Consider the following 115,343-nt stretch of genomic DNA (forward strand, 5'->3'; position numbering starts at 1 on the left):
CACTGCCCGCGACAACGCTCTGATGGTCTCCGTGCCCGGGGTCTCCAAGGTCACCGCGCTCTCGCTCCTGGCGCTCCTGCCCGAGCTCGGCCAGCGCTCACCCAAGTCGATCGCCGCACTCGTCGGCCTTGCCCCGTTCGACAACAAGAGCGGCAAGCTCAGGCGCAGGAGCCAAATCCAGGGTGGCCGATCGCGTGTGCGCCGCGCCCTCTACATGGCAGCTCTCGGCGCCATTCGAGCCTGTGACCGGTTCAAAGCGTTCTACAGCACCATCGCTGCACGATCCGGCTCCAAGAAACTCGCCATCATCGCCGTCGCCAGGAAGCTTCTCGTCGTCCTCAACGCTATCATCCGAGATCAAAAAGCTTTCGCTTGAACACAGTTGCCATTCCGTGACTTTGCAGCGCTGCTACGGTGCGGAATTCTGCTCGCTGCATTCGTTGGCTAACGTCGCGGCATGGATTCGAGCGTCAAGCCCGGGGATGGCGACCTCGAGGAACGCGTCCACCAACCTCCCCTCCTGGCCAGTCCCCTCACAAATCGCTTCAAACCGGCCGCCCACTTCGCTACGCTCCACTCATGTCTCAATCCGCCACAGCAATCTTCGGCGCTCGTCGCGACCAAGCCTTTCCCACGCTGGGCGAGGCGGACATCGAGCGCATGCGCCGGTTCGGCGAAGCCAGCGCCTACGGGGCCGGCGAGCACATCATCAAGGCCGGCGATGTCGCGCCCGGCCTGATCGTCGTCCTGTCAGGCAAGGTCGATATTACCCAAGACGGGCTCGGCCGGCGCGAGACGATCGTCAGCCATGGCCCCGGCAGCTTCGTCGGCGAGCTGGCGCAGCTTTCGGCACGGCCCTCGCTGGTCAATGCCGAGGCCGCCGAGCCGGTCGAGGCCTTCGTCATCCCCTCGCGGCGGGTGCGCGACCTGATGGTGCAGGAGGCCAATCTCGGCGAACGCATCATGCGGGCGCTGATCCTGCGCCGTGTCGGGCTGCTCGAAAGCGCCACCAGCGGGCCGATCGTCATCGGGCCATCCGGCAATGCCGACGTGCTGCGGCTGCAAGGCTTCCTGGCCCGCAGCGGCCAGCCGCACCGCGTGCTCGATTCCGGCAGCGACCCCTGCGCCAAAACCCTGGTCGAGCGTTTCGATGTCGACCCGCACCATCTGCCGGTCGTACTGTGCCCGAACGGCAGGCTGCTGCTCAATCCCGGCGAGAAGGACCTCGCCCGCTGCATCGGCCTGCTCAGGCCGATCGATGCCGATACGCTGTATGACGTCGCCATTGTCGGCGCCGGCCCGGCGGGGCTCGCGGCGGCGGTCTATGCGGCGTCCGAAGGGCTGTCGACCATCGTGCTCGATTGCCGGGCCTTCGGCGGCCAGGCCGGCGCCTCCTCGCGCATCGAGAACTATCTCGGTTTCCCCACCGGCATCACCGGCATGGCGCTGATGGCGCGCGCCTACAACCAGGCGCAGAAATTCGGCGTCGAAATGGTGATCCCGGACGAGGCGAAGCTTTTGAGCGCGGCGACCGACAATTCAGGCGCGCGCTATCTGCTCGATGTCGGCGATGGCGAGACGGTGCGCACGCGCAGCGTGGTGATCGCCAGCGGCGCGCGCTACCGACGCCTCGACGTCGCCAACCTGTCGCGGTTCGAGGGAACCTCGGTGCATTATTGGGCCTCGCCCATCGAAGGGCGGCTTTGCGCCGGGCAGGAGGTGGCGCTGGTCGGTGCCGGCAATTCGGCGGGGCAGGCGGCGGTCTATCTCGCCAGCCAGGCGCGCAAGGTTGCGCTGCTGGCGCGGGGCGGCAGCCTCGATGCCTCGATGTCACGCTATCTGGTCGAACGCATCAAGGCGCAGCCGAACATCGAGGTGCTGACCGAGACCGAAATCGAGGCGCTGGACGGCGAAGAGGGCAATCTCGCCACTGTCCGCTGGCGCAACCGCGTCAGCGGTGAACAAACGACGCGGCCGATCCGCCATCTCTTCCTGTTCATCGGCGCCGATCCGAACACCGACTGGCTGGCGCACTGCAACGTGGCGCTGGATGCCAAGGGGTTCGTCCGCACCGGATCGGAGCTGGGCCCGGACCGCGGTTTCATGGAGACCAGCCGCAGCGGCGTGTTCGCCATCGGCGACGTGCGTTGCGGCTCGGTCAAACGCGTCGCGGCGGCGGTCGGCGAGGGCGCCCAGGTGGTCGCGGCCTTGCATGCTTATCTGGCGCAAGACGGCGGCCAGACCGCCGCGCTTCAACAGAGAGATAGTTTCAGGAGAGTGTGATGGCGGACGAATGCGAGCATGCGGCTGGGATCAAGGACGTCACGCCGAGCGCGCTCGGCTGCGAGGAGTGTCTGAAGAGCGGCTCGTGGTGGGTGCATCTGCGGCTCTGCCGCACCTGCGGCCATGTCGGCTGCTGCGACGACTCGCCCAACCGCCACGCCACCAAGCACTTTCATGCCACCAGCCATCCCGTCATCGAGGGCTATGACCCGCCGGAAGGCTGGGGCTGGTGTTATGTCGACGAGGTCTTTCTCGACCTCGGCGACCGCACGACACCGCAGAACGGTCCGATCCCAAGGTTTGTTTGAGACGACGCGAACTCCAGTCGGAAACACGCTTCGTCATCCTCTAGGGTGGAGCAGTCGCGAAGCGACGTCGCGGAGACCCTGGGATCCATGCCGTGACCTGACGGCCCTACTCCAACGGTTGAGAATGACCACTGCTCGCGAGAGCGCATCGATCAGCGTAACATATTGATGTGCGGCACGTTTTGACCGGCGTCACGGAATGGATCCCAGGGTCTCCGCGACGTCGCTTCGCGACTGCTCCGCCCTAGGATGACGAAGTTGGGTAGCTTCGGTCAATCGCGAACCGCATCCTCAATCAGTCCCGCTTTGGCGTGGGCGCGGGGGTCGGATTATCCACGCTGTTCTCGTTCACCTGGAAGGCCTTTCCCTCAACCTTCTTTTTCCTGAGGTTGTCACCGGTCTCAGGCCGCGGCGGGCGCTTGGGGTCTTCTTCGGTGTTCTCGTTGATGTCGAAAGCTCTGGTCATCATCTCCTCCGGGAGGCTGTCCTGGAACACAATCTCCGACGGTGCGTGGGGTTCCGCCGGCAAGGCGGGACGATCATTGCAGTTGTGACGGCGTCCGGGAAAGCGGGGGGCAAGGCCGGCAACTCAACCATCGCCGGCCATCATGCCGGCCATCATGCCGGCTTGTGCTGTCGCACGATCCTCCATTCATGCCAGATCAACACCATGACGATCGCATCGAAGACGGTCAGGACCAGCAGGCCGAATGATTGGGTGTAAGAGTAACGATAGACTTGATAGATCATGAACAAGCCCAAAGCCGCGAGCGAGGCAGGGTAAGACCAGAGCTTGCCTCTCAAAAGCCCAACCACCAAGGCAAGCTTTATCAAGCCGTGGCTAAGCAGGTAGAAGGCATAGAACTCCTTGCTGGCGATCGAAAAATGGCTTGCCATCTGCGACAGATGGCCAGCTATGAAATCGTTTGGATCTTCTATCAATTCGTCCGCGGTGAGGGCATTGACCCAGGAGGCAATGGTATCGGTGGTGACGACATAGAGCAGAATCCCGCCGATGCATTCGATCAGGGCATGCGCGCCCTTCAGCCATAGGCTGACTTCGAAGATCTGGTGGATGCGGCGTTCATCGACAAACTTCAAGAATCCACCTCACAACCAACAACGGAATCCGATGCCAATGGATGTAGCTTTAACACACTGGATAAATGGCGCGGCCGGTATCAGCGCCTTTCTCGATAAGACGATGATAGGAGTCTCACAAATCGGCGTTCCTCTCATGGTTCTGGCCGTGGCCCTGCAATGGTGGGCGAAGGTTGACCGCTACCACGTTCGCCACGCGGTCGTGTCGGCCGGTCTGGCGTTCTTGCTCGGTCTGGCGGTCAACCAGTTCATTCTTCTATTCGTGCATCGGATACGCCCCTACGATGCCGGCGTGACGCACCTGTTGATTGCGCCGAGTGCCGACTGGTCGTTTCCATCCGATCACGCGACAGCGAGCATTGCGATTGTTGCGGCTTTTGCGATGCAAGGCCTCCCGCGCCGGACGATTGCGCTCTTCATCATGGCATTCCTGATCTGCGGGTCGAGAATCTTCATCGGTACGCACTACCTGACCGACGTTGTCGGCGGGGCCATCACCGGCATCCTGGGTGCTATCGTGGTGCGACTGGCTTACCGCGAGAACTCCCGTCTGGACAAGCTGGTGACCAAGATCCTTTAGCCAGGCGCTGATCACCGCCGCGCTGCGGCTCACGGGCTTGTCAACGGCAGGGAGGCGGCCTTCCTTTGTTCGGCCATAGCCTCGGGCGGTATCATCTTGACCACGGCTAGAATTCCCAGGGGAATCAGGATCGCGTCATCGAGGTGACCAAGGGGATGAAATCGGGAAATCAGGTCGATTCAAGATAAGGCGTAGCCCGCGACACACACGGCAAGCGCCTTGGCGTACTATGGCGTTCGGGGATCGCCCGCCACGGTAGAGCGCATGCACGTCGCGCTTGATCGCTCGCTCAGTGTTGTAGTCATTGGATGATTGTAACGCCAAGGGATGGCGCCCAAATAGCGCACACCGGCAGGCGTTCGCGGCTGTTGTGCCGTCTATCGCACCGACCCGGTTACGGTGCGGTCGACATCGGGAACGGATTTGCGTCCGTTGCCGGCAAGAGCGGCGATGATCAGCAGGCTGGCCACCACCGGAACGAACAGGACGGCGACGCGGGCCTGTACATGAAGAATGGCGCGCCATTCGTTGCGCTTGTCAGGTCTGTCGCTCATCACACTCACTTTGCCATGGAGCCCCCCGCGAGGTCACATAGAGGTGAACCGTTAAGCAACTCCTTCCGACTTCGTTAACGGGTAGAGTTCAGGCGCGAAATCAGCTGAGCCCTATCCGCCTTGAGCCTTGCCGGAACAGCGCCTCGGCATCGGGCTCGAAGCGGAAGGTGCCGATGAAATCGTCGGCGCGGTAATCAGGCAATGTCTTGCGGATGGCGGCGGCGAAGCCGCGCGCCTCGTCGAGCCGGCCGGCCAGCGCCAGGCAGTGCGCGGCGATCGCCAGGATGATGGTATGGGCATTGGGCCGCGCCGCCGCCTTCAGCGCCCAGTTGGCCGCCTCCTCGAACTGGCCAAGCCGCACATGCGACATGGCGCGCGACCCCAGCATGCCGAACAGCAGCGGGTCGAAGGGGCTCAAATGACGCGAATGGTCCGACGAGTCTATCGCCGCGCGCGGGTCGCCCGACTGCGAGTGGACGAAGGACAGCGCGTAGTGGCCGAGCGCGAAATTCGGGCTGAGATCGACCGCTCGTTCCAATTCGCGGAGCGATCCGTCCTGCTCGCCGCGTAGCCACAGCGCCCGGCCCATCGCCCAGTGCGCGGCCGGATTGTGGTCGTCGACCAGCAGGCTGTGGCCGGCGCTCTCATAGGCCAGCGCGCTTTCGCGGTCGCGGTCGCCCCAGCGCTGGAAGGCATTCTGCCAGTGGGTGAAGGACAGGCCGGCATAGGCGCGGGCAAAGGTCGGGTCGAGCTGCAAGGCCTTGTCGAAAAAATGCCGCGCCTGCTCGTTCTCGGCCCGGGTGAAGCGATACATGTGCCAGAGACCGCGATGGTAGGCCTCCCAGGCATTGAGCGAGTTGGGTGCCTTCAGCATGGCGCGGTTGCGCTCGACCGTTTCGATCTCCGCCGATATCGATGAGACGATACTGTCGCCGATATCGTCGAGCACGGCAAACAGGTCGTCGGGCCTGCGCTCGAAGGTCTCGGCCCAGACGATCCTGGCCGTGCGCACCTCGATGAGCTCGACGCTGACGATCAGACGGCCGGTCTGGTTGCGCACCGTGCCCGTGGCGACATAGTCGACGCCAAGTTTTCTGCCGGCTTCCTCCGGCGCTGTGGTCGTTTCCGCCAGCGCGAACACCGATCCGCGCGCGATGACGAAGAAGTCCCGAAGCTTGGCGAGACGGGTGATGATGTCGTGGGTGAAGCCGTCGGCAAGTCCGCCGCGCCCGCCACTTTCCTCGACGAACGGCATTACCGCCAGCGAGGCCTGGCTTGGCTCGATCGCGCCGGCATCATCCGGCGTGGCGACCAGCTGCGGTCGTGTGGACAGGCTGGCCGGCTGCGCCTTGAGCGGGCTGCCCGACTGTCGGTCGCGGATTGCCTGCCAGGCGACGCGCAGCGGGGCGAAATCCAGCTCTTCCGACTGAAACAGGCGGGCCGCGGAGGCCAGATGCGCCTCTGCCGCGCCGATGGCGCCGCGCTCCGCCAGATTGGACAGCAACGCCAGATGCGCGCGGGTGTCGAAGGGCGCCAGCTCGACCCATTTGTCGAGATGGCCGGACATTTCGGGCGAGCCCGCCGGATGGTTTGCGGCAAGCCGTTCCAGCACGGCGGCGTGGCAAGCGTGAAAACGCCGGCGCTGGGCGACCAGCCAGCTGTCGAAGAGCGGGCTGCGCTCCAGCTCCAGTCCGTCGAGCAGATCGCCGGCGAACAGGTTTGCCAGCGCCTGCAACCGCGCAGTGTCGAGCGTGCCGATCCCGAGGCCGGCGGCGTGGGCGATCTCCAGCGCATCGACAAGGCAGCCGTCGAGATCGAGCGCGACCGCATCGCCTTGTGTGATGACCCGGCGCCGATCCGGCGTGTCGAGCGCGCCGCGCAGCTTGCTCAGGCACCAGCGCAACTCGCCGCGGGGATCGTTGGGCACATCCCACAGCAGTTCGCACAGGCGACCGCGGCCCACGGCATGCGGCGCCAGCGCCAGATAAGCGAACAGCGCGCGCAGCTTGCGCGACGCCGGCAGCGCAACGGGCACGCCGTCACGCGCGATTTCCAGCGGTCCGAGCAGGCGCACGGACAGGCTGGGGATGCCGCCGTCCTGCCTTGCTTGTGCGGATTCCACGTCCGTTTCCACGCCTGCTCCCACGCTGGCCTGTCGGCCCTTGCTGTATCACCAAACACGAAATGGCGCATCCGGCCGCGAATTTCGCGCCGGGCATCGCCATTGCCGCATCGTCGGCATGTCAGTCCTAGCGCGGCAAGGTCTCGAAACCTCGCCGCCCGATCCGCCGGTTTGTAACCGGCCCTGTGAAGTGAAGACGAACACGATCAAGGAGATCAACGATGTTGAACAAACAAAAAATCCGGACCACGAACGGGCGCGGCCGCCTGTTCGACAGCATTCTGGACACGGTCGGCGATACGCCGGTGATCCGCATCAACAATCTCGGGCCGGCCCATGCGACGATCTATGTCAAGGCCGAGTTCTTCAACCCCGCCGCCTCGGTGAAGGACCGGCTGGCGCTCAACATCATCGAGGAAGGCGAGCGCAGCGGTGCGCTGAAGCCCGGCCAGACAGTGATCGAGGCGACCAGCGGCAACACCGGCATCGGCTTGGCCATGGTCTGCGCGCAAAAAGGCTATCCGCTGGTCGTCACCATGGCCGACAGTTTTTCGGTCGAGCGCCGCAAGCTGATGCGCATGCTGGGCGCCAGGGTGGTGCTGACGCCGCGCGCCGAAAAAGGCTTTGGCATGTACAAGAAGGCGGTTGAGTTGGCCGAAGCCAATGGCTGGTTCCTCGCCCGCCAGTTCGAGACGTCAGCCAACGCCGCCATCCACGAGGCGACGACGGCACGTGAGATCGTCAATGATTTCAGGGGGGCGCGGCTCGATTGCTTCGTCACCGGCTATGGCACCGGCGGCACCGTCGTGGGCGTGGCGCGCGTGCTGCGCCGCGAACGGCCGGACACCCGCATAGTGCTGTGCGAACCGGCCAATGCGCAACTGGTCGGCAGCGGCAAGGCGCAGCAGCGCGGTGCCCATGGCGCCCCTGCCGCCAGCCACCCGGCCTTCGAGCCGCACCCGGTCCAGGGCTGGACACCGGACTTCATCCCCAACGTGCTGCAGGAGGCGATCGACGCCAGCCTCTATGACGAGGTGATGCCGATCGCCGGACCCGAAGGCATCAAATGGGCCAAGGCCTTGGCGCAGAAGGAAGGCATCTTCACCGGCATTTCCGGCGGAGCCACCTTCGCCGTGGCGCGCCAGGTGGCGGAGAAGTCGGCGGCCGGATCGGTGATCCTGTGCATGCTGCCCGACACCGGCGAGCGCTACATGTCGACGCCGCTGTTCGACGGCATCGAGGCCGAGATGGATGCCGACGAGATGGCGCTGTCGCGCTCGACGCCCGGCTGCCAGTTCCCGACGGCTTGACGGGAGACCGGTGATGGACATCGCGCAGGAAACCCTTGGGCTTTTGGCCGAGGAGACGCTCGACCCCGCGGACTGGGCCACGGTCCAAGCCCTGTCGCACCAGGTCATCGACGATGCCGTCGATTACCTCAGCGACGTCAGGGACCGTCCGGTGTGGCGGGAGATGCCGGCGGATGTGCGGGAAGCCTTCGCCGCACCCCTGCCGCGATCGCCGGCGCCGCTGGCCGATGTCTACAGCGAGGTCTCGCGCACGGTGATGTCCTATCCGATGGGCAACATCCATCCGCGCTTCTGGGCCTGGTATATGGGGTCGAGCAACTTCACCGGCGCGCTCGGCGACTTCCTCGCGGCAATCCAGGGCTCCAATCTCGGCGGCGGCAACCACGCCGCCGGGCTGATGGACAACCAGGTGGTGAACTGGTGCAAGGAGATGTTGGGCTTTCCTGCCTCCGCCTCCGGCACGCTGGTCAGCGGCGGCTCGATGGCCAACATCATCGGCCTGACCGTGGCGCGCAACACCAAGGCCGGCATCGACGTGCGTGAGCACGGCGTTGCCGCGATCGACAAGCCGCTGCGCTTCTATGGCTCGGACCAGCTCCATTCCTGCCACCGCAAGGCGATGGAGGCGCTCGGCCTCGGCAACCGGGCGCTGCGCCGCATCCCGACCGATGCCGGCCTGCGCATCGACATAACGGCCTTGCGCGCCGCGATAGCCGAGGATCGGGCGGCGGGTTGCAAGCCGGCCTGCGTCATCGGCAATGCCGGCACGGTCAACACCGGCGCGATCGACGATCTCAAGGCGCTTGCCAAGCTCGCGCATGAGGAAGGCCTGTGGTTCCATGTCGATGGCTGCATCGGCGCCCTGATCGCGATTGCACCCGACAATGCGCATCGCGTCGCCGGCATAGAATCGGCGGATTCGGTCGCGCTCGATCCGCACAAATGGCTGCACGCGCCGTTCGAGGTCGGTTGTGCCCTGGTCAGGGATGCCGTAGCGCATCGCCGCACCTTCGCCGTGACGCCCGAATATCTGGAATCGACGTCGCGCGGCCTTGCCTCCGGCGACTGGCTGCACGATTACGGCCTGCAGACCTCGCGCGGCTTTCGCGCGCTCAAGGTCTGGATGGCGCTGAAGGAACATGGCGTCGACAAATTCGGCCGCCTGATCGACCAGAATATCGCGCAGGCCGCCTATCTCGCCGGGCTGGTCGAAGCCGAGCCATCGCTCGAGTTGGCGACGCCGCCGACCATCAACATCGTCTGCTTCCGCTACCAGCCGGGGCTTGCCGGCGAGGCGCTGAAGGCACTCAACACCGAAATCATGCTGCGGCTGCAGGAACGCGGCATTGCCGTCCTCTCCGACACCACCGTGCATAGCCAACACTGGCTGCGCGTGGCGATCGCCAACCATCGCACAAGGCGCGAGGATCTCGATCTTCTGGTCGCCGAGACGCTGCGGCTGGGGCGGGAGATCGCTGGCGCCGCGTCTTCCTAGTTCCCGGCAGGCATGCGATTCTGCCGGGATGATTCGGGAGGGTCCGGCGGTGACGTTGTTTCGCATGGTTGCGCTGGCAGCATTGGTCTTCGCCACCTCGGCCGAGGCCGCCGACATGGCCCTGTTCGTCAAGAACATGCGCAGGGAAGGCGTCGCGGTAGAGCTGTTCAGCCGTGACCGCGAAACGGTCTGGCCGGGCAACGACAAGGTATTCCTGATCGATCCGAACTCGCAGAAATCGGTGCCGATCTCGTGCAATCAGGGCGAACGTATCTGCTACGGCGCCTGGGTCAACGGCAATGACCAGATTTCCGCCGGCGTCGGGCCTGACAACGACCAGCCTTGCGACACCTGCTGCTTCATCTGCGTGGAGCACTCGACCGAGACAATCGACCTGGTGCCGTGATCGGCCGGCGTGTCGCGAGAGCAATTCCAGGAGAACCGTTTCACACTTTTCCTGGAATTTGCTTAGGGCAGACCGGCCTTGCGGAAGCCATCGACGAAATGCTCCATCATCGCGGTGTCGCGGAAAGGCTCCGTCCAGACCCAGTGGCGGGTCGTGAAATGCGGGTTGCCGACGAGGAACAATTCGACCTCGGCGCGCGCCTCGTCGAGCCTGCCAAGTTGCGCCAGGCTTGCCGCCAGGAAACGGCGTGAGCTCGTCCGGTAGGTCTCGTCGCGGCGCAGCGTCTCGACGGCGGCCTCGTAGTCGCGCGCCGCATATTGCGCCTGGCCGAGTGTCAGATAGTACCAGCTTGCCGGAAACGGGTTGAGCCGAAACGCCTTGCGGATCTGCTCGAGGGCCTCTTCGACGCGCCCGGCCAAGGTCGTGATGTCGGACAATGTCGCCCAGGCGTCGGCCTCGTTCGGGTCGAGCTCGAACGCCCTGGCGAATTCGGCATCCGCCTCTTCGAAGTCTCGTTCATAGGCGAGTAGGTTGCCGAGCACCCAACGGCAGCCGGCGTCGTTGGCATCGATCGCCACGGCCCTGCGCGCCAGCTCCAGGGCGATGCGGCGGTTCGGTTCGACCGGCTCGCCCCAATGCACCCATCCCATCCAGTGGTTCATGGCAAGCCAGCGATAGGCCTCGGCGTAGTCCGGATCGAGAGCGACAGCGCGCGTCAGCATCAGATGCGCTTCCCGTGCGGACTGCGGCGAGTCGTCGATCAGCTTGCGCGCCCGTACGCACAGATCGTAGGCCTCGAGATTTGTCGGCCGATTGCGCGGCGTTGGCGCCCGCAGCCGGCCGAGCAGCGCCTCCACGATCTTGGCAGTCACCTCGTCCTGAACGGCGAAGATATCGTCAAGGCCGCGATCGAAGCGCTCCGCCCACAGATGTTCGCCGCTCACCGCGTCGACCAGCTGCGCATTGATCCGCACCCGCCCGGCGGCGCGTCTGGCGCTGCCTTCCAGGAGGTAGCGTACGCCCAACTCCTCGGCGATCTCGCGCACGTCCATCGCCTTGCCCTTGTAGGCAAATGTCGAGTTGCGGGCGATGACGAACAGGCCCGGTGCCCTGGACAGGTCGGTGATCAGGTCTTCGGTCAGGCCGTCGGCGAACGCCTCCTGTTCGGGGTCGTTGGCGAGATTGACGAAAGGCAGCACCGCGATCGACGGCTTGTCGGGCAGCGGCAAATGTCTGCGCTTGGCGTGGTCGAGCTGCGCGATCGCGCCGGTGAAGCGATAGCCGACGCGAGGGACCGTCGATATCCATTCGCCGCCATTGGCGGGTGGACCAAGCAGCTTGCGCAACTGCGCGATCTGCACGGTGAGATTGCCTTCCTCCACCGCCGTGCCCGGCCACGCCGCTTCCATCAACTCCGCCTTGTCAAGGATTTCTCCGGGCCGTCCGACGAGCGCCGCAAGCAGCTTCAGCCCGCGGTAGCCGACGGCAACGGGATCGTCGTTCCGGAGCAGCGTTCCCGCACCCGGATCAAGCACGAACGGACCAAAGGCAAAGCGCGATCCCTGCATAGGGCGCATCTATAGATCAATTCGAGGAAAAGTGTGAGGCGGTCACGTCAGCGGAAGCGCCTGGATTTTTCCACGGGGAATTGCGCCAAAACAAGGAGTTAGAGCCTGTTTGGAACTTTTGAGAACTATTTGGCAGGGCTTAATTACGCCGCTGTCCGTATCCGGCAGAATTCAACCTCAATCAGGTCGAGGCCCCTCGAATCGTGGGGGCTTCGGAACACCATGGAGGTTGCCATGACCAACATTTTTGCATCAGCCCCGCATCAGGCGGTGCGGCGGGGAGTGCCAGTCGGGCAGGTGCCCAACAGGCGCTATAGCCTTGCCAGCCTGCGAAACACCATCGCCGCCTGGCGCCAGCGGACCCGCTTTCGCTGGGACCTAAAGCGAATCTCGGAGGTCAATCCGCATCTGATCGACGATATCGGCCTGACCAGAACGCAGGTCGATGAAGAGATCGCCAAACTGCCCTTCTGGCAGCGATAGGCGAGACGCGGCAATGATTATGTCAGGGATTGCCGACATCATCCCTTTAGCCCCGGCCCGCCGCATGGCATGATCACTCCATCGGCCGTGGGGGCCGATTCTTCATCGGGGGTTCCATGTCTTTCATATCAGCGCGCCGCCTTGCCGCGGCGGTTTCGCTTGCCGTCCTGTTCGCATCCGCCGCCCATGCCGGCGACGTCACCTTCGCCATCAAGAACGGCCATCCCAACGCCATGCGCGTTGAGCTCTACAGCCAGGACCGCGACTATGTCTGGCCAGGCGACGGCAAGGACTTCTACCTCGACGATGGCGAGACCAAGTCGTTGCCGATCTCCTGCAACGAAGGCGAATCGATCTGCTACGGCGCCTGGGTCGATGGCGACGAGGGCACCTATTGGGGCGTCGGCCCCGGCAACAAGGAAAAATGCGAGGATTGCTGCTACACCTGCAGCGGCGGCGAGACCGAGGAGATCAATCTCGTCCCCTGACCGGTTTGCCAGCTTGACGGTTTTGCAACTGACGCCATAGCCTGTGCACCTACCCAGAGCGCGCCGCGTCGATTGACGCGGCGCGCTTCAGGCAAAAGGAGTACCGCGATGGCCGGCATGGTCGAAAGCGACAAGATCGACGTCGGGTTTTCCGGCAAACGCTGCATCCATTCGCGCAACTGCGTGCTCGGCAATCCGCACGTCTTCGTGCCCAATGCGCCTGGACAGTGGATCCATCCCGAAGCGGCCACGACAGAGCAAGTGGTGGCGCTGGCGGAAAACTGCCCGTCGGGCGCCATCACCTATGTCAGGAAGGATGGCGGGCCGCAGGAACAGCCGCCGGTGGTCAACACCGTTCGCCTGCGCGAAAACGGCCCGCTCGCCGTGCACGCCGAGATCGTGCTTGGCGACGAGAGGTTCTTCCGCGCCACGCTCTGCCGCTGCGGCGCCTCCCAGAACAAACCCTTCTGCGACAACAGCCATATCAAGGCTGGCTTCACAGCCACCGGCGAACCGACGCTGAAGGACACGCCGGCGCTCGAAGCACGCAATGGCCCGCTGAAAGTGACGCCGACCACCAACGGCCCGCTCAAGCTCGAAGGCAATGTCGAGATCGTCACCGGCACCGGCCACACGGTGGACCGTACCACCAAGACCTTCCTCTGCCGCTGTGGCCACTCGGCCAACAAGCCGTTCTGCGATGGGACGCATAAAAAAGTCGGCTTCGTGGCATGAAAGGCGGTTCGCCAGCGTTAGTTTAGGATGACGTCTCGCGCTCAGGGAGGAAGTCCATCATGCGCACCATGCTCGTTCTTGCTCTGCTTGCCTTTGCCATGCCCGCCTACGCCGCCAATCATGCGGTCCAGATCAAGGGCATGAAATTCAATCCGTCGAAGATCTCGGTCGCCGTCGGCGATACCATCACCTTCACCAATGCCGACCCGATGACGCACACCGCCACCGCGCTTGACGGCTCCTTCGACACCGGCCATCTCGCCACGGGCAAGAGCGCCAAGGTCAAGATATCCGCGGCCGGCGCGCACCCGTTCCATTGTGCGATCCACAGCTCGATGAAGGGCACCGTCACGGCGAAATAGCCACATCTCGCCGAACTTTCTTTCGCCATGGCGAGAAGACTTTCCTGCGTCGGCAGGAGAGATGGTCACCGGCGTTGCGGCCATAGCTGCGATCTCCGCCAATTTGGGGCAGATCGAGTCCCCATCACGGTCATCGCGTGTTGGCCCAGCGCTCGCTGCTTTATCGGCCGGCCGCTATGGGTTAAGGGCGGCAAAGCAATTCCCCACTTGCCCGGACCGCCAAATGACCACCAAGACCAAGCCAAAGCCACTTTTCCTCGGGATCGATACCGGCGGCACCTATACCGATGCCGTGCTGTGGTCCGAGACGGAAGGCCCACAACAGGGGCCGAACAAGGGCAAGGTTCTGGCCAAGGCCAAGGCGCTGACCACGCGCCATGATCTCGCCGTCGGCATTTCCGGCGCTGTCGATGCGGTGCTGCAAAAATCCGGCACCAACCCTGGCGCGATCAAGCTCGTTTCGATGTCGACGACGCTTGCCACCAATGCGCTCGTTGAAGGCCAGGGCGGCCGCGTGGCGCTCGTCATGATCGGCTTTTCCGAAGCCGACCTCGCCCGCGATGGGCTGAAGACGGCGCTCGGCACCGATTCGGTGGTGTTTTGCCCAGGCGGCCATGACGTCCACGGCAATGCCGCCAGGCTCGATCTGTCGGGGTTGGAGGCGATGCTGCCGGAACTCGGCGCCTCGGTGTCCGGCTTTGCCGTCTGCGCCTATTTCGCCACCCGAAACCCGGCGCATGAAGTCGCCGCCCGCGAACTGATCCGCGACAAGACCGGCCTGCCGGTCACCGCGAGCCACGAGCTGTCGGCCAAGCTCGGCGGCCCGCGCCGGGCGCTGACCACGCTGCTCAACGCCAGGCTGATCTCGATGATCGACCGGCTGGTGGCGGCGACCGAAGGATTTTTGGAAGCCCGCGACATCGCCGCCCCCTTGATGGTGGTGCGCGGCGACGGCGCGCTGGTTTCGGCGGCCTTCGCCCGCCAGCGGCCGATCGAGACGATCCTCTCCGGCCCGGCCGCCAGCCTGGTCGGCGCCCGCCACATGACCGGGCTCGACAATGCCGTGGTGTCCGACATTGGCGGCACCACGACCGACGTCGCCGTGCTCGACCAGGGCCGTCCGCGGCTTGATCCGGAAGGCGCCACCGTCGGTGGCTTCCGCACAATGGCCGAAGCCGTCGCCATGCGCACCTTCGGCCTCGGCGGCGATTCCGAGGTGACGCTGGAGGATGGTGCGCTCAACCCGAAAATCCTGCTCGGGCCGCGCCGCCTTGTGCCGCTGGCGCTGGCCGGCATGGCGCATGGCGATGCCGTCAAATCGGAACTCGAACGCCAGTTGCGCGCGCCCAACCCCGGCCGCATGGACGGCCGTTTCGCGGTGCGCACCGGCGTGCCCGACAGGCTTGCAGCGGGCCTCACGGCTCCGGAAGCGCGCCTTTACGAGGCGATCGGCGCCACCCCGCTGGCCCTGGACAGGCTGCTGACCTCGAATGCCCAGAACGCCACGTTGAACCGGCTGGTCGCGCGCGGCCTGGTGCATATCTCAGGCTTCACCCCGTCGGACGCGGCCCATGTGGTTGGCAAGCAGGCCAACTGGGATGCCGCCACCGCCCGCCTCGGCGCCGAATTGTTCTCCCGCAAACGCGATGGCCGCGGCCAACCTATCGCCGCCTCACCGGAGCTGCTCTCGGAGCGCGTGCTGGTGACGCTGACGCGCTGGTCGGCGGAATACATCCTCGAAACCGCCTTCGCCGAGGACGGTCTCGATGGCGCCGCGACCGTGGCGCACGCATTGGTGCAGCGCGCTGTCGACGCCCATCCCGGCATCGCCCGCCTCAGCGTCGCGCTCGACCGCCCTGTCATCGGCCTCGGCGCCTCGGCGCCGCTGCATTATGCCGGCCTGGCGCCGCTGGTCGGCAATGAGTGCGTGGTGCCTGAAGACACCGATGTCGCCAACGCTCTCGGCGCCGTTGTCGGCCAGGTGCGAGTTTCCGCCGAGGCGCGTGTCAGCCAGCCCAAGGAAGGGCTGTTCCGCCTCGCCTCGGGAGAGACGGTTCGCGATTTCCTCGACGAGGCGACGGCGATCGCCGCCGCCGAGGCCGACGTGCGGGCGATTGTCGCCGAGCGCGCCCGGGACGCCGGCACCGACAGCGCCGAGATCGACGTCGCGACCGAGTTCAAGGTTTCCACGGTGGAGGCCCAGCGCATGTTCATCGAGGCGCATGTCGTGGCGGTGGCCTCGGGCAGGCCGAGGATCGCTGTCTAGGCATCTTCCTTCGCCCCGTTCACGGGGAGAAGGTGGCCGAAGGGCGGATGAGGGGCAGCGCGGGCGGGCGCGATTTAGCCGTGCCGCCATTTCACGCAACTCAGCACCGCCCCTCATCGGGCTGCCGCCATCTTCTCCCGTAGAACGGGGAGAAGGACGCTGTTGCCGCCGACTTCGCCAGTTCGTCAAAATGCCCGCCTTCAACCTAAGCTGAATTGACCCTGCAACCCCGACATGCCAAACGCCCCGCAAAGCCTTTCATCTGGAGTAGCCTGATGACCGATCGCGTCGAAATCGCCGGACTGCGGATTGCCCGCGAGCTTCACGACTTTGTCGCCGCCGAAGCGCTGCCCGGCACCGGCATCGATGCGGACAAATTCTGGAACGGGTTTTCGGCCATCGTCCACGACCTCGCCCCGAAGAACCGGGCGCTGCTCGCCAAACGCGACGCCATGCAGGAGAAGCTCGACGGCTGGTATCGCGACAATGGCGCACCGATCGACATGGAGGCTTACAAGGGTTTCCTCAAAGAGATCGGCTACATCGTCCCCGAGGGGCCGGCCTTTTCGGTGTCGACGGACGATGTCGACCCCGAGATCGCCATCGTTGCCGGCCCGCAGCTGGTCGTGCCGGTGATGAACGCGCGCTATGCGCTCAACGCCGCCAATGCGCGCTGGGGCTCGCTCTACGACGCGCTCTATGGCACCGATGCCATCCCCGAAACGGGCGGTGCGGAAAAAGGCAAGGGCTTCAACCCGGCGCGCGGTGCCAAGGTCATCGCCTGGGCCAAGGATTTTCTCGACCAGTCGGTGCCGCTCACTTCGGGCAAATGGGCGGGGGTGAACGGGCTGTCGGTGGCGCATGGCGCCCTGAAGCTCGGCGCCGGCGCCGGCGGCACCACGCTTGCCAACCCCAGGCAATTCGTCGGCTATCGCGGCGATGCGGCCAACCCTGATGCCGTGCTGCTGGAAAAAAATGGACTGCATGTCGAGATCGTCATCGATCGAAACAACCAGATCGGGCGCACCGATCCGGCCGGCATTGCCGACGTCATCCTGGAATCGGCGCTGACCACTATCCAGGACTGCGAGGATTCGGTCGCGGCGGTGGATGCGCAGGACAAGGTCGTCGTCTACCGCAACTGGCTCGGCCTGATGAAGGGCGACCTGACGGAAGAGATCAGCAAGGGTGGAAAGAGCTTCGTGCGCAAGCTCAATCCCGACCGCGCCTACACCGCGCCCGCCGGCGGCACGCTGACAGTGCCCGGCCGCTCGCTGATGCTGGTCAGGAATGTCGGCCACCTGATGACCAATCCGGCGATCCTGGACCGCGACGGCAACGAAGTGCCGGAAGGCATCATGGATGCGGCGCTGACGGCGCTGATCGCGCTGCACGATGTCGGACCGAAAGGCCGCCGCGCCAATTCCCGTGCCGGCTCGATGTATGTGGTGAAACCCAAGATGCACGGCCCGGAGGAAGTCGCCTTCGCCGTCGAGATCTTCGACCGCGTCGAGGCACTGCTCGGCATGGCCAGGAACACCATCAAGATGGGCATCATGGACGAGGAGCGGCGCACCACCGTCAACCTCAAGGAAGCGATCCGCGCCGCGAAAGAGCGGGTGGTGTTCATCAACACCGGCTTCCTCGATCGCACCGGTGACGAGATTCACACCTCGATGGAAGCCGGCCCGATGATCCGCAAGGGCGACATGAAGCAGGCCGCCTGGATTTCCGCCTACGAGGCGTGGAATGTCGACACCGGCTTGGAATGCGGGCTCGCCGGCCACGCCCAGATCGGCAAGGGCATGTGGGCGATGCCGGACCTGATGGCGGCGATGCTGGAACAGAAGATCGCCCACCCCAAGGCCGGCGCCAACACCGCCTGGGTTCCGTCGCCGACAGCGGCGACGCTGCATGCCACGCACTATCACAAGGTCGATGTCCACGCCGTGCAGGCGGCGCTGAAAAGCCGGCCGAAGGCGAAGCTCGACGACATCTTGTCGGTGCCGGTGGCCGTGCGGCCGAACTGGACGCCCGACGAGATCCAGCGCGAGCTCGACAACAATGCGCAAGGCATCCTGGGCTATGTCGTGCGCTGGATCGACCAGGGCGTCGGCTGCTCGAAAGTGCCCGACATCAACGATGTCGGCCTGATGGAGGACCGCGCCACGCTGCGCATCTCCTCGCAGCACATCGCCAACTGGCTGCGCCACAAAGTGTGTTCGCAAATCCAGGTGCGGGATTCCCTGCAGCGCATGGCGGCCATCGTCGACCGCCAGAATGTCGGTGATCCGCTCTACCGGCCGATGGCGCCGGATTTCGAAAAATCGATCGCCTTCCAAGCCGCCTGCGACCTGGTGTTCAAGGGAACCAGCCAGCCGAACGGCTACACCGAACCGGTGCTGCACGCGCGGCGACTGGAGCTGAAGGCGAAAGCAACGGCCTGATCCGAAGGTCCGGAAGTACCGCGGAGATGCCATGGGCCAACGTCGCTGATTATTTATTCAACAAAGTGACTGTTTTGACACAGGCTTTTCTAACCGTTAGGATATATTAGTTTCGACGCAATAGCGGTTCGGATCGAGGGGGCAAATATGCGTCTTGTTTCAGGGATATTTTTGGCTACGGCCATGAGCGTGACCGGCGCCTATGCCGCAGACATGGTTGAGCCAGTGGCCGCCATGGATCTTCCCTATTCCTGGACAGGTTTTTATGTCGGCGCAAGCGCTGGCGGCGCATTCGGCAAGATCGACGGTGACTTTATCGGTATTCCCGGATCTGCTGACATCGGGAATTTCACCGGCGGCGCTTTGGTTGGTGCCAACTATCAATACGGTCAGTGGGTTCTTGGTGTTGAAGGCGATATCAATTATCTAGGCTTCAAGAAAGAATTCTCGCCTGGCGTCGGCGGCGGCGGCCTCGGTGCCGAAGCGAGGTTGGATGCTTTCGGAACCATCCGTGGCCGTGTGGGCTACGCTTTTGATCGTTGGCTTCCATATGTCACAGCCGGCGTTGCAATGGGTGACGTAAAGATTGATGAGCATGTCTTCAGCGCTGCCACGAGCAAGTTCCAGACAGGATATGCGGTCGGCGGCGGCATTGAGTATGCCTTCAATAGCAATTGGACCGCACGCGCTGAATATCTCTACGTTGACCTTGGAAAGAAAGATTTTGGGTTTGCGCCGGGCACGCCTTATGACGTGAAGACGAACTTCAGCGTCGTTCGCGCGGCCGTTGCCTATAAGTTCTGACCCTCCGCAAAGCTACGCCAGCCCCTTGATATCGGCGAGGCCAGGCAGCCCCAGGCAGGCGGCGCGCCGAGGCATGCAGTGAAACGCCATCAAGCCGCCTGCGCCGCACGCTCCGAACTCATGCGATAGGAAATCGCTTCGGCCAGATGGATGCGGCCGACGGTCTCGCTGGCGTCGAGATCGGCGAGCGTTCTCGCCACCTTCAGCACGCGGTGATAGGCGCGCGCCGAAAAGGCGAGTTTTTCGCTGGCGTCCTTGAGCAGCGACAGGCCGGCGGCGTCGGGCATGGCGATCTCTTCGATCACCGCCGGCGCGCAATGCGCGTTGGTGGTGGCGCGGGCGCCGAGCCGCTCGAAACGCTCGCGCTGGAGGGTGCGGGCGCGGCCGACGCGCAGCGCTACTGCCGCACTCTTCTCCGCCCGGTCGGGCCGAATCAGGTCGCTGGCCGAGACGGCGGGCACTTCGATCCTCAGATCGATGCGGTCGAGCAGCGGGCCGGAAATGCGCGCCTGATAGTCGGTGCGGCAGCGGTCGCCGCGCAGGCAGCGATAGCCCGGCTCGCCGGCCATGCCACAGCGGCACGGATTCATGGCCGCGACCAGCTGGATGCGGGCCGGATACGTCACGCGATGGTTGGCGCGCGCGATCATGCAGTCGCCGGTCTCCAGCGGCTGGCGCAGCGCGTCGAGCGTCTGCGGCGTGAATTCGGGGAACTCGTCCAGGAACAGCACGCCGTGATGGGCGAGCGACACTTCGCCCGGCCGCGCGCGTATGCCACCGCCGACCATTGCCGCCATCGAGGCCGAATGGTGCGGGGCGCGGAACGGCCGCCGGTCGGTCAGCTTGCCCTCGCCGAGCTCGCCCGCCACCGAGGCGATCATCGAGACTTCCAGCAATTCCTTTGGCGCCAGCGGCGGCAGGATCGATGGCAGCCGCTGCGCCAGCATCGATTTTCCCGAACCGGGCGGGCCGACCATCAAGAGATTGTGGCCGCCGGCCGCCGCCACTTCCAGCGCCCGCTTGGCGGTCTCCTGGCCCTTGATGTCGGCAAGGTCGGGCAGGTCGCGCGCCGCGGCGTGGATGCCGGCTTCCGGCCGCGACAGCACCTGCGTGCCACGGAAATGGTTGGCGATGGCGATCAGGCTGCGCGGCGCCAGAATGTCGAACTCCCGCCCTGCCCAGGCCGCTTCCGGGCCACAGGCGAACGGGCAGATCAGCCCTTTGCCCTCGGCATTGGCGCCGATCGCCGCCGGCAAGGCGCCGGCGACGGCGGCGATCGTGCCGTCGAGCGACAACTCGCCGAGCACGACATAGCCGGCCAGCATGTCGCCAGGAATGGCGCCAAGCGCCGCCATCAGGCCCAGCGCGATCGGCAGATCGTAATGGCTGCCTTCCTTCGGCAGGTCGGCCGGCGCCAGATTGACCGTCACCTTCTTCGACGGCATCGACAGGCCGGACGCATGCAACGCCGCCTGCACCCGCTCGCGGCTCTCGGCCACCGCCTTGTCGGGCAGTCCGACGATCTGGATCGTGAGGCGGATTAATTTCAGAGTCGCTCGGGAAAGCAATCGAGTGGTTGGAATATCAAGAACCGAGCTTCGAACCGCCAGGCCAAATCGAGGGCGCGGAATTAAGGTCTGCCGAGCGTAGCGATGTTTGTTGGCCAAAAAGCGATGACCGATCGTTCAACGACTATTTGCCAAGGCACTATTTCGTCCGCGAATAGGTCTACAAGTGCGCGCTTGTCGTACAAGCGCAGACTGCCACCCGAGAACGGATCGAGGGCTGCCATAAGCGCCTCACGTCCTGGGTTCTGAGAAAAACCTAATAGGTCTCGGCCGGCTTCTGTTAGCGTTTCCCAGAGCGTCTGCGAGGCGACATAGGCACGAGTTGACCCTCCTCCGGCTATCGCCATCTCTACCTCGACAGCGTCGTTGATCAACGCTTCAGCTAATTCGTCTAGGCCGAAGCCTTTCCCTAGGTCGAACTTCTGAAATGCCGGATATAGGCACGCGAGATTGGAAACCGCTCGGGTAATTTGATCGCTGTTGTAGGGGTGAGGGCGCATTCCGCTCCAGAGGTGATTGATTGCGGCCTGGAAGGACTCGCTGTCGGGCCGTGTAAGATCGGGCTCAACTGTCACTAAGTCCGCGCTAGAACGCCGCATGCTAACGACTTCCTGGAGTACCTTGCCTCCAGTTCTGAGCTCGCGTGGTGATAAGATAGGAGGAGTGCTATCAACGTCCATGAGGGGCCATCGCTCATCCGGGGCCCGCGAGAAGACTTCAGGTAGTTGTGACACCACAAGATCCTTCGGAGTTAGGTCTGGAGCATCCTGGATATCGACATAAATTGCTCCGTGCCTGACGCCGTAGTCTACGACGTCTCTGAAATTTTTCTGCCGCTTAGCAAGCAGGCGATACTGGTCGATCATTTGTTCCAAGTGGCTCTGACGATCGGGATAGATCTTTCGCCTCTCAATGGAAGCAATGGCGCTGGTTTGATCGAATACGATCCGGTCAAATGGCCAAATCCCATCGACATCCGTTTGAGTGTGAAGGAATAGGCCGTGCTGCGCTTGCAACCGCCACAGGTTCGCAATGTCGGGTTGAACGAAACGCATCACGGTTCCACTCTTAGTCATTGCTTTAAAAACGTCGAACACGTCGTCCGGATTGACCATAAAAATTGCGCCAAACTCACCTATTACCGCCTGGTCAGTAGCGAACCATGCTGCGACGGTAGGTTCCGTGCTAAAATCAATGAAAATGGTAGCCGCAATTTCATGGTGTTGCGCTGTGGCAACAATACTATCATCATCATTTAGGTAGGGGAGTAACTCTGGCGAGCTGCGTACCCAACTGTAAAAGTCGTCGATTTTCTTGATTTCTTCCCCTTTTTCTTCCTCCGTTCGGCGAGAGAAAGTCGATTGCATACGCCACTCAGCATTACGTTGACCTCGGAAATAGAGATATCGACCTGCGGCCCTGAACCGTTCGGCTAGGGTGATCGCCTCAGCTACGTTGGCAACTTCAAACTGAAAAAAATTTCCCGGCATTTCTTTCCCGGCCGGTAGCTCAATGTAATTGCCATCGCCCTCGACGTCGTCCCGCCATTCTCCTCCGATCACCTTATCCCTCCCATCTGTCCATCATTAGGTCTTAGTAACGATACAATCCCCTCCACGACAGGCACAATGTCCGTGACGTGCTGCTTTCCAAGCGAGCTACGCCATCCAGGACACTCCCGATATACAGCCAAACACTATGGGAAGCCGTATACCTGGCGGGTAACCATTGCTGACGTTGTGCTGCATTAATTCACGCATTTCGGACGTAGATTCTACAGTCCACTGAACTGCCCCACGAGGATCGAGGCCGGATGAATGAGCCGAGATCCGGCGGAACGACAAATATCCTAGTGTTTTACGCGTCCGCTAGGCGCCGACCGTCCATCCTTGAGGCTGGACGTGAACGACAACACCTTGTTGCTAGACGGGTGGATATTTCATGAAGTGCTTGCGGAACGAGGTCACGAGACCGTCGTTCCCGGTGTCTTTGCAGAGCTGGTGTATTTGCTTTCCGAGGCGCAGTTCGATCGTGTAACGCGACGCTTTGATCGTCTTCTTGGCAGTATCGAACATCGCGGACGCGTCATCTGACAGCGACGCAGTGGACCAGAACTCAAATTGGACCTTGAGGTTCTTCCACTCGGGGTGCGCCTTTACGGCAGCGTAGATGACTGGGACATTATGTTGGACCCAGTGCGTGAATTCCTTGTCCGGCACGTTTGCGTAGGGATTGTAGCCCTTGCACTCGATGAATGTGACTGACTTATCATCCACGAGGGCAACCACGTCGGCTTCTGCTTTTTTCCCTTCTGGCGATTTGAAGATCCGGTTCATTTTGACCTGGTGCGAGATCGTCTTCCTGGCGATTTCAGCAGCTAGATATTCGAACAGGGTTCCCCGGAGCTGGACGGACGCGCCTTCTATTTTGCCCAGCCTTTTGAAAAGCAGGTCGAGACCCTCAGGGTCCAGGGCCGTGAACGCCGCCTTGGTCAACACCGAGGAAAGTTGGGCAAGCCCTTCGGCAATCTCATCCCCAAACAGATTTCCGGGCGTGGCGGGAACGATGCCGTTCTGCTTGAGCAGAGCAAACGCCTCTTCGGAGTATTTGCCTGCAACGAATATCTGCATGCACGGCCCGACGTTCCGAAGGCGCCGAAGCGTCAGGCATTTGTTGATGAACGGGCGAATGCCCTGAACGTCAACCTCCCCGCCGAGATAGACGTCGCAGGCTATAAATCCGGGCTTCATGTTCCCATCCTTGCCCGGTTTCATCATGAAGCTCAGATAAGACGGCGCAGTGAGGTCCCATGCGAATGTGCCAACAGTTGGCGCACTGTCCGGCCCGCGTATGGCAACCTTGTCGTAGCTGACGAAGCCTAGTTTCCGCACCCAATCGCGAACAGCGTATAGCAGAAACTCTTCGGTTATCAGGCGGGCGCGCATTTCAGCGGCCATAAAGTCGAAATGGTGTTCTGACTGTACCAGGGATATGCAGGCCCCGAGGCCGGGAACATCCCGCCGTTCCAATAGTCCTGCCTGAATGAGGCGTTGGAGCACCGTTTCCGGCGACAGGTGCTTCGCCTGCCTAAGCGGCGACCCACTGGCAATTGGAAACTGGTACTCGGGAATGACGCCGCCCCTAAGCCTGATCGCCGCAATGGCGTAGCCATAGGCCGAATTCGTGTCCTGCAGCGCATCGACCAGATTGCTCCAGTATTCAGGCGAGCCGAATTGCTTCTCTAGGTAAACGTATCGCGCTTTGCGGGGAAAGGTGATGTAGGCCAGCCGCTTCACTTCGCCAGAAGCGCGAGAGACACGTTTGCGGGCCGCCGCCGGGGTCAGGCCGAGGTTCTGCACCAGATGGTCGGAGACGGCACTGGTGAGACAGGGACCCTGATATCTCATGAAGTCTTCGACCGGATCGACCACGACGTTTCTCCTTGTCACACAGCGCTATTAATAACTTAAGTACATGGGCCCGTCGTCCTTTTTTTGAATACGAACTTATCCAATTGATTCCGTGGAATAAATTCAAACTTCTTTATCGACGTTCGGAGGCGCGTGTCACAGTGGAGTGTCGCATAGGCGGGATTTCCGGACGAATTCCGTCGTTTGAACACCTATCTCAATGCTGCGTTGGCTGTGAGATGGGCTAGTCCGTGGCATGGAAAAATCGGGATCTTCATCGAATGATGACATCGGTGACGAAGTCGGCGCGGGAACGCTGTGAGGGAGCGGGAGCGTCCGCTAGTTCAGGTAATAGCATGTTTGGCGGATCCTTTAGGCTGGCACTGTGCTGCATTAATTCGCACTCCCGAAGTCCTTTATCCCCAAGCTTTGCTGGCTACTGACAGAAGGCGTGTTTTAGGACTCGGTGAACAACCGCGAATCTTTTATGTTCGCTTCAAGACTCACATGAGTCGCAACCTGCCAGGGAGGAGACGATGGCAACAACAGGGACGAGAACCCCACCATGGAAGCAACCGCTCGCAATGTAATAAAGTCCACGTTTCCTGAACAGTACACGGGCTACGCAACGTATCGCGAAGCTCCTTATCATCTGCGGGACCAGTTCATAGAACATGTCAAGCAGACCTATCAGCCCGAAACCTTTCCCGGACTCTACTGGGGCCGCCTGAACAAGAATGAGCCGTTCGAAATCATCCACATGTTCGCCGTGGATCGAAAGAAACGGCCCGAGGGCGACTACATTCCCTGTCCGATGTGCCAGCGGCGGGAGAAATTCCTCGAAGGCTCCTTCGTTTTCATCTTCAGCCGTCAGTGCATCGCGGTGATCGGCCACGACTGCGCCTCGGCAGAAGTCAAGCATGCCGCGTTCTCGAAAAAGAAGCAGGACGACGAGCGGAGGCAGCAAGAAGATTTCCTGATGGCCCGGCTGATGCACGTTCCAAGCATGCTGCGGGAACTAGAGGCCCTGAAACCGATCGCGACCGAGATCGAGAGCGTTTTCCACGACTTCCGGAGGCAGGCGCCGACGATCCAGAGGGTGCTGCGGCAGGTCAGGAAGACCGGGGGCGAATACATTCTCACGGAGATGATCGACAACGAGGCAGCTCGATACGATGACCGACTGCCGAAGAAGGTCGCGCGGGACAGCCACTTCGGCAGCCTGCGCGGCGATGCCCTCGTGCGGACAAGCTGCAAGTTCCTCGTCGAGCTTCGGAAGTATGAACAATGGCTATTGTCCTTCGCAGGCTGCGAGGACGAAACGGCGGCGATGGACATGACCATCGGGCTGCTGGAGCGCAAGGAAGCCGCTAAGGCCGTCCAGTACATCGGTACGGCCGGAAGGAAGCTCGGGTGGCTCCGGTACGAAATGTCGGCAGCATGCTTCTTCTTCGCCGAGGGGCACGTCGAGGACCTGCGCGAGTGGAGCCGGGATCGGCTCCAGCCGAATCCTTTCGAAGTCGACAGGCAGGTCCGGAACGACGGCACTGCCGTCATTCTGTCGAGGCGATTGACGAAAGACCAGGAACGCGAATATGCGCGGCTGTTCCTGAGTACCGGACTTGCTGAATGGGCGGAGGCGAACAGATGCATGCCGGACCTGGGGACCCTGTAGTTGGCACCGGGTGGTCGTATCGTCAGGAGAGGTTTGGATCCTTCATGTTGAAGCGAGTGCGACGGCTGGATGGGGTGTTAGTCGCACTATTTATCGTGAGCGCCATGTTTATGTTGCTCGGACACGAGGACCCTTTTGCCCGTGATGCGTTGTGCGGACTGACTGGCTTCTGCCCCCCTTCTAACCATGCCGCTTTCTGGAACAAGCTCGCCTATGACATAGGGACTGGCTCCCTGGTCAGCCTTGTCTTCTACGGCCTACTGATCCGAATGCCAGAGGGGCAGAAACGGCGCGGAATAAAACGAAGCCTGGAACTGCACTACCGGATGTTCAAGAAGGACTCCATCGCGATATTCCTTGGCGCTGCCGACGGATCCTACAGTCCCGATCAGGTCGACAAGCTGCTCGATCAGGCCGTTTTCCGAGACTATTTCAAAAGAGATCCGCTGACACGGCTGAGCAAGTGGGACGATGTGCTGAACAACATGACAGCGGACAACCTGCGGGAACTGCTGACCGCGATGGAAGTCTTTCGTGACGAGATTTCCTTTGTCCTCAGTAACACCGACATCCGGAGCGATGACGCGTTTGCCTTTTTCAAGAGGCTGTCCAGCGCGATCTATTTCGCGAAGGACGCGCACTTGGGATATGACTCCATCAAATCGCTTGCCGGATTTTACTGGGCGATATTTACGGGATGGGATTGGGCGACCGGATATCCAAAGAAGGATATCGTAAAGGAGATGGTTCAGGCCATCTGACGGTCGCTCCTAAACGGTGTAGTGAGGAGGCGCAGCGCGATGCCTGCCCGTTTTACAGTCTAGTCCGTCGCCGTGGCCTATCCGGAGAGCCAAATCAGCCAGTTTTCGGACGAACTAGCCAAATGGTTGGATCGGGAGGACAACCTCGCGACCGCCCTCCTTATCCGCGAATGCAGAAAGCCCGAAACGTCCGAACTCGTGCGCCATGGCCTTATGCGCCGACTCGCTACCCTCAAGCATGCGATCCAGCGCACTTTCGAGATTCTGCCCCCGCAGGAGACGGAACCCACACGCGACATGCTCATGGACGCGACGAGCCATTTGCAGACCTTCGTCATCAACGTCTTCGGCGCCATCGATAACCTGGCTCGTATCTGGTGCATGGAGGCAGACGTCCGGAAGCCGAACGGCACCCCTCTGAAGTCGATGGCTATAGGCCTCACGCCCGGCCACGTCCCCGTCCGCGCGTCGCTGTCGCAGCCTTTCCAAGACTATCTGGCGAGTGCCGACCCATGGTTCGCCTATCTCGAAGACTATAGGCATGCTCTTGCGCACCGTATTCCGCTCTATATACCGCCGCGTCAGCTCAACGACGAGGAGAGCGCTGAATTCGAGCGCCTGGAGCAGGAGATCGCGCAGGCGATACGCGACGATGAGCGCTACGTCGTGCTTCGGGGCCGTCAACAACGCCTCGGCATCTTCAATCCGCTGATGATGCACTCCTACAGCGAACAGGCTCGCCCTGTTTACCTGCATCCGCAGATGATCTGCGATCTGGCCACTGTAGTCGAGATCGGCGAGCACATGCTGCGCGAGGTCGAAGCGCTGCCGTCCCAGGTGAGCGTCGGTTCTACTGTCGAATGACAGCTTCTACTGGTGAAGCCACCTAACAATCACTAACGTCTGGTTTTTTGGGCTGATAGTGTGGCCAATTAAACGGCGCGCGACGGCGGTTCTGTTGATCAGGCTTTGGCAATCCAGATTAAGAGCTTTCAACGGCCCGCCTTCGGTCGGGCGATCAATTGGATCTCCTGACCGTAAGGTGACAGGAGGGTCTCAATACCACCAGTTGCCACGATGCCGTCTTTGCTGCCATCAGGGTGCGGCAGTTGCTCGATTTCGCAAGGGAGGACATTGTGGATACCTATATGGCCGAGGCCGACAGCGCCGAGTTTCCAGCACACACGTGGGACAAAATCGGGTTCTACGTTTATCGGCTGGTCGATCCGCGCGACGGAGCGACCTTCTACGTGGGGAAAGGATACGGAAACCGCGTTTTCCAGCACGCCAGGGGCGTTTCCCTGGATGACGACAACCTGTCCGAAGCAAGCCAGAAACTTGAGCGGATACACGCGATAATGACCGACGGTCAGAAGGTCCGTTACGTCGTGCATCGGCATGGCCTTGCCGAAGGCGAGGCGTTCCATGTCGAGGCGGCACTGATTGACGCGTATGAGGGGCTGACCAACCTTCAGCTCGGCCACGGCACCGACGAGCACGGCCCGATGTCAGTGGCTGAGATCGTCCGATTGCATGGGTTGCCGGACTTTCCTAATCCGCCACAGCACAGACTGGTCCTGATAAAGATCCCGAAACTGCCCCGTGGAAACCGATACGACGATATTTTCCGGCTGGTTCGCTACTGTTGGCGCATCAGCAAGGCCCGCGCCGAAGCTGCAGACTACGTGATTGCGGTTCATCTGGGGCGGACTGTCGGTGCGTTCATTGCCGAACAGTGGCTGCCGGCGACGGCGGAAAACTTCAAAGAAGACATCGAGGGCACCGACAACAAGGGTATACCCTATGCTGATGGTTCCGAAGCCTATCGACTTGGCTTTCATGGTCGGAGGGCGCCTGCTGAGATTTGGGACCTGTATGTCGGCGCTCATGGCAAGCGGATCGGCTATGAAAAGTTCCTGAAGGCGCAAAATGCGATCGGCTATGTCTCCCCCGAGATAAACTGGTAGGGCACCGTTAGGCCTGGCGAGCCGAAGCGGCCTCAGCCCTGTCTTTCCGAAAATCACCAGCCGGCGGCCATCAAGTCGCCGGTTCCGACGCAAGCGGTACATTTAGGGTCGCAGCCCAGCTTTCTCCCGATATCGGTGAGCTTCTCCAGGAACCTTAGGTGCCGTTGTCCCAAGCCGCATTTAGGGAGGAGACCTTAAAACATAAACCAGCGTTTATGTTTTACGAGAGCCGTGGACTCACAGCGATCGACTCGCTGCCGAGTGAAGCTCGTGGGCCGGTGTTTGGAAGACTACATCGGGCGTAGGCGCCCGGACGGATAGCCGTTTGCATCACGTCTGCCGGCAACTGCAACCGCTGGGTTTGCCATGCGTTTGCTGCCAAAGGAGCGAGGGCCTTGGGTCGCTGTAGCCGATTAGTAACAGTGGTTAACTGGGCTTTCTGTCGTGAGAGTTTGCCTGGCCGCATCAGCAAGTATGGAGTACGCCCGTCGCGACCTTGCTATTTATTGCAGACCTCCTGCTGCAGAATTTACACTATCGCCGTGTATTGGCGTGGCAGGTAGAACTCGAACAACATATCCCACCAGGTTTATACCATCCGGGTAAGCGAACGACGCCAACGGATGCTGTGATGCAGCGGCTGTGACCCCGCTGGGCTTGATATCGCGAACAATGATGAGCTCCTCGATAAACGCAGGTATTCTCCCCGAGGGAAAGCTCACATCGGAAGGTCCCTTACCGTCACTGATTTGCTGAACGTTCGCCGTTCGAGCTTTTAAATCGCCCGAAATCAAATCGTCGATATCAAGCCAGGGCCTGGCGATCTTTATTCGAGCAAGCTGATAGTGATACACTTGACCACCATCGCTTTGGCTGGTTGCACGGATCCACGACGACACGGTCGACCATGCGGCCGGAGGGGGAAATAGATAGGTCTCTGGCGAAAGGGTGTGACCGTCAATAGGCACCAAATGACTATTATAGTCCTCGTTTGCGGACATCCATCTTTGCCACTCGGGACCTGTTGATGATGCCTCGAACGTCCAAGTGGCCGATTCCACCTCAGCCTTAAAGCCTGACTTCGCCCAATCCTTAAGCAGCGTTTCGCGAGCCTGGTCGAAAGTTCGATACTTCTTCAATCGCGGGTCAAGCTTCCACAACTCACTGGCCTTGCCCAGCACCAAGGTTTTGTATTGCGATTGGAATTCCTTGTATCGTGCAAGGTATTTCGATGGCTCCCTCGTGTAGCCAACAATTTTTCCGCGCTTGTAGATTGGCTTGAACAACCATTTCATGGTTGCGGAACTAAGTACACGATCTCGTGGTAGGGGATTGTGAGGGCGGGTTTCTTCGAGCACATCCTTCCAGATCGCGCTGAGAGGCCGCTGCCCCAATTCGGCGAACCCTTCAATGACGGATACTGGGCGATCGAATATGGCGGAATTAGCTAAATACTGCTGCAACGACCCGGGCAGACCATTATAGGCCTCCGTGAGCGGGGCGATTGAACTGCCCGGAGAAGCAAGAACGACACCACGCCAGCCCACTCCGTCTCCCAGGTCGACAAAAGTCGATTGGCTGTTTAGGAGGACAGCTGATAGCTCCTTATTGAATGAACGTCTTAAAGTATCGGCATCTGCCCTCGCAGTTGGAACGCCATTGGCGCAACATGCTGCGGCAAGAAGCGCGACTGTAACAAGTTTGGAGAGCTTCATGGCTTGCCCTCTATCCAAGCATCTTTTGTCCACTGATCGGTTGAGCTTGGTACGGGAGCGGTTGGCACGACGGCGGATATATACCCGATAACCGCAATCGATGGATCTTCGACCTTGAAAGTGACGTCGTCCCCTGACTGGCTGATCTCAGTTGTGGACCACTTCCTCGATCCTCCTCCCCCAAAAATTCCAAAAAGCGAGCCGCCGCCGCCATTCGATCCCCCGGTGGTGACCTCGGTATAATCTGATTTGGATACAGTCGCGACCAGTGACCTCTTACGAGCAATGATTAGTTCGAGTGGAAGCAGCGGGCACGCAATTCCAGAATGGTCATATGTTGACACCTGTGGTTCTTTTGGTGCCCCGGCAGCGTCAGTTCCAACTGAGACATAAGGAAACTCCGTCGTTCCAGCCTTCTTTCGCCACGTCCACCCGCTTGGCTCGAAGAACACGTCCGTGTCTAGCCATGGCCGTCTTATCTCTACACGCTTTAGGTCGAAAGAGTATTGGAATGTCTTGACCCTATCTACCTTTGTGACATTGCCGTTTCCCCCACCGCCTGTTGCAATCAAATTGACAAATCCGAGGCTAATACCGCCGAACCCTTGATTACTACGGGACGCTTCCTTGTAGTAATGGCTAAATTCCTTATCTGAATAGCTCACCGACAGCCACGCCGTTTCCGTCTTCCATTCTGAGACTGGCGGGCTAAACTCTGTAAGGGGTGATTTCTGCGCCCCGCCGCCTAAGAAATCCCCTTGCTTTAGCCCTTTTATTTTGTACCAGCTTAGATCGTCGAGTCTTAACGCTGTTTTGGTTGGGCCATACTTCGTTTCGTCTCTAATAAGGGCATTTTGGGCAGAGTCAACCTCCGTGCGAAAGCCTGTTATGCTCCAATCTTTCTGTATATCTAAGGCATCACCTAATAGCAACGAGCGCTTATTCTCGTCCGTTTCTGTCATGTAGGCGGCCAATTTCTGGCGATAAGCGTTTTTGAATTTTTTATACACAGTGTATGGTGGGGAATCGTCCCCGCTCGGCGAAGTCAGGAATTTCCGCGCTTCTTTTGCCTCGTCTGATTCAGGCCGATACGGGCCAATCATGCCCTTCACGATGCCCGTATAGATATTGTCCAAGTGCCGTAGTGCAACGAAGTCGGCGTCGCCTGGTAGCACCTTTGGACAAAAGTTGGCTAAGTCATTGACTGCTGCTGGGTCGTCCTCCTCTGCGGCCGCGCCCACTAAACTCAGAGATAGCCATTTGTCCGATGGCATACTCGTAGGATACAACGTCGTACTCATGGCCTCGTAGAGGGCTGAGAAAACCTGCCGCGGCGTGAACTCGTCTTGGGCGTTAGCCAGAGAACATCCCGCGAAAGTCCAACCGCCAAGCGCTACCACCACTACCGCCTTACGCATCTCTTTCCTCACTTTGTTAGCCAGGTTCGATTGGGGTTTGGGTTTGGGATCTTCGCTAGGTCACTGGCCAATATGGCAATAGCTATCGGAGTCGACGCCGCAATCGTTCGCAACTGATAGCTCGGCCCCCCGCATCCCTGACACTTAATAGGAATTTGGTCGATCGTTACGTCTTGGGATTTACCGATGGCGGAGAGTACATCCGGATCGGCATCATCTTTAAACGAAACGACGATGTTGCGCACAATCACTAGTGCGACCGGTACTCGGGGCAAAATCTCGAGAGCATCATCTACTGCCGAATTGCCATCGGATAGAACTCGCCCAGACTTCGTTCGCCACGTCCTGTCTAAGAGAAACGAGTCGTCTAGACGCGGATCATGAACATCTACCAAGGCGAAATCGAATGATAGCCGGGCAAGTGGCGGCAGGGGGTAGTGCTTCCCCGCAACAAGCGATGGAGTGAAGCCTTGCTGATCAGAGGTGCTTACTTTAAGCCAATTGCCGGCGGCCAACGACGAGAGTATTCTCGACTCAACGGTATCATCCTCTTTCGTGAGCGTTTCAGTCCAGGATATGTAGTCCTTCTCAGCGCTGCCTTCTTTAAGGCGGGATATGGTCTCAAGCGCTTGGTCGATCTCACCTCGTCGGCCGAGCAACGACCAATCAGAATTTATCTGCTGAAGATCAGTTTGAAGCGATACCTTGGCCGCTTCATTCGTTTCAGTAGCCAGGGATGCTACAACGTTGTCATATTGCTCCTTATAGCGAAGATATCGCTTGTAATCAGGCGAGGGCGTCTTGCCGTCGCCAGCGAATAGCAAGTTTTGTGCGCTCGCGAGTTCTGAATTTTGTTCGTCGTTAAGCTTCAGCGTGCTGAATTCTACGTCTCCAACCAGTAGCGAAAGCCCTTGTCTGACGCTATCAACCGCTGGAGCGCGTCCGGCCTCCGGAATGGGGATCCGATCTGCCAGTACTCGGACCGCTTTAGAGAGCGCCCCTTTTCTCGTCAAATTCAGGATGGGAACGCCAGTTGCAAGTAATACAAATCCGTTCGATTGTGCGTATTGCGGGTTCAGTGCAGACAAGTTCCCTGTCGAGTCCCGGATTATAGACAGCATTCGTGCGCTCAGCGAGTTGGCGGGATCAACTTCATCAGCCTGAACGATATTTATCGACGCCAATATTAGCGCCGTAGCGCATGCGAATAAAGGAAAGAAATGAGGTACGATAGGACGGGACAAGTTTATATTCATGACAAGGGCCCCCATTGTCACTGTAAACAATCCGCGAAGAGTTGGATCATACAAATATTTTTTATTTAGCGCAAGTGAATATGAGTCTGACTGAAATACTCGGACGCCAACTCGAAGCAGAGCATCGGCGGGCGGCTTGAGGCCCGGGTGATGCCACACGGTGCCGCTTTTGGGTGGACGCGACCCCGGCTGACATACCGCGTCTTGGCCGGATGCGACGGAGTGCCCCGTCGGCGACTCCAACCTTTTACGGGAGATGTCGGATCTCATACATCAGGGCCGTTGATCGAAACGTACGTATGGGAGACCCCCTCGCCCATGAAGTACGTCGGCTACTACCGCGTTTCGACCAAAAAACAGGCGCGTTCCGGGCTGGGATTAGAGGCTCAGCAACAGATGGTCCGGCAATTTGCACAGGCCAACGGGTCGCTGGTCGCAGAATTCGTTGAGGTGGAATCAGGCAGGAACGATCAACGATCGGAACTGGCAAAAGCGATGAACGGCGCGAAGAAGGCGGGAGCTTCGCTTCTAATCGCCCGGCTGGATCGCTTCTCGCGCCGTGTCAGCTTCATTGCGAGCATGATGGAGAAGGGCGTTCAGCTTGTAGTCGTGGAAATGCCTCACGCCACCGATTTTCAGCTGCATATCTTCGCCGCGTTGGCACAGGAGGAGCGGCGGCTGATTTCCGAGAGAACCAAGGCAGCGTTGGCCCAAGCCAAGCGTAGAGGAACCGAGCTCGGAAAGAATGGCAGCGTCTTAGCCGCCACAAACAAAGCCAGGGCGGTGAATTTTGCCGGCAAAGTTCGCGAATCGCTACCCAAACGCTGGGAAACGATGTCCTATTCTGAGCTTGCGCGTAGTCTCAACGAGGCTGGCCTGGTCACCGGTAATGGCAATCGCTTTTATCCACAGACAGCCAAGAACTTGGTTACCGTGCTCTCCCAAACTCGTGACGATCCGGCCTGAACGTTCTGAAGGGTATCCACCGAAGTCTAGATCACAAGTTCGAACCTTGTCGGTGTGCCTCGCTGTATGAAATTCTGGCACCGTTGGTCCTGCAACCCTCAAATGCCGATTCTGACGTTGAAGTTGCCCTCCTGCGGCGATAGTCGAGGAGCACGGCTGGGATAAATTGGGGCGGAAATGTTTGAGTTGTTTCTTTTGGTCATGGCGATTGCGATTGGGCATTCAGTCTTGACCAATTTGGGACTGATCAAGGACAGCGCTAAAACCCCTCCTGCGACCAACGAGCCGACAGTTCCCCAGCGTCTCAGCAGGGACGACTATCATCAGCGCATTCGCGACTGGCGTGCAAAATGGGAGCCGCTCATCGATCGCACGAAGTGGATACCATCAGGAACGGCCGAGGCAATTATTGAGAAATTTCCAGCCCCGGTGAAATCAACCTTTTCGCTGGACAGATTGTCGAACGGAGATCCGGCACTCGAGGAGTTGAAATCGGATTTCAATAAGCACAACGACGTGTTTCGGGCCATGCAGAAGAAACTGCTGAAACGCCTATTCGATTCCGTTGAAAATAATCCGCTGACCGAAGAGCAGATCAACGCTTGCATCTGCATGGACCGCAACGTGGAGATCGTGGCGGCTGCCGGGTCAGGGAAGACATCGACAATGGTCGCAAAAGCGGGCTACGCCCTGCATCAGAAAATGGTCAAGGGAAATCAGATACTCCTTCTCGCGTTCAATAGAGATGCAGCGCAAGAACTGCGAGATAGGGTCAAAGCCCGCCTCACTGACTTCGACGGCGCCGACCAAATCAAAGTAGAGACCTTCAGCGCCTTTGGCCTGCATGTGATCGCAACAGCGAGCGGTGAGAAGCCCTCGCTGGCTCCCTGGCTCGAACAGTCGGGTCAAGATGTCGAGATGATGGGCGCGATCATCAAAGACTTGTCCGACCGAGACCCAAAGTTTCAAATGGACTGGAACATTTTCCGTCTCGTTTATGGTCGAGATATCGGTCAGCGGGGTGCCCCATCGGAGCCTGACGCCTATGAGAATGGGCGGCGCGGCCACCGAACCGCCAATGGCGACGTCGTAAAAAGCAAGGAAGAGCGGCTGATAGCCGATTGGCTATTTTACCACCATGTCCCCTACGAGTACGAACGCGTTTACGAGCACAAAACGGCAACCGAGACGCACCGACAATATCAACCGGACTTCTATTACCCCGACATCCAACTTTACCACGAGCATTTCGCTCTCGGGGCGGACGGGAGAGCTCCGGATCACTTCGACGGCGATTATGTCGAAGGCGCGAAATGGAAGCGGTCAATGCATGCGGAAATGGACACCGCGCTCTTCGAGACCACCTCGCACGAGATTTCGACGGGAGCTGCGCTATCAAATCTGGAAGCCGAGCTACGGAAGCGGGAACAAACAATTCGCTTCGATCCGGACCGCGAAGCGGTGGGTCTCCAGCCGATCAGCAACAAGGAGCTGGCAAATACGGTTCGGATTTTTCAGCAGCACGTGAAGAGCAACGGTCTTACGCCGTCACAAATGAAAGAGGCGGTCACCAGTCAGTTAAAGGACGGCCATGCTGCGCGCATCCTGCTGTTCATAAAGCTGTACTATCAGATATCGGCAGAGTGGGAGCGGAGGCTGACGGAGGGGGACTGGATCGATTTCGAGGATATGCTCATTCAGGCCGGGCAGTATATTGAGTCTGGAGCATATCAGAGCCCCTTCACAATGGTTCTCGCTGACGAGTTCCAGGATTCTTCCCGCGCCCGAATCCGTCTTTTGAAGGCATTGTCCGCCGAAAAGGATGGCCAGGTTCACCTCTGCGTCGTTGGCGATGACTGGCAGGGCATCAACAGGTTCGCTGGTGCGGACATTTCTGTGATGACCGAATTCGAGAAAATCTTCCCCTATGCATCACAGCTGACATTAGGAACGACATTTCGATGTCCACAATCGCTCTGCGACATCTCCAGCCAGTTTATCCAGGCGAACCCTATCCAGATCAGAAAGACAGTCAAAACCACGAGCACCTATTCGAATGCGTCCGTCCTGGCATTCGGGTTCAAAGACATGACCAGGGCTCAGGGGCATTTGAGGGAACAGTTCGATCTCATGCGCCGCTACATCGAGGACGAGAGGCTCAAGCCCAGCAGCGGGAATCGTATCACAATCCTGCTTCTTGGACGCTATCGAAGCGACGTCCCGAGCCAGCTGAAGTCGTGGCAACGCAGGTTCGGCGATGTGCTCGATATTTCATTCAAGACGATCCATTCATCTAAGGGATTGGAGGCTGACTACGTGATGCTGCTGAACGTGGTCGAAGGCTTCCGCGGCTTTCCAAGCCAGATTGAAGACGACCCGATACTGCAGATTCCGATGCCTGCGCCGGACCCGTATCCCATGGCTGAAGAACGACGTCTATTCTATGTGGGATTGACCCGCGCAAAACGACAGGTTCGAATTTATACGAGTTTGGCCACCCCGTCGCGTTTCGTCACCGAACTCGTCACGAAGAGTCGCTTGAAGATCGAAGCCGTCGACGGCGAGTTGCAGGAGCCGTGTCCGAAATGCGGGATCGGGATCCTCAAACTTCGCACCGGAAAGTATGGCGAATTCGAGAGCTGCAGCACTTGGCCACGTTGCGACTTCAAACGGAATGTCGCCAATACTGACAAGGCCACTTCAGCACGTCACTGAAAACCGATCGATTTTGTAGGTCTCAGCGGGTCGGTTTCCCGATCCGATGTCAAACGCTCGGACGCAGATATCGTCATCGCCAAAGCTGGTGTCCACCCGCAAGGAGCGTCTGGCTTACAGCGCCGGCTGAAGAAATGCCCGGGTAGCCAAGGGACCCGTAGCATGCTTGCCGCCATACCCCCTGCCGTTGCACCGGCACCGCGCTCCCGAGCCGCAGGCTATGTCATCTGGGTTTGCGGGGAAACAAACGCGCGTACCTCTCGCAGCCACCAATATTCCCGTCGTACTTAGTGTGCTCGATAAGGCCCGATTGGCCTACGATCACGTCGATCCTGCAGTGATAATCATAGGTCTCGGTCGCGGTGCCTTGAGACTGGACATAAATAGGCTGTCCGTTCACGTAGGCCGTACTCGAATTGAATGTTGGCACAGTATAAGAACCGGTATTTCGGCTGCCCCAGGTGAACACGCGCTTATTGTCGATCGTGTTCTCGGCATCAGGGAAGCCAAGAACGTCGAACGCGGCTTGATAAGGTCGTCCGCGCAGTGAGCTAAGGCCTGCGTCGATATTCTCGAACGTCTGGCACCCGGCCGCAATTGTTACCGCGACCAACGCACAAATACTCCGAAATTTCATTTAGCACCCCTGATTTGCCCACCGCCGCAGCTCGCCAATGCGCTGTTGCGGGCCTACCTGTCATATGAATAGCTGTGGCAGCCTGAGCCGAAGTTACCACGGTCAACGCCGCATGAAGAATCATGCCGGTCCATTCTAGGCATAATGGACCGGCAACCTGCAATCGTTCGGAGGCCCCAATTCTATTTTTTACGTCTCTGTTTTTGTGCCTTCAGACAATTCAACTGTACCATATCCCGGAAATCGGCCACCGCACGCTGGCGCTGTATCTCTGTTTCATAGCGGGGTTCCTCCCAAGCCATCATGACCTGCGTCTCTCGCAATTCGACCATCTTCTGACGTTGGTGGACGAACCTCATCATTTCGCCGAGTGACATGCCTCGCTGTCGAGCTGTCATGATAGAGCCGGCAATAATGGCTTCGTCTTCACAAAACTTATACATTCTGTCGTCCGCCCATGCCGGCGCGGATATAACTAATGCCGCCAAAATGAAAATCGCGGAGAGTGCCTTCATTTCGCTCCACGCTTAGCCGGAATTTTCTTTGTCGGCCTCAAAGTCTTCCGGCCGAGCCCACTGGATTTTGCCAGCGCCGACCGTTGAGCCGCGTAGTTCGGCGCCACCATAGGGTAATCGCGCGCCAGACCCCACTTCTCACGGTACGCTTCCGGCGTGAGGTTGTAGTGAGTCATCAGATGCCGCTTCAACGATTTGAACTGCTTCCCGTCCTCCAGGCAGATGATGTAGTCAGGGAAAACCGACTTCTTCGGATTAACCGCAGGCGTGAGAACAGGCTTTTCGGGCTCTGCGGGTTGTCCGACCTTCGATAAAGACAGGTTTACGCTGTGGATCAGGTCCGGCAGTGACGCAACCGGCACAGGATTATTGCTAACGTAGGCGGAAACGATATCTGCGGTTAATTCGATCAGGTTGATGGTCTCGTCGGCCAAGGGCTTTCTCCTTTAATTAATTTAGCCTTCCTAGCTTTTGGCGACAGTCTAATCAACGATCGAACTTTACCTCGCACAAATCCACTCCAACATTCCCGCGCCTCGTTTTCCGACGAACACGTTGGGAATCCTGTTCAGCGCTTCACCAATCTGGTCCATTGTGGCTTCCGGGACGCGGCAATTTGCTGGACCAGAACGCTCAGCCAAAACCCACCCCATTGGACCACACCTACAAAATGCGAGGAGCGTCGGATGATTGCCATCCCATCGATAGAAGTATCTCTGACCTGATTGGATTGATGCGATAGCGTACGCGAGTTCTTCTCCGCCCCTCAGGCAGTTGTCAAATTCGTTCCCTGCTTTTCGAAGCTGTTCGGCTGTCGTGATCGGGACGAGATCACCAACTTGGTCAAACGGCGGGTTAGGGAACGGCATGAGGCCGAATAGGTTTGCCAGAATTGCCGCCTGCTGATGCCCCTGAGCTATGGCTCGAAATAGGTGCTGATCATCGTGCATCGGTGCCAACCGTGCAATCACCCACAGCAGTTCAACCAGCGCCGGGGCGGGTATCTTGCACTTCAGCAGTGCGCGGCAAACTCGGTTCGACACTGGCATCATTGAGGCTGAGGCCAGTGAGACGATGTCGTCGTCGCGGAGTTCCGTCGCCTGATAGATGTGATTTGCCAACTGTCCAGCGGCCGCGAGCGCTCGATGAAGTGCCACATAAACGTGTGTCGGCCTGGCATATGGTCCCAATTTGCCGAGTGCTGAGATCATGCCGGCAGGGCAGGAGTCGAACGCATCAGTGAGAATCTGACGGGACTTAGCGAAGGCCAAAAACCGGTACGTTTCGGCTGCATCGCGGATAGCCGTACCGCGCTTAGCAAGCCATGCATGCCAGATGTGCCGCCGGCTATCCGATGCGAGCAGGTACTCGCAGATGCGATCATTCGGCCATATCGACAGGACTTGAGCGCTGTCTTGCCGCGCAAGCACGGCAATAATTGACTTCTCCGACCCATTTCGGCCGAGCGGCGGGCTATTTCGATTGTGATGCATGGTGGCTATCTCCTGATAGCCCGCCTTCCTCTCGACAGCTCACATAGGCAACCGTTCTGGCGATTGGGGAGATACTTCTTTGAAACAGACCTCATCCGCTTCCAATTTGAAAAGGTGGTGAAAAAGTCTGGAGATCGGCTGTCTACGGCTACCATAACGCGTAAATCTAGAGCGATTCGTATGAGGTACAAAGAAATGCCCGCCGTTTCACCTGTAGAATGGGACATCGTGGAAGCACGCGTCCAAACGGCAACCGTCAAATACGGTTTGGAGAAACCATCCCTTGGCTTTTTGTACGTTGCGCTAGAGCAGCATTTTCCTGACCGGGCAATCGACTATCCCGAGATGATCGTCGATGGTGGAAATGACCTCGGCGTGGACGCCATCGAAATCCTAGAGCGCGAAGACAGAGCTGAAGTCCTTATTTTTCAGTCGAAACATCGAACGTCTCTGAAATCGACCGATCGAACGATAAATGACGGCGAAGTTCTGAAAATTGGGTCGTTTCTGCACGCGCTCTTCGAAAAGGAAGCGCGCCTCCTAACAACCGGCAACCTTCAGCTCACCGAGGCTGTAGGACGCATTTGGGAGCTTCACAAGCGCGGTGTGATTTGCCGCTATCGCGTCATCTTCTGCAGCAATGGAAAAGGCCTTTCGAGGTCGGCTCAACAGATTTTGGACAGCACGCTGCAGCCTCTGGGTAACGTCGACTACGAGGTCTATGGACCGTCGGAAATTATGCGCGACATTGGTTCTGCTGAACGAGAACGGGAGATCGGAAATCTTCAGGTCGTAGGCAAGGAAGCATTCGAAAGAAGTGATGGGGACATACGTGGCGTTATCGCCTCAGTAGATGCCCGCTCGTTCGTAGAACTTATCCAAACGGCAGACGGAAAATCTATTAAGCGGCACCTCTTCGACGAGAATCTCCGAATCTTCTTGGGCGCAAATGGCGGATACAACAGCAATATCATCCAAACTGCGGTTTCGGAAGACAGCCACCTATTTTGGTACCTCAACAATGGTATCACGATAACCTGCAAGGACTACGCTTATAACAAAGGCCATTCCAATCCGATTATCAGGATCGACGACTTTCAAATTGTCAACGGAGCCCAAACATCGCACTCGCTGTTAGAAGCATACCGTCGCTCGCCGGAGGCGTTCGACAACGTGGTACTGATGGTCAGGATTTACGCCACTAGTCGAAACGACATTGCCGAAAAGGTGGCCGTAGCGACCAATAGCCAGGCTCGCATCCAAGCGCGAGATTTACGTGCAAATCATCCTGTTATGAAAAAACTCGAAATCGCCTTTCAGGATCAGGGTTATTTCTTCGAGCGAAAGAGGAATATGCACGCGGATCGCGAACCCCGCAAAAGGATCGACGCATTGAAGCTGGGTCAAATCCTGCTTTCATATCAAATGGGGGAACCAGATCGCGCGAAGGCTGACTCGGACACGATCTTCGGGGATCGCTTCCATTTGATCTTCCATGAGCATTATAGCGTTGATGAGCTGTGCCGGCTTGTGGAGCTATATAGATTGATCGAAGAGATGCGCGACAACCACGTTGCTCAGCAGCGGGACGCGATAGAGCCGACAGGCGAGCGGCAGTATCTCGTTTATGGCCATTGGTTCGTGCTCTATGCCGCCCGATTGATCGTCTCAAGCAAGGGCAAACAGATACCCCACGGCAACGACGCCAGCACTCTAGTCTTGGAGGCCTTAGCCCTGGTCGCGAGGGCGTGTGCAAGGGTGAAGAGCACCGCGCAGTATCAGCTTTTCCGAAGTTCCAAGACGAAAGATCGCATTATCGCCGAACTCGAAGGAAGGCAGATGAGCCTTTTTGACCTGTAGCCAGGGACGCCCTTGGAGATACGATCGTTGGCATCCTTGCGCGAGTTCATTTTCAGCTGGCAGCCGTCCGATGGCCGGTGCAACAAACACCGTTGTCGATAGTCGCTTGCTTGAGGATAGCGCCATCCATTAACAGATGGAGAACGGCGATGGACGCTCGCATCATCAAGGCGCTGGCCTGCGAAAGCAGGCTCAAGATTCTGGACTTTCTCAACTGGCCAGAGCTGTATTTCCCCGAGATTCCTGATGCGCGACAGACCGGTCTGACCAACAAGCTGATCTGTGGCAGGCTCGCCATCACACAAGAGTCGGTCAGCCTCCATATGCGTTGGCTGACGGAGGCCAGGTTGGTGACAGGGACGAAGATTGGCACGCGGGTCTTCTATAAGCGAGATGAGCCGGGGATTGAAGAGGCGATCACCAGCCTGTGCGAGCTTCTGCAAAAGCCAGCATCGGCAGATAATGGCTAGTCATGCTCGTCACGGCTATTGGCAGCACACCTTGCGAACGTAAGTGTTGCCGAAGGTGGAATAGGCGTCGTCGGGGATCGCTCCTTTCGCCTTCATCTCACTGACCAAACTCTTGGCCATCTGCTCATCGAACGTGTTCTCCAAGGTGATCGCGTACCAGCCATTCGTGGCAAGATAGGCAGAAAGCGGGATGGATGACGAGCGGACATAGGACTCAGCCTCGGCATAGTTGTCGAAGCTCTTGACCTGGACGTGACGCCGACCAAATGGGCCACTGTCGTACTGGTCAACGTAGACCCAGGTGTCATGCATGTAGCCAACCTTGCCTCCTACCTGCACCCGATACCAGCGGCCTGTATTCCCAAGGATCGCGACTGCTACTCCGTTTCTTAGCACGGCAACGTTGGTTGACTTTCCCTCGGGTAGTGCCTTGAGGGGCGCAGAACCTTTGGGATGCACGACACGGCCCGAATGGGCATCTGGAATAGATATCGATGGACCCGCAGATGGTGCAGGTTGCGCAGTGACTGGCGGCGGAGTCGGCTGGGGTGGCGGCGTGTACGATGGCTCTTGATTTGCCATGGCCGTCTGACCACCGTCAGGTGTGAACGTCACGACCTTGTATTTTGTCATCTCGCTCATTGAGAGATAGCGAATGTCGTTGCTGTCATACTGCAGCGAAAGCTGAAGCAGGGCGGGGTCCACACCCATTTCGATCATGTAGGTGATAACATCAGCGGTGATCTGCTGGACGGCGGAAACCGCATCTTGGGTGCTTAGTGGAATGTCGCCCTGGAACGATGATCTGTGAACGCCGATGGAACCTGGCTCGGCATAGCGCAGAACGCCACCGAGGAAGGTAAGGGAGCAAGCCGAAGCACACTCGGCCGCCCTGAACTGCGCCGTGTTGATGCCCAGTCTCCGGATCAGCCGACCCAGCTCCATCGCCTTCTGGATGTTGCCGCCAGGAGACCGAAACGTGACGGCAGTCGCTGTACTGGATCGCACCAGATTCTCGAAGCCCGACAGATCGTCTTGGTAAGCGAAATCACCTGAGACCACTACATAGTGCAGTCCGCCGTCGGTTTGTCCGGCCTCGAATTGCAGACCAGCGTGAGCCGCTGGTGTGCCCACCAAAGCCCAACCGACAAACAACAGGACACAGATGGAAAAAACGCGAAACATGGCCCCAGAACAACCCCGACCGCAAGTTTAGTGGCAGTCAGGCAAGGCTGTCGACTCATTGTTTCGAATTTGGTGAACTTCAGGCTGAAGTACGGCGCCGTCGGAAGCTGGACGTCAGCAGTGTTGTCCGCTGTCGGACCTCTCTACACAGCGGCCTGTCCGAGTGCCGGAACTCGATCGCAACTCTAGAAGTGGATCGAGCCCTTACCGCAGCGGTGCCACTTGTACTGGTAACCGGATTGGCCGTCCTTGCCATAGCACCATTTGGCGGCTTCAAGCTGTCGGGCCAGCACGTCTCTCGCTCCGCAGGCCTTTTCAGTCTGCGGATCATCTCCTGAACCGCCACGACAATTTTCGTTGGCCACCTGCCACTGACGAATCAGCTTTGTCGGCGGTGCTGCCTTCGTTGCCTCGACCTTCGAACCATCAGCGGGGGCGCGAGTGGTAAAGCGCGGAAGAGGAACTTCGAGCGAGGTTGCCTTGTCGGTTGGAGCTTGCGCGTCGCAGGAAGTCAGCTCTTCACCGTCAATTCGTATCGTCTGCGGGCCTTCGACATCCAAAATGAACGTCCGCTGGAAAGGGTTGCCCGTCTCCAGGCAATCGGCGTCGACCACATAGCGATTAGCCCGCAGCTGTCGCACAGCAGCCACCACACATCCGACTTCGGGAACATCGTAAGCATGTCCATCCTTCGAGACCGAAAACTCGATGGAACCCAGCTGGCCTTTGCTAAACTGTTCGCAGTACTCGGCCGATCTCATATAGGCACCGTCAGCAACGGGGAGTGCATCCGTCGCGTTGGCTGTGGGGGTGCCCACGACCAATAACAGGAACGGAAGCACGGTCTTGAATGAAGACCGTGTTAGGAAAACACCGGAGAGAGCCCCCACCGCCGCCCCTTTTCTAGTAGTAGTAGCGCTTGTTCCGGAACCAATACATCAGCAGGTAGACCGGAAGCCAGAGTCCCCCGCTGACAATCGTCAGAAGGATATGAAACCAGTGCGGAAACCGCTTCACTGGGCCCCCAACACCGGTCGCAACTGCGGCAGCCGCAGCACCGCCGCCGGCATTCATAAACACCTGAGGGCTGTTCCGCTGGCTTTTCAGCAGCTCGATCTCCCTCATTTGAGGATCGAGGATTTCCCCACAATGTTTGCATTTCTTGGACTTCGGATTGATCGGCTCCGCGCAATACGGGCAGTCGATCGTAGCGGCCGGCGATGCAATCTCGTCCATTATTCCCCCAAACAGGTCTGATACCCCCGAGAGGACAAGCCTCTCAGCATTAAATCATGGTCTTATATTACGTGGTTTCGGGCAAGGGCAACTGATTGCTTCCTGAAAATGGGAGTGCAATCACTGGTCGCTTGGAATCTTCGACGCTTGAGGGTCGAACGAGGCATCTCACAGGATGACTTGGCCCTCATGGCGGGCGTTGAGCGTGCCTACGTGGGATACTTGGAGCGAGCAGCCCGCAATCCGACGATTGTCACGCTCGAAAAACTTGCCGATGCATTGGGGGTTCAGATGGCCCAGTTGTTTCGCGAGCCCGAACAAGGGGAATCCGCTCCAAAAACGCTGCGTGCGGGCCGTAAAAAGGGCGGCTGAGCTGCAACCGAGGTTTGCCCACCCCGCCGAAACGGGGTGAGCTATTCGAGGAAGGTTATTCGCCCTTCTTGAAACGTGCCCTGACTTGGCCCGAAATCATCGTCAATTGCGCATCGAACGTGCCGTCGACGGCAATTGCCTTCGCCTTCTTCAGCGCTTCGACCAGGTCATCCATGTCGTTGCATGCGATCGCATGCTTGCCCTTGGCCAGTTCCAGCGGGACCTTGCCGTACTTGATCGACAGCATCAGCTTGCCTTCAGCGTCAGTCGTCCACCAACGGCCACGGAACTTCCGCTGCCTGTTTTCGGGCTCCGCCATATAGAGCTGGTGGTCGATCTGCATCAGCAGCCTCTGCCTGCGCTTTGATGCAGGGTCCGATGCCTCGCGCTTCGGAGCTGCAACCAGTTTGAATCCTTCGAATGCCATTGCGATCTCCCTTGTTTGTCAGCACGACGAAGGGCCTCACTGAACTTCGAATTGAGGTCAACGGCTGCGGCGGGCGCCTCTCCGACAACTTGCTTCGTGATCGGAAAGGCGTCCCATCTACAGGCCTAGGCGGCTCGACGGTTCTCAGTCAATTCATCCTCGCCAGTGATGTTTTCTGCATCAGTATGCGCGGCTTCAGGATCGACGGGACACCAGCCGTAGTCAGCCAAGTCCATGTCCAGAACGTGGCTCTTTCCATACAACGTCAACAACTCAGACGGCTTCGACACATCCCCGAACAGTTCGGCGACCTCGGTAAAGTCGATTGCAAAATTGTGGCTTGGATAGCCCGTGACCAGGCGATGAACCGTTTCCTCGGAAGCGTTGCCGGAAGCACGGACCAGCCGGTTGCCGTATTCAATCGCAGTCTCGATTGCGAGGTGTCGGTTGCCAAAGATGGTCGGGTCGAGCTTTGCCACCAAAGGCGACAGCAAGCTTGCAGCGAGATCAGCGCCAACCTGGCTTCCAAGCTTAAAACTAACGGTCCCCTCGCTCTCCACGGCAAGGTTGCACACGGTCTTTTCGATAACATTGAACGCGGCTTCACCGAGTGCACGCACAGCCGCTTGAGGTGCCAAAGCGGACTCGTTGATACAGACCTCGTCGTGCTTACGAAATTGAGGGTCGATTGGACCCATCACGGCGTTGGAATCGATGATCAGGTTGTGTGCTCCGAGCGCCACGAAGGTTCCCGCACTCCAGCAATGGTGGGGGATGTAAACAGTCAGCTCCCCATAATGGCGATGGAAATGCCGAGCGATCCGATATGCGGTCGCCCCATCACCGCCTTCAGTGCTCAAAACAAGAATGGCACGGGAATGGGTGGGCGACGCAGAAGCCACCTCCAACTGGCGAAGGCAATCTCCGATGATCGGGCCACGCAAACTATAGATATCCGCCTCTTCTTCCTCGCTGAGCCGACGAGCGAGGTTGGAGAGGATGCTGTTATTCAGTTCTTCCATACGTACCTCCATAATATCGACAGATGCCGATCATCTGCACACACTGGAGATAGGATCAATATTCGAATGTTCAAGCAGGGTAGAGGTCTTTTTACGCCAGTAGTTTTGACCTATTTGTCCGTCTTTGTTGCAACCACGACACAGTTTAGCCAGAAACTGTAAATCAGTCAATTACCGAAAGAACAATACCATCTAACTTTTACGGAAAAAGTCGAAGCATACATGGAATGTACACCTCGCGAAACACGTAAAAGATGGATATGGGTGTGGGAGGAGGAACAACTACGGAAAAGGTTGGTCCACTCGAAGGGATGTAATTATCAATATTGTCGGAACATCCATGATTCAACGGGATGTGTTAGATTTATCAAAACCTTTCCCTTTTTCGGAAAAAGAACGTCGACCCTATGAGGAAAACCATAAGACGTGTTGCAAATCAGGACGGTCCTGCAAGGAAGAAAAAACCGTAAGAGATGTATATGGGCGTGGGAAAAGGGACAATTACGGGCGGTAATTGCATCTCGAAGGGATGTCCGTGTTATTATGTTTATGCATTTAAAGAGAATCCAATTCCGTTATATTGCACCTTTTTAAGATCATTTTTCTAAACCCCTTTTCACATCGCCAGGTGAAGGCCGAGCTAAATTTAGAAGGCCTTCCGCTGAGGTTGTAAGGTTTGATGAGACGATGATGGCCAAGAAATTTAGTTCGGGCTTCGCCTGGCCAGGAACATATCAACGTCCAATTCATAAAAATATTTTTCCTTCAAGGTGATCAGCGCCGTGATCGACCTTTCGGTCTGGATCCAGGTGTGTGGCTCGAAAGTATTGCGTTTGGCATTGTCCAGATCTGACACCTGACAGGGAATTCCCACGTCATTCAGAATGTCACAGAACTCATCGTGCTTGATCTTCCCCATACGCTTAAGCACAAGGTCGAACCCGGCCTGATAGTGCTTGAACGCGCGCGTCAGATCCCGTTTGGCGCGCTTAAGGTCACCGTCGGTTTTGCCGGCATATCGCATGACCGATTCACTGGTCTTGCGTTTGGTCTCTAGATAGTGCTGGAAAGCTCTCAAGTCCGTTCCGGACTTGAGAGTCCTGAAAGGATTGGTCGCCCATTTGCTCCAAGCTTCGCGGACCCGCTGAAATTCGTCGAAGTCCTCGAGCGGCTCCGAAGAAAACGACAAATGGGTGTAGGTTTGGCCGTGGAATTCGACCGTCCTGTCTTGGAGGTCGATCGGCCGTCGTTTCCAGTCAAACTCCATCGACACCCGTTTGGTTACCGTTCTCATCACGAAATCAGCGCCAAATCGGATCATGTCCTTAAGGCCGACGCCTGAATCATATGTCAGCTGCTGGCCAGCCGTTCGATTGAAAAAAAGTTCGACAATCTGCGCGTTTTCTTCATCCGGTTTAAGGTCTCGCTGGTCCAGCTTGATACCGCCTTTCTGAAGGACGATGTTTTTATCGACCTTGTCAGCCAGTCCCAGCTGCAACGTTGCTGATCCCCTTGTCCTCCAGCCGAGAGGCTGGCGAATCGTGTGCTTGACCTCTATGGGCGGGTCATTGCTACCCAGTTGAAGCTTAGCCTGCCTAAATGAATCGAAAATTGGTCCTGCCGTGGCGAGGACCAGGTCCGAGTCAATGGCGTTGGAAAGGAACCCGTCTGTAGTCACGCTAAAAACTTGGGCGGTATCCGGAAATTTGTTGAGCACTTCACCCAACACCGCCCGCGTGTATGACGTGATAAACGCCGCAAAAAACGGTTGCGTCAGCTCACTTTCCGGCAATTCGACCATGTCATCGGCGCGAAGATCGTAAACTCGCTTCTTCCGAAGCCCCTGTGCCGTCTTACCGTAGGTGCTGTTGCCGACCTCCTTCCAGAAAAGGTTGCCGAACGTGCCCTTGTCGAACTCATTCCTGCGGGTAATGCAATCGTTGATGAAATCGGAGAAAATCCTGACGCCCTGTTCGACCGGCGCCCGGACCGACCGCCTCAATTTTAGCTCTGCTCCGAGCTGCCTTGCCAGCACCAGTTCGGGAGCTGCGCAACACGCCCGTCCTTTTCGAGGGAAGATGATCCCGTTTGCCGTTCGAACCGGTAGCGTTGGAAAACGAACGGACCGTGGAAATTCGAAATCGACCGATGCGAAAGCGAGGTCGAGCAACTCGATTTCATCGATTGCAACGTCACGCTCAATCCGCTCCCAGTCCGGTTTGCACAGCAGCGTCATGGCCGTTGGGTAGGCGGAACTCAGGTCATGATCTCGCCAAATACCCTCGTCGCAGATTCCGTACAGAAACTGCTCATTGCGACCGCCGTGATACGCTTCCGACACAAAGTCCAACTCGTAGTGGACAAGATCCTGATGTGGATGAATGGTCTTGGATACGGGCCGCCCCAGCCGTTTGTTGAATTGCTGCACCTTCTTCTCTTCGCGGCCCAACACGTCGTCCGGCTTCCATCCGCTCTGTTCCCATTGTGCGATTGCCAATTTTGAACCGAAGGACGTCAGCGTAAGTGGCATGGCGAACTTGCCGAATAGCTCGTCATACTGGCGGATCAGCTGCTCGGCATATTGCGTGCAGATTTCGGCATCGCGGATCGCGTATTCACGAAATTTCGGCCAGTTTTCCGACCGAAACTGCTTCATATGCCCCTTGATTTCCCTCTCTTCGGCAAGAGTGTCTGCCAGTTCGATCTTGTTGAACCCGAGCATTTTGCCGACATCAGCAAGCTGTTTTGCATTCGCGGGAGCAAGAAGGATCGTGTCCCTCAACCTGATGCTGAACTCGGCAACCTCTTGGCCTCGTCCGTCCACAATCCGCATCGGGATAGCGCGGTCGATCGAGACGAACGTGCTTCGCACGTTGCTCATCGTAGCCTTTGCTTCGTCGGCAAACTCGTCGAACATCGGCAGGTCGGCGCGGGTGAAGTGCCCGACCAGGTAGATATCCGTCGGCACCTTCCGAGCGGGATGATCACTGATGAACTTGCCGATCGCGATCGCGATGAAATCACGCAGGAGCAATCGGCGCTGGTCCTTAGGGACGATGATCCCGCTCGACTGAACCGGCGTTTCGTTGCGGTGACCCTGGGAGATCAGCCTAGTACAGAACTGGTATGAGAGGATTTCGTTCTCTGCACCCTGTGCCTCGGCCTTGGTTGGACCGATGGCATCACGTGACTGATATTCCGTGTCGAACCCGATAATCAGGTGCGCGGTCGTAAGCGCCTTCTTCTGACCACCTTTGCGCTTGGGGGGAAATTCGATGTTTTCCGGTCGAATAACGACCGTAGTCGGCGCGAGGCTGTGATCAGTCGTGTCAAAATACGACTGACCGTTTGCCGTCGCCGACCTGAACTTCTGCTGATTGCTTGCGGAACGCTGTGACCGCCCGTGGGCGTCAGGCGAGAAGTCGTGCTCGACCTCGCCCGGCGCGACCGAGATCAGATTGTCCATGATGTCTCCAATTCGATCGACATAAGGAGCCGCTGAATAGACAGCGCCTTATGATTTCGATCGAATTGCGAGTCATGAAACGGTGCGGCTTGGGGCCGCGTTGGCTAAGGGAAAGGTTTCGCCTGGCGTGGCTGCTTTCAAGCTTCTCTGCCTGAACTTGGAGTTCCAGCTGATTTCCTTGTCTGCATGCTGCCATGTGCCAATATCCCCACCGCTGAAACGTCGCCAGAATTTCCGTCGCTGTGTCGTTCAGGTGGGAATCCTGAGTTCGCGTTGCAAGTCCTTGTTGTGCGAAAATCAACAATCGCAAAGCGACAGCCATTGGTATGGGCTTAGGAGAAGCTTGGTAACTCCAGTCTCCTCGGTCCGGTCCGGTCCGAATGGACAACCTCCTGAAGGCTCACAGGTAGAGGAGCAGCCCCGACGGTGATGATGACGATGACGATTGACCACTGCACAGGTTCAGGCGGCTCGTATGTGTGCTGATTGTTCGTCGGGAAGGACCACCAAGCCACACACGCTGGGTTTGCGGGCATCTCCAGAAAGCCAGGAAATCCAGCCAGGGTGGCGGCGAGGCCATTCGAATGTACGATGTTGCCCGAACACCCAACTCCTAAATGCGTTTTCAGGTCAGAAACACCCAGGCAACCCTGCCTAAATCCCGTTTCAATTCAGCGTTTTCTTGACCTGAAATGGCAGCACCCTGAAATCGTCAGCGACCTTCAGCTCGTGATTATTGTGCACCATGAATTTGGCCATGTACGATGATGCACGGCTGTCACCCGTCGAATTTCGATGGTCATGATCGAGCTGCTGGACATCTAATTCTCGAATCGAAAACCGTGCTTTGATGGATATGAGCCGTTCTTTGTCGGCTAATAAATTTTGAAATCCATCTCTAGTTTGTTCGGCGAAAATCCAAATCGAATGTATATGAGGGTTTTCCAGTGCTCCCATCCATCTCCAATATCTCGATCCGTTCATGTCCAGACAACCGATCGCAAGAGGTTTCAGAGCATGGAATGACGGTCGATGGTAGTTCCGTCCGATCAATTGCCGGCATAGGTAGTTATATATGCCGGTGAACCTATCCATCTCCGTTTTGGCACCTGGGCCGTCGATCAGGTCGGAACTTTCTAGCCGCTGTTTGCGACTGCTGTGATCGAATGAGATCGTGATGAAGAACCCATTCCGTTTCTTGAATGTTGAGACGGAATCGAACCTGCCTTTGTGCTCATTGATGAACTGATCGATCCTGCCGTCAAACCACGATGCGTATTGGGATGTGATTGACGTCGGAGAGGTATTTGAGACGGTCTGGAACATGTGGTTGGCTTCTTTCAAAGGGATATAGACCCATCGAAAATCGATGGGAGAAATGGTTTTGGGTGGTTGAAATCGTGCGAGGATCGCCGTCGGCACGGCTCAAAAACCGATGTCGGGTGAAAAAATGAAAAACTGTGAAAAGCGGTTCTGGAGGTTCTGTGAAGAAAACGGTCTAGCTATTTATGGCGATGGGATCGCGGCGATTGTCAGCTTGGGTGGAAAATGTTCGACTACTGAGCCGAGGCGGGCTCGTCGAAAACGTCGTCCAACCCGTCAGACCAACCAATTGGCATCCCGCGATCGCTGCCGGAGATTGCGCCGTCTTTGCCGACAAGAACCTCTGCGATGAAGTCGGTTGGATCGTCTGATTTAACGACAACATGGCGTGAAATTCCATCGGCAAGCACAACCGAAAATGTGCGCTGAAACCGCTGGGCATGTTCGTTAGACCATTGAATTTGATCTAGCAGGCGCCGCCGCTCCTCTGGATCGACGCCAGTAGACGAAAGAAAATGCTCAATCCGCTTCGCCTTAGGCTGACTGCCATCCGAAGCGACCCTCAGAGAGCGGATCATCGATCGCAGGCGATTAGCCACTACTGCGCGACGGTCGAAAATGTCCGACGCTGTCATGTCCTGGATCGCGTCGATCAGCGATTTCAGTTCGAGAGCTGTGATCGACGGCATCGGTTGACTGGCAAGAAGTTGCCCTTGGAGCTGTTCAATCTGTTGCTGCTCTTTCGAGATTTCACTCTCGCATTCCTCAAGCTTGCCTTTGATGAACGTGGTCGAGGAGCCTGGATCGTCCAACATTTCGAAAATTCGCTCACGCTTCACTTGAAGCTGGTGAACCTTCTCTTCTAGCGCTGCCATTCTCTGCTGGAGCATCGCTTGGCCGGAGTCTTGCGCGGCTGCCTGCAAGATGGCGGTAAGGTCGACTTCCTTCACGAAATACAGGAACGAGGTTTCGAAATCCGAGTACTTCCAGCTGACGCTCTCGCACCCCAGATTTCGCACCGCATTCGTGCACTTGAGCGCCTGCGTGCCCTTCGGCGGACGGCCCTTGTGAACGAACCTCATTGGTGCCCCGCAGTAGTCGCATTTCGCGATCTTAGAAAACAGATTGCGGTATTCCGGCCCTTTGCGACCAGCGCCCTCGACCAACCTTCGCCGGCGAGCAGCTTGAACGCGTAGAAACTGGTCCTCGTCGACGATTCGAGGGAAGTAACTTCTGATCGGATCGCCGGATGCGATTCTTTCCCCAAGCTCATCGTATCTGTGAGGCTGAAATTCACCGAGAACGGCACGGTTATTGAGAATTTTGGTCACATAGGATTCGTGCCAACCGTCCGATTTCGTGAACGTCGGTACGTCAGATTGATTAAGCCTGCGTGTGATCACGAACGACCCATGGCCGGCATCCGCAAAGTCGAAAATTTGTTGCACGACATCAGCGCGTTCCTTGATGATATCGAACACAGAGCGATCTTCTCGCAGGGTGAGCCATGCTGGCGCGACCTTCGTTAGCTTCTTCTCGCTAGCTTTGTTCCGCTTGTTTCTCCAAGCCTCTCCTACCCGCATGCTCTTAGTTTTTGATTCCTCGTAGGCTCGACCGAGGATCATCACAGAGTACATGATATCGGCGAAATTCGTTTCCCCAGCCCGATAGAGGTGCGCATCGGCGAGGGTCACGACGTTGATCCCGCTCTTGATTATATCGAAAAAAACCGGAATCGAGTCGAGAACCTGCTGACGGCTGATCCTGTCCAGTGACTCCACAAGCAGGTATGAACCGCGAGCGATCTCACCACCCTTCACGAGGGCGAGGAATTTTCCCAAGGCGCCGGATGAAACGTTGGCTCCCTTGAACGCCGAAACTCCGATATCCTCAAGCTTGAAGTCTTCGACGAGCTCGAGACCGTTTTGGTCGGCGTAGGCTTTTGACGACTGTTGCTGTCTCCGAAGACTGTCGCCCTTAAGCTGAATGTCGGTCGACATTCGAATGTACGAATAGGCGAGTGGGTTGGGTGCAGAGTTCATCCCGCCCAATGTAGGCGGTCCCAAGATCCGGCTCAACGCCTTTGGAACGAGGCGTACGACATAAAATTAATCCGCTTCAGCATCTGAATGCCGACCTTGCCGGGCGCGATCATCACCTGCACGTCGACCGGCACGGCCTCGATGCCCTGGAAAGCCACCGTGCGAACCCGCGCCACCATTTTGCCGCCCCCGATCTGGGGCTCGCCCCAGTCCTTTGCAATCAGGCCGCGAAGGGCCTGTCTCGGAGACAACCATAATTCCCCGAGCAAATCAAGAACATTACAGGAACATGTGGCCGGCTAAGTTGCAGCGCGGTTGCGTTGCAGGCCAGCTTGATCAAAGCAGGAACGTCACGGGAACACGCGCAGCCGGGGATCGCGATCAGGTTGTACGCGGTTGAAAAAGCGGAACATGGTTAATACGAAATGAAAACGGGCTCCCGCTTGCTCTCAAGCGCGTTGAGAGGGCGACCAGTTCCTCCGGCAATCTGAGGCTGTTGCCGTCTAGCTGGTGACGAAGGCATCGACCGCACCGGAAAGGGATCGATCGATTGCGATCTGCGGTGGAAGCCACTCCATGACAGGGTATCGGAAAGGCCAAGGCATGGCGATCCGGTGCAAGGAGCCGCTTTCCAGAAAAATCTCATTTACAAGGTCTATGAACCGCTCGCGGTCTCGTTCAACTCGTTTCAAAGTTTGCGAACGAATATACGCCCGGGGAATTCGCCGCTCTTTCAGCGCCAAGACAGCCTCCGCGACGGATCGAGGATCGGGTGGAACTGTAAGCGAATACTCGTCATCCAGATAAAGGTCTCGGCCGCCAAGGTTCGGCGTGGTGACCACAGGAAGCCCCGCGAGAAGATATTCCGTGCTGGCGAACATTGGTCCCTCCACTTCAGAGAGACAAATTCCCACGGCTGCACGATTTAGATGTGTGTTCACGTGAACTGATGACAATCGGACAGGCTTGCCGGTGCCGTCAAACTCGTTGATAAAGACGTGATGCGGCGCGAGTTCCCTGTGCCGATCTATTCGTGCTCTCTCCGACTCCTTCGTAGAGGACTCGTTTGAATCTCGATAGAATACAAATGCACAACGCGGTATGCCAAGAGACAAGTCATGGCGCTTCCACGGAGCCAGTTGCGCATTGTAGATTGCATCAAATTCTACAGGGACATCATCGAGAGGCCTGAATATGTATTCGGAGGTTGTTGAAGTCTTGTTGTGCTGGACGGCGGCCTCGCCGGACTGATTCAACAGACCAGCCTCGGCTTGTGTATTGGAGAGGAATATTAGCGAGTGACGGGGATTCCTAAGCCTATGCAGAACGGCATAGGTCCGGATGGCTTTGACGCTAGAACTGTTTTCGATGGACCAGGTCGGCGAGATGAGAAACCAGGCGCGGTGGCTGCGTGGAAGAAGAGGCATATGACTTGCTAATCCGAGGGGCGTACCGGACATTCCGGAATAGGATATGAACGGATCGTCCGACAGCAAACTTGCCTGAAGAGCAGGTTGCGATTTCGCAGGAAGGTGCCCTTTTCTGAGGTTGCGGCCATGACGCAGCATGGCTCTGACAATCTCGGATCTGGTAGGAGGGCGATACCCGTGCTTTAGAGTCAACATGCGGCAATTGCGATCATAAATACGGAAGAAAACTCGCTGCGGCAGAGAGAAATTTGGCAAAGAAAGCATCGCCATCTGATCGACTGAATATCTCAGTGATCAAATTTGGTGTGCGAAGGAGCGCCTCGTGCAAGAAAGCATCCTCCCAAGCGGGGCTGGTTCTCACATCGCACTACCAACCGTATCCGTTTGCGTAGGCTGTTTCAATCAAGAGGCATTCATCGACACTGCGATCCGATCCGTAGCGGCGCAGACGTACACTGCGTTCGAGTGCGTGGTGGTCGATGATCTTTCGACCGACGGTTCCCGCCGAAGGATTGAAGAGTGTCTGTCCCGGCTTGGCGACAGTCGTTTCCGCTTTCTGCCCCGACTGCAAAATGGCGGGCAGTTGGCAACAATAATGACCGGGCTTGACGCGACAGCCGGACCTCTGATCTCCTTTCTTGACGGTGACGATGCGTGGCATCCTGACTTCATAGAATGCCATGCGAGAGCGCATCTCAGTCACACCCGTATCGCGGCGATGTCGACCTCCGATGAGGTGTTGATAGATGCTGCCGGCAACCTGCTTGCTGGCGGTCATCCCGTATTCCGCCTGAATGACCCGCGATCAATACCGAAAATGAACGGCTACCTGCATGTCGATACGGAAGCCGACCCAACATTATTATTTATCGATCGGGGTACTGTGGGTTGGTTTTGGTCAACCACATCGGGGATGATGTTTCGTCGAGCTCCGCTTGAAATCATGCGTCCATCTGATCCGGACCAAATAAGGATATGTGCCGATGATTATATGGCTCGTGCCGCCCATATGATCGGGGGAACCGTGAGGATTGAGCGGGCTCTTGGCAGTTATCGGCTTCACGGCGGCAATGGCTGGGCGGACGGACGCGTCCTGGGTGCCGGAATTGGCCTAGGCAGGATGTCGCCTGATACCGAAATGGCGATACGGCGGGCACTGGCCAATCGTTGGTGCGAGGTGGCGCCGGGACTGGAGCATTTGATTTCCCGCCACTCAATGCGCAGGACCTTGGTCGACCTGATCGGACAGTCTGCGGCTTTTGCATTGCTGGAAAAGAACTCCGATGCGGGTTTTCTGCTGAAAGACTGGGCAACACCACAGCGAAAATTGCAGACCAAACTTATCGGTCTCCTTCCTCCGAAGCTGAGGCCGCGGCGCTTCCGGGACAGAGTCTGATGTGATGAGCCGCTTGCTCAGCGGTCTTATTCGATAAAAACATCATTCGATGCTTCCCTGGACCCCAAAGTCCTGCGTAACAACGCACATTACGCGGCCGACTTCCGCCGCTTTTCCTCCACGCAATCCCAGAAGAGGCTGGCGATGTCGGCGCCGCCGAAGCGCTGAACCTCGCGCACGCCGGTCGGCGAGGTCACGTTGATCTCGGTCATGTAGTCGCCGATGACGTCGATGCCGACAAGGATGAAGCCGCGTTCCCTGAGCGACGGCCCGATGCGGGCGCAGATTTCGCGCTCGCGTTTCGTCAGCTCGGTCTTCTCGGCGCGGCCGCCGACATGCATGTTGGAGCGGGAATCGTGTTCGGCCGGCACCCGGTTGATGGCGCCGACCGGCTCGCCGTCGATCAGGATGATGCGCTTGTCGCCCTTGCGGACATCCTTCAGGTAACGCTGCACGATATAGGGTTCGCGCGAAAGCTGCCCGAACATTTCGAGCAGCGAGGCGAGATTGCGGTCGTCTTCCCTGAGGTGGAAAATGCCGGCGCCGCCATTGCCGTAGAGCGGCTTGATGATGATGTCGCCGAAATCCTTGCGGAAGGCGGCAACTTCCAGTGGATCCTTGGTGATCAGCGTGTCCGGCATCAGGTCGGCGAATTCGGTGACGAAGATCTTTTCCGGGCTGTTGCGCACCCAGGCGGGGTCGTTGACCACCAATGTCTTCGGGTGGATGCGCTCGAGGATGTGCGTCGTGGTGATGTAATTCATGTCGAAGGGCGGATCCTGGCGCAGCAGGACGACATCCATTTCGGAGAGGTCGGTGCGCACCTTATCGCCCAGCGAATAGTGGTTGCCCTTCTCGTCGCGTACCTGCATTTCCTCGACGCGGGCAAACACCTTGCCGTCGCGCAGCGACAGGCGGTCGGGCGTGTAGTGGAACAATTGATGGCCGCGCCGCTGTGCTTCCAGCGACAGCGCGAACGAGGTGTCGCCGGCGATCGACACGGTGGAGATGTGGTCCATCTGGACGGCGATTTTCAGCTTCATGGCAGGTCCCCAGCGCGATTGGAGCGACGTGCGTCCCCTTGGATGCACAAAGGACGCTCCAACACTTTAAGTCGAAAAGCGATATAAGGGTCGCGGTGCCTTCTGCCAATCGGGCCACGCCGTTAACGGTCGAAGACCAGTCGCGAATAACCGAGAAAGGACAGCGCCATTGCCGCCAGCGAGGCGATTGCGAGGGCGGCGAGCGGCGGTGCCGCCGGCAGCGCCAGTAGAGTGACGCAATAGACGAGATAGTTGACGATGCTGGTGGCAATGCCGACGCCGCCATAGCGGGCGCTTTCCTGTACGACGCCGCGACGCGACGGCGAGAATGTCAAATGCCGGTTGAGCTGCCAGGTGACGCAGAGCGCGAAGCCGATCGACAGCACGCGGGCGCTGAAAGGCCCGAGCGGCGTGATGGCGAGCAGCAGCCAGAGTGCGGCCGCATCAGTGACGAAGCCGATGCCTCCGGCAAAGGCGAACCGGACGAGGCGTTGCATCGTTCAGGCCGCGCGCGGGGTCTTGTCCGGCTGCGGCTTTTGCACCACCGCGCCGGCGCGCCGCTCGACGCGCCCGGAAGGCATGGAAAGGTAGAAAATACGCTTCTGTTCGGCCCGCCCGCGCGAGACGGAATCGAGGATAAGCCCGGTCACCATCGCCAGCATGGACAACAGCAGCAGGCCGACCGACAGCACCCAGGTCGGCATACGCGGCACGAGACCGGTTTCGGCGAACTCGACCAGCACCGGCGCCATCAGCAACAGGCTCGAGGCGAGGAAGAACAGTGAAAAGGCGCCGAAGAAGCGCAGCGGTTGCGTCTCCTTCATCAGCATGGCGAACATCCAGAGAATTTTCGCGCCGTCGCGGAACGTCGACAGCTTCGACGACGAGCCCTCTGGCCGCCTGCCGTAGTCGAGCGCGATTTCGCTGACCGGCAATTTGAGCTGCGAGGCGTGCACCGACATTTCCGTCTCGATCTCAAAGCCGCCGGAGACGGCCGGAAAGCTCTTGACGAAGCGCCTGGTGAAGACGCGGTAGCCGGAGAAGATGTCGGTGAAATCGCTGCCGAACAGCCACTTGTAGAGGCTGTTGAAAATCTGGTTGCCGAAAGCGTGGCCGGTCCGGCCGGCGTCGTCGGTAACGCCGCGCCTGGTGCCCACCACCATGTCGGAGCGCTCGGTCAAAAGCGTGTTGATCAGCTGCGGCGCGTCCTCGGGCGCGTAGGTGCCGTCGCCATCGGCCATCAGATAGATGTCGGCGTCGATGTCGGCGAACATGCGGCGCACCACATTGCCCTTGCCCTGCCGCGGCTCGCGAATGACGATGGCGCCGGCCGCGCGGGCACGCAGCGCCGTCAGGTCCTTCGAATTGTTGTCGTAGACATAGACGGTGGCGGCCGGCAGCGTCTCGCGGAACCGCAGAACCACCTCGGCGATGGTCAGCTCTTCATTGTAGCAAGGCAGGAGCACGGCGATGGCAGGTTCGTGGTCTTGCGGCATTTTTCGTCTCCGAATGCCTTGTCGACCCCTAGGGTCGCGCGCCGGAAACCGGCCTTGTCCAGGCGGTTTTACTATTTATTGAAGCCGTTAAGGCTAGGTTTAAGACCGACTTCATGAGTGCCGATTGCCTGGAAGGGCCCGGCATTCCCGCCAAGGGCGTTCGCGGATGAGCACAGCAAGGGACGGAACTTCCACTTGGAAGTCCGATATCGCGTTCGCGCTGCTTGCCGCCTTGCTGCTGCTCGCCCTCAATGCCCATGCCGGTTTCCCGCAACTGGCCAATCCGGCGGGCGACAATGACAGCCTGCTGCAACTGGTCGAAGTGCGCGATCTCATGGGCGGCCAAGGCTGGTACGACATGCACCAGTACAGGATGGGACCGGAGGGCGGCTTCGTCATGCATTGGTCGCGGCTGCTCGATGCGCCGCTGGCGCTTGCCATGCTTGCCGCATCGGCGCTGACAGGCAGCACCGCCTTGGCCGAAAAAACGGTGCAGATACTGTGGCCCGCGCTGCAATTCTGGCTTGCGGTCCTCTTCATCATCCGTGCCGCGCGCGCTTTCGCCGGCGCGCACGCGGTGCTGCCCGCGGCCGTCGTCGGTGGCGCGGCCCTCTACTACATCGGGATTTTTTCGCCAGGCGCGCTCGATCATCACAATATCCAGCTGGTGCTGACGCTGGCGAGCCTCGCTCTGCTGCTCGAGGCGCCCAGGCACCGGCCAGCTGCGCTTGTCGCCGGCATCGGCGCCACGCTGACCCTGGCCATCGGCATGGAAAGCGCCCCCTATGCCGGAACCCTCGGCGCCGTCGTCGCCTTGCTGTTTCTCGCTAGGGGTGACGGCGAAAGGCTGATCGCCAGGGATTTCGGCCTCGGCGTCGCCGGTGTTTCGGCGCTCGTCTTCGTCACGACGATTCCCCTGTCATCCTGGGGCCAGGCCCAGTGCGACACGTTCTCGATCGTGCAATTCGCCGTCACCGGGCTTGCCGGTGGCGGGCTTGCTGCCATTGCCTCGCTGAAGTTCGCCAACGCGACGGGCGCCCGGCGCCTGATGTCGCTTGGCCTGCTTACCGTCGGCATCGCTGTCTTCGCGGCGTTGCTGTTCCCGCAATGCCTTGCAGCGCCTTATGCCAATCTCGACCCGCGCCTGCAGCAAATGTGGCTCGGCTATATCGAGGAGGCGCAATCGATCGTCCAGCTCGTCGCGGATGATCCGGCACGGGCGGTGGCGCGGTTTGCAACGCCTTTGGTGGCGATCGTGCTGATGGCGCTTCACCTCGGCCATGGCGGCTGGCGGCGGCAGGACAGCCTCGTCGGCGCGCTGCTGGTGGTGGCGGTCGTGGTCAGCGCCTGGGAAGTGCGCGGCTCGACCTTCTCCATTGCGTTTGCGGTGATCCCGCTTTCGGCGTGGATCGCCAAATGGCGGCAGCGGGCCGCGGCCAGCCCGTCCAGCGGCTCGGTGCTCAGGATGGCCGCGGCCTGGCTGATCTCGGTGAATGCAATCTGGTCGGGTGCCGCCGAGGCCGCGTCCAGCGCCTTCGACACCGACGCACCTGCCATCGACGCCAGCATCGATGCGCCCTGCAACAGCAAGGCTTCGTTCGCCACGCTTGGCACGATGGCGCCCACCACGGTCCTTGCCATCTCCAATCTTGGCTCGCCGATCCTCGCCTTCACCGGTCATCGCGTGCTTGCCGGACCCTACCATCGCAACGTCGCCGGAAACCTGCTCGTTTTCGACGCCTTGCTGGGGTCGGACGCCGCCGCGAAAGCCATCGTCGAGAGCCACCATGTCGGCCTTGTCGCGCTCTGCCGCGGCAACACGGAAAGCCGGCTGTTCGCGGCCAAGGCGCCGGATGGCTTCCTGGCCGGGTTGATGCATGGCCAGGTCCCGGATTGGCTGGAGCCGGTCGCCGGGACCGCCGGCAGCCCTCTGGAACTCTATCGCGTCAAGTCCAGCAGCTGAAGCTTTCGCAGCGTAGAGCCTTGGAAAGGTAATGTATTTTACCCTCGAAAAATCGACTTGGGGATACGTTTCCTAAAGGGTTTGCTGCCAGTCTCGAAACTAAATTCCGACGTCAAAAAACAGGGACACCGATGCAAACTCCGTTTGGCACCGGTCAGGCAAACAGGGAAAGCACGGATCTGGCCTTCACCGATCCGTTGACCGGGCTTGGCAACCATCGCCGCTTCTTCGACAAGGTCGATCGCCTGATCAGCGATCGTGCCGACGATCCAGCGCCTTTCACCGTCGGTATTCTCGACCTCGACGGCTTCAAGCCGATTAACGACCTGTTCGGCCACAAGGCCGGGGACGACATCCTGATCCAGGTCGCCATGCGGCTGCGCGCCTCGATGGACGGCTATTCGACGGTCTGCCGCATCGGCGCCGACGAATTCGCCTTCCTCTATCCGCTGGTGTTCTCCGAGGAGGCTGCGGCGGAAAAATCCCGCATGCTGATCGAGATCCTGTCGGCGCCCTACGATGTCGGCGAACGCACCGCCAGGCTGTCGGCCTCGGTCGGCTGCTCGCTGTTCTATTCCGGCGACGAGACCACCGAGATCCTCATCAACAAGGCCGAAACGGCGCTCTACCACGCCAAGCGTTCCGGTCGTGGCCGGGTGGTCGTCTACACCCGTGAGATGGAAGAGGCGGCCAAGCGCGTCACCCGCATCGAGCAGGCGCTGCGCCGCGCCGTCTCCGCCGGCGAGGTGGAGCCGCATTTCCAGCCGATCGTCGACCTCAACACCCGCCGCACCATCGGCTTCGAGACGCTGGCGCGCTGGACCGACCGTGATCTCGGCGCGGTGCCGCCGACGGTCTTCATTCCGATCGCCGAGGAACGCGGCATCATCGGCCCGCTGTCGCAGCTGGTGCTGCGCAAGGCGACCGAGGCGGCCAGGAGCTGGCCGAGCGACCTGTTCTTGTCCTTCAACCTGTCGCCCTCGCAGCTCGTCGACCAGAACACCGGCCTGCACATATTGGCGATCCTCGACCGCACCGGCTTCGACCCGCGCCGGCTGGAGATCGAGATCACCGAGACCGGCCTGATGAACGATCCCGCCTCGGCGGCACAGATCGTCGAGGATCTGCGCCGTGTCGGCATCCGCGTCTCGCTCGACGATTTCGGCACCGGCCAGTCCTCGCTCGGCCGCCTGCGCGAATTCCATTTCGACAAGCTCAAGATCGACCGTGCCTTCGTCGCCTCCATTCTCGACGACCGGCCGTCCGAACACATCATCCGCGCCATTCTGGCAATGTGCGAAGGGCTCGGCATGGATGTGGTCGCCGAGGGCATCGAGCAGGAAGCGCAAGCCGATCGCCTGGTCCAGTTCGGCTGCGCCGGCGGACAGGGTTATCTGTTCGGCAAGCCGGTCGATGCCGACGCCACGCTCGGCTATCTCCGCGATTCCTTCCGGGGTGCCTTGCGCGCCAAGGCTATCTGACCGGCGATCTCGACCCTGTCTCCCATCACGACTTTGCGTCCAGTGCGGCGCATTGTCGTTTTGTCCGACATATGCCGCAAATCGACCTTTTTCGCCCTTGCTCGCGCGACGTCTCTGGCTAGGATGCGCGCCGGTTAGGACTACAGCGCCGCGCGTCCTCTCGGACGCGTAAAGGACGCTGTAGCACTTCACATTTTGCGCATTATCCCTTTCCGAAAATCGATCGGATTTTCGGGGTCATGCGCCGGAGAGAAAAGACATGATGCCATCGGCGGATTTTGCCGACCTCAAGGGAGCCTCGGTGCTGATCACCGGCGGCGGCTCCGGGATCGGCGCGGCCCTGACCGAGGGTTTCGTGCGCCAGGGCGCCAATGTCGCCTTCATCGATGTCGCCGATGGCCCAAGCATGCTGCTTGCCGACCGCATCGAGAAGGAATTCGGTCGCCGGCCGCTATACCTCAAGACCGATCTGCGCGATATCGAGGCGTTGCGCGCCTCGGCGGCCAAAGCGGCGGAAGTGCATGGCGATGTCACGGTGCTCGTCAACAATGCCGCGTGGGACGAACGCCACGCCATCGAGGACGTGACGGTGGAGTTCTGGGACAACAACCAGGCGATCAACCTGCGGCCGCATTTCTTCACCGCGCAGGCGGTGGCGCCGGGCATGAAGCGGGCCGGCGGCGGCTCGATCATCAACTTCACCTCGACATCGTATCTGATCAACCACCCGGACATGCCGGCCTACACCGCCGCCAAGGCCGGCATTCTCGGCCTCAGCAAGGGGCTCGCCGGCAAGCTCGGACCCGACCGCATCCGCGTCAACGCCGTCGCGCCCGGCTGGGTGATCACCGAACGGCAGCAGGAACGTTGGGTAACCGAAGGGGCGCTTGCCGCCCATGTCGCCAAGCAGTGCATCAAGGAGGTCATGCGTCCTGACGATATGGTCGGCACGGTGCTGTTCCTCGCCTCGGATGCCTCGCGCATGCTGACGGCGCAGATGTTGATCGTCGACGGAGGCTTCCTGTGAGCCCGGGGTTTGCCGGCAACGCGCCGGCGGTCGCGGCGCTCGATTGGGGTACGACCCGGCTTCGGGCATGGCTGATCGACGGCGGCGGCAAGGTGCTTGCCGAGCGTCGTGGTGACGACGGCCTGATCACCGCGCGTGAAAAGGGGTTTGCGACCGTGCTGGAAGGTCATCTGGCCGCCATGGGCGCGCCCGAAACGCTGCCCGTCATCATCTGCGGCATGGCCGGTTCCCGCCAGGGCTGGATCGAGGCGCCCTATGTCGGCGTTCCGGCGCCGATCGGCGCCATCCTGCGCGGCGCGGCGCGCATCGAAGGCGAGCGCCGCGACATCCGTATCGTGCCGGGCCTTGCCCAGCGCCTGGCCGATGCGCCGGACGTGATGCGCGGCGAAGAGACACAGCTTGCCGGCGCCGGTTTGCCCGCAAAGGGCCGGCATCTCGCCTGCATGCCCGGCACGCATTCAAAATGGGTCGTGGTCGAGGATGGCGCGGTTGTCGGCTTCGGCACATGGCCGACCGGCGAATTGTTTTCGGTGCTGGCAGCGCATTCGATCCTCAAGCATTCGCTGGGCGAGCATCCGGCTCCGGTGACAGCGGACAGTCCGTTCTTCCGGCAATGGTGCGAGCGGGCGCTTGGCGAGGGCGGCGACGTCACCTCGAAGCTGTTTGCCATCCGCGCTGCCGGGCTCCTGCAGGACCTGAAGTCGCAGGATGCGGCGGCCTGCCTGTCCGGGCTTCTGATCGGCGGCGAGATCGCCTCGGCGAAGCGCCGCTATGGCGCCGGCGATGCGCCGGTCGTGCTCATCGCTTCCGGCGCTCTGGCCTCGCTCTATCGCGCCGCGCTCGACCTGGCAGGGCTTGCCTACCGCACCGTCGACGCCGATGAAGCGGTGCGCGCCGGGCTCATCGAGGCCGCGCGCGAGAACGGCATGATTGGAGCCGCCAAATGACCCAGACCGCAGCCTTTCCAAAGCTCAAGCGCGGCCTGGTCGCCATCCTGCGCGGGCTGAAACCCAGTGAGGCGATCGCCATGGGCCAGGCGCTGTTCGACGCCGGCATCGAGGCGATCGAAGTACCGCTCAACTCGCCACAGCCCTTCTCGTCGATCGGCAGGATTGCCCAAGTGCTGCCCAAGTCGGCGCTGGTCGGTGCCGGCACGGTGCTGACGCCGGCCGATGTCGACGGTCTGCATCAAGCTGGCGGGCGGCTCCTGGTCAGCCCCAACATCGATGCGGAAGTGATGGCGCGCGCCATGCATTACGGCATGGTCACCATGCCCGGCGTGTTCACGCCCACCGAAGCGTTCCAGGCGATCCGCCTGGGTGCCTCGGCCCTGAAATTCTTTCCGGCGAGCGCGCTCGGCGCGGGCGGCATTTCCGCCATCCGGGCGGTGCTGCCGGCGCAGACCCTGGTCGGCGCCGTCGGCGGCGTTTCGGAGAAGGATTTTGCCAGCTACAAGGCGGTGGGAGTCACGGTCTTCGGCCTCGGTTCCAGCCTGTTCAAGCCCGGCATGAGCGTCGACGACGTCGCGGCACGTGCGCACGCGGCGGTCGCCGCCTGGGATGTGGTTTTCGGAGAGGCATGATGAACGAAGCGATCGTTTCGGTCTTTTCCGACCATGTCTGCCAGCTTGGCGAGGGGCCGAGCTACGACCCCGCCACCGATGCGCTGTTCTGGTTCGATATCGTCAACGGGCTGTTGCTCGAGCAGGGTGTCGCCTCCGGTGTCTTGAAGATCCATGAACTCGGTCAGATGGCCAGCGCCATCGCCATCGTCGACGACAGGCGCCAGCTGATCGCCACCGAAACCGGCCTGCATGTCCGCGACGTGGCGACCGGGAGGCTGACGCTGCACACCGCGATCGAGGCCGACAATGCGCTGACGCGCTCCAACGATTCGCGCGTCCACCCGTGCGGCGCCTTCTGGGTCGGCACCATGGCCAAGGACGAAGCGAAAGGCGCGGGATCGATTTACTGGTTCTTCAAGGGCGAATTGCGCAAGCTTTATTCCGAGATCACCGTGTCGAACTCGATCTGTTTTTCGGAAGACGGGACGATCGCCTACTACACCGATACCTCGACCGGGCTTCTGATGCGTGTCGCCTGCGATCCGGCGACGGGCCTGCCGGTCGGCGAGTCCAAAGTGTTCGTCGACCATCGCCATTCGAAAGGCTATGTCGACGGCTCGGTCGTCGATCGCGATGGCGTGCTGTGGAACGCTGTCTGGGGCGGCAAGGCGGTCAAGGCCTATTCGCCAGATGGCACGTTGCTGCGCGAAATATCCATGCCGGCGGGGCAATCCTCGTGTCCGGCCTTTGTCGGCGCCAAGGCCGACCGGCTGGCGGTGACTTCGGCCTGGAAAGGCAAGGACGACAAGCAGCGCAAGCTCGACCCGCAAGCCGGCATGACCTTCCTCGTCGACTTCCCCGTCAACGGCCGCTTCGAGCCGCGCGTGCTGATCGCCTGAACGGACGCGGCGGACAAAGGTCTTCGCCGGCACTGTCACGCAACCGTCCGGCGCGGTCGGTTTCACGAAAGCCGATGGCATGCACCGTGCGATGGTAGGCCATCGCGCCGCTGGATTCTTGCCGCATCATGTCAACGCACAGGCCTACCCTGATCCTTGTCTACGAGCCGGAAAAGGCGTGCTTCGACCGCCTGATATCAGACGGTTACCCACCGCAACGCGCCATCGAAATCTCGTCCTACCTCGCACAGTCGACGGATATCGCCCGCGACTTCGCGGCACTTGCCACCGCCTGCGAGGCGCGCGGCATAGCCTTCGCTCCGGTGGCGCTCGACGATGCCGCCGCGGTGCTGGAAAAGGCGGATACGGAAAGCACGCTGGTCTGGACGCTGTCCGACGGTGTCGCCTATTTCCGTGGTGGCGCCGCGCCGGCGCTGGCAAGGCTCGAGGGATTGCGGACGATCGGCGCCGACGATGCGCTGTTCGCGCTCTGCCAGGACAAGTTCCGCTCCGGCGCCGTGCTCGGCGCGCTAGGCCTGCCGGCGCCACAGGCAGGCCTTGCCCGCGACGGCAAATGGCTGGTCGAGCCGCCTGTTTCCGCCGCCGGCTGGTTCGTCAAGCCCAACCGGCTCGGCGCCAAGATCGGCATCTGGCCGGATTCGCGCAGCCATGACCTCGGCCACGCACTGGAGCTTAGCCGGCGCGTCTTCGCCGCCTACCGCGACGATGTCGTCGTGCAGCCCTATGTCGCCGGCCGTAATGTGCGCGCCAGCTTCCTCGGCCTAGCACCGCAAACCGGCACCGAAGCGCTCGGTATCGCTTTTGTCGATTCAGGCGGCGATTTCCAGACCATGGCGGACAGTATGGCGCTTTACGGCGAGACCGGTGAGGCGGCCAAGGCGGCAGGACTTTATGCCGAACCGGAGCTCGTTGCCGTCGCCGACCTGCAGCCGGGGGCCGATGCCAGGATCAGGGCGATCGCCGAACGGCTGATCAATGGGCTCGGCCTGCGCGACGTGTTTTCCATCGACCTGCGCGTTGAAGCCGACGACACGGTGCATCTCATCGAGTTCGAAGTCTGCCCCGGCCTGCCCTGCTTCGATTTCCGCGCCTACTGCCGCCAGCAATGGGGCCTGGAGCTTGCCGACGCCATGGCCGAAGCCGCCCGGAACCGGCTCTTCTCCTGAAGCACGTCGCCCAGAAGTGTACAGCGATCCTGGGACAACGGCATGCATCAAACAAAGGCTTAAAAAGCGTCGCCTGAGTCCGTTTCAGTGTGATGCGCTTCAGATCCCCTCGACCAGCACGATCTCACCGTCGGCGACCTTCTGGCGGATGGCGACGGCGCGCTGATATTCCGGCGAGTGGTAGCAATCATGCGCCGCGGCCAGCGACGGAAACTCGATGATGACGTTGCGGGCGCGGCCGGGTCCTTCCGCCTTTTCGTGCTCGCCGCCCCGCGCCAGGAATTTCGCGCCGAACCGCTCGAAGGCGGGTTTGGCGGTGGCGACATACTCCTTATAGCCTTCCGCGTCACGCACATCGACGCGGGCGACCCAGTATCCCTTTGGCATTGTTCTTCTCCGAAGCCGTTCGTTGGAAACTATGCAGAGCGCATTTCGTCGAGGATCGCTTGCGCCGCCGCCCGGCGGTCGCTCGCCGCGACGACCGGGCGGCCAACCACGAGATGGCTGGCGCCGTTGCGGATCGCTTGCGCCGGTGTCACCACGCGCTTCTGGTCGCCATGGTCGCTGCCCGCCGGCCGGATGCCGGGCGTCACCACCGCGATGTCGGGGCCGACGATGCGGCGTACCGCTTCGGCTTCCGCGGCCGAGCAGACGATGCCGCCCATGCCGGCATGCAGCGCCTGTTCCGAGCGCCTCAGCACCAGGGTGTGCGGATCGTATTCATAACCGACATCGATCATGTCCTGCTCATCCATCGAAGTCAGCACGCTGACGGCGAGCAGGCAAAGCTCACTGCCCCTGGCCGCCTCCACCGCCGCCCGCATCGCCTTGGGATAGGCGTGGATGGTCAGCATGGTCATGCCCATCTTGACGATGTTCTCGACGCCCTTTGCCACCGTATGGTCGATGTCGAGCAGCTTCATGTCGAGGAAGACCTTTGTCCCGCCGCTGGCCAGTTCCCTGGCGAAGTCGAGCCCGCCGGCAAAGGCCAGCTGATAGCCGATCTTGTAGAAGGAGACGACGCCGTCGAGTTCGCGCACGGCCCGCTCGGCCTCTTTCACGGTCGGCACGTCGAGGCCGACGATCAGTCTCTCCTGCATGGATTTGGCCTGCATGGATTGAGCCTGCATGGTTGCTGCAATCACGCTTCGATCCGGGTCGACAGCATGCGGGAGGTTTCGATCAGCGTGCGGCATAGGTGCTCCATCGATTTGTACAGTCGTTCGTCGTGGAAATTGCCGCCCTCGTCGAAAGCGTCGCCGCCATCGGGCACGCAGCATTCCGGCGTCACCACCTCCATCTGGCAGCGCACCAGCACGGCGCGCAGATGGTTGATGCAGCGTATGCCGGCGAAGTGGCCATTGGAGGACGAGCACAGACCGGCGACCTTGCCGGCAAGCGGCCTGACCGGCCGGCCGCCATCCCGGCGCACGCGGCTCACCCAGTCGATCGTGTTCTTGAGCAGCGGCGGGATCGAGCCGTTATATTCCGGCGTGGCGATCAGCAGTCCGTCATGGGCTGATATCAGGCGTCCGAGCTTGGCGGCGTTTTCGGGAACGCCTCTTTCCGTCTCGAGATCCTCGTCGAGGATCGGCAAGGGGTAGTCGGCGAGCGAAATGCGGGTCACCTCTGCGCCCTGCACCGCAAGTTCCTTCTGCGCCACGTCGGCGGTCCGGCCGCTGTAGGCGCCGCTGCGCACCGAGCCGGCGAAGACGAGGATTTTCGGGATCACTGCCATGGTTCGCTTCGCGAGGGCAGTAGGGGAGTAAGGCAGTATGGGAGTAGGGAAAGGCGGTTCAGTCTCCGGACCATCCCTACTGCCTACTCCCCTACTGCCGTACTCCCTTATCTTCCCTTCGATAGATCCAAAGCTGTGTCGGCGGGATGTTGCGGAAGATGAAGTCGAAATGCTTGACGGTGTAATCGCCGCGGCCAGCCGGGATCGGCGACATCGGGCCATAGGTCAGTTGCACGATCGGCCGTCCGGCCGGGATGCGGTCGAGCAGGCTCTCTATATAGGCGATGCGTTGGGCGACCGGGAAATTGAGCAGCGGCACGCCGGAGACGACGCTGTCGAAGATCATCCCGCTCTTCTCGCCAAGCGTGGCGTTGAGGTTGAAGGCATCGCCTTCGATGACGTTGACGCCGGGATAGAGCTGGCGCAAATGCCGCACAAAATCCGTACTGTACTCGACCGCATAGAGATTTTCGGGCCGCACGCCCTGGGCGAGGATGGCGCGGGTGATGACACCGGTGCCCGGACCGACCTCCAGCACCGGCAGGCCGGACGTGGGATTGACGATCGAGGCCATCTTGCGTGCTGTGATCGCGGAAGTCGGAACGATCGAACCGACCGTCTTCGGTTTGTCGATCCAGCCCTTGAAGAATTTGAGTTCGTCGTCGAACTTCTCGGCAAGCGCCTTCCGCAGTCCGTGACCACGTGTCATGCAAGCTCTCCTCAAGGCTCCCCGCAAGCTACTTAACACCTGGTTGACGCAAGGCAAGGCGCGGCGGGACGCATGTCGTGGATAAGATGATTTTCGTCGCGTCCCGAGACACGGCGCGTTTAATCGATTCCCACCCTATTTTTATTCCATCAGCGCTCGCCGAAGGATTCGAAGAAATCCTTCATACGGGCGAAAAACCCGCTCGATTGGGGCGAATTGTCTTGCGAGGAGAGCTGTTCGAACTCCTCGAGCAACTCGCGCTGGCGGCGGGTCAGGTTCTGCGGCGTCTCGACCGCGGTCTGGATGTAGAGGTCGCCGACATTGGGCTGGCGCAGCACCGGCATGCCCTTGCCCTTGAGACGGAACTGGCGTCCGTTCTGCGTGCCTTCGGTTACCTTCACCTTGGTCTGCGTGCCGTCCAGCGTCGTCACCTCGAAGGAGCCGCCAAGGGCCGCCGTCGTCATCGAGATGGGCACCTTGCAATAGAGATCGGCGCCATCGCGCTGGAAGAATTCGTGTGGCTTCACCGCCAGGAAGATATAGAGATCGCCCGAAGGCCCGCCGCGCAGGCCGGCCTCGCCCTCATTGGCAAGCCGGATGCGGGTGCCATCCTCTATGCCGGCCGGAATGTTGACCGACAGCGAGCGTTCCTCGGTGACGCGGCCCTGGCCGGCGCATTTCGGGCACGGGTCCTTGATGGTCTGGCCGCGGCCCTGGCACTGCGGGCAGGTGCGCTCGATCGAGAAGAAGCCTTGCGTCGCACGCACCTTGCCATGGCCGTGACACATCGAGCAGGTCACCGGCTGGGTGCCGGGCTTTGCGCCGGACCCTGAGCATTCCGTACACGAGATCGACGCCGGCACGCGGATCTGCGCGGTCTTTCCGGCGAACGCCTCTTCCAGCGTGATTTCCATGTTGTAGCGCAGATCGGCGCCGCGTTCGCGGCCGCCGGACGACCGGCGCTGCCGCCCGCCCATCATGTCGCCGAAAATATCCTCGAATATGTCGGCGAAGCCGCCGGCGCCAAAGCCCTGCGCGCCGCCATTCATGCCACCCTGTTCGAAGGCGGCGTGGCCGAAACGGTCATAGGCCGCGCGCTTCTGCGGGTCCTTCAGCGTCTCGTAGGCCTCGTTGATTTCCTTGAACTTGTGCTCGCAGGAATGATCGCCGGGGTTGCGGTCGGGATGGAACTGCATGGCGAGCTTGCGGAAAGCGCTCTTGAGCTCCTTTTCGTCGGCGCCTTTCTGGACGCCCAGCGTTTCGTAGAAATCAGCTTTCATTTTTTCCCGCTGTCCGGATGCTCAACGTCTTGATGCATTGTTGCGTCGTTTGCCGGCACGTCGTCTCGATTTAGGATCGGTGCCGCCCGGATGCCAGTGCTGGCGTGTGTCTGTCCGGGCTTTTCTGTCACTTTTTCGGCAAGGCTCCGCACTTTTTCAGCGAAGGTTGCAAAAAAGCCCGGCTTTACACCGGGCTTTCCGCCTTGTCTTGCCGTCAACCGGCTCAGGCCGACTTCTTCTTGTCGTCGTCCCCGTCGATTTCCTCGAAATCGGCATCGACCACGTCGGAGTCCTTGGCGGCATCCGCCTTGGCATCGGCTTCGGCCGTTTCCTTCTGCGAGGCCTCGTACATGGCCTGCCCAAGCTTCATCGAAGCTTCGGCGAGCACCTGGCTCTTGGCCTCGATGTCGGCCGCATCGTCGCCCTCGGCGGCGGTCTTCAGCGCCGCGATCGCATCGGAAATCGCCGTGCGCTCGGCTTCCGAAACCTTGTCGCCATATTCCTTCAGCGACTTCTCGGACGAATGCACCAGCGCCTCGGCCTGGTTGCGGGCCTCGACCACGGCGCGCCGCTTCTTGTCGGCGTCGGCATTGGCTTCGGCGTCCTTCACCATCTTCTCGATGTCGGCGTCCGAAAGGCCGCCAGAAGCCTGGATACGGATCTGGTGCTCCTTGCCGGTGCCCTTGTCCTTGGCCGAAACATTGACGATGCCGTTGGCGTCGATGTCGAAAGTGACCTCGATCTGCGGTACGCCGCGCGGGGCCGGCGGAATGCCGACCAGGTCGAACTGGCCAAGCGCCTTGTTGTCGGCGGCCATTTCACGCTCGCCCTGGAAGACGCGGATGGTCACGGCCGACTGCGAGTCTTCAGCGGTCGAGAACACCTGGCTCTTCTTGGTCGGGATCGTCGTGTTGCGCTCGATCAGCCGCGTGAACACGCCACCCAGTGTCTCGATGCCGAGCGACAGCGGCGTCACGTCGAGCAGCAGCACGTCCTTGACGTCACCCTGCAGCACGCCGGCCTGGATGGCGGCGCCCAGAGCGACGACCTCATCGGGGTTGACGCCCTTGTGCGGCTCCTTGCCGAAGAACTGCTTCACGATCTCCTGGATCTTGGGCATGCGGGTCATCCCGCCGACCAGGACCACTTCGTCGATCTCGCCAGCTTTCAGGCCGGCATCCTTGAGCGCCGCCTTGCAGGGCTCGATGGTGCGCTGGACGAGGTCTTCGACCAGGCTTTCGAACTTGGCGCGCGTCAGCTTCAGCGTCAGGTGCTTCGGCCCGGTCGCGTCGGCGGTGATGAAGGGCAGGTTGATTTCGGTCTGGGTTGTCGACGACAGCTCGATCTTGGCCTTTTCCGCGGCCTCCTTGAGGCGCTGCAAGGCAAGCTTGTCGTTCTTCAGGTCGATGCCCTGTTCCTTCTTGAACTCGGCCGCCAGGTATTCGACCAGACGCATGTCGAAATCCTCGCCGCCGAGGAAGGTGTCGCCATTGGTCGACTTCACCTCGAACACGCCGTCGCCGATTTCGAGCACCGAAATGTCGAAGGTGCCGCCGCCAAGGTCATAGACGGCAATGGTCTTGCCATCCTTCTTGTCGAGGCCGTAGGCAAGCGCCGCGGCCGTCGGCTCGTTGATGATGCGCAGCACTTCCAGGCCGGCGATCTTGCCGGCATCCTTGGTCGCCTGGCGCTGGGCGTCGTTGAAATAGGCCGGAACGGTGATGACCGCCTTCTCGACCTTCTCGCCGAGATAGGCTTCCGCCGTTTCCTTCATCTTCTGCAGGATCATGGCCGAGATCTGGCTCGGCGACTGCTTCTTGCCGCCGGCTTCGACCCATGCATCGCCATTGTCGCCCTTGACGATCTTGTAGGGGACAAGCTTCTTGTCCTTCTCCGTCACCGGGTCGTCATAGCGGCGGCCGATCAGGCGCTTGACCGCGAAGATGGTGTTTTCAGGGTTGGTGACCGCCTGGCGCTTGGCCGGCTGGCCGACGAGACGTTCGCCGTCGCCCGAGATGGCGACGATGGAAGGCGTCGTGCGCGCGCCTTCCGCATTCTCGATTACCTTGGGCTCCTTGCCATCCATGATGGCGATGCAGGAATTCGTGGTGCCGAGATCGATACCGATTACTTTTGCCATTTTTCCAGTCTCTCCTCTAAGCAGGCTTTCAGGACCCATGAAGGCGTTCCGACGAAAGCCCCTGTTCACAAGAAATCCCGTACCGCAACCGGTGTGCCGGTGCCGTACGGCTTGGCGCGTATATAAGAACAGCCGATGCGGCGCGCAAGCATTCTGCGCGAGGCTTCCATGAACCTTTCCACCTTCGTCCGCGACTGAGGTCCAGGTGCCGCATGGTGCGGCCCGGAAAGGAAGCCCCCCATGACCAGCAACCCAGAGGCTCTGCGGTCTCCGGGAACAACAGGAGCTCGGCGCGACCACCGCCTTCGGGACGGGGTCGATGCGCTGGGCTTTCCGTTGATTCCGTTGACCCTGCGGAAGAGCAGGCGTATCGTGACTTCGAGGAAAGCAGACAATTCGATCAGGGAAGAACGAGCCGGACCACCGCGCCTTGCCCTGATCTGCGCGGCGACTCCGGACGTTTCTGCCCTGGACTACGGGGGTAGTGTCATGTCTCGCATCCGCGGCTCGCTCGCATCGTCTTTCTATGGCCATTTGGCCCGTGCGGCCCATGCCGGCGGCGGATTGCTGGCCTTTGCGCTTGCCGCCAGCCTGTGGCTCGGCAGCGGCGCCAAGGCGCAGGAAACGCAGATCATCTATCCCGGCTCGATGGCGGTCACCGGCTTCCCCGGGACCGTCATTCCCAATTTGGATGCGGGCCTGCCGCCGGGCGTCGATCCGGTCGACGAAACCTTCATCGACACCACGCGCGCCACCTTGCGCGTCTTCGACGTTTCGCACCTTGGCGGGCCGGCCGCGGGCCAACTCGTCTTCACGCCGCCGCCTTTCGAGGTAACGGCGGGCCAGATCGGTGAAGTGTTCGGCCTCACCTATGATGATGGCGTGCGCGATGGCGTTCCGTCAGGCATTCCCAACCTTTACGCGGCCGCCACGTCGCTGCATGGCATCGAGATCGTCACGCCCGACGCCGACAATGACGGGCGGCCGGAACGCCAGCGCCGCGGCACGGCGGGCGCCGCCTTCATGGACGGTCAGTTTGGCACCGAGAACGGCGGCGGACCGGGAACCATCTGGAAGATCGACGGCATCACCGGCCAGGTCGCCAAATTCGCCGACATCGACACCAACAGCGGTCCCGGCATCGGCAACATCACCTTCGACCCCAACCACCGCCAGTTCTTCGCCTCCGACCTCGACACCGGCCTGATCCATCGCATCGACGCCACCGGCAGGCTGATCGACACCTTCGACCATGGCGTCGCCGGGCGCCCGGCGCATGGCCTGGCTCCGGTCGCCGACGATGGCGCGGTGATGGACATTCAAGGTGCCGCCTTCGACACGGAAGACCCCGAGACCTGGGGCTACACGCAGGACGAGCGCCGCGTCTGGGCCGTTTCCTACCATGGCGGCCGGCTCTACTATTCGGTCGGCGAAAAATCCGAAATCTGGTCGGTGGGCATCGCCCGCGACGGCACCTTTGCCGGCGATCCGCGCTGGGAACTGACGGTCAAGGCCGACAGGGACTACGCCGTCACCGACATCGCCTTCGACAACAGCGGCTTCATGTATCTGGCCCAGCGCGGCCCGGTCGAGAACCGCTACGATTACAGCCGGTTCGCCGATTCCGGCAAGGGCGAGGTCATCCGCTATTGGCGCGAAAACCCGGACGATCCGGCAACGGAGTCGGTCTGGGTGGAGGTGCCGCAGGAATACGCTGTCGGTTTTCCGCAAGGCAACAGGCAGTCGGCCGGCGGCCTCGACCTGCAATATGGCTATGACGCCGACGGCAATCTCGATACCTCGGTCTGTACGCAGGCGCTGGTCAATACCGGCGACAAATTGCGCGACAATCCTGAACTCGCCGAGCGGCTCGCCGCCGGCGGGCCGCTCGCCGTGCACGGCGTGCAGATCACGCCCAAGGACCTGGTCAAGCCAGCCAACGTGCCGCCCTTCGGCTCCTGGTTCGTCGATTTCGACGGCTATTTCGAGGACCCGGAAGTGGAAGGCCATGTCGGCGATGTCGCCGTCTGGCATCCCTGCGAGGGCCGCGCCGGCTATTATGAAGAAATTCCGGGCGGCTATCTGCCACCCTTCTACCCGCCGGACTTCCCACCGCCCGGCAATCTGCCTCCGTGTCTCGATGTTGAAGACGTCCAGTATTACTGCACGCCTTCTGGCCTCGAGGCCGATCTCTATCTCCATGACCATGCCGGCTTCGGCGGCGATTCGATCAAGGCCCAGCCTTCGAGCGAGACGAAGTCCAGGACGCCAGGCGTCGCGGTGACCTCACCCATGTCGCATGCGCCTGGCAAGCCGTACACGATCAACATCACCGGCCATTATCCGGGCGACAGAGTGGATGTTGGACTTTGCTTCTACAGGAAGTCCGACAAGGACAAGGGTGGCTATTACCCTTGCTGCAAGATGACCTTGCCGCTCCGCACGCCAGCCGTCAGCTGCGAACGTTGAGGAGGGAAAGATGAACATTCTTGCCTCGCCCTCATTCGCGATGAACGCTCAGCAAACCGTCATGGAGACGATCATGAAACCCCTGTCATACGCCAGGCGCGGCGCGCGCTGGCTGATGGCGGCCGGTATCGCGGTCGCCATGCTCACCCCCGTGCAAAGCCACGCCGAAGATGCGGCTCCGATCACCCCGGAACTGAGGCTCGACCTCGACAATTCGCGCGTCGTCAATCCGAGGCCGGAGCGGGTCGTGCCGTTCTTCACCAAGAGAGGCACCCAGAGAGGCTGCGACTATGTCGTCTACTCCCTGAGCTTCGGCCTGCGCGGTGATCCGCAGGGCTTTGCCGATCCCGGCCTGATGGCGCTGCTGAAGAAACTCAAGATCGAGTTCAAGGACCAGCTCCCGCACGGCCTTGCCATCGTCAATGTCAACGTGTCCGGCGACGGCACGGATGCCTCCGGCGGACCCTTGCCGGGCGCGACGATCAGCAATTCGGCGGGTCCCAACGATACGGCGACAGTCTCCGATTTCCGGCTCTCCGCCGCCGATCTCGACGGCGCCGGTGCTGCCAATGAACGCGTCATCAATTTCCAGATCACGGCCAAGATCGACCACGCGGCGTTTCCCTCGCCGACGATCGTCGACAACCAGGGCCTGATCAAGGTCAGCAACGGAGCCGGCACCGGGACCATCATCCCGTCGCAGGATCCGGGCAAGCCCGACGACGGCGACTACAAGACCGGCGTGAAGACCTCGATCAAGATCGATGTCACCAAGTGCGAACCCCCGCCGCCACCTCCCGGCAAGGAATGCTTCAAGGTGGAACGCGGCACGGTCGATTGCGTGCCCGGCGGCGGTGCCTTCATCTACCATATGCCGGTCGGCCCTGAGATGGGCGGCAAGTGGGTGCAGGTATCGACCACGACGCCCGGCATCACCATCATCCCCGACACCCAGCTGGTGCCGGCGGGCGGCGGCGTGCTCAACTGGAAGATCGTCGGCGCATCGCCCGGCGACGTCATCCACCTCATCGTCACCGGCATCGAGACCTATGCCGGGCCGAAAGAGGGCTGGGGCCTGTGCTGCACGCAGACCATCGACATCGTCATCCCGCGTGACCAGCGCTGCCCACCCAGGGACAAGGAGCCGGACCTCAAGGTCGAGAAAAGCGCCGATGTCCCGCGCTGCACCATGGCCGGCGGCTGCGACTTCACCATCCGCGTCACCAATGTCGGCACCGCGCCCTACAACGGCAAGATCGTGCTCGACGAGGTGACGCTGCCGGCCGGCTCGACGCTGAGTTCAGGGCCCAATCCGCCCTGGGTCTGCGTACCCGGCATCACCCCGATGATTTGCACCTATCCGGTGACCACGCTCAATCCGGGAGCCTTTGTCGAGCTCAAGCTCGGCTTCAAACCGGCCGGGGGCTGGCAAGGCAAGGTGCTGCGCAACTGCGCCACCTACAATTATCCGGCCAGCGGCAAGCCGCTGTTCGGCAGCCAGCAAAACGACAGGGGCTGCGCCTCGATCCCGATCTGCCGCCGTGGCGATCGTGACCGCGACTGCCAGCCGCCGGTCGAGAAGAAGGTCGACCTGATCCTGAAGAAGCGCGCGCGCATCCCGGTCTGTACGCCGGACGGCGTCTGCTACTTCATCATCGACATCATCAACAACGGCACTTCGACCTATAACGGGCCGTTGACCGTGATCGACAACTACCCCGGCGGCGCGCCGGCCTCGTCGACCTTTGGGCCAAGCCCGCCCTGGACATGCGGTCCGAACGGCCCCGGCCAGTTCCGCTGCGACAATGCCGGCATCTCGCTGCCCGTGGGCGCCTCGACGCCGATCTTCGTCAAGGCGGTCATGCCGGCCGGCTACCAGTCGGATACGGTCGAGAATTGTGCCGCGGTGAAGGCTATCCCCGGTGAGGTCGACCTCACCAACAACAAGGCCTGCGCCAAGGAACGCATCCGTCGTCCCAATGGCGGCCAGCCTGGCCTGCGCATCACCAAGGTGTGCAGCGGCTCGCTGGCCGGTGCCGCGGCCGTTTCCTGCCGCATCACCGTCTCCAACGCCGGCACGGCCGCCCCCACCGGCCCGGTCCGGGTCAACGATGCGGCCACGCTGGTGTCGGGCGGCGCGCCCGTCCAGATCCAGACCGTCACCCCCGACGGCGCGGAATGGGCGTGCGGACCGGTTCCGGCCAATACGCTGTCGTGCCAGATCCCCGGCGCCGTCATGACGCCCGGAACCTCCAGGCACTTCGACGTGACGGTGTCAGCCAATGGCGAGTTCGAGAACTGCGCGCGCGGCTCCCACGGGCCGGCGCAAGGCGACGATGTCGTCTACCCGATCGGCCAGGCCTGCGCCAAGGGCGGCGGCTCTTCGACCATCCGTGTCGAGAAGACCGGCGACCGCGAATGCCGGATCGGCCAGCCATGCTCGTTCGACATTACCATGACAAATGATGGGACGAGCCCCTTCTCCGGCCCGGTTCGCATCGGTGATGCGATCGGCGTGGACGGTCTCGGTCGGCTCGATGGCGTTTCGATCACCTCGATCGACCCGCCCTTCGGCTGCTCGCCGGAGCCGACGACACTGCCGGCCTCCTGCATCGCCAACCTGACGCTGGGCGCCGGCGAAAGCCAGTCGCATCATGTGACCGTGATCATTCCCGATGACGGGCGTCTGGCCAATCTGCAGGGCAACGTCAACGGCCAGAACTGCGTTGGCGTCCTGTCTCCCGACACGCGGGTCCAGGGTGGCGACGTGCTGTCCAAGGACGCTGCCAACGGGCAGGGTGATCGGGGCAAGGCCTATGCGTGCCACCCCTTCGTCATCACGCATGAGGTGAAGAACCAGTGCTCGCCGGGCTTCGTCATGAACGACGCCGGCCGCTGCGTCTGCCCGGAAGGCACCACCTTCCGCAACGGCCAGTGCACGGGCGGCGGCACAAACCTTCTGCCGCTTCCCGTGCCGCCGCGCTGCGTGCTGCTCGAAGGCCAGATCCGCACCGAGGACGGACGCTGCGTCTGCCCACGCGGCACGGATCTGGAGAACGGCGCCTGCGTCAAGACCGACCGACCGGGCTGCGCCATACCCGGTTCGGTTCCGACCTCGGACGGCAACGGTTGCTACTGCCCCAACGGCACGCATCTCGACAGGCAAGCGAATGCGTGTGTGAGGGACAGGCCGCCGCAGCAGTGCACAATTCGCGGCCAGGTCCACGACGCCAATGGCGATTGCGTCTGCCCGCAAGGCACCGAGGCGCGCAACGGCGCCTGCCGGCCGGTCCGGCCGAGGCCGCAGCAGTGCACCATCCGTGGCCAGGTCCAGAACGCCAACGGCGATTGCGTCTGCCCGCAAGGCACCGAGGCGCGCAACGGCGCCTGCCGACCGGTCCGGCCGAAGCCTGACCAGTGCACCATCCGTGGCCAGGTCCACGACGCCAACGGCAATTGCGTCTGCCCGAGGGGGACCGAGGTGCAGGGCAACGCCTGTCGTCGACCAGGTCCGGTGCTCCAGCAGTGCGACATACGCGGCCAGGTCCACAACAAGCGCGGCGACTGTGTCTGTCCACGTGGGACCGAGGTGATCGACGGTGCCTGCCGCAAGCCCAGGCAACAGACCGAATGCGCGCCGGGCTCGCAGATGATCAATGGCCAGTGCCAGCCGATCATCAGGCGGCGCTGCCCGGAAGGCACGGTCGGGCGGTATCCCAACTGCCGGCCGATTCGCGGTCAGCCGTCGCTGGAGCTCAACCCGGGTCTGCTGCTGCAGGTACTGCCGCGGCGCCTGCCGCAGACCGACCAGCAGCAGGATCCGGCACCAAACAGGATCCTGAAGCTCCAGCAGCAGTAGTCATCTGTTCGACGCCAGACCAGAACCCGCCGGAGCAATCCGGCGGGTTTTTGATGCCCTGGAGCGGCGCAAGAATTTGGCTGCGACCCACTCTGGTCTGTGGAGCCGCCACGCTTGTGCCCTCGACAAGTCATCAGGAGCGCTTTAGGCAGTCGGTTCGGAGCGACCCAAAGGAAAGGGCGCGCCCGGAGAGGCCGCATGATGAGCAAAAAGACCCTGATCGCACCGTCGGTGCTGGCTTCGGACTTTTCGAAGCTCGGTGACGAGGTCGAAGCCGTCGCGGCTGCTGGCGCCGACTGGATCCATCTCGATGTCATGGATGGCCATTTCGTCCCCAACATCACTTTCGGTCCGCCTGTCATCAAGGCGATCCGCAACCGCACCAAAGCCTTTTTCGACTGCCATCTGATGATCGCGCCGGCCGATCCCTACCTCGCCGCCTTCGCCGAGGCCGGCTGTGACGGCATGACGGTGCATGCGGAGGCCGGGCCGCATCTCGACCGCTCGTTGCAGACTATCAGGAACCTCGGCAAGAAGGCCGGTGTGTCGCTCAATCCGGCGACGCCGGAATCGATGATCGAATATGTGCTCGACCGGCTCGACCTGATCCTGATCATGACCGTCAATCCGGGTTTTGGCGGCCAGGCCTTCATCCCGGGGATCGTCGACAAGGTGAGACGGGTCAAGGCGTTGATCGGCGACCGGCCGATCCACATCGAAATCGATGGCGGCGTTTCGCCGGAAACGGCCCCCCTGGTGACAGCAGCAGGCGCCGATGTGCTGGTGGCGGGTGCGGCCATCTTCAGGGGCGGCAGCGTCGAGGCTTACCGCGCCAACATCGAGGCGATCAGGACGGCGGCCGACGGGGCCGCCGGCTAACAAGGCCGCCGGCTACCTCCCGTTTTAGCCCGATAGACCGGCCAAGTGTCGCTGAGCCGTGGCTCCTCCAGGGCCCGGTATGCCGAATCAGATTTGCCCAGAAAGCCTGATTCGGGGTGAACTGGCCGCTATCTTTGCGCGCGACAGAAAAGATGCTCGCGTGGGCCCACGGAAAAACAGATGATCCTGCGTGCATACAAAACGCGTTAAGTTTCTGCTGGTTGTGGAGAGCAACGAGTTTCGACGCACGGATGCGGATCGGGACATATTTCTTCGTCCTTAAGTACAATAAGGTCTTCTCCTGCTTGAGCCTCTTGACGCGGAGGCGGTAGGATACATGTACGGAAGGACTATTTTCAGACTCGAATTGCCCGGAGAGAAATGGGGGACAGGAGTCAAGCTTGACATACGGATTCGCCAACCTGAAGGACGAAGGCACAACACCCAAGAGCACGCTTGCCAGCACGGTCTATCAGCAGTTGCGTGATGATCTGCTCGGCGGCGCTCTCGAAACCGAAAGCAAGCTGCGGGTAGAGTGGGTTGTTTCCAAGTATGGCGCCGGCGCCTCCCCGGTTCGCGAAGCCCTCAACCGCCTTGCCTCCGAAGGCCTTCTCGGCCGCCACGACCAGCGCGGCTTTTTCATCATGCCGGTCAGCGCGGCGGAGCTCGAGGAGCTGACGCGCACACGCTGCTGGCTCGAGGAGCGGGCGCTTCGCGAATCCATCGCCCACCGCACCGCCGAATGGGAAGAACAGCTGGTGCTGGCGTTGCATCGCCTGGGCCGTGCCTCACGCCTTTCGCTGCAAAATCGCTCGTCGCTCGATCCGGACTGGGAGAAATTGCACCGCACCTTCCACCGGGTGCTGATCTCGGCCTGCCGGTCGCACTGGCTGGTGGGTTTTTGCGATCAGCTGTCCGATCACGCCTATCGCTACCGGCAAATGGCCAATGACGGCGAAAGCGCCCAGCGCGACGACTTCGGCGAACACCGCCTGATCGCCGAATGCGCGCTGGACGGCAATGCCGACGGCGCCGTCGAGGCCTTGATCGATCACTACCAGCTGACCGCCGCCATGTGCATGGAACGCTTCAAGCAAGGCGAGGTCGCAAAAGCCGCCGTTTCTCCAGAACGTGCCCGACGGTAGATCAGGCCGCAATCGTTCACGGACTTTTCGTTGGACGTGACGCGCTCGACCGCCATCTCCAGTCTTGACGGCATGGCGGGGAAACGCGAACTCTTCGCCGGCGAGTCATGCCATTCTGAAGCATTGCCGGCATCGCGGGGAAATTTCATGAGCAATCATCTGTTTGATGCGTTCCGGTCCCGGATGCCGGCGCCGGAGCGCCTGCTGATGGAGACCGATGACGGGCGCTCGCTGAGCTATGGCGACATGCTGGCGCGGTCGGCGCAGTTTGCCCATGCGCTTCTGCAATTGGACGTAGAGCCTGGCGACCGGGTCGCCGTGCAGGTCGAGAAGAGCCCGGAAGCGCTGCTGCTCTATCTCGCCTGCGTGCGCGCCGGTGCGATCTTCCTGCCGCTCAACACCGCCTACACGCTGACCGAACTCGGCTATTTCTTCGGGGATGCCGCACCTCGTGTCATCGTCTGCGATCCGGCAAAGGCGGCCGATATCGCGCGCATGGTCGAGCCATCCGGCGCCGTCGTGGTCACGCTCGACCGCAATGGCCGCGGCTCCCTTACGGACCAGGCCTCGCGCCTGCCGTCGGATTTTCACGATGTCGAACGGGGCGCGGATGATCTCGCGGCAATCCTCTATACGTCGGGAACCACCGGGCGCTCGAAGGGCGCCATGCTCAGCCACGAAAACCTCGCCTCGAACGCGCGGGTGCTGGTCGATCAATGGCGCTTCACATCGGGCGACGTGCTGATCCACGCGCTGCCGATCTTCCATACCCACGGCCTGTTCGTCGCCACCAACGTCATCCTGATGGCCGGCGCCGCGATGCTGTTCGAGCAGAAATTCGATCCGGCCCGCATCGTCTCCTTGCTGCCGCGCGCGACGGCGCTGATGGGCGTGCCGACCTTCTATACCAGGCTGCTGCAGCAGGACGGCCTGGACCGCGAGGCGGCGAAGAATATCCGCCTGTTCGTGTCCGGCTCGGCGCCGCTGCTGGCCGAGACGCACAAGGCCTGGCGCGAGCGCACCGGCCACGCCATCCTCGAACGCTACGGCATGACCGAGACCAACATGAACACCTCCAACCCCTATGAGGGCGAGCGGCGCGCCGGCACGGTCGGTTTCCCCCTGCCGGGCGTGGCGCTGCGCATCGCCGACCCCGACAGCGGCAAGCCGTTGGCGCAAGGGCAGGTCGGCATGATCGAGGTCAAGGGTCCGAACGTGTTTGGCGGTTACTGGCGCATGCCGGAAAAGACCAAAGCGGAATTCCGCGCTGATGGCTTCTTCATCACCGGCGATCTCGGCATCGTCGACGCCGACGGTTATGTCCATATCGTCGGCCGCGGCAAGGACCTGATCATCTCGGGCGGCTACAACATCTATCCGAAGGAACTCGAAAGCGAGATCGACGCGCTTGGCGGGGTCCTGGAAAGCGCCGTCATCGGCGTTGCCCATCCGGATTTTGGCGAAGGCGTCACAGCGGTCGTCGTGCGGACGCCGGGGGCGCGGATCACCGGGGCGGAGATCATCAGTGCCATCGCCGGCCGCCTGGCCAGGTACAAGCACCCCAAGCAGGTGATCTTCGTCGACGAATTACCGCGCAACACCATGGGCAAGGTGCAGAAGAATCTCCTGCGCGATGCGTATAAGGATCTTTATGCCACTTGATCAGCGGTTCGATGGCTTGCCCGGCTTTTCGTTTCGAGCGCTGGAGCCCCACAAGGCGCGCTGAAACAGGCCGCGTTTGCGCTTGCGCCGCATGAGGTCGATGTCCCCGACCAGTTTCGCGCCGCCCTTGCGCCGCTCCAGCGTGATCTTGCGGGTGTGGAAGGCTTCCAGTTCGGCGCGGTGTGCCACGCTGACGATGGTGACATCAGGCAATTCGCGGATCACCGTCGCCATCATCTGGTCCTGGCTTTTCTCGTCCAGCGCCGAGGTGGCCTCGTCCAGTACCACGATGTCCGGGCGATGCAGCAAGAGGCGCGCGAAAGCGACCCGTTGTTTTTCGCCGCCCGACAGGGTCTGGTCCCAGGGCGCTTCCTCCTTGATCCGGCCGGCGAGATGGGTGAGGCCGACCTTGTCGAGGGCGCCCTTGATCTGTTCGAGTTTCCAATTGTCGGCGGCCGCGGGATAGGCGACCACCCGGCGCAACGTGCCGGAAGGGATGTAGGGCCGCTGCGGCAGCATGAACAATCGCTTGTCCGGGTGGAGATTGGCGCTGCCGCTTCCCCATGGCCACAGGCCGGCGATCGCCCGCACCAGCGTCGACTTGCCCGAGCCGGATTCGCCCGAGACCAGCACCCGTTCCCCGGCTTCGACCGCGACCTCCGTTTCCTTGACCACGGACGTGCCGTCGTCGAGCGTCACCGATAGATTGTCGAGGGAGAGCATCGTATCGCCCTTGGTCTCGCCGTGACCAATGCGGCCCAGCTCGTCGCTCTGCTCGGCGCGCTCCAGCCCGTCGAGCGACATCATCAGCGAGGCGATGCGGCGTGCCGAAGCGTTCCAGTCGGCGAGGCGCGGGTAGTTGTCGACCAGCCAGCCGAACGCGCCCTGCACGATGGCGAACGCGGAGGCGGCCTGCATGACTTGTCCGAGCGACATCGAACCTTCCAGAAACTTTGGCGCGCACAGCAGCACCGGCACCACCGGCGCGAACAGGCTCGAGCCCTGCGAGACCAGGGCCGTGCGCATATGCTGCCCAGTCAGTTGCGCCCATCGCTTCAGCACGCCGGCAAAGGTCCTGTCGATGCCGCTGCGTTCCTCCTCCTCGCCGCCGAGCAAGGCGATGCTCTCGCCGTTTTCGCGCACGCGCGTCAGCACGTAGCGGAACTCGGCTTCCTTCTGGTTCTTCTCCTCCGACAGCCGCACGAAATCCCGGCCGATGACGAACATCGACGTTGAGGTGATCGCGGCATAGATCACCGCCGTGATGACGAGGAAGCCGGGCACGGTGATGGTCGAGCCTCCCAGGGTGAAGCTCAAGGCGCCGCCGATCGTCCACAGCACCACGATGAAGGTCGAGGCCGACAGGGTGGCGACAATCACGCCGGCGACGAAATCGACCGGCGCCTCGGTGGCGACCCGCAGATCTTCCGAGAGGCGGGCTTCGGGGTTCTGGTGGTCGCCCTGCACCAGGTTCAGCTGGTAGTAGCGGCCATTGGCGAGCCAGCGCGCGATCACCGAGGTGGTCAGCCAGGAGCGCCAGCGGCGCTGCATGGTCATGCGCAGATAGACCTGCGCGACGACAAGGCCGAGGCTGCCGAGCACGAGCGGCACGAACACCGCGCTGAGGAAATAGACCGTGTGTGCGTCGCGCTTTTCGATGGCATCGAAGATCGAGCGGTTCCAGACATTGATCCCGTACTGGAAACCGACATTGACCACGATCAGGATCAGCAGCCCGACCGTCAACGGCCAGCCAAGCTTGTCGCCATGCCGTCCCCAATAGCCCCGCCCGCTGATCCAGAATCGCTTCAGCAGGTATTTTTTACGCGCCTGTTCGGCCGCCTCGGGCGTCAGCTCCGGATCGGGTTCGACGGCCTCCGGCGGCGGTGTTTCGTCGACGACTTCGGGCGCGGCCGCTTCGACGGTCGACGCGTTCTTCTCGCGCGGCTTCTTCTTGCGTGGAACCTCGTGGCGCGACCCCTCGTCGCGCGGTTTTTGTCGTCGGGGCTTGCCTCGCCTCGGCTTCGGTGCGCCGTCCGGTTTGATCCCGTCGGCCGGTGTCGATTTGGGTTTCGCCTCGGACATGCGCTCCGACAACGACCTCGAAATCAAAAGGTTTCACGGCATCAGCCTGAGCGGACGAATTCCCGGCGGCGCTTATAATCGCGTATGCAGCAGCTCGACGACATGGTCGGCAATCGCCAGGCTCGCGGTCAGGCCGGGGCTCTCTATGCCGAACAGATTGACGATCCGCCCGGCGCCATGATCGGCCGGGCCCTGGATCATGAAATCGGCCGCCGGCTGGCCTGGGCCGGACAGTTTGGGCCTGATGCCGGCATAGGCTGGCTGCAAGGCGCCGTCGGCAAGCTCGGGCCAATAGCGCCGGATCGCTTCGTAGAAGACGCCGCTTCGGCCGGGATCGACGGTATAGTCCACCCGGTCGATCCATTCGACATCGGGCCCAAAGCGCGCACTGCCGCCAAGGTCGAGCGTCAGATGGACACCGAGGCCACCTTCGACCGGCACCGGATAGATCAGCCGCGAAAAGGGCGATCGCCCTGGAAGGGAGAAGTAGTTTCCGCGCGCCAGCCATTGCCTGGGGATGAGCCACTGTGGGAAGCCGTCGATCCGGTGGGCCAAGGCCTGCGCGTCGAGGCCGGCGGCATTGATGAAGGCGGCTGCTTCCAGGGCGAAGGTCTCGCCACTGGCGTCGCGCGTGTCGATCCGGATTCCGTCGGTCTCGAGCGTCGCCCCGGCGAACGCGGTGAGGAAAGCGAAGGATGCGCCGGCGGCTTCCGCGTCGCCGCGCAGCGAGAGCATCAGCGCGTGGCTGTCGACGATGCCGGTCGATGGCGACAAGAGCGCCCCGGCGCATGCCAGGGCCGGTTCCAGGCTTTCAGCTTCGCCCTGCGTCAGGAACTGGAGATCGTCGACCCCGCAGCGCCGCGCATTGGCCTCGATCTTCCGCAGTCCTTCGATCTGGCCGGCCTCGCTGGCGACGATCAGCTTGCCGGCACGCTTGTGGGCAACGTCGTGCTCGGCGCAGTAGGCGTAGAGACGTTGGCGCCCTTCGACGCAGAGCCGGGCCTTCAGGCTTCCCGGCGCATAATAGAGCCCGGCATGGATGACCTCGGAGTTGCGCGAACTGGTGACGGTGCCGATCGCATCGGCCCGTTCGACCACCACCACCTCACGGCCCGACTGAGCGAGCGCCCTGGCGATGGCAAGTCCGACGACGCCGGCTCCGGCGACGACACAATCGATAGTCTGCATGGCCTCGCTCTCAGTGCGGAGCGACAGCCTCGAACATTTTGTCGCCGCCGATCCAGACGCTTCCTATGCCAAGATCGTCCGACAGCGCAACGATATCCGCCGCCGTGCCCTTGGCAAGGCGGCCAAGCCGGTGCGACTGGCCGACCGCCTGTGCCGGATAGAGCGAGGCCATCCGCAAGGCCTCGGACAGATCGACGCCGACGACATTGTGCATGAAGCGCACGGCCGAGATCATGTCGAGATCGGCGCCCGCCAGCGTGCCGTCGGCAAGCCTGAGGCTCCCGTCCTTGCGGTAGATGGTGCGGCCGTTGAGCGTGAACGAAGTCATGTCGGTGCCGATCGTCGCCATCGCATCCGAGACCAGCACGATCCTGCCCGGGCCCATTTTGGCGTCCAGAGCGATCCTGATGGTGGCGGGATGGACATGGATGCCGTCGGCGATCAGCCCGGCGGACAAGGTGCCGATGTCGATCGCCGCGCCCGCCAGTCCGGGCTCGCGATTGCCGATCTGGCTCATTGCGTTGAACAGATGGGTAACGACGGACGCACCGGCTTCGGCGAAGGCGCGGGCCGTGGCGTAGCCGGTATCGGAATGGCCGAGGCTGACGATGACGCCCGCTTTGGCCAATGCCGCGACGCGCGCCGGCTCGACGGATTCCGGCGCGATCGTGGTGAGCAACACCGGCAGCTTCTGCCGCGCCGCGATCAGCATCGCCTGGTCGGCATCCGTCATCGGCCGGATCAGCGCTGGGTCATGCGCGCCCTTGCGCGCGATCGACAGATGCGGGCCTTCGAGATGCAGGCCGAGGAAGCCAGGCACATTCCGCAGCGCCGCCGCTTCGCCGGCGGCAACCGCGGAAGCGGTGATGTCGGGCGTATCGGTGATCAGCGTCGCCAGCAGCGCCGTCGTGCCGAACGGTGCGTGCGCCTTGCAGATGGTTTCGATCGAGGCGACATCGGGATGATCGTTGAGCATGACGCCGCCGCCGCCATTCACTTGGATGTCGACGAAGCCCGGCGCCAAAATACCGCCACCGGTCTCGACGGCGCGGATATCCGAGCCTATGGCGCCGGTAGGCAAAATAGCCTCGACCAAACCGTCGCGCACGACAAGTGCGGCGTCTTCATGCCAGGCGTCACCGTCGAAAATGCGGGCGCCGGTCAGGGCAAAACGATCGCTCATACGGTCTCCGTCACCTTGCGAAGATTGCGCGGCGTGTCCGGATCGAGGCCACGGTGGCGCGCGAAGGCCTCGACGAACACGTAGAACGAAACGATCAGCGTCAGCGGGTCGGTCAGCGGGTGACCGGTGGCGACATGCGGCAGGCGTGTCGCGCGGTTGGCAAGCGCCGATGTGACGAACACCGGTGCGCCCTTGGCCGCCAGTCCGTCGGCGGCTTCGGCTACGGAGGGCTCGGATGCGTCGCGCGCGGCCAGCGCCAGCACCGGGAAGTCGGGGCCGATCAGCGCTAGCGGGCCGTGCATGACTTCGGCGGCGCTATAGGCCTCGGCATGCATGCCGCAGGTTTCCTTGAACTTCAGCGCCGCCTCGTTGGCCATCGCCGCCGACGGGCCGCGGCCGAGGATGAACAGCGACTTCTGTTTCTCGATGGTTTCGGCCAGAACGCTCATCCAGTCGCAGGCGATCGCCTTGCCGAAATGCTCGGGCAAGCGGGCAAGTGCTGCCAGAAGCGCTTCGTCGCCGGTGGAATGCGCCATCAGCGCGAGACCGGCGACAGCGGAATTGACGAAGGTCTTGGTTGCCGCGACGCTGCGTTCGGGCCCCGCCAATATGTCGATCGCATAGTCCGAGGCGCGTGCCAGCGGCGAGTCGGCGGTGTTGGTGACGGCGATGGTCAGCGCCCCGCCGGCGCGTGCGGTTTCGGCCATGGCGACGATGTCGGGGCTCTTGCCCGACTGCGAGATCGCCAGGCACGCCGAACCGCCGAGCCGCAGTTTGCGGCCATAGATCGAAGCGATGGACGGACCGACCGAAGCGACGGCAAGGCCCGCGGTCAGCTCTACGGCATATTTCATGAAGGTAGCGGCATGGTCGGACGAACCGCGCGCCACGGTGACGACGAAATGCGGGTCGCGCTCGCGAATGCCGCGCCCGGCTTCGGCAAGCACGGCGCCGGAGCCGTCGAGCAGGCGGGCGACAGCCTGCGGAATCTCCTCGATCTCGCGCTGCATATGGGTGGTGCTGGAGATCATGGTCGGCCCTCTTCGCTCGGCCCTGTCAGCCGCAGTTCGGCGACGAAATCATAGGCGTCGCCCCGGTAGATGGAGCGGGTGAATTCGATCACCTTGCCGCTCGCCAGATAGGAAATGCGTTCGATGTGCAGGCCGGCGATGCCCGGCGGCACTTCGAGCAGGCGCGCATCGCTGTCGCCGAGATTGGCGGCCGAGATGCGTTGCACCGCCCGCACCGGCCGGTTGCCGGTCAATTGCAGCGCCGCGTAGAGCGAGGAGCCTATGCCCGCCGGGTCCGGCAGCACGCTGGCCGACAGCGAGGCGCGTTCGATCGCCAGCGGCGTGTCGTTGGCGATGCGCAGGCGCGCCACGCGCGCCACCAGTTCGCTCGACGACAGGCCGAGCACCATCATCTCGTCGGGCGAGGGGGCATAGAGGCCGCGGTCGAGCCAGGCCGAACGCACCGCCATGCCGCGCCGCGCCATGTCTTCGGTGAAAGAGGTCAGCCGCGACAGCGACTGCTCGACGCGCTCCATGCGCGGCGCGACGAACGTGCCGGAGCCATGGCGCTGCACCAGAATGCCGCCCTTGACCAGGTCCTGCACCGCCTTGCGCACGGTGACGCGCGAAATGTCGGCCTTGGTGGCGATGTCGCGCTCGGAAGGCAGCGCATCGCCCGGCCCGATCAGGCCACGGTTGACGGCGTCCTCGATGCTCTTGCGCAGTTGCAGATAGAGCGGCGCGCCGCTTTGCGAGGCCTGCTTCAGCGTGGCGAAGATCTGGTCGGCGGCGTCGCTCATCGAGCCGCCTCCGCCTGCCTGGTGAAAAGCCGCACCGCCATCTGCACGGCGCCGCCCAGCGCATCGTCGAGCGGCTCCTTCAGCAGCGCATTGTAGCGCGCCGACAGGCGCGGCGCGTAGAGCGGCGCCAGCCCGCCGAGCAGGCAGAGCGGCGCGTCATCGGACAGAGCGAGCGCGCCGAGCGAGGCCTCGACATCGCCGACCGCCTTGTCGACGATCCAGTTGGCGACGGCATCGCCCTTTTGCGCATGCTCGAACACTTTGGGCGCGAAGCCGCCGAAGTCGCCCGGCTTGGCATTGGTGGTGAACTCGACCACGTCCTCGGGATTGTTGCGGAAGATGGCCATCATCGCGTCGGTCAGCGGCGAGCGTGCGCGGACGCCGTCATGGGCAAGCAATGTCTGCTCGAGCAGATCGCGGCCGATCCGGGCGCCGCTGCCCTGGTCACCGACCTGGAAACCCCAGCCGCCAATGGCGCGCGACGTGCCGTTCCTGCGCGCCATATAGGCGGTACCGGTGCCGAGGATGGCCATGGCGCCGTCACCGGAGCCGACGGCGCCTTCGAGCGCGATCTCCGCATCGGTTTCGACGCGGCTGATGCTGAACGGCAGGATCGCTTCGAGCTGCTGCCGGTAGGTGCCGACATTGGCGCCGGCAAGGCCGAGAATAGCCGGTGTCTGCGGGATCAGTTGGGGGTCCTGCCCGGCGGCGATGAACGCCTGCCGCGCGGCGTCGACGATATTGGACCGCGCCCCGGTGAGATCGGTGCGGATGTTGGCGGCGCCGCTTTTGGCACGGCCGACGACCGCTCCTTCAACCGTTGCCAGGGCGGCCCTGCAACTGGTGCCGCCGCCATCGATGCCGAGCACGAATTTCACGCGATTTCTCCTCCGAGCGGATAATACCAATAAAATACCAATAGCCAAGGGTTAATTTCCGTTTCAAAAAGATTTAGCCGTATTTTATTGAAAAACCTGCATATTTCGTCGGCTCAGCGATTTCCTCCCAATGAATTCGTTAATGCATGTGGACAAGTGGTATTTTTTTGGTATTGTCCTGGTATTGGAGGAACACGGATGGCTGAAACGCGCACCGAAGCGCTTCACAGGAATGCCGAGGGGCTGGATATCCAGGCTCCGGAAGCCATCCTTGTTTCGCTGGCCGATGCGCAGATCGAAGCCGCGAAAGCCGTCCGCAATGCCATTCCCGCCATCGCCAAGGCAGCCGAGATCATCGCCGGCCGGTTGAACAGCGGCGGCAAGCTTGCCTATGCCGCGGCCGGCAGTTCCGGCCTGATGGCGCTGGCCGACGCTCTGGAACTGCCCGGCACCTTCGGCATTCGGCGCGATCGCATCGCCATTCTGATCGCGGGCGGCGACGACGCCTTCAGGACACTGGCCGGCGGCCCCGAGGATGATACCGAGGAAGCTGCGGCCGCCGTCGCCAATGCCGGCATCGGCAAGGGCGACTGCCTGATCGCCCTTTCCGCCAGCGGCACGACGCCCTATGCGGTACGCGCCATCGAGGACGCCGGTCGCCGGGGTGCCGCCACCATCGGCATCGCCAATAACAGGGACTCGGCCCTGCTGCGCCGGGCGCAAACCGCCATCCTGCTCGAAACGCCGCCGGAAGTGATCGCCGGCTCGACGCGCATGGGCGCTGGCACCGCCCAGAAGATCGCGCTCAACATGCTGTCGACCTTGACCGCCGTCCATCTTGGCCATGTCCATGACGGCTACATGGTCAACCTCATGGCCGACAACATCAAGCTGCGTGACCGTGCAGCGCGCATCGTCGCCGCCATCAGCGGGCGGGGCAAGGACGAAGCCGCCGGCCTGCTCGAAAAGAGCGGCGGAGCGGTCAAGACCGCCATTTTGCTCGCCGCCGGCGCCGACAGCGCCGATGCCGCGGAGAAACTGCTGGAAGGGACAGGCCAGAAGCTGCGGCCGGCCCTTTCTGCGATCGAGGGGAACAAGGGCTCTAAAGCCTAGGTTCTCATCAAAACCGAACCTGAAAAAGGTCAACAGGGAGACTGAGCATGACAACGAAACTACTGACGGCACTGCTTCTGGGTACCAGCATTCTCGGCTCGGCCGGGTTGGCTCACGCCGAGGACGTAACGCTCAATATCGAAAGCTGGCGCGGCGACGACCTGTCCATCTGGAAGGACAAGCTGATTCCGGCCTTCGAGGCCAAGAACCCCGGCATCAAGGTGGTGTTCGCGCCATCGGCGCCGACCGAATATGACGCTGCACTCGGCGCCAAGCTCGCCGCCGGCTCGGCGGGCGACCTGATTACCTGCCGCCCGTTCGACAAGTCGCTCGAACTGTTCAAGAAGGGCAACCTCGCCGACCTCTCGGCACTGCCGGGCATGGAGAACTTCTCGCCGGTGGCCAAGTCCGCCTGGCAGACCGACGACGGCAAGGCGAGCTTCTGCGTGCCGATGGCGTCCGTCATCCACGGCTTCATCTACAACAAGGACGCCTTCGACAAGCTCAGCATCAAGGTGCCGACGACCCGTGACGAGTTCTTCGCGGCGCTCGACAAGATCAAGGCCGACGGCACCTACATCCCGATGGCGATGGGCACCAAGGACCTCTGGGAAGCCGCGACCATGGGCTACCAGAACATCGGCCCCAACTACTGGAAGGGCGAGGACGGCCGCGCGGCGCTGATCAAGGGCGAGCAGAAGCTGACCGACAAGGACTGGGTCGCGCCTTATGAGGAACTGGCCAAGTGGAAGCCGTATCTCGGCGACGGCTTCGAAGCCCAGACCTATCCCGACAGCCAGAACCTGTTCACGCTCGGCCGCGCCGCCATCTACCCGGCCGGCTCATGGGAAATCGGCCTGTTCAACACCCAGGCCCAGTTCAAGATGGGCGCCTTCCCGCCGCCGGTCGAGAAGGCCGGCGACACCTGCTACATCTCCGACCATACCGATATCGGCATGGGCCTGAATGCCGCCTCCAAGCATGCGGATGCGGCCAAGACCTTCCTGTCCTGGGTGGCCTCGCCGGATTTCGCCACCATCTACGCCAACGCGCTGCCGGGCTTCTTCAGCCTGAACTCCGCGCCGGTGAAGATGGCAGACCCTCTGGCGCAGGAATTCGTCTCCTGGCGCGGCAAGTGCAAGTCGACGATCCGCTCGACCTACCAGATCCTGTCGCGCGGCACGCCGAACCTCGAAAACGAGACCTGGGTTGAATCGGCCAACGTCATCAACGGCACCGACACCCCCGAAGCTGCCGCCAAGAAGCTGCAGACCGGCCTCGACAGCTGGTATAAGCCGGCGAAGTAAGAGCTCAGGCAACGGAGCCGGCTGGGCGCATGCCCGGCCGGTTCCGGATACTCCGGGCTTCAGACGTGCATCCGTTCAGATAGCGATTGTCGGCACCGCCTCGCGGCCTTACCCTCGGATTACTGGGGAAAGGCTAGCTGACTTGTCGCAGGCCTTCATTCTTGCCGAACCGGGCAAGGATGTCTGAGCCGTGCATCGAGGCATCATCTAGCATCACGATCAGTTGGAACCGAGAGACGGCGGGGACCGAACTCATGGCCGCAGATAGCAGACCGAAAAGACCGTTCCGCTGGCATATCGGTGTCTTCCTGGCGCCGGCGGTGCTCGTCTACACGGCGATCATGATCCTGCCGTTGGCCGGCACTTTGCAGCTGTCGATGTTCCGCAATATCGAGCAGTCCCAGGTCTTCGTCGGGCTGGCGAACTTCCGCACCTTGTTCGGCGATCCCAACTGGTCGGTGGGTTTCTGGAATGCGTTGAGGAACAACACCTGGTTCTTCATCATTCACATGCTGGTGCAGAACCCGATCGGCGTCATGCTGGCGGCATTGCTGTCCAGCCCGAGGTTGAGATTCGCCGCCTTCTACCGCACGGCGATCTTCGTGCCGACCATCCTGTCCTTCGTCATCGTCGGCTTCGCCTGGAAGCTGATCCTGTCGCCTCTATGGGGGGTGGCGCCGCATCTCATGGATTTCGTCGGCCTGAAAAGCTTGTTCACGCCTTGGCTAGGCAAGGAGCAATATGCACTGACCGCGCTCAGCCTGATCTCGGTCTGGCAGTTCGTCGGCATCCCGATGATGCTGATCTACGCCGCCCTGCTGTCGATCCCCGAAGAGGTGATCGAGGCCGCCGAGTGCGATGGCATCACCGGCCTGTCGCAGTTCTGGAAGATCAAGCTGCCGCTGATCCTGCCGTCGATCGGCATCATCTCGATCCTGACCTTCGTCGGCAATTTCAACGCCTTCGACCTGATCTACACCGCGCAAGGCGCGCTCGCCGGGCCGAACTATTCGACCGATATTCTGGGCACTTTCCTCTACCGCGCCTTCTTCGGCTTTCAGTTGCAGGTCGGCGATCCCAACATGGGCGCGGCGATCGCCACGATGATGTTCCTGATCATCCTCGGCGGCGTCTGCGTCTACCTCTTCCTCGTCCAGACGCGCCTGCGTCGGTATCAGTTCTGAGGAGCGAGAGATGAGCACCGCCACCCGTTCGCTGCCCCGCACCATCGGCGCCCACGCGATCCTTTTGACCTACACGGCGATCGCGCTGTTTCCGGTGATCCTGGTGATCATGAATTCGTTCAAGTCGCGTGCCGGCATCTTCGGCGCGCCACTGACGCCGCCGACGCCGAAAACCTTCGATCTGATCGGCTACACCACCGTCATCGGTCAGGGCGACTTCATCCACTATTTCCAGAACAGTCTCGTCGTCACCGTCGCCTCGCTGTTCTTCGTGCTGTTGTTCGGCGCCATGGCCGCCTTTGCCCTGTCGGAATACCGCTTCCGCGGCAACACGATGATGGGGCTGTATCTGGCGCTCGGCATCATGATCCCGATCCGGCTCGGCACCGTCGCCATCCTGCAACTGATGGTGGCGAGCGGGCTGGTCAACACGCTGACGGCGCTGATCCTGGTCTACACCGCGCAAGGCCTGCCGCTCGCCGTCTTCATCCTGTCGGAATTCATGAAGCAGGTTTCCGACGACCTGAAGAATGCCGGCCGCATCGACGGCCTGTCGGAATACACCATCTTCTTCCGCCTGGTGCTGCCGCTGGTCAGGCCGTCCATGGCGACGGTCGCCGTCTTCACCATGATCCCGATCTGGAACGATCTGTGGTTCCCGCTGATCCTGGCGCCGTCGGAAGAGACCAAGACGGTGACGCTTGGCGCGCAATTGTTCCTCGGCCAGTTCGTCACCAACTGGAACGCCATCCTGGCCGCGCTCTCGCTGGCGATCATGCCGGTCCTGATCCTCTACGTCATCTTCTCGCGGCAGTTGATCCGCGGCATCACCTCCGGAGCCGTCAAGTGAGTTCGCAAAATCCCCTTCGCGTTGTCGTCGCTGGCCTCGGCAATATGGGCCGCAGCCATGCGCTCGCCTATCACACCAATCCGGGTTTTCAGATCGCCGCGCTGATCAACCGCTCCGACGTGCCGCTGCCGGACGGGCTTTCCGGCTACGGCATCAGGCGCTCCTTCGACGAGGTGCTGCGTGACGAAAAGCCCGACGTCGCCTGCATCGCCACTTATTCCGACAGCCATGCCGACTATGCGGTCAGGGCGTTGGAGGCCGGCTGCCATGTCTTCGTCGAGAAGCCGCTGGCAACGACGGTGGCGGATGCAAAACGCGTCGTCGCAGCCGCCAAGGCCAACGGCAAGAAGCTGGTGATCGGCTACATCCTGCGCCACCATCCGTCCTGGATCCGGCTGATCGCCGAGGCGCGCAAGCTCGGCGGCCCTTATGTCTTCCGCATGAACCTCAACCAGCAATCGTCAGGCCCGACCTGGGAGACGCACAAGCAGCTGATGCAGACGACCTCGCCGATCGTCGACTGCGGCGTGCACTATCTCGACGTCATGCTGCAGATCACCGACGCTAGGCCGGTCGAGGTGCGCGGCATGGGCGTGCGGCTGACCGAAGAGGTGGCGCCGTCGATGTACAATTACGGCCATCTACAGGTGCTGTTCGATGATGGCTCGGTCGGTTGGTACGAAGCCGGCTGGGGGCCGATGATTTCGGAAACCGCCTTCTTCGTGAAGGACGTCATCTCGCCCAAGGGCTGCGTGTCGATCGTCATGAAGGAAGGTGTGAAGTCGGACGACATCGATACCCACACCAAGACCTCGACCATCCGCCTGCACAGCGCCGCGACCGGCGCCGACGGCAAATTCGTCAAGCAAGACGAGATGCTGTCGATGGCAGGCGAACCCGGCCACCAGGACCTCTGCGATCTTGAACAGGCCTTTGTCCTCAAGGCGATCCGTGAGGATCTGGATCTCACCAAACACATGGACGACGCGGTGAAGTCGCTCGCCGTCTGCCTCGCCGCCGACGAGAGCGTGCGCAGCGGCAATGCCGTGAAACTCTAACGACAGGAACGAAGCCGTGGGCTCGCTGAAGATCGAGAATGTGAAGAAGGCCTTCGGGCCGGTCGAGGTGCTGAAAGGCATCAACCTCGAAGTGACGGATGGCGAATTCGTCGTCTTCGTCGGCCCGTCGGGCTGCGGCAAGTCGACCTTGCTCAGGGTCATCGCCGGACTGGAGGATTCGACCTCGGGCCGCGTGCTCATCGACGGCGAGGACGTTTCGGTCACACCGCCGGCAAAACGCGGCATCGCCATGGTGTTCCAGACCTATGCGCTGTACCCGCATCTGACGGTGAAGAACAATATGGGCCTAGGCCTGAAACAGGCCGGCACGCCTGCCCCGGAGATCGATCGCCGCATCGGCATCGCCTCCTCGATGCTGTCGCTGGAACCTTATCTCGAGCGCCGCCCGGCGGAACTCTCCGGCGGCCAGCGCCAGCGCGTCGCCATCGGCCGCGCCGTGGTGCGCGAGCCCAAGCTCTTTCTCTTCGATGAACCTCTGTCGAACCTCGATGCCGCACTGCGCGTCAATACCCGGCTTGAGATCGCGCAGTTGCACCGGCGGCTCAAGGCAACGATGATCTACGTCACCCACGATCAGGTCGAGGCGATGACGCTGGCTGACAAGATCGTCGTGCTCAACGCCGGCCGGATCGAGCAGATCGGCGGCCCGATGGAACTCTACAATGCGCCGGCAAACGAGTTCGTCGCCGGCTTCATCGGTTCGCCGAAGATGAATTTCATCGACGGCGCCCGTCTCGGCGAAACCGCCAAGACCATCGGCGTGCGGCCGGAGCATCTGACGGTCGATCCGAAGTCCGGCGCCTGGAAGGGCACGGTGGTGCATGCCGAGCATCTCGGCGCCGACACCAACCTCTATCTCGATTGCGAGAAGGCCGGGCTGATCACGGTGCGGATTTTCGGTGTGTATGATGCCGAGCCGGGGGCAACGCTTTATGCGACACCGGATCCGGCGAAGACCTATCGGTTCGGCGCGGACGGGAAGACGCTGAAGTAGTCAAAATCTTAGTTGCGACGAAACTTTCGAAGTTCAGTCTGCTGAATTTCCGTCAACGTCATCGGTCATGTACCCGTCATCTCGCATGCCGGTATCGCCTCCGTAGTAACTACGGAGGCGTGTTGTGCGACTGCATCCAAACGCGTCAGTGTAGGTAATTTCACCCCAAACGAATACGGCGGCCGTTCCATTCGCCAGCATACTGAGATGTTGAGCGGTAAGCGCTTCCTCCCACGCGACCTCGGTCCCAAACGCGCTGCCTGGGCCAGCTATACGGCGAGAGCTCGTCTTAAGATACTCTTGGGTGGCCTCCCTAAGTTCTTTTGCGAGAGGGTAATTGGCTACGGTAATACCAAGCCAAGTCACCACATTGTGTGCTGGCGTGAGCCCAGTATTCCTTATGAGTAGCTGCGCTTTTGGACGCTGGCCAACAACGACGTTTGATAGTCGTTGTTCATTGACAAAAACGTATGCTCGTAGCTGCCGCTCTGCATTTCGATCAGCACTAATCACCAATTTTCGAGTTGCTCGCCACATGAAAATCGTAGCGAACCCCAGAACTATGGTGAAAAGTGCGATGACCAAAGTACCGAAGGCGACCCAGAACTTATCGTGCAATTCAAAGAAAGACACAAAGTCCCCGGGCCAGGTATCCATTTTGCTACACGTCGGCCTTGAACGTCTGCTTCTGCTGGCCGAGGCCCTCGATGCCTAGCTCCACCACGTCTCCAGCCTTCAGGAACACCGGCGGCTTCATGCCGAGGCCAACGCCGGGCGGGGTGCCTGTCGAAATGATGTCGCCGGGGTGCAGCGACATGAACTGGCTGAGATAGGAAACCAGGAACGCGACGCCATAGACCATGGTCTTGGTCGAGCCGTTCTGCATGGTCTTGCCGTTGACGGTCAGCCACATCTTGAGGTTCTGCGGATCGGCCACTTCGTCCTTGGTCACCAGCCAGGGGCCGGTCGGGCCGAACGTGTCGCAGCTCTTGCCCTTGGTCCACTGGCCCTGGCGCTCGGCCTGGAAGGCGCGCTCGGAGACGTCGTGGGCGACGGCATAGCCGGCGACGTAATCCAGCGCGTCGGCCTCGCTGACATATTTGGCCGTCTTGCCGATGACCACGGCGAGCTCGACTTCCCAGTCGGTCTTGACCGAACCGCGCGGGATCAGCACGTCGTCGTCCGGGCCGACAATGGCCGAGCTTGCCTTCATGAAGATGATTGGCTCCGACGGCACGGTGGCGCCGGTTTCTGCGGCGTGGTCGGAATAGTTGAGGCCGATGCAGATGAACTTGCCGGTGCCGGCGACACAGGGGCCGAGGCGAGGCTTGCCGGAAACGACCGGCAGCGACTTCGAATCGAGCTTGCCCAGCATCTCCAGCGAGGCCGGATGAAGAACCGTGCCGGCAATGTCGGCGACATGGGCGGAGAGATCGCGGATCGTTCCATCCGCATCGAGCAGCCCGGGACGTTCGCTTCCCACCTCGCCATAGCGCAGCAGTTTCATGCATCTTCTCCTGATTGCGGCCGAAGCCGTTTCCAAATTCGCTCGGCGGTCTCGATGGCCTGGTCCCTGAGACGGGCGAAACCTATCCAGTGGATGGAGGCCGGGCAAGCATGGATACCTCCTCAGGCAGCCACAAAACCACGATTTTCAGACCCTTTGACCAGCCCCGCCCCCGAGCCTAGATCGACCAGCCGCCGTCGATATTATACGCCTGTCCGGACGTGTAGGTGGCGCCGGCCAGATAGACGGCAAGGTCGGCAATTTCCTCCGGCGTGCCGAGCCGTCCCATTGGCTGGCGGGCGATGAAGGCGGCGCGGGCGGCTTCGTAGTCGCCTTGCGCATGCATGCGGTCCTGCAGCGAGGGGCTCTCGACCGTGCCCGGGCAGATAGCGTTGCAGCGTATGCCCTTGCCGACATAGTCGGCGGCGATCGCCTTGGTCAGGCCGATGACCGCTGCCTTGGTGACGCCGTAGGCGAAGCGGTTCGGCACGCCCTTTCCAGCGCCGGCGACCGACGACATGTTGATGATCGACCCGTCGCCCCGCTCCAGCATGCCCGGCAGCACCGCCCGGACGGTGCGGATCATGGCGCGCACGTTGAGATTGAAGGCGAAATCGAGATCGGCGTCCTTCATCTCCAGGATCGAGCCGGCGTGAACGAAGCCGGCGCAGTTGAATAATACGTCGACCTTGCCGATCTCGGCGAAGCCGGCATTGACGGCCTCGTCGTTGAGCACGTCCAGCTTGCGGGTCTTGATTCCCGACGTCTTGGCGAGTTCGGCCAGCAGCGTCTCGTTGATGTCGGTGGCGTGGACGGTGGCGCCTGCCTTGGCGAAAGCCAGCGCGCTCGCCTTGCCGATGCCTTGCGCCGCTGCCGTGACGACAACGATCTTGCCTGCCAGATCCGCCATTTCCTGTCCTCGCCTGCTTGGGTCAAACGCTTTTATCGGCGGCCGGCGAAGGCGTCATGTGCCAGTCAGGCGCCATCGTGCGACCTGTGCCAGTTCACTGATAAAGATGTTTTTTCTCGTTAAAGAACATGTGTCCGGGCGTCAAGCCCGAACACGATCATCATTGCGGCCCCCTGGAAGTGTCAGTCGCCGTAAGGCACCCAGACATTCTTCACCTCGATGGCGCGGCGCAGGAAAGCATCGCCGGCCGCCTCGTCCGATGCCCAGTCCAGGGTGCGGCCATTGCCGCTCCAGACGCGCTTGAGGTTGCCGATGGAGTCTGCCTCCGCCTTAGCGCAGGTCTCGGCATCGGCGAACACCCACAGCCCGTCGACATCGTCATGCTTGGCCAGCACGCCAGCCAGCTCGGCGCTGCGTCCGGTGACGATGTTGATGGCGCCGGCCGGAACGTCGGAATACTCGATCACCTGATAGAGGTCGGTGGCGAGCAGCGGATAGCGCTCGGAGGGCACGGCGACCACCGTGTTGCCCATGGCCAGCGCCGGCGCGACCAGCGAGATCAGGCCAAGCAGGGGTGAGGTATCCGGCGCGACGATGCCGACGACGCCGACCGGCTCGTGCAGCGCCAGCGTCACCGCGCGGGCCGGCGGCTGGTGCACACGGCCTTCGAACTTGTCGGCAAGGCCGGCATAGAGGAACAGCCTTTCGATCGATTGGTCGACTTCCTCCCGCGCGGCCTTGGCATTGGCGCCGGTGAGTTCGGTGAGTCGGGCGGAAAATTCGCCGGCGCGGCCCGAAAGGTTCTCGGCCAGATAATAAAGCACCTGGGAGCGGTTGTAGGCGGTCGCTTCCGGCCAGCCCTTGCAGGCGCGGGCAGCGGCGACGGCGTCGCGGATGTCCTTACGATTGCCAAAGCCGACTTCGCCGGCGAGCTTGCCCTTGGCGGTGGCGACGGCCAGCGAATAATTGCCGTCCGGCCGCACCTGCTTGCCGCCGATGAACAGTTTTGCCGTGCGGTCGATGGCTGAGCCATCGGCCTGCTCGACCGGCTGCGCGGAGGTCGCCATGGGCTTGATGACCGGGCCGAGCGGCAGCTTTGCCGCGAGATATTCGAACATGCCCTCGCGCCCGCCCTCGCGGCCGAAACCGCTTTCGCGATAGCCGCCAAAGCCGCAGGCGGCGTCGAACATGTTGGTGCCGTTGACCCAGACGACGCCAGCCTTCAATTGCGGCGCGACATGCAATGCAAGATTGACATTCTCGCTCCATACGCTCGCCGCCAGGCCGTAGCGGGTGTTGTTGGCAAGCTCGATCGCTTCCTCGGTGTTGCGGAAGGTCATTGTCGCCAGGACCGGCCCGAACACCTCTTCCTGCGCCAGGATATTAGCCGGCGAAACACCGGTGGCGAGGGTCGGCAGGTGATAGTAACCGGACGATGGCAGCGCCGCATCCGGCTGCCAGCAGACGGCCCCTTGCTTGGCGCCTTCGGCGACGAGGCCCTTGACCCGGTCGAGTTGTGTCAGATCGACTAGCGGGCCGATATCGGTGTTCTTGTCGAGCGGACTGCCGACCCGCAGCCGGCTCATCCGCGTCTTGACCTTGGCGATCAAGGCGTCGGCGATGCCTTCCTGCACCAAGAGCCGCGAGCCGGCGCAGCAGACCTGGCCCTGGTTGAACCAGATGCCGTCGACCAGGCCTTCGACGGCGCTGTCGAGATCGGCATCCTCGAAGACGATGAAGGCCGACTTGCCGCCAAGCTCCAGCGACAGTTTCTTGCCCGAGCCGGCGGTTGCCTTGCGGATGATCTTGCCGACTTCCGAAGAGCCGGTGAAGGCGATCTTCTGGATGCCGGGATGGTTGACGATTGCTCCGCCCGCTTCCGGTCCGCCCTGGACGATGTTGACGACGCCTTTCGGCACGCCGGCGCGCTCGCAGATTTCGGCGAACAGGATCGCTGTCAGCGGCGTGAATTCGGCCGGCTTCAGCACCACCGTGCAACCGGCGGCGAGCGCCGGCGCGACCTTCCAAGCCAGCATCAGCAGCGGGAAATTCCACGGGATGATCTGGCCGACGACGCCGACGCCCTTATGGCCGGGAAAATCCCTGTCCAGCGCCTGCGCCCAGCCGGCATGGTGGATGAAATGCCGGATCGCCAGCGGCACGTCGATGTCGCGGCTTTCGCGGATTGGCTTGCCATTGTCGATCGACTCCAGCACCGCAAACAGGCGCTGATGGCGCTGCATGGCGCGACCTATGGCATAAAGCACCTTGGCGCGCTGGTAGCCCGAGGATGCCGCCCATTTGGGCAGCGCCTTGGTCGCGGCCGAAACCGCCGCGTCGATATCGGCCGCACCGGCGTCGGAAACCTTGGCCAGCAACTTGCCGGAAGAGGGCTCGCTGGTCTCGAAGGTCTTGCCGCCGCTGGCCGCCTTCCAGCCGCCGTCGATGAACAGCGCCTTGCCGAAATCGCGCGCGGCAAGCCACGCATCGGCCTCGTTGCGGGCTTCTGGCGCCGGGCCGTACTCCATGGCGCGATAGCGGTCGAGAATGTTCATGGGGTGCCTCCTTCACCCTTCCCCTTGATGGGAAGGGTCGATCGGCCATGCCGATCGGGGTGGGTGCTCAAGCCATTGCGTGGCGGTGATTGGCCGAATAATGCCCGGTCAGATGATGCTCGAGCTGCCGTTCGATGTCGGTCAAAAGGCTCGACGCGCCGAAGCGGAACAGTTCGGGCTCCAGCCATGGCCGGCCGAGCTCTTCCTTCATCAGCACCAGCCAGTCGAGCGAGGCTTTCGCGGTGGAGATGCCGCCGGCCGGCTTGAAGCCGATGAAAAAGCCGGTTTCCTCGAAATAGGCCCGGATGGCGCGCACCATGGCGAGGCCGACGGGCAGCGTCGCGTTGACGCTTTCCTTGCCGGTCGAGGTCTTGATGAAATCGGCGCCCGCCATCATCGCCACCATCGAGGCCAGCATGACGTTGCGCAAAGTGGCGAGGTCGCCTGTGCCGAGGATGACCTTCAGATGCGCGTCACCGCAGGCGGCGCGCATCGATACGATCTCGTTGTAGAGCTCCCGCCATTTGGCGCCGAACACCAGCCCGCGCGGAATGACGACGTCGATCTCGTCGGCGCCGTCGCGCACCGAGGCCTCGATTTCCTGCAGCCGGGTCGACAGCGGCGCCAGGCCGTGCGGAAAGGCGGTTGAGACGGCGGCGACATGAATGCCGGTGCCGCGCACGGCGTCGACCGCGGTGGCGACGAAGGGATGATAGACGCAGACCGCCGCCGGCCGGATGGTTTCACCTGATATGCCGAGGCCTTCGACGATGTCGCGGCGGAACGGGTTGATCGCCTTGGCGCAGAGCCGGCGCACGCGCTCCTCGGTATCGTTGGAATTCAGCGTCGTCAGATCCATGCAGGCGACGGCGCGCAGCAGCCAGGCCGCCTGGTTGTCGGCCTTGATCGAGCGCCGCTTGGTCAGGCTGGCAACGCGGCGCTCCAGCGCCGAGCGGTTGACGCTGCGCACCGATTCCATGAAGCCCAGATCGAGCTTCATGCCGGGATTGCGCGCGATGCGATGGTCCAGCGCCGTCGCTGTGTTGGCGGCGGCGCGGGCCGGCAGCGACGTCACCTTGGTGCCAAGATCGGCTTCGCGGATTGTGCTGCTCATCTCCTGCCCTTTCATTCAGCGACTTGCGCTTGATGTCTTTGTGCACGTCAGTTTTCCGGCACGCACAAAGATAGCCCGTGAAGTCGTGCTTCACGAGTCCTCAAGCGAGGGATAGCTGAAAAAGGCCGCAAAAGCAGCTAGTTTTTGACCGCATGGTCAAAATGCGGGCTTGAGGTGTCGGCAGCAGGCCTCAGCCGACGAAGGCGCGCTCGACGACGAAAGTCGCGGGATGGCTGAGCGAACCTTCCTGGAAGCCGAGGTTTTCGGCCATCTCCTTGACGTCCTTCAGCATATGCATCGAGCCGCAGATCATGATGCGGTCGGTGTCCGGATTGAGCTTGTCGATGCCGAGGTCGGAATAGAATTTGCCGGAGCCGATCAGCGCGGTGATGCGGCCCATGCGAGCCGATTCTTCGCGGGTCGTCGAATTGTAGAGCGTAACGCGGCCTTCGGTGAGCTCGCCGATCAGCGGGTCGCTTTGCAGCGCCGCCACCAATTCCTGGCCGTAGATCAGCTCGGCATTGTCGCGGCAGGTGTGGGTCAGGATCAGCTGGTCGAACTTCTCGTAGGTGTCGGGATCGCGCAGCAGGCTGGCGAAGGGTGCGATGCCGGTGCCGGTCGAGATCATGAACAGCCGCTTTGCCGGCGTCAGCGCATCGATCACCAGCGTGCCGGTCGACTTCTGGCGCATGATGACGGTATCGCCGACCTGGATCTTCTGCAGTTCCGAGGTCAGCGGGCCGTCCGGCACCTTGATCGAGAAGAATTCCAGTTCCTCGTCCCAGGCCGGGCTGGCCACCGAATAGGCGCGAAACACCGGCTTCTCGGCATTGGGCAGGCCGATCATGACGAACTCGCCGGAGCGGAAGCGCAGCGACTGCGGACGGGTGATGCGGAACGAGAACAGCCGGTCGGTGTAATGCTTCACCGAGACGACGGTCTGCGCGTAGACATTGGCCGGTATGGGAAACTGCAGCGGGCGGGCGCCGGCGGTGTCGAAGGCGGATGTGGTGTTCATCAAATCCAACTTTCTGGCCTGACCGAGGACGCGGGCGCCAAACCTTTTCCTGCGCGCCCGGACCGTTCAGGTCCCGGCGTGCTGCTCGCACACTCCAAAGCGGTAAGCTCTTGTGTCCGAAGTTTATTAGTATACAAACGATATTTGCGTCAAGATACCGCCGCGAAACACCTTTCCAAACTGCGCCATATCCGTAGTCCCAGCATTTCGGGTTTCGACAATGAAAGAGAATTTTTCGGTGCGGCCGCCGGATTCCCTGGGCAGCGTCGTTGCCGGCATCGATGTCGGCGGGACCTTCACCGACCTGCTTCTGATCGACGGCAAGGACGGTGGCAAGGTGTATCTGGCCAAGACCCCGACGACGGTCGACAACCAGGCCTTTGGCGTCGTTTCGGCACTCGGCGCCACCGGTTTTGCGATCAATGGCATCGACCTCATCGTGCATGGCACGACGACGACCACCAACGCCGTGCTGGAACGCAGGCTGGCCAGGACCGGCATGATCACGACGCGCGGCTTTCGCGACGTGATCGAGTTGGGCCGGCGCACGCGGCCGCAAGCCTATGGCATGACCGGCACCTTCGTCCCCGTCATCCCACGCAATCTCCGGCTCGAGGTGGCGGAGCGCGTCGAGGCCTCGGGCGCGGTGCGCACGCCGCTCGACGAAGCCGGAATGCGCGAGGCGGTGAAGGCACTGATCGCGGTCGGCTGCGAATCCCTCGTCATCCATTTCCTGCATTCCTACGCCAACCCCGCGCATGAGCGCCGCGCCGCCGAGATCGCCGCCGAACTTTGGCCGAACGGCTACATCACCACGGGTCATGCGCTGCTGTCGGAAGCGCGCGAATTCGAGCGCGGCGTCACCGCCTCGGTCAACGCCTCGGTGCAGCCGATCCTCGAACGCTATGTCGAGCGGCTGCGCAAGGAACTGGCCGCCAAAGGCTATGCCCGCGACTTCCTGATCATGAACGGCAATGGCGGCATGATCTCGGCCCGCTTCGTCACACGTGAATCGGCCAAGACCGTGATGTCCGGCCCGGCCTCCGGCGTCATCGCCGCCGCCTATACGGGCAAGCGCGCCGGCTTCGAAAACCTCGTCACCTACGACATGGGCGGCACCTCGACCGACGTGGCGCTGATCCGCAACGCCGAGCCGGCTGTCTCCAACGAGATCGAGATCGAATATGCCATGCCGATCCACGTGCCGATGGTGGCGGTGCATACGGTCGGCGCCGGCGGCGGTTCGATCGCCCGCGTCGACGCGGCCGGCCTGATCCAGATCGGCCCGGAAAGCGCGGGCGCCAATCCCGGCCCGATCTGCTACGGCCGCGGCGGCCTGTTACCGACCATCACCGACGCCAATCTGGTGCTTGGCCGGCTGGCGCCGAAGAAGCTGCTGGCGGTCGAAAACCCGGTCACCGTCGAGCGCGTCACCGGCATCTTCGAAGAAAAAATAGGCAAGGCCACGGGACTGTCCGGCGTCGAAGCGGCGGGTGCGGTGCTCAGGCTCGGCAACATGAAGATGGCCGGCGCCATCCGCATGGTCTCGGTGTCGCGCGGCCATGACCCGCGCGATTTTGCGCTGTTCGCCTTTGGCGGTGCCGGGCCGCTGCATGCGACAGCCTTGGCACGCGAGCTCGGCCTGCCCCGGGTGCTGGTGCCGGCGCGGCCCGGCATCACCAACGCGCTCGGCTGCGTCGTCGCCGATTTGCGCCATGACTTCGTCAACACCATCAACCAGCCGGTCGCCGTGCTCGACGAAGCCCAGCTTCATCAGGTATTGGAACGGCACCGGAACGAAGGCGAGGAGCTGATCGGCAAAGAAGCGGTGAAGCCGGAGACGATCCGCGTCACCCACTCGGCCGACATGCAGTTCGTCGGCCAGACCCACATCATCAACGTGCCCCTGCCGTCCTCGACGGTGGCCCGTAACGAGCTGCAGGCACTGTTCGAAAAAGCCTATTTCGCCCGCTTCAAGGTCGAACTGCCGGAGATTCGCGCCAATCTCGTCAATCTTAACACCTCGGTGACCGGCGTCAGGCCGGCGATCGACCTGTCGCGGCTGATCGACCCCGCCGGGCGCGCCAAGACGCTCGACGAGGCGCGGCGCGAAATGCGGCCCGTCTGGTATGCCGGACGCTGGCACGACACGCCGGTTTATATCAGGGAAAAACTGCCGCTCGACGCCATCATCGAAGGCCCGGCGATCCTCGAACAGATGGACGCCACCACCGTGCTCGAACCCGGCGACCGGGCTCGCTCGGACGCCGACGGCAACATCATCATCGACATTGGCGAGGCGTGAAATGCCTGACATTGATATGGCAAAGCTCGACGCCATCACGCTTTCGGTCCTCCAGGCTGCGCTGCAGCAGGTTTGCGATGAGATGGACCTGACCTTTTCGCGCGCCGCCTTCTCGCCTGTGATCGCCGAGGCCAACGACCGTTCGGACGGCATCTATTCCGCCGTCGACGGCTCGCTGATCGCGCAAGGCAGCCAGGGCCTGCCGGTGTTCGTCGGCGTCATGCAGTATTCAACCAAAACGGTGATCGAGATGATTGCCGATGGACGCTGCCTGGCTCCAGAACCGGGCGACATCTACATCGTCAACGATCCCTATCTCGGCGGCACCCATCTCATGGATGTGCGTTTCGTCATGCCGGTCTACCGGGGCGGAAAGATCTTCTGCTGGCTGTCCAATACCGGCCATTGGCCCGACATTGGCGGCTCGGTGCCGGGTGGGTTTTCCGCCTCGGCCACCGCGGTCGAGCAGGAAGGCCTGCGGCTGCCGCCGGTAAAACTGTTCAAGAAGGGCGTTCTCGACCCTGAAATCTACGCCATCATCTGCTCCAACATCCGTGTCGCCGACCAGCGCATCGGCGACATCAGGGCGCAGGCCGCCGCGCTGCTGATCGGCCAGGACCGGCTCAACGGAATCCTGGATCGTTACGGAGACGAAACGGTTAGCGAGGCCATTGCCGAACTGCGCCGCCGCGCCGCCGAACAGATGCGCGTCAACATTGCGGCCATTCCCGACGGCACCTATCATTCCAAGGCCTTCGTCGATTCCGACGGCGTCGTCAACGAACCGCTGACCATTGCGCTTGCCGTCGAGAAGAGCGGCGAGACGCTCACCTTCGATTTCGCCGGTTCGTCAAAACCTTGCGCCGGGCCGATGAACAGCGTGCTGGCAACGACGCTCTCGTCGGTCTACCTCGCCATGCGCCATATCTTCCCGGATGTGCCGATCAGCGCCGGCGCTTTCGAGCCTCTGATCGTCAAGCGGCCGGAAGGCACCTTCCTCGACGCCAAATATCCGCGCCCCGTCTCGGGCTGTGCGGCCGAGGTCTCGCAGCGTATCGCCGAGGCGGTGTTCGCGGCCATGGTGCAGGCGCTGCCCGACAAGGTGACCGCGGCACCCGCCGGCTCGAGCGGCAATTTCGCACTCGGCGGCAGCGATCCGGCGCGCGGCCGCGACTATGTCATGTACCAGATCTCCGGTGGCGGCTATGGCGGCAATGCCAGCCATGACGGCCTGACCAATGGCTGCTCGACCATTGGCATTTCCAAATCGCCGCCGGTCGAGATCATGGAACAGGCTTTCCCCGTGCTCTACCGCCACTATGCCTTGCGCGAAGGTTCGGGCGGCGCCGGCAAGCATCGCGGCGGCTTCGGCCTCGCCTATGAAGTCGAGATCCTGCGTGGCGATGCCCGCGCCTCCTTCGTCATGGATCATGGCCGTTTCGGTCCGCAAGGCGCGCTCGGCGGCAAGGACGGCGAACCCAACAGCGTCACCGTCTTCCGCAATGGCGAGGAGCATGTGCCGCCGCATCTGTCCAAGGAACAGGACATCCCGCTGAAGGCCGGCGACCGCGTGCGCGTCGGCACGCCGGGCGGTGGCGGCTATGGCGATCCATTCCAGCGTGACGCTGATCAGGTACAGCGCGATGTGGCGCTGGGATACTACACCTCGGAGGAAGCCAGCCAGAAATTCGGCGTGGTCCTGTCGGCGGGCGATCTCGCCGTTGACCGGGCGGCGACGGGCAGGCAGCGCGCCGGCTAACGACCGCCACTCGCCATGGCGCGGGTCGCTCCCGCGCCGTGATCGCCGCAGCCCATGTCGTTTCCGTCTCCGCCGAAAGCACCAAAGCCCGTAGACTTCTGGTGCTCAACGGGGATCTGGAACATGCGTCTTTTCGGTCGTTTCGTGCTTGCCGGTTCCGTCGCTCTTACCCTCGCCACCGGCGCCGCCAGCGCTCAGGACAAGCTCAGGATCGGCACCGAGGGCGCCTATCCGCCCTTCAACTACGCCAGTGCCGACGGCACGCTGGGCGGTTTCGACATCGATCTCGGCAAAGCGCTGTGCGCCGAAATGAAGGCCGATTGCGAGTTCATCGTGCAGGACTTCGACGGTTCCATTCCAGCACTTCAGGCCGGCAAGTTCGATGCCATCATCAACATCACCATCACGCCGGAACGGGCCGAGAAGGTCGAGTTCACGCACAAATACTACCAGACGCCGCCGGCCATCGCGGTGCCGAAGGATTCGACCATATCAGGCACCTCGCCGGACGATCTGAAAGGCAAGGCGCTCGGCGTGCAGACCGCCACCATCCACCAGAAGTTCGCCGAGCAGAAATATGCCGGCTCGACCGTCAAGGCCTATCCGACCGGCGACGACGCCCGCACCGACATGGCCAATGGCCGTCTCGACGCGATGATGGACGGCTCGATCATCCTGACCGAATGGCTGAAGAAGCCTGACGGCGCCTGCTGCAAGCTGCTCGGCACGCTGACCGCCGATCCGGCCATCCATGGCCCCGGCGTCGGCATCGCGCTGCAGAAGGGCAACAAGGACCTGGCCGACAAGTTCAACGCCGCCATCGACGCGTTGCGCGCCAACGGAAAATACAAGGAAATCAACGACAAGTATTTTTCGTTCGACGTCTACGGCAACTGAGAACGACAACAAATGCCTTCGGCAGCGCCGCCTGGCGCTGCCGTTTTCATGAATGATGGAGACTTTCTTGGCTGAGCGGCGTTCCCCCTTCTACAGCAGCATCGTCGGGCTTGGCGCCACCATGGGTCGGGTCGGCGGCGATTTCATCTCGGCCAAATACTATTCCGGCATCGCCGACGAGCACCTGAACACGCGCGCACATGTCGGCGTGCAGGATCTCAGCACCATGGGCAAGATGGACATCAAGGGGCCGGACGCCGAGGCGTTGGTCAATCATGTCATCGTCAACGATGCAGCCGCGATGAAACCGGGTCAGGTCCGCTATTCCACCATCTGCCGCGAGGACGGCGGCATCATGGACGACCTCACGGTGTTCCGGCTGGCGCCGGAGCATTTCATGCTGGTCACCGGCTCGGTCAACCGGCTGAAGATGCTGCCCTGGCTGCAGCATCACGCGCAGGGGCGCAGGGCCTATGTCACCGACATCACCGCGGCGATCGCTTTCCCGACCATCCAAGGCCCGCGCTCGCGCGACCTGTTGAAGGCGCTGGTCTCGGATGCCGATCTCGATGGTCTGAAACGCTGGGCGTTCACATCGGGCCATGTCAACGGCACCCGCGTCCTGATCTCGCGCACCGGCGTGACCGGCGAACTCGGCTTCGAACTGTTCGTGCCGGCCGACGAGGCGGCCTCGGTCTGGGACGCGTTGATGCGGGCCGGCAAAGACTTCGGCCTGAAACCCTATGGCGTGCTGGCCATGTTCACGCTCGGCCTGGAAAAGGCCTATCCGGCGCATGGCATCGACATGGACGAGACCCGCACGCCGTTCCATGTCGGCCTCGACCGCTGGATCAAGTTCGACAAGGGCGATTTCGTCGGCCGTGAAGCGCTGCTCAAGATCCGCGACAAGGGTCTCGATGAGCGTTGGACCGGCTTGATCCTCGATGGCGACAGACCGGCCGCGACGGATGCCCGTGTGCTGGCCGACGGCGAGGATGCCGGCATCGTCACCTACAGCGACCACGGCTATTCCCTCGGCAAGGTGCTGGCCACCGCGCATCTGCGGCTGCCCTTCACCGCGATCGGCACTGAACTCAGCATCGTCATCGACGGCAAGCCGACCCGCGCGGTGGTGGCGCCGATGCCGTTCTTCGATGCGGAAGGGGCGAGGCTGCGGGGTTAACCGTTTTCGTTGACGGGCGGCCTGCCTGGGCGATTGGCGACGATACCCGTCACTTCGTCATCCCCGGGCCCCCGCGACGGAGCTTCGTCCTGGATGACGACCCAACTCATTACCTCGCTGATCCCGGTGTCCAACATCAGTCCGCACCACCCGTCGATGTCGACCCTGGTGTCGCGATTGGTCGAATACTCAATGGAGAAATGCGGCACCGCCCCCGTTCCCTGTATGGTGTATTGTTTTAATTAACGCGCTAATTATATGCAGTGTCACCCAAGCCAAGTCTTGCATCGCTCTTGGCGCGAAGATACGGGATGGGAGGATAGGGTTTCGCGCGCGATTCATCGGGGTGGAAATCCGCTGAACGCCGCACTGTCGGGGACACTGCTTCTTGCTGCCAGAAAACACCCGCCGCTCCCTGCCGATGGCGCTGCTTCATGCCCGCGAAGCGGTGATGGCGCGGTTTCGTCCGATGCTCGCCGCGCATGACGTCACCGAACAGCAATGGCGCGTGCTGCGCGTTCTGAGCGAGGCCGGCCCGGTCGAGGCGACCGAGCTTGCCGAGCGCGCCTCGGTGCTGCCGCCCAGCCTGACTCGCATCATCAAGGCGCTCGAGGGCCGAAAATTCATCACCCGCAACAAGGCGGAAGGCGACGGCCGTCGCGTCGTCCTGACCATCGCCCCGGCCGGTTCCGCCCTGATCGACGCCCTGTCGCCGGAGCGCCGCGTCATCTACGACGATATCGAACAGCGCTTCGGCCACGAGAAGCTGGAGCAACTGCTCGATCTCCTGGAGAGCCTGATCGGCGGCGAGAACTGATTTTTCTCGATCCTCGGCGCGGCGTTAACACACCGTGCGGCAGGGCTAAGGCAAGCCCACGCACTTTCCCGCTTGACTGACCGGCCGGACCGAATACGCTAAGGCGAAATACCGGCTCTGACCGCCGGGCGGCAAATATGCCTCGTATGCCTCGCCCTTTTCGGCGCTGGCTGCGGGGCATTGTCATTTCTGGGGTCCTGTTTGAAACGGCGCATCGAGATCGGCATCCTGTATTCCCGCTCGGGCAGCTATCAGCTGATCTCCGATGCGTGCCGCATGGGCGCCATGCGCGCCATCGCCGACATCAATGCCGATCGCGGCTCGGGCATCGAATTGGTGCCGGTCGAGCGCGATCCGCAAAGCAATGCCGACCGTTACGCGACGCTGTGCGAGGACATTTTCAAGACCAGCAGCGCCCGCCATGTCGTCGGCTGCGTCACCTCCTGGAGCCGCAAGGAGACGATCCCCGTGCTGGAGAAGGCCGGCGGAATGCTCTGGTATGCCTGCCCCTATGAGGGGTTCGAGGCCAACGAGCATGTCGTCTACATGCACGCCTGCCCTAACCAGCACCTGGTGCCGCTGATGGCCCATGTCGTGCCGCGCTTCGGCGCCAACGGCTTCCTGCTCGGCTCGAATTACATCTGGGGCTGGGAGATGAACCGGGTCGCGCGAGACCTCATCGCCGATGCCGGCGGCAAGGTTCTGGGCGAGCGCTATCTGCGCATCGGCGAAACCGATGTGTCGCGCCTGATCGGAGAGATCCGGGCGACGCGGCCGAACTTCATCCTCAACAATTTGATCGGCACATCCTCCTACGCCTTCCTCGCCGCCTATCGCGATCTGGGCAACGAGGATGCGGCTTTCCGTCCGGAAAACTGCCCCGTCATCTCCTGCAACCTCACCGAGGGGGAGCTGCCGGCGATAGGCGAGACGGGACGGGGGCATTTGTCGGTCGGGCCCTACTTCGCACCGCGGCCGGCAGCTTTCGCCTCGTCCTTCGAGGCCTCGGCTTACGCCTCAGTGCAAGTGATGGCCGATGTGCTGTCTCGCGATCCTGATGCCGGCCCAGCGGAGTTTTCCAGGGTCTTCGCCGAGCAGCGCTTCTCCACCCGTCTCGGACCGATCGCTATCGATGCCCGTTCCCAGCACGCGACGCTGCCGGTGATCATCGGCAGGATCGCCGACGGCTTCTTCGAGGTCGTCAGCCGCGAGGATGAGGTGGCGCCGGACCCATATCTGTCGCGCTACGATCCGGCCAAGACATTCGGCCGGCCGCGCCTGCGGGTGGTGTCGTGACCCGCACGCCGCGCATTCCCAACCTCGGCGGCGCCAGGGCCTTCATCCTGCATCGCCCGCATCCGACGGTGCAGGCCATCACCCGGCAATTGTCGGCCATCGGCCTGATCGCGCTCGACTGCTGGCCGGAACTGCCGCCCGAGGCGCTGGCCGCCGATTTCGTCTTCTTCGATACCGATCTCGGTTTCGACGAGCAATTCCCATGGAAGCCGGGCGAAGCGCCGATGCCGCTGGTGGCGCTGATCGGCTCCGAGGCGCCGGGCCGCATCGAATGGGCACTGTCGCACAAGGCCGACGCGCAACTCTTGAAGCCAGTCGGCAATGCCGGCGTCTACAGCGCGCTGTTGATCGCTCGCCAGAGTTTCGAAGCGCGAAAGCATTTAGCCGGCGAAATTTCTTCGCTGCGACAGCGCGTCGCCGAGCGCCAGACCATCGTGCGCGCGGTGGCGGCGCTGTCGAAAGGCTCAGATGACGAGCGCGCCTACGCGCAATTGCGCTCGCTGGCGATGAGTTGGCAGATCAGTGTCGAGGACGCCGCGCGCCGGATCGTGGCGATGACCGATGAGGTCAAGCCTGGTGAGGCCAAGACTGGGGAAGAGAGCGGCGATGACCAGTCCCATCGCGCCTGATCTGCCGGCAACAATACGCATGCCGGCCAAGCCGCGCGCCGGCGTCTGGCGCCGGCTGGTCAAGCGCCGTCTGGCGCTGCTCGGGCTGGTCATCGTTGCCATCGTCGTCGCCGGCGCCGTGCTGGCGCCATGGCTGACCGGCTATGACCCCAACGAGCAGATGTTCGACGGCCTGACCATCGAGGGTTCGCCGCTGCCGCCGGATGCCAAATTCTGGCTCGGCACCGACCTGCTCGGCCGTGACCTGTTGACCCGCATCCTCTATGGCGCCCGCACCTCGCTGATCATCGGCATCGTCGCCAATGGCGTGGCGCTGCTGATCGGCACGCTGGTCGGTGTCACCGCCGGCTATTTCCGCGGCTGGGTCGGCAGCGCGCTGATGCGCTTCACCGATCTGATGATGGCGTTTCCGGCGCTGCTGCTGGCCATCTGCCTGGCAGCGGTGTTCGAGCCGAGCCTGTGGATCGTCGCCATGGTCATCGCTCTGGTCAACTGGGTGCAGACCGCGCGCGTCATCTACACAGAGACCTCCTCGCTTGCCGAACGCGAGTTCATCGACGCCGAACGCACCATTGGTGCCGGCGCGCCACGCATCCTGTTTCGCCACATCCTGCCGCATCTGCTGCCGACCATCATCGTTTGGGGCACGCTCGGCATTTCGACCACGGTGCTGCTGGAGGCGACGCTCTCCTTCCTAGGCATCGGCGTGCAGCCGCCGACGGCATCCTGGGGCAACATCATTTTCGAAAACCAGACCTATTTCCAGGCCGCACCCTGGCTGGTGTTCTTCCCCGGCGCCGCGATCCTGGCGCTGGCGCTGGCCTTCAACCTGATCGGCGACGCGCTGCGCGACATCCTCGATCCGACGCAGCGAGGGCGGGAATAATGGGGGGCCGGTCATGATCGCCTATCTCGGCCGCCGCCTGATCCAGTCGGCTCTCATCCTGCTCGGCGTCTCGCTGATCACCTTCGCGCTGCTCTATCTGCTGCCGGCCGACCCGGTGCGCCAGATCGCCGGCCGCAGCGCCACGCCGCAGACAGTCGAGAACATCCGCCAGCAACTCGGCCTCGACCAGCCCTTCATCGTCCAGTACTGGCGCTACCTGACCAAGCTCGTCAGCGGCGATCTCGGCCGCTCCTATATCCAGCGCTCCGAAGTCACCGAGCTGATCGTCTCGCGGCTGCCGGCCAGCCTGCTCCTGATGGTCGGCGCCATCCTGTGCGAACTGCTGATCGGGCTCTCGATGGGGCTGATCGCCGCCGTCAAGCGCGGCACCGCCACCGACCAGACCTTGATGGTCGCTTCCTTCGTCGGCGTCTCGGCGCCGCAATTCGTCGTCGGTCTCTTGCTGCTCTACGTCTTTGCGGTGCGGCTCAGCTGGTTTCCGATCGGTGGCTACGGCACCTGGCGCCATCTGGTGCTGCCGTCGCTTACCATGGGCATCCTCGGCGCCGGCTGGTACGCGCGCATGATGCGCTCGTCGATGATCGACGTGCTGCGCCAGGATTATGTCCGCACGGCACGGGCGAAAGGCCTGGCGCGCGGCGCCATCATTTTCCGCCATGCGCTGCCCAACGCCATCCTGCCGGTCATCGCCATGATCGGCATCGATATCGGCATCTTCATGGGCGGCATCGTCGTCGTCGAAAGCGTGTTCGGCTGGCCCGGCATCGGTCAGCTCGCCTGGCAGGCCATCCAGCGCGTCGACATTCCGATCATCATGGGCGTCACGCTGGTCTCGGCCTTCGCCATCGTGCTCGGCAACCTCTTGGCCGACATCATCGCGCCCTTCATCGACCCCCGTATCAAGCTGAGATGAGCCTCAAATTCGGATGAAACCAAGAAAACGAACAGAGAAAGGGAACACGAAATGAAGAAATTTCTGGCCTCCACCGTCGCTGCATCGGCGCTGGCGCTGATGCTCGGCATGGCAAGCGCCCGCGCCGAGGACACCATCGATCCCAACGCCAAGCAGGGCGGAGAGATCATCGCCACCTATAAGGACGACGTCACGACGCTCGACCCTGCCATCGGCTATGACTGGCAGAACTGGTCGATGATCAAGAGCCTGTTCGACGGGCTGATGGATTACGAACCGGGCACGACCAAGCTCAAGCCCGATCTTGCCGAAAGCTACGAGATTTCGCCCGACGGCAAGACTTTCACCTTCAAGCTGCGCCATGGCGTCAAATTCCACAATGGCCGCGAGATGACCGCCGACGACGTGAAGTACTCGCTCGACCGCGTCACCAACCCGAAGACGCAGAGCCCCGGCGCCGGCTTCTTCGGTTCGATCAAGGGCTATGACGACGTCGCCGCCGGCAAGGCGCAAAGCCTCTCGGGCGTCACCGTCGTCGACCCCTACACGGTCAAGTTCGAGCTAAGCCGGCCCGACGCCACCTTCCTGCATGTCATGGCCATCAATTTCTCGCATGTCGTGCCGAAGGAGGAGGTGGAAAAATACGGCGCCGATTTCGGCAAGCATCCGGTCGGCACCGGTGCCTTCAAGCTCGCCGAATGGACGCTTGGCCAGCGCATCGTCTTCGTGCGCAACCCGGATTACTGGCACAAGGGCCTGCCGCATTTGGACAAGATCACCTTCGAGGTCGGCCAGGAGCCGATCGTGGCGCTGCTGCGCCTGCAGAAGGGCGAGATCGATCTGCCCCTCGACGGCATTCCTCCAGCCAAGTTCCAGGAGGTGATGTCCGACCCCGAGCAGAAGGCGCGCGTCGTCGAAGGCGGGCAGTTGCATACCGGCTACATAACCATGAACACCACCATGCCGCCCTTCGACAATGTGAAGGTGCGCCAGGCCGTCAACATGGCGATCAACAAGGCGCGCATCATCCAGATCATCAACGGCCGTGCGGTGCCGGCCAACCAGCCGCTGCCGCCGTCGATGCCGGCCTACGACAAGGCGTTCGCGGGCTATCCCTATGACGTCGCCAAGGCCAAGGCGCTGCTTGCCGAGGCTGGGCATCCCGATGGTTTCGACACGCAGCTGTTTGCCATGAACACCGACCCCAACCCACGCATCGCCCAGGCCATCCAGCAGGATCTGGCGGCGATCGGCATCAAGGCCAGCATCCAGGCGCTGGCCCAGGCCAATGTCATTGCCGCCGGCGGCGACAAGGCCGGCGCGCCGATGATCTGGTCCGGCGGCATGGGCTGGATCGCTGATTTCCCGGACCCCTCCAACTTCTATGGCCCGATCCTCGGCTGCGCCGGTGCGGTGCCGGGCGGCTGGAACTGGTCGTGGTACTGCAACAAGGACCTCGATGCCAAGGCGGCTGAGGCCGACTCGATCGTCGACCCGGCGAAGTCCGAGCAGCGCTACAAGATGTGGAGCGACATCTACGCCAAGATCATGGCGGACGCACCGTGGGCGCCGGTCTTCAACGAGCAACGCTTCACCATGAAATCCGCGCGCATGGGCGGCGCCGACAATCTCTATGTCGACCCGGTTCACGTTCCGATCAACTATGACAATGTGTACGTAAAAG

Annotated in this window: 95 protein-coding genes and 2 pseudogenes (1 of these 97 running past the window's edge); 52 read left to right on the forward strand and 45 right to left on the reverse strand. The window is 61.5% G+C overall.

The genetic code is table 11. From position 1 onward, the window contains the following. The 3 genes from A3AU_RS0110510 to A3AU_RS0110525 form a co-directional block, all read left to right on the forward strand. Positions 1-376, forward strand: a 376-nt coding sequence (locus tag A3AU_RS0110510; RefSeq protein ID WP_027052776.1) for a transposase, incomplete at its 5' end; no start/stop codon positions are given. A 203-nt stretch (positions 377-579) separates the two neighbouring features. Continuing rightward, entirely contained in the window at positions 580-2,283 is a 1,704-nt protein-coding gene (locus A3AU_RS0110520; RefSeq protein ID WP_027052777.1) for an FAD-dependent oxidoreductase, read from the forward strand. Further along, positions 2,283-2,591 (forward strand): UBP-type zinc finger domain-containing protein, encoded by a 309-nt coding sequence (locus A3AU_RS0110525; RefSeq protein WP_027052778.1) that lies wholly within the window; start codon positions 2,283-2,285, stop codon positions 2,589-2,591. Before A3AU_RS0110520 ends, A3AU_RS0110525 begins: the two co-directional genes overlap by 1 nt. Before the next feature lie 295 nt (positions 2,592-2,886). Here A3AU_RS0110525 and A3AU_RS1000000139790 read toward each other — a convergent pair whose 3' ends face one another. Both A3AU_RS1000000139790 and A3AU_RS0110535 read right to left on the reverse strand, forming a co-directional pair. Next, positions 2,887-3,087 carry a hypothetical protein gene (locus A3AU_RS1000000139790; protein WP_154674563.1) on the reverse strand — a complete coding sequence of 67 codons (201 nt, stop codon included), beginning with the start codon at positions 3,085-3,087 and terminating at the stop codon, positions 2,887-2,889. 122 nt (positions 3,088-3,209) lie between these two features. Further along, positions 3,210-3,692 carry a DUF2127 domain-containing protein gene (locus A3AU_RS0110535; RefSeq protein ID WP_027052779.1) on the reverse strand — a complete coding sequence of 161 codons (483 nt, stop codon included), beginning with the start codon at positions 3,690-3,692 and terminating at the stop codon, positions 3,210-3,212. Between the two features lie 37 nt (positions 3,693-3,729). On the opposite strand from A3AU_RS0110535, the gene A3AU_RS0110540 reads away from it, so the two are divergent. Beyond that, a complete protein-coding gene (locus tag A3AU_RS0110540) occupies positions 3,730-4,272 on the forward strand; it encodes a phosphatase PAP2 family protein (RefSeq protein WP_027052780.1) in 543 nt (180 codons plus the stop codon). A 377-nt stretch (positions 4,273-4,649) separates the two neighbouring features. Here A3AU_RS0110540 and A3AU_RS1000000139795 read toward each other — a convergent pair whose 3' ends face one another. Both A3AU_RS1000000139795 and A3AU_RS0110550 read right to left on the reverse strand, forming a co-directional pair. Continuing rightward, entirely contained in the window at positions 4,650-4,826 is a 177-nt protein-coding gene (locus tag A3AU_RS1000000139795) for a hypothetical protein (RefSeq protein WP_167335228.1), read from the reverse strand. 100 nt (positions 4,827-4,926) lie between these two features. Beyond that, positions 4,927-6,948, reverse strand: a complete 2,022-nt coding sequence (locus A3AU_RS0110550) for a transcriptional regulator (protein ID WP_027052781.1) — start codon at positions 6,946-6,948, stop codon at positions 4,927-4,929. A 221-nt stretch (positions 6,949-7,169) separates the two neighbouring features. On the opposite strand from A3AU_RS0110550, the gene A3AU_RS0110555 reads away from it, so the two are divergent. From A3AU_RS0110555 to A3AU_RS0110565, 3 genes are read left to right on the forward strand one after another with little or no spacing between them, the layout of a single operon-like run. Then, positions 7,170-8,258, forward strand: a complete 1,089-nt coding sequence (locus A3AU_RS0110555; RefSeq protein ID WP_081709491.1) for a PLP-dependent cysteine synthase family protein — start codon at positions 7,170-7,172, stop codon at positions 8,256-8,258. A 13-nt stretch (positions 8,259-8,271) separates the two neighbouring features. After that, a complete protein-coding gene (locus tag A3AU_RS0110560) occupies positions 8,272-9,753 on the forward strand; it encodes a pyridoxal phosphate-dependent decarboxylase family protein (RefSeq protein ID WP_051355333.1) in 1,482 nt (493 codons plus the stop codon). Between the two features lie 49 nt (positions 9,754-9,802). Next, positions 9,803-10,159 carry a hypothetical protein gene (locus A3AU_RS0110565; protein ID WP_027052784.1) on the forward strand — a complete coding sequence of 119 codons (357 nt, stop codon included), beginning with the start codon at positions 9,803-9,805 and terminating at the stop codon, positions 10,157-10,159. Between the two features lie 62 nt (positions 10,160-10,221). Here the strand turns inward: A3AU_RS0110565 and A3AU_RS0110570 are convergent, their stop codons facing one another. Continuing rightward, complete coding sequence (locus A3AU_RS0110570) at positions 10,222-11,727, reverse strand: winged helix-turn-helix domain-containing tetratricopeptide repeat protein (protein WP_027052785.1); 1,506 nt, start codon at positions 11,725-11,727, stop codon at positions 10,222-10,224. A gap of 234 nt (positions 11,728-11,961) precedes the next feature. On the opposite strand from A3AU_RS0110570, the gene A3AU_RS0110575 reads away from it, so the two are divergent. The 7 genes from A3AU_RS0110575 to A3AU_RS01000000135270 all read left to right on the forward strand — a co-directional run bounded on the left by A3AU_RS0110575 (position 11,962) and on the right by A3AU_RS01000000135270 (position 19,312). After that, positions 11,962-12,210 (forward strand): DUF1127 domain-containing protein, encoded by a 249-nt coding sequence (locus A3AU_RS0110575; RefSeq protein ID WP_051355341.1) that lies wholly within the window; start codon positions 11,962-11,964, stop codon positions 12,208-12,210. Between the two features lie 116 nt (positions 12,211-12,326). Then, entirely contained in the window at positions 12,327-12,698 is a 372-nt protein-coding gene (locus tag A3AU_RS0110580) for an RES family NAD+ phosphorylase (protein WP_027052787.1), read from the forward strand. Positions 12,699-12,806: 108 nt separating this feature from the next. Further along, positions 12,807-13,433: a CDGSH iron-sulfur domain-containing protein gene (locus A3AU_RS0110585; protein ID WP_027052788.1), complete on the forward strand. Its 627-nt coding sequence runs from the start codon at positions 12,807-12,809 to the stop codon at positions 13,431-13,433. Positions 13,434-13,492: 59 nt separating this feature from the next. After that, on the forward strand, positions 13,493-13,795 hold the full coding sequence (locus tag A3AU_RS0110590) for a cupredoxin domain-containing protein (protein WP_027052789.1): 303 nt from the start codon (positions 13,493-13,495) through the stop codon (positions 13,793-13,795). A gap of 223 nt (positions 13,796-14,018) precedes the next feature. Continuing rightward, positions 14,019-16,061: a hydantoinase/oxoprolinase family protein gene (locus A3AU_RS0110595; RefSeq protein ID WP_027052790.1), complete on the forward strand. Its 2,043-nt coding sequence runs from the start codon at positions 14,019-14,021 to the stop codon at positions 16,059-16,061. Between the two features lie 275 nt (positions 16,062-16,336). Beyond that, positions 16,337-18,508 carry a malate synthase G gene (locus tag A3AU_RS0110600; protein ID WP_027052791.1) on the forward strand — a complete coding sequence of 724 codons (2,172 nt, stop codon included), beginning with the start codon at positions 16,337-16,339 and terminating at the stop codon, positions 18,506-18,508. A gap of 183 nt (positions 18,509-18,691) precedes the next feature. Beyond that, positions 18,692-19,312, forward strand: coding sequence for an outer membrane protein (locus A3AU_RS01000000135270; protein ID WP_051355334.1), 621 nt, complete (start codon positions 18,692-18,694; stop codon positions 19,310-19,312). An 89-nt stretch (positions 19,313-19,401) separates the two neighbouring features. Here the strand turns inward: A3AU_RS01000000135270 and A3AU_RS01000000135275 are convergent. The 3 genes and pseudogenes from A3AU_RS01000000135275 to A3AU_RS0110620 all read right to left on the reverse strand — a co-directional run. Then, positions 19,402-20,850: pseudogene (locus A3AU_RS01000000135275) on the reverse strand (YifB family Mg chelatase-like AAA ATPase); the annotation flags it as partial. Positions 20,851-20,942: 92 nt separating this feature from the next. After that, complete coding sequence (locus A3AU_RS0110615) at positions 20,943-22,442, reverse strand: FRG domain-containing protein (protein ID WP_154674564.1); 1,500 nt, start codon at positions 22,440-22,442, stop codon at positions 20,943-20,945. Positions 22,443-22,802: 360 nt separating this feature from the next. After that, a complete protein-coding gene (locus tag A3AU_RS0110620) occupies positions 22,803-24,311 on the reverse strand; it encodes a hypothetical protein (protein ID WP_027052793.1) in 1,509 nt (502 codons plus the stop codon). Positions 24,312-24,855: 544 nt separating this feature from the next. Between A3AU_RS0110620 and A3AU_RS0110625 the strand changes: the two genes are divergently transcribed. From A3AU_RS0110625 to A3AU_RS0110640, 4 genes are all read left to right on the forward strand, one after another. Next, positions 24,856-25,965 (forward strand): hypothetical protein, encoded by a 1,110-nt coding sequence (locus A3AU_RS0110625; RefSeq protein WP_027052794.1) that lies wholly within the window; start codon positions 24,856-24,858, stop codon positions 25,963-25,965. 44 nt (positions 25,966-26,009) lie between these two features. Next, on the forward strand, positions 26,010-26,726 hold the full coding sequence (locus A3AU_RS0110630) for a hypothetical protein (RefSeq protein ID WP_154674565.1): 717 nt from the start codon (positions 26,010-26,012) through the stop codon (positions 26,724-26,726). Between the two features lie 72 nt (positions 26,727-26,798). Then, positions 26,799-27,590 carry a hypothetical protein gene (locus A3AU_RS0110635; protein WP_027052796.1) on the forward strand — a complete coding sequence of 264 codons (792 nt, stop codon included), beginning with the start codon at positions 26,799-26,801 and terminating at the stop codon, positions 27,588-27,590. Positions 27,591-27,874: 284 nt separating this feature from the next. After that, on the forward strand, positions 27,875-28,693 hold the full coding sequence (locus A3AU_RS0110640; RefSeq protein ID WP_027052797.1) for an LEM-3-like GIY-YIG domain-containing protein: 819 nt from the start codon (positions 27,875-27,877) through the stop codon (positions 28,691-28,693). Between the two features lie 503 nt (positions 28,694-29,196). Here A3AU_RS0110640 and A3AU_RS0110645 read toward each other — a convergent pair. The 3 genes from A3AU_RS0110645 to A3AU_RS0110655 are packed head-to-tail and all read right to left on the reverse strand — an operon-like array spanning position 29,197 to position 32,914. Then, entirely contained in the window at positions 29,197-30,408 is a 1,212-nt protein-coding gene (locus tag A3AU_RS0110645) for a hypothetical protein (RefSeq protein WP_154674566.1), read from the reverse strand. After that, the gene (locus A3AU_RS0110650; protein ID WP_154674567.1) at positions 30,405-31,826 is read right to left on the reverse strand and encodes a hypothetical protein; all 1,422 of its coding nucleotides are present in this window, start codon (positions 31,824-31,826) and stop codon (positions 30,405-30,407) included. Before A3AU_RS0110650 ends, A3AU_RS0110645 begins: the two co-directional genes overlap by 4 nt. A gap of 8 nt (positions 31,827-31,834) precedes the next feature. Beyond that, positions 31,835-32,914: a hypothetical protein gene (locus tag A3AU_RS0110655; protein WP_154674568.1), complete on the reverse strand. Its 1,080-nt coding sequence runs from the start codon at positions 32,912-32,914 to the stop codon at positions 31,835-31,837. A 486-nt stretch (positions 32,915-33,400) separates the two neighbouring features. Here A3AU_RS0110655 and A3AU_RS0110660 point away from each other — a divergent pair, with 486 nt between their 5' ends. Both A3AU_RS0110660 and A3AU_RS01000000135280 read left to right on the forward strand, forming a co-directional pair. Then, positions 33,401-34,048 carry a recombinase family protein gene (locus A3AU_RS0110660; RefSeq protein WP_027052801.1) on the forward strand — a complete coding sequence of 216 codons (648 nt, stop codon included), beginning with the start codon at positions 33,401-33,403 and terminating at the stop codon, positions 34,046-34,048. A 177-nt stretch (positions 34,049-34,225) separates the two neighbouring features. After that, positions 34,226-36,763, forward strand: a complete 2,538-nt coding sequence (locus A3AU_RS01000000135280; protein ID WP_051355335.1) for a UvrD-helicase domain-containing protein — start codon at positions 34,226-34,228, stop codon at positions 36,761-36,763. Positions 36,764-36,986: 223 nt separating this feature from the next. Here A3AU_RS01000000135280 and A3AU_RS0110670 read toward each other — a convergent pair whose 3' ends face one another. The 4 genes from A3AU_RS0110670 to A3AU_RS0110685 all read right to left on the reverse strand — a co-directional run bounded on the left by A3AU_RS0110670 (position 36,987) and on the right by A3AU_RS0110685 (position 39,408). Further along, positions 36,987-37,400 (reverse strand): hypothetical protein, encoded by a 414-nt coding sequence (locus tag A3AU_RS0110670; RefSeq protein ID WP_027052802.1) that lies wholly within the window; start codon positions 37,398-37,400, stop codon positions 36,987-36,989. 182 nt (positions 37,401-37,582) lie between these two features. Continuing rightward, complete coding sequence (locus tag A3AU_RS0110675; RefSeq protein ID WP_027052803.1) at positions 37,583-37,915, reverse strand: hypothetical protein; 333 nt, start codon at positions 37,913-37,915, stop codon at positions 37,583-37,585. Next, a complete protein-coding gene (locus A3AU_RS0110680; RefSeq protein ID WP_027052804.1) occupies positions 37,912-38,349 on the reverse strand; it encodes a Ros/MucR family transcriptional regulator in 438 nt (145 codons plus the stop codon). The genes A3AU_RS0110675 and A3AU_RS0110680 overlap by 4 nt, the downstream gene beginning before the upstream one ends. A gap of 66 nt (positions 38,350-38,415) precedes the next feature. After that, complete coding sequence (locus A3AU_RS0110685; protein ID WP_027052805.1) at positions 38,416-39,408, reverse strand: hypothetical protein; 993 nt, start codon at positions 39,406-39,408, stop codon at positions 38,416-38,418. Positions 39,409-39,588: 180 nt separating this feature from the next. Between A3AU_RS0110685 and A3AU_RS0110690 the strand changes: the two genes are divergently transcribed. Both A3AU_RS0110690 and A3AU_RS01000000135285 read left to right on the forward strand, forming a co-directional pair. After that, positions 39,589-41,268, forward strand: a complete 1,680-nt coding sequence (locus tag A3AU_RS0110690) for an AIPR family protein (protein WP_245235457.1) — start codon at positions 39,589-39,591, stop codon at positions 41,266-41,268. A gap of 149 nt (positions 41,269-41,417) precedes the next feature. Continuing rightward, positions 41,418-41,738 (forward strand): ArsR/SmtB family transcription factor, encoded by a 321-nt coding sequence (locus tag A3AU_RS01000000135285; RefSeq protein ID WP_051355336.1) that lies wholly within the window; start codon positions 41,418-41,420, stop codon positions 41,736-41,738. Positions 41,739-41,753: 15 nt separating this feature from the next. Here A3AU_RS01000000135285 and A3AU_RS0110700 read toward each other — a convergent pair whose 3' ends face one another. The 3 genes from A3AU_RS0110700 to A3AU_RS0110710 form a co-directional block, all read right to left on the reverse strand. Continuing rightward, positions 41,754-42,923, reverse strand: coding sequence for an SH3 domain-containing protein (locus tag A3AU_RS0110700; protein ID WP_027052807.1), 1,170 nt, complete (start codon positions 42,921-42,923; stop codon positions 41,754-41,756). A 185-nt stretch (positions 42,924-43,108) separates the two neighbouring features. Then, positions 43,109-43,813 (reverse strand): hypothetical protein, encoded by a 705-nt coding sequence (locus A3AU_RS0110705; protein ID WP_154674569.1) that lies wholly within the window; start codon positions 43,811-43,813, stop codon positions 43,109-43,111. A gap of 13 nt (positions 43,814-43,826) precedes the next feature. Beyond that, positions 43,827-44,159 carry a hypothetical protein gene (locus A3AU_RS0110710; RefSeq protein WP_027052809.1) on the reverse strand — a complete coding sequence of 111 codons (333 nt, stop codon included), beginning with the start codon at positions 44,157-44,159 and terminating at the stop codon, positions 43,827-43,829. A gap of 108 nt (positions 44,160-44,267) precedes the next feature. Here A3AU_RS0110710 and A3AU_RS0110715 point away from each other — a divergent pair, with 108 nt between their 5' ends. Next, positions 44,268-44,531: a helix-turn-helix domain-containing protein gene (locus A3AU_RS0110715; protein WP_027052810.1), complete on the forward strand. Its 264-nt coding sequence runs from the start codon at positions 44,268-44,270 to the stop codon at positions 44,529-44,531. 55 nt (positions 44,532-44,586) lie between these two features. Here the strand turns inward: A3AU_RS0110715 and A3AU_RS0110720 are convergent, their stop codons facing one another. The 7 genes and pseudogenes from A3AU_RS0110720 to A3AU_RS1000000138900 all read right to left on the reverse strand — a co-directional run bounded on the left by A3AU_RS0110720 (position 44,587) and on the right by A3AU_RS1000000138900 (position 54,511). Further along, complete coding sequence (locus tag A3AU_RS0110720) at positions 44,587-44,958, reverse strand: DUF6641 family protein (RefSeq protein WP_027052811.1); 372 nt, start codon at positions 44,956-44,958, stop codon at positions 44,587-44,589. A gap of 125 nt (positions 44,959-45,083) precedes the next feature. After that, the gene (locus tag A3AU_RS0110725; protein WP_161633502.1) at positions 45,084-45,980 is read right to left on the reverse strand and encodes an SDH family Clp fold serine proteinase; all 897 of its coding nucleotides are present in this window, start codon (positions 45,978-45,980) and stop codon (positions 45,084-45,086) included. Between the two features lie 703 nt (positions 45,981-46,683). After that, positions 46,684-49,446, reverse strand: a complete 2,763-nt coding sequence (locus A3AU_RS01000000135290; RefSeq protein ID WP_154674570.1) for a DNA polymerase — start codon at positions 49,444-49,446, stop codon at positions 46,684-46,686. Positions 49,447-50,112: 666 nt separating this feature from the next. Then, the gene (locus A3AU_RS1000000138895) at positions 50,113-50,868 is read right to left on the reverse strand and encodes a hypothetical protein (protein ID WP_154674571.1); all 756 of its coding nucleotides are present in this window, start codon (positions 50,866-50,868) and stop codon (positions 50,113-50,115) included. Between the two features lie 134 nt (positions 50,869-51,002). Beyond that, the gene (locus tag A3AU_RS1000000137250; protein WP_081709494.1) at positions 51,003-52,811 is read right to left on the reverse strand and encodes a recombinase family protein; all 1,809 of its coding nucleotides are present in this window, start codon (positions 52,809-52,811) and stop codon (positions 51,003-51,005) included. 77 nt (positions 52,812-52,888) lie between these two features. Beyond that, a pseudogene (locus A3AU_RS1000000139800) lies at positions 52,889-52,990 on the reverse strand (ATP-binding protein); the annotation flags it as partial. A gap of 324 nt (positions 52,991-53,314) precedes the next feature. Continuing rightward, positions 53,315-54,511 (reverse strand): glycosyltransferase, encoded by a 1,197-nt coding sequence (locus A3AU_RS1000000138900; protein ID WP_154674573.1) that lies wholly within the window; start codon positions 54,509-54,511, stop codon positions 53,315-53,317. A gap of 52 nt (positions 54,512-54,563) precedes the next feature. Here A3AU_RS1000000138900 and A3AU_RS1000000137755 point away from each other — a divergent pair, with 52 nt between their 5' ends. Beyond that, positions 54,564-55,637 (forward strand): glycosyltransferase family 2 protein, encoded by a 1,074-nt coding sequence (locus tag A3AU_RS1000000137755; RefSeq protein WP_161633503.1) that lies wholly within the window; start codon positions 54,564-54,566, stop codon positions 55,635-55,637. Between the two features lie 89 nt (positions 55,638-55,726). Here the strand turns inward: A3AU_RS1000000137755 and gshB are convergent, their stop codons facing one another. From gshB to A3AU_RS0110775, 3 genes are all read right to left on the reverse strand, one after another. Then, a complete protein-coding gene (gene gshB / locus A3AU_RS0110765) occupies positions 55,727-56,680 on the reverse strand; it encodes a glutathione synthase (protein ID WP_027052816.1) in 954 nt (317 codons plus the stop codon). A gap of 122 nt (positions 56,681-56,802) precedes the next feature. Beyond that, entirely contained in the window at positions 56,803-57,177 is a 375-nt protein-coding gene (locus tag A3AU_RS0110770; protein ID WP_027052817.1) for a GtrA family protein, read from the reverse strand. 3 nt (positions 57,178-57,180) lie between these two features. Beyond that, positions 57,181-58,176, reverse strand: coding sequence for a glycosyltransferase (locus A3AU_RS0110775; RefSeq protein ID WP_027052818.1), 996 nt, complete (start codon positions 58,174-58,176; stop codon positions 57,181-57,183). Between the two features lie 166 nt (positions 58,177-58,342). Here A3AU_RS0110775 and A3AU_RS0110780 point away from each other — a divergent pair, with 166 nt between their 5' ends. From A3AU_RS0110780 to A3AU_RS0110810, 7 genes are all read left to right on the forward strand, one after another. Next, positions 58,343-60,139 carry a hypothetical protein gene (locus tag A3AU_RS0110780; RefSeq protein ID WP_027052819.1) on the forward strand — a complete coding sequence of 599 codons (1,797 nt, stop codon included), beginning with the start codon at positions 58,343-58,345 and terminating at the stop codon, positions 60,137-60,139. A gap of 131 nt (positions 60,140-60,270) precedes the next feature. Next, a complete protein-coding gene (locus A3AU_RS0110785) occupies positions 60,271-61,620 on the forward strand; it encodes a putative bifunctional diguanylate cyclase/phosphodiesterase (protein ID WP_027052820.1) in 1,350 nt (449 codons plus the stop codon). Positions 61,621-61,879: 259 nt separating this feature from the next. Then, the gene (locus A3AU_RS0110790) at positions 61,880-62,647 is read left to right on the forward strand and encodes an SDR family NAD(P)-dependent oxidoreductase (RefSeq protein ID WP_027052821.1); all 768 of its coding nucleotides are present in this window, start codon (positions 61,880-61,882) and stop codon (positions 62,645-62,647) included. Beyond that, positions 62,644-63,594 carry a 2-dehydro-3-deoxygalactonokinase gene (locus tag A3AU_RS0110795; RefSeq protein WP_027052822.1) on the forward strand — a complete coding sequence of 317 codons (951 nt, stop codon included), beginning with the start codon at positions 62,644-62,646 and terminating at the stop codon, positions 63,592-63,594. Before A3AU_RS0110790 ends, A3AU_RS0110795 begins: the two co-directional genes overlap by 4 nt. After that, positions 63,591-64,229, forward strand: coding sequence for a 2-dehydro-3-deoxy-6-phosphogalactonate aldolase (locus A3AU_RS0110800; protein WP_027052823.1), 639 nt, complete (start codon positions 63,591-63,593; stop codon positions 64,227-64,229). Before A3AU_RS0110795 ends, A3AU_RS0110800 begins: the two co-directional genes overlap by 4 nt. Continuing rightward, positions 64,229-65,110, forward strand: coding sequence for an SMP-30/gluconolactonase/LRE family protein (locus tag A3AU_RS0110805; protein WP_027052824.1), 882 nt, complete (start codon positions 64,229-64,231; stop codon positions 65,108-65,110). Before A3AU_RS0110800 ends, A3AU_RS0110805 begins: the two co-directional genes overlap by 1 nt. A 128-nt stretch (positions 65,111-65,238) precedes the next feature. Further along, entirely contained in the window at positions 65,239-66,297 is a 1,059-nt protein-coding gene (locus A3AU_RS0110810; protein WP_027052825.1) for a D-alanine--D-alanine ligase family protein, read from the forward strand. 99 nt (positions 66,298-66,396) lie between these two features. Here A3AU_RS0110810 and A3AU_RS0110815 read toward each other — a convergent pair whose 3' ends face one another. The 6 genes from A3AU_RS0110815 to dnaK form a co-directional block, all read right to left on the reverse strand. Then, positions 66,397-66,684 carry a DUF1330 domain-containing protein gene (locus A3AU_RS0110815; RefSeq protein ID WP_027052826.1) on the reverse strand — a complete coding sequence of 96 codons (288 nt, stop codon included), beginning with the start codon at positions 66,682-66,684 and terminating at the stop codon, positions 66,397-66,399. Positions 66,685-66,713: 29 nt separating this feature from the next. Beyond that, complete coding sequence (gene pyrF, locus A3AU_RS0110820) at positions 66,714-67,427, reverse strand: orotidine-5'-phosphate decarboxylase (protein ID WP_027052827.1); 714 nt, start codon at positions 67,425-67,427, stop codon at positions 66,714-66,716. An 11-nt stretch (positions 67,428-67,438) separates the two neighbouring features. Continuing rightward, entirely contained in the window at positions 67,439-68,035 is a 597-nt protein-coding gene (locus A3AU_RS0110825) for an NADPH-dependent FMN reductase (RefSeq protein WP_027052828.1), read from the reverse strand. Between the two features lie 91 nt (positions 68,036-68,126). Further along, positions 68,127-68,744: a phospholipid N-methyltransferase PmtA gene (gene pmtA, locus A3AU_RS0110830; protein ID WP_027052829.1), complete on the reverse strand. Its 618-nt coding sequence runs from the start codon at positions 68,742-68,744 to the stop codon at positions 68,127-68,129. A gap of 149 nt (positions 68,745-68,893) precedes the next feature. Next, complete coding sequence (dnaJ, locus tag A3AU_RS0110835) at positions 68,894-70,024, reverse strand: molecular chaperone DnaJ (RefSeq protein ID WP_027052830.1); 1,131 nt, start codon at positions 70,022-70,024, stop codon at positions 68,894-68,896. A 223-nt stretch (positions 70,025-70,247) separates the two neighbouring features. Next, on the reverse strand, positions 70,248-72,164 hold the full coding sequence (dnaK, locus tag A3AU_RS0110840; protein ID WP_027052831.1) for a molecular chaperone DnaK: 1,917 nt from the start codon (positions 72,162-72,164) through the stop codon (positions 70,248-70,250). Positions 72,165-72,653: 489 nt separating this feature from the next. Here dnaK and A3AU_RS0110845 point away from each other — a divergent pair, with 489 nt between their 5' ends. The 5 genes from A3AU_RS0110845 to A3AU_RS0110865 all read left to right on the forward strand — a co-directional run bounded on the left by A3AU_RS0110845 (position 72,654) and on the right by A3AU_RS0110865 (position 82,178). Further along, a complete protein-coding gene (locus A3AU_RS0110845) occupies positions 72,654-74,633 on the forward strand; it encodes an NHL repeat-containing protein (protein WP_027052832.1) in 1,980 nt (659 codons plus the stop codon). Positions 74,634-74,643: 10 nt separating this feature from the next. After that, complete coding sequence (locus A3AU_RS0110850; RefSeq protein ID WP_027052833.1) at positions 74,644-78,492, forward strand: DUF7929 domain-containing protein; 3,849 nt, start codon at positions 74,644-74,646, stop codon at positions 78,490-78,492. 201 nt (positions 78,493-78,693) lie between these two features. Next, the gene (gene rpe, locus A3AU_RS0110855; protein WP_027052834.1) at positions 78,694-79,371 is read left to right on the forward strand and encodes a ribulose-phosphate 3-epimerase; all 678 of its coding nucleotides are present in this window, start codon (positions 78,694-78,696) and stop codon (positions 79,369-79,371) included. Positions 79,372-79,772: 401 nt separating this feature from the next. Beyond that, positions 79,773-80,516, forward strand: coding sequence for a GntR family transcriptional regulator (locus tag A3AU_RS0110860; RefSeq protein ID WP_027052835.1), 744 nt, complete (start codon positions 79,773-79,775; stop codon positions 80,514-80,516). Positions 80,517-80,663: 147 nt separating this feature from the next. Next, positions 80,664-82,178, forward strand: coding sequence for a malonate--CoA ligase (locus A3AU_RS0110865; protein ID WP_027052836.1), 1,515 nt, complete (start codon positions 80,664-80,666; stop codon positions 82,176-82,178). On the opposite strand, the gene A3AU_RS0110870 is transcribed toward A3AU_RS0110865, so the two are convergent. From A3AU_RS0110870 to A3AU_RS0110895, 6 genes are all read right to left on the reverse strand, one after another. Next, positions 82,179-84,263: an ABC transporter ATP-binding protein/permease gene (locus A3AU_RS0110870; protein ID WP_027052837.1), complete on the reverse strand. Its 2,085-nt coding sequence runs from the start codon at positions 84,261-84,263 to the stop codon at positions 82,179-82,181. Between the two features lie 72 nt (positions 84,264-84,335). Further along, positions 84,336-85,451: an NAD(P)/FAD-dependent oxidoreductase gene (locus A3AU_RS0110875; protein ID WP_027052838.1), complete on the reverse strand. Its 1,116-nt coding sequence runs from the start codon at positions 85,449-85,451 to the stop codon at positions 84,336-84,338. A 10-nt stretch (positions 85,452-85,461) separates the two neighbouring features. After that, a complete protein-coding gene (nagA, locus tag A3AU_RS0110880; protein ID WP_027052839.1) occupies positions 85,462-86,634 on the reverse strand; it encodes an N-acetylglucosamine-6-phosphate deacetylase in 1,173 nt (390 codons plus the stop codon). Next, positions 86,631-87,665, reverse strand: a complete 1,035-nt coding sequence (locus tag A3AU_RS0110885) for an SIS domain-containing protein (RefSeq protein WP_027052840.1) — start codon at positions 87,663-87,665, stop codon at positions 86,631-86,633. The genes nagA and A3AU_RS0110885 overlap by 4 nt, the downstream gene beginning before the upstream one ends. Beyond that, entirely contained in the window at positions 87,662-88,444 is a 783-nt protein-coding gene (locus tag A3AU_RS0110890; protein ID WP_027052841.1) for a GntR family transcriptional regulator, read from the reverse strand. Before A3AU_RS0110890 ends, A3AU_RS0110885 begins: the two co-directional genes overlap by 4 nt. Further along, positions 88,441-89,322, reverse strand: coding sequence for a glucosamine kinase nucleotide-binding domain-containing protein (locus tag A3AU_RS0110895; RefSeq protein ID WP_027052842.1), 882 nt, complete (start codon positions 89,320-89,322; stop codon positions 88,441-88,443). Before A3AU_RS0110895 ends, A3AU_RS0110890 begins: the two co-directional genes overlap by 4 nt. A 198-nt stretch (positions 89,323-89,520) precedes the next feature. Between A3AU_RS0110895 and A3AU_RS0110900 the strand changes: the two genes are divergently transcribed. From A3AU_RS0110900 to A3AU_RS0110930, 6 genes are all read left to right on the forward strand, one after another. Further along, positions 89,521-90,435, forward strand: a complete 915-nt coding sequence (locus tag A3AU_RS0110900) for an N-acetylmuramic acid 6-phosphate etherase (protein ID WP_027052843.1) — start codon at positions 89,521-89,523, stop codon at positions 90,433-90,435. A 47-nt stretch (positions 90,436-90,482) separates the two neighbouring features. Then, entirely contained in the window at positions 90,483-91,742 is a 1,260-nt protein-coding gene (locus A3AU_RS0110905; RefSeq protein WP_027052844.1) for an ABC transporter substrate-binding protein, read from the forward strand. A 254-nt stretch (positions 91,743-91,996) separates the two neighbouring features. Then, entirely contained in the window at positions 91,997-92,926 is a 930-nt protein-coding gene (locus A3AU_RS0110915) for a carbohydrate ABC transporter permease (protein ID WP_027052845.1), read from the forward strand. 10 nt (positions 92,927-92,936) lie between these two features. Beyond that, a complete protein-coding gene (locus A3AU_RS0110920; protein ID WP_027052846.1) occupies positions 92,937-93,776 on the forward strand; it encodes a carbohydrate ABC transporter permease in 840 nt (279 codons plus the stop codon). Continuing rightward, the gene (locus A3AU_RS0110925) at positions 93,773-94,834 is read left to right on the forward strand and encodes a Gfo/Idh/MocA family protein (RefSeq protein ID WP_027052847.1); all 1,062 of its coding nucleotides are present in this window, start codon (positions 93,773-93,775) and stop codon (positions 94,832-94,834) included. The genes A3AU_RS0110920 and A3AU_RS0110925 overlap by 4 nt, the downstream gene beginning before the upstream one ends. A gap of 16 nt (positions 94,835-94,850) precedes the next feature. Beyond that, positions 94,851-95,849: an ABC transporter ATP-binding protein gene (locus tag A3AU_RS0110930; RefSeq protein ID WP_027052848.1), complete on the forward strand. Its 999-nt coding sequence runs from the start codon at positions 94,851-94,853 to the stop codon at positions 95,847-95,849. Between the two features lie 661 nt (positions 95,850-96,510). On the opposite strand, the gene A3AU_RS0110940 is transcribed toward A3AU_RS0110930, so the two are convergent. From A3AU_RS0110940 to A3AU_RS0110960, 5 genes are all read right to left on the reverse strand, one after another. After that, positions 96,511-97,356, reverse strand: coding sequence for a fumarylacetoacetate hydrolase family protein (locus tag A3AU_RS0110940; RefSeq protein ID WP_027052850.1), 846 nt, complete (start codon positions 97,354-97,356; stop codon positions 96,511-96,513). Between the two features lie 178 nt (positions 97,357-97,534). Then, on the reverse strand, positions 97,535-98,266 hold the full coding sequence (locus A3AU_RS0110945; RefSeq protein WP_027052851.1) for an SDR family oxidoreductase: 732 nt from the start codon (positions 98,264-98,266) through the stop codon (positions 97,535-97,537). Between the two features lie 182 nt (positions 98,267-98,448). Then, on the reverse strand, positions 98,449-100,821 hold the full coding sequence (locus A3AU_RS0110950) for an aldehyde dehydrogenase family protein (RefSeq protein ID WP_027052852.1): 2,373 nt from the start codon (positions 100,819-100,821) through the stop codon (positions 98,449-98,451). A 67-nt stretch (positions 100,822-100,888) separates the two neighbouring features. Further along, entirely contained in the window at positions 100,889-101,935 is a 1,047-nt protein-coding gene (gene deoC, locus A3AU_RS0110955) for a deoxyribose-phosphate aldolase (protein WP_027052853.1), read from the reverse strand. 190 nt (positions 101,936-102,125) lie between these two features. Continuing rightward, entirely contained in the window at positions 102,126-102,953 is an 828-nt protein-coding gene (locus A3AU_RS0110960) for a ferredoxin--NADP reductase (protein ID WP_027052854.1), read from the reverse strand. Between the two features lie 220 nt (positions 102,954-103,173). Between A3AU_RS0110960 and A3AU_RS0110965 the strand changes: the two genes are divergently transcribed. From A3AU_RS0110965 to A3AU_RS0111015, 10 genes are all read left to right on the forward strand, one after another. Beyond that, the gene (locus A3AU_RS0110965) at positions 103,174-105,258 is read left to right on the forward strand and encodes a hydantoinase/oxoprolinase family protein (protein WP_027052855.1); all 2,085 of its coding nucleotides are present in this window, start codon (positions 103,174-103,176) and stop codon (positions 105,256-105,258) included. Positions 105,259-105,274: 16 nt separating this feature from the next. Beyond that, a complete protein-coding gene (locus A3AU_RS0110970) occupies positions 105,275-107,017 on the forward strand; it encodes a hydantoinase B/oxoprolinase family protein (RefSeq protein ID WP_027052856.1) in 1,743 nt (580 codons plus the stop codon). 123 nt (positions 107,018-107,140) lie between these two features. After that, complete coding sequence (locus A3AU_RS0110975; protein WP_027052857.1) at positions 107,141-107,914, forward strand: ABC transporter substrate-binding protein; 774 nt, start codon at positions 107,141-107,143, stop codon at positions 107,912-107,914. Between the two features lie 52 nt (positions 107,915-107,966). Beyond that, positions 107,967-109,097, forward strand: a complete 1,131-nt coding sequence (locus A3AU_RS0110980) for an aminomethyl transferase family protein (protein WP_032917180.1) — start codon at positions 107,967-107,969, stop codon at positions 109,095-109,097. 421 nt (positions 109,098-109,518) lie between these two features. Then, positions 109,519-109,914, forward strand: coding sequence for a homoprotocatechuate degradation operon regulator HpaR (gene hpaR / locus A3AU_RS0110990; RefSeq protein ID WP_245235460.1), 396 nt, complete (start codon positions 109,519-109,521; stop codon positions 109,912-109,914). Between the two features lie 201 nt (positions 109,915-110,115). Continuing rightward, positions 110,116-111,210, forward strand: a complete 1,095-nt coding sequence (locus A3AU_RS0110995) for a transporter substrate-binding protein (RefSeq protein WP_027052860.1) — start codon at positions 110,116-110,118, stop codon at positions 111,208-111,210. After that, a complete protein-coding gene (locus A3AU_RS0111000; protein ID WP_027052861.1) occupies positions 111,207-111,839 on the forward strand; it encodes an ANTAR domain-containing response regulator in 633 nt (210 codons plus the stop codon). The genes A3AU_RS0110995 and A3AU_RS0111000 overlap by 4 nt, the downstream gene beginning before the upstream one ends. Next, positions 111,817-112,725: an ABC transporter permease gene (locus A3AU_RS0111005; protein ID WP_027052862.1), complete on the forward strand. Its 909-nt coding sequence runs from the start codon at positions 111,817-111,819 to the stop codon at positions 112,723-112,725. Before A3AU_RS0111000 ends, A3AU_RS0111005 begins: the two co-directional genes overlap by 23 nt. A 13-nt stretch (positions 112,726-112,738) precedes the next feature. Next, on the forward strand, positions 112,739-113,659 hold the full coding sequence (locus tag A3AU_RS0111010) for an ABC transporter permease (protein WP_027052863.1): 921 nt from the start codon (positions 112,739-112,741) through the stop codon (positions 113,657-113,659). 51 nt (positions 113,660-113,710) lie between these two features. Further along, a protein-coding gene (locus A3AU_RS0111015) for an ABC transporter substrate-binding protein (protein ID WP_027052864.1) crosses the window boundary here: on the forward strand, positions 113,711-115,343 show its 5' portion. It continues 11 nt past the right edge of the window; only the first 1,633 of its 1,644 coding nucleotides appear in the window; it begins with the start codon at positions 113,711-113,713; its stop codon lies off the right edge, out of view.

Source organism: Mesorhizobium erdmanii USDA 3471, from assembly GCF_000472705.1.
Classification (GTDB): Bacteria; Pseudomonadota; Alphaproteobacteria; order Rhizobiales; family Rhizobiaceae; genus Mesorhizobium; species Mesorhizobium erdmanii.

Excerpts from the sequence above, each read along its gene's own strand:
- A3AU_RS0110710 (WP_027052809.1), bottom strand. The coding sequence starts at position 44,159 with ATGGACGAGATTGCATCGCCGGCCGCTACGATCGACTGCCCGTATTGC.
- A3AU_RS0110560 (WP_051355333.1), top strand. The coding sequence starts at position 8,272 with ATGGACATCGCGCAGGAAACCCTTGGGCTTTTGGCCGAGGAGACGCTC.
- A3AU_RS0110870 (WP_027052837.1), bottom strand. The coding sequence starts at position 84,263 with ATGTCCGAGGCGAAACCCAAATCGACACCGGCCGACGGGATCAAACCG.
- A3AU_RS0110525 (WP_027052778.1), top strand. The coding sequence starts at position 2,283 with ATGGCGGACGAATGCGAGCATGCGGCTGGGATCAAGGACGTCACGCCG.
- gshB (WP_027052816.1), bottom strand. The coding sequence starts at position 56,680 with ATGAAGCTGAAAATCGCCGTCCAGATGGACCACATCTCCACCGTGTCG.
- A3AU_RS1000000137250 (WP_081709494.1), bottom strand. The coding sequence starts at position 52,811 with ATGAACTCTGCACCCAACCCACTCGCCTATTCGTACATTCGAATGTCG.
- A3AU_RS1000000139795 (WP_167335228.1), bottom strand. The coding sequence starts at position 4,826 with ATGAGCGACAGACCTGACAAGCGCAACGAATGGCGCGCCATTCTTCAT.
- A3AU_RS0110945 (WP_027052851.1), bottom strand. The coding sequence starts at position 98,266 with ATGGCGGATCTGGCAGGCAAGATCGTTGTCGTCACGGCAGCGGCGCAA.
- A3AU_RS0110590 (WP_027052789.1), top strand. The coding sequence starts at position 13,493 with ATGCGCACCATGCTCGTTCTTGCTCTGCTTGCCTTTGCCATGCCCGCC.
- A3AU_RS0110965 (WP_027052855.1), top strand. The coding sequence starts at position 103,174 with ATGAAAGAGAATTTTTCGGTGCGGCCGCCGGATTCCCTGGGCAGCGTC.
- A3AU_RS1000000138900 (WP_154674573.1), bottom strand. The coding sequence starts at position 54,511 with ATGGCGATGCTTTCTTTGCCAAATTTCTCTCTGCCGCAGCGAGTTTTC.
- A3AU_RS0110800 (WP_027052823.1), top strand. The coding sequence starts at position 63,591 with ATGACCCAGACCGCAGCCTTTCCAAAGCTCAAGCGCGGCCTGGTCGCC.
- pyrF (WP_027052827.1), bottom strand. The coding sequence starts at position 67,427 with ATGCAGGCTCAATCCATGCAGGCCAAATCCATGCAGGAGAGACTGATC.
- A3AU_RS0110780 (WP_027052819.1), top strand. The coding sequence starts at position 58,343 with ATGAGCACAGCAAGGGACGGAACTTCCACTTGGAAGTCCGATATCGCG.
- A3AU_RS0110785 (WP_027052820.1), top strand. The coding sequence starts at position 60,271 with ATGCAAACTCCGTTTGGCACCGGTCAGGCAAACAGGGAAAGCACGGAT.
- A3AU_RS0110980 (WP_032917180.1), top strand. The coding sequence starts at position 107,967 with ATGATGGAGACTTTCTTGGCTGAGCGGCGTTCCCCCTTCTACAGCAGC.
- A3AU_RS01000000135270 (WP_051355334.1), top strand. The coding sequence starts at position 18,692 with ATGAGCGTGACCGGCGCCTATGCCGCAGACATGGTTGAGCCAGTGGCC.
- nagA (WP_027052839.1), bottom strand. The coding sequence starts at position 86,634 with ATGAGCGATCGTTTTGCCCTGACCGGCGCCCGCATTTTCGACGGTGAC.
- A3AU_RS0110900 (WP_027052843.1), top strand. The coding sequence starts at position 89,521 with ATGGCTGAAACGCGCACCGAAGCGCTTCACAGGAATGCCGAGGGGCTG.
- A3AU_RS0110775 (WP_027052818.1), bottom strand. The coding sequence starts at position 58,176 with ATGCCGCAAGACCACGAACCTGCCATCGCCGTGCTCCTGCCTTGCTAC.
- A3AU_RS0110650 (WP_154674567.1), bottom strand. The coding sequence starts at position 31,826 with ATGCGTAAGGCGGTAGTGGTGGTAGCGCTTGGCGGTTGGACTTTCGCG.
- A3AU_RS0110970 (WP_027052856.1), top strand. The coding sequence starts at position 105,275 with ATGGCAAAGCTCGACGCCATCACGCTTTCGGTCCTCCAGGCTGCGCTG.
- A3AU_RS0111010 (WP_027052863.1), top strand. The coding sequence starts at position 112,739 with ATGATCGCCTATCTCGGCCGCCGCCTGATCCAGTCGGCTCTCATCCTG.
- A3AU_RS0110585 (WP_027052788.1), top strand. The coding sequence starts at position 12,807 with ATGGCCGGCATGGTCGAAAGCGACAAGATCGACGTCGGGTTTTCCGGC.
- dnaK (WP_027052831.1), bottom strand. The coding sequence starts at position 72,164 with ATGGCAAAAGTAATCGGTATCGATCTCGGCACCACGAATTCCTGCATC.
- pmtA (WP_027052829.1), bottom strand. The coding sequence starts at position 68,744 with ATGACACGTGGTCACGGACTGCGGAAGGCGCTTGCCGAGAAGTTCGAC.
- deoC (WP_027052853.1), bottom strand. The coding sequence starts at position 101,935 with ATGAGCAGCACAATCCGCGAAGCCGATCTTGGCACCAAGGTGACGTCG.
- A3AU_RS0110850 (WP_027052833.1), top strand. The coding sequence starts at position 74,644 with ATGAACATTCTTGCCTCGCCCTCATTCGCGATGAACGCTCAGCAAACC.
- A3AU_RS0110885 (WP_027052840.1), bottom strand. The coding sequence starts at position 87,665 with ATGATCTCCAGCACCACCCATATGCAGCGCGAGATCGAGGAGATTCCG.
- dnaJ (WP_027052830.1), bottom strand. The coding sequence starts at position 70,024 with ATGAAAGCTGATTTCTACGAAACGCTGGGCGTCCAGAAAGGCGCCGAC.
- A3AU_RS0110815 (WP_027052826.1), bottom strand. The coding sequence starts at position 66,684 with ATGCCAAAGGGATACTGGGTCGCCCGCGTCGATGTGCGTGACGCGGAA.
- A3AU_RS0110575 (WP_051355341.1), top strand. The coding sequence starts at position 11,962 with ATGACCAACATTTTTGCATCAGCCCCGCATCAGGCGGTGCGGCGGGGA.
- A3AU_RS0110600 (WP_027052791.1), top strand. The coding sequence starts at position 16,337 with ATGACCGATCGCGTCGAAATCGCCGGACTGCGGATTGCCCGCGAGCTT.
- A3AU_RS0110825 (WP_027052828.1), bottom strand. The coding sequence starts at position 68,035 with ATGGCAGTGATCCCGAAAATCCTCGTCTTCGCCGGCTCGGTGCGCAGC.
- A3AU_RS0110790 (WP_027052821.1), top strand. The coding sequence starts at position 61,880 with ATGATGCCATCGGCGGATTTTGCCGACCTCAAGGGAGCCTCGGTGCTG.
- rpe (WP_027052834.1), top strand. The coding sequence starts at position 78,694 with ATGAGCAAAAAGACCCTGATCGCACCGTCGGTGCTGGCTTCGGACTTT.
- A3AU_RS0110555 (WP_081709491.1), top strand. The coding sequence starts at position 7,170 with ATGTTGAACAAACAAAAAATCCGGACCACGAACGGGCGCGGCCGCCTG.
- A3AU_RS0110520 (WP_027052777.1), top strand. The coding sequence starts at position 580 with ATGTCTCAATCCGCCACAGCAATCTTCGGCGCTCGTCGCGACCAAGCC.
- A3AU_RS0110640 (WP_027052797.1), top strand. The coding sequence starts at position 27,875 with ATGGCCGAGGCCGACAGCGCCGAGTTTCCAGCACACACGTGGGACAAA.
- A3AU_RS0110715 (WP_027052810.1), top strand. The coding sequence starts at position 44,268 with ATGGGAGTGCAATCACTGGTCGCTTGGAATCTTCGACGCTTGAGGGTC.
- A3AU_RS0110940 (WP_027052850.1), bottom strand. The coding sequence starts at position 97,356 with ATGAAACTGCTGCGCTATGGCGAGGTGGGAAGCGAACGTCCCGGGCTG.
- A3AU_RS0110725 (WP_161633502.1), bottom strand. The coding sequence starts at position 45,980 with ATGGAAGAACTGAATAACAGCATCCTCTCCAACCTCGCTCGTCGGCTC.
- A3AU_RS0110845 (WP_027052832.1), top strand. The coding sequence starts at position 72,654 with ATGTCTCGCATCCGCGGCTCGCTCGCATCGTCTTTCTATGGCCATTTG.
- hpaR (WP_245235460.1), top strand. The coding sequence starts at position 109,519 with ATGGCGCTGCTTCATGCCCGCGAAGCGGTGATGGCGCGGTTTCGTCCG.
- A3AU_RS01000000135285 (WP_051355336.1), top strand. The coding sequence starts at position 41,418 with ATGGACGCTCGCATCATCAAGGCGCTGGCCTGCGAAAGCAGGCTCAAG.
- A3AU_RS0110950 (WP_027052852.1), bottom strand. The coding sequence starts at position 100,821 with ATGAACATTCTCGACCGCTATCGCGCCATGGAGTACGGCCCGGCGCCA.
- A3AU_RS0110675 (WP_027052803.1), bottom strand. The coding sequence starts at position 37,915 with ATGAAGGCACTCTCCGCGATTTTCATTTTGGCGGCATTAGTTATATCC.
- A3AU_RS0110685 (WP_027052805.1), bottom strand. The coding sequence starts at position 39,408 with ATGCATCACAATCGAAATAGCCCGCCGCTCGGCCGAAATGGGTCGGAG.
- A3AU_RS0110960 (WP_027052854.1), bottom strand. The coding sequence starts at position 102,953 with ATGAACACCACATCCGCCTTCGACACCGCCGGCGCCCGCCCGCTGCAG.
- A3AU_RS01000000135280 (WP_051355335.1), top strand. The coding sequence starts at position 34,226 with ATGTTTGAGTTGTTTCTTTTGGTCATGGCGATTGCGATTGGGCATTCA.
- A3AU_RS0110660 (WP_027052801.1), top strand. The coding sequence starts at position 33,401 with ATGAAGTACGTCGGCTACTACCGCGTTTCGACCAAAAAACAGGCGCGT.
- A3AU_RS0110805 (WP_027052824.1), top strand. The coding sequence starts at position 64,229 with ATGAACGAAGCGATCGTTTCGGTCTTTTCCGACCATGTCTGCCAGCTT.
- A3AU_RS0110875 (WP_027052838.1), bottom strand. The coding sequence starts at position 85,451 with ATGCAGACTATCGATTGTGTCGTCGCCGGAGCCGGCGTCGTCGGACTT.
- A3AU_RS0110580 (WP_027052787.1), top strand. The coding sequence starts at position 12,327 with ATGTCTTTCATATCAGCGCGCCGCCTTGCCGCGGCGGTTTCGCTTGCC.
- A3AU_RS0110700 (WP_027052807.1), bottom strand. The coding sequence starts at position 42,923 with ATGTTTCGCGTTTTTTCCATCTGTGTCCTGTTGTTTGTCGGTTGGGCT.
- A3AU_RS0110865 (WP_027052836.1), top strand. The coding sequence starts at position 80,664 with ATGAGCAATCATCTGTTTGATGCGTTCCGGTCCCGGATGCCGGCGCCG.
- A3AU_RS0110540 (WP_027052780.1), top strand. The coding sequence starts at position 3,730 with ATGGATGTAGCTTTAACACACTGGATAAATGGCGCGGCCGGTATCAGC.
- A3AU_RS0110770 (WP_027052817.1), bottom strand. The coding sequence starts at position 57,177 with ATGCAACGCCTCGTCCGGTTCGCCTTTGCCGGAGGCATCGGCTTCGTC.
- A3AU_RS0110920 (WP_027052846.1), top strand. The coding sequence starts at position 92,937 with ATGAGCACCGCCACCCGTTCGCTGCCCCGCACCATCGGCGCCCACGCG.
- A3AU_RS0110570 (WP_027052785.1), bottom strand. The coding sequence starts at position 11,727 with ATGCAGGGATCGCGCTTTGCCTTTGGTCCGTTCGTGCTTGATCCGGGT.
- A3AU_RS0111005 (WP_027052862.1), top strand. The coding sequence starts at position 111,817 with ATGACCAGTCCCATCGCGCCTGATCTGCCGGCAACAATACGCATGCCG.
- A3AU_RS0110890 (WP_027052841.1), bottom strand. The coding sequence starts at position 88,444 with ATGAGCGACGCCGCCGACCAGATCTTCGCCACGCTGAAGCAGGCCTCG.
- A3AU_RS0110810 (WP_027052825.1), top strand. The coding sequence starts at position 65,239 with ATGTCAACGCACAGGCCTACCCTGATCCTTGTCTACGAGCCGGAAAAG.
- A3AU_RS0110625 (WP_027052794.1), top strand. The coding sequence starts at position 24,856 with ATGGAAGCAACCGCTCGCAATGTAATAAAGTCCACGTTTCCTGAACAG.
- A3AU_RS0110645 (WP_154674566.1), bottom strand. The coding sequence starts at position 30,408 with ATGAAGCTCTCCAAACTTGTTACAGTCGCGCTTCTTGCCGCAGCATGT.
- A3AU_RS0110670 (WP_027052802.1), bottom strand. The coding sequence starts at position 37,400 with ATGAAATTTCGGAGTATTTGTGCGTTGGTCGCGGTAACAATTGCGGCC.
- A3AU_RS0110915 (WP_027052845.1), top strand. The coding sequence starts at position 91,997 with ATGGCCGCAGATAGCAGACCGAAAAGACCGTTCCGCTGGCATATCGGT.
- A3AU_RS01000000135290 (WP_154674570.1), bottom strand. The coding sequence starts at position 49,446 with ATGGACAATCTGATCTCGGTCGCGCCGGGCGAGGTCGAGCACGACTTC.
- A3AU_RS0110975 (WP_027052857.1), top strand. The coding sequence starts at position 107,141 with ATGCGTCTTTTCGGTCGTTTCGTGCTTGCCGGTTCCGTCGCTCTTACC.
- A3AU_RS0110720 (WP_027052811.1), bottom strand. The coding sequence starts at position 44,958 with ATGGCATTCGAAGGATTCAAACTGGTTGCAGCTCCGAAGCGCGAGGCA.
- A3AU_RS0110630 (WP_154674565.1), top strand. The coding sequence starts at position 26,010 with ATGTTGAAGCGAGTGCGACGGCTGGATGGGGTGTTAGTCGCACTATTT.
- A3AU_RS0110595 (WP_027052790.1), top strand. The coding sequence starts at position 14,019 with ATGACCACCAAGACCAAGCCAAAGCCACTTTTCCTCGGGATCGATACC.
- A3AU_RS0110905 (WP_027052844.1), top strand. The coding sequence starts at position 90,483 with ATGACAACGAAACTACTGACGGCACTGCTTCTGGGTACCAGCATTCTC.
- A3AU_RS0110690 (WP_245235457.1), top strand. The coding sequence starts at position 39,589 with ATGAGGTACAAAGAAATGCCCGCCGTTTCACCTGTAGAATGGGACATC.